We start from the raw sequence: 115,343 nt of genomic DNA on the forward strand, positions 1-115,343 counted from the left end.
CTGCGTCAGGCGATCGACGTATTGGGCGGTGCCGGGAAGAAGGTGCTGAAGCGCTGGGAAAAAGAGTACGCTGGACTCAAGTAAGGCTGATTCGCGTTGGTGAACCCCCGGAAGCGGCAGCCTCCGGGGGCCTGTGGTGTCAGCAGCTAACTAATTGATTAAAAAGTTATTTTTTCTGTTGACAGGCGCCTAAACCTTGCTAAAATGCGCCCCGCTTTCGACGGAAACGTCAAGCAACAAAATTTGGGGCTATAGCTCAGCTGGGAGAGCGCAACACTGGCAGTGTTGAGGTCAGCGGTTCGATCCCGCTTAGCTCCACCAAATTTCCCTTGTCTATCAAGGGGTTGCAGAAGAAGAGAAATTGACTTCTACAAACTGTACATAAACCCGTACACAAATTTACGGGTATTGAAAAAGGGCCTTATCGGCCCTTTTTTTTCGCCTGAATTTCTCTCCCTCATAGTTTTCTTAGGTGGCCTGCTGGCCTTCCCGAATTAATGTTTAATTCTGGGCAGGTGAAGCTTCACCGCTTCGCGATCAGCCTTTCTCTAAAACTCGAGAAAATCTATTCATTATTTAAATGTGTACCATAGATCCAATTCGGAGGCCGATTATCATATGAGTTTTTCAGCTTAAAAAGGATCTTATGGGTGTATGGGGCGAAGTGGTATAAATAAGGGGAGTTTTAATTAATTGCCGTGGTTTAGTGCAAAGGGAAAGTGATAGCCAATGAATGATGAAGCCTCTGAGATAGAAGCCGATAACACACTGAGCTCTGTGAAGAAAATCAAATTACCTTTGAGGGATGGTAATGAGCCGTACACATTTAATTCTGTTGAGCAGCTTGAAGTCTTTATTTCAGAGGAGAAAAATTGTTGGGAATGGCTTAATGGTGTCCCAGCTCAATGGGGTATATTTTCTAAACATCTTAAGACTCATATCTTAGATGTTGTTTTGAGTATGTTGTCCAGCGTCGCTTCACATTGGAAAAACAAAGATATGGCAGCTGTACATCAAAGTACAGCACGTATTGAAGATTTACTTAATGTTATAGATTTTCCATTTTCATGTCGAAAAAAAGGAAGAGCAATATTACATGAAAGAAAATATTCAAATATAGTCTCTATAAATATGCTGTACCTGAGTTGCGTCCCGAGTGATGGATTCCAGGGGCAAGAAATAAAAAAAGTTGTAGATCAATATCTATCGATAGCAAGTTTAAATAGAAATTCACATTTTTCTAAACTTTACAAGGCATTTGTAGACTCAGAACCTTTCCGATTAAAGGCAAATAGGATATTAAATAGAATTGAGCTTTTTGGGATTGATAGTGAAATTGAAAAAGTTTCTGGGGAGTTAACAAAGGTTTGTAATGAAGTATCGAGCATTAAAGAGCTCTGTGAGGAGTCATCATCAGAATTTGAAAGCTGGAAAAGCGATGAAAAAAAAGAATATATTAAATGGGTAGGCGAGACAAAGCGAGACTTAAATGTACTGGCTAGAAAGGTCCTACGAAAATTCGTAACTCTAAAAACTACATATATTAGAAGATCAAGTAAAGTTCTTTCTATAGCTGAGAAAGAAGTTTCGAGCGCAAAGGATGTGTATCTATCACAGGTGGAGCTTAATGCGGCTGTAACCTACCGGGAAACTAAAAAAAGTACACATAATAATTCAAGAAAAATATGGCTTGGTTTTCTTATTACTTTGCTCGTTATAACTTCAATATCACCTTTTTTGATAATGAAGTATCTTCCTGTTAAGGAGTTGGCTGATGATAAGCTTCTTTTGAATGTATTAAATCCAGCAACACTTATCACTACGGTGTTGGTGATATCTATACTTAGTTTCTCTATACGTTTATGTTCAAAGCAATTCTCTACTCAACAACATCTTTATTTAGAGGCTGAAGAGAGGAAAACTATGCTTAAAACATACTTAGCACTTATGAATGAGGGTAAGCTTGTGGAGCAGGAAGATCGAAAATTGGCTCTTGATGCTCTCTTTAGACCAGCACAAACGGGAATGGTTACGGAAAGTGGTAATATTGTACCATCGGATTCTGTAGTTAAAATTATTGAGCGTCAGTCAGGTAAAACATGATGAGATTTTGTGGGGGAATTTAATAGGTATTGTTGTTCGCTGGATAAGACTGAAAGTGACGAAAATAAAAGGGTTTGGGGGCGCGCAAGCCCCTTCTTAATTCAAAACTCTCTCCCAATAGCCTGCTCATCCAAATAAATACTAATCTCCTCATAATCAATACCATGTCCTGCTTGATAAGACTGCGTAACACGCTCATCAGTATGCGCCATCAATTGCTGCACTGACTTCACGTCATATCCCATTCGCTTGAACCGGTCTGAGGCAAGGCTGCGCACTTCGTGGAAACTGGGCGGAGTTTGGCTTTTAGGTAAGCCGATGTATAGTCCGGTAGCGTTGCGGACTTCAGTGAACATATCGCTAAGTCGGTCTGGGCTTACCTGGCAAACATGCTCTTTAGTTTTTCCGGTGCGCCGTTGCTTAGGTGTGTGGCTCAGTATGTAGGGGCAGCGGTAATTTCTTAGGCTGAGTTCCCTCGCGCGGTTAATAAGTTTGTCAAGTTGTTGGTGCGTTTTTAAATTAAAACTCAAATGACTGGCGGCGAGGCTATCTCGTTGCGCTTCGGATTTATTAATTGTTTTTCTTAGGTGGTCGCCTTGCAGGTGTTTATCAAAGTTCAGCTCGCAGATATCGGCGCGACGCATGGTGGTTACCAAACTGATACCCATAGCAATTTGGAGCGCTTCATAGCCTAATTCCCCGGCCTTTTCATAGATGGTCCAGTAAGCTTCCAGGGTTAAGCGCTGACGCTTTTTAATGGGCTTTCCCTTTTCCAGTAGACGCGGACGGTCATCGGCTGTGGTAAAAGGATTGCTTTCTAGTTTGCATAATCCCTCGGCCATCAGGAAATTAAAGAATTTATTAAACTCCGCGCGGCGCGCATGTTGCTGGTGATAGGTGAGGGATTCCCACCACTTGCGCAGATCAGCCAGTTTGGCTTTGTGAATAGGGATCACTTCAAAGTCTTCGCCAAATCTTTTGAGTGAGTTACAGCGATTGCGCCAGCTGGCCTTGTTGGGTAAGCGTGGGTCATTCTCCGCTCGCTAGTCCATATATCGCGCAGCATGGTAAGCAAAGCTTGCTCTATCAGGAGCTTTTGCCGGCTTGCGTTCTACCTTTATACCTCGCTGAGCATTAGCTTGCTCAGCCATGCGAATAGCTTCTTCAAGCGATGCCGAGAAAACTTTATCCGTTAGATCGGGGCGACGATAGCGCCAATAGTTTTCCCGCCCGCGTGAATCTGGATATAGGTTATCGGGTAATAAAGTGTCACCCACCATGCGGGGCTTCTTTGGTCTGGCCATTTCCTTGCTCGATTACTTCTATTTAATTGGGGTTAGCCCGCCAGCAGGTCCATCCCGGTCTTGGGCTGGCCATCGTTAGCGGCGGTGTTTTGGGCTGGGGTTTTGCCGGTGTGATCGCGTATAGGGAACCTGTCGGCATCCACATAGGGCTCCCCGGCGATGATCTGGTCGGGAATATGCTCGGCCTCTATCCACTCAAGGATTTTCTCCTTACCAGGGCGGGAGCCTTTTTCGAACTGCTCTTTGGCCCAAGTGACCCCTTTAACCAGCTTACCCATTGGGCAGCCCTCCCTGACTCGCGAGGAAGTATCCCCGGCCATTTTTATTGAGTGTTCCTGCTTGTTGCAGTGCTTTGAAAACAGGGTTAACGGTTTCGTAACGAAGGCGCAGATCCTTGATGATGTTGCGCATCACTGGCTTCGGGCCGAACTCCCCGGCGCTGATTCGCTGGGCAAGTTGTTGTTGTTCTTCATTGAGGTGGGTGGTGTGTAACGGTTGCTTATCCACCGTTTCAGACTGTTGCAGCGGGTTAGTGGCGTGTTTCGCAACTGTTGCAGCGGCGTTAAACGCGAGTAACGCTACCAGTCCTACGATGTCTGTAATGATTGCCAGCGCGAGGAAGCCGATATGCTGAAGCTTTGCCGGGTCCGTGTTCAGGGTGCTGGCCAAACTGTTGAAGGCGCTGTGCGTGGTGGATGTCTGCTCGATTGTGGATAGTTTTTCTATCAGCTGCGAGCGTTGATCTTCCAATGTGGATAACTGTGCAGCGGTATCAATGGCGCGCTAGCGGTAGCCGTTGCTGGCATTGGTTTTGATCAAACCGATTAGGGGGTTGCCCCACTGTCCTAGGCTGGTTAGCTACTGCACAGTTGCTGTTCCATGTCATCGGCAGCAGCGGTTGGAAGGTGGCCAACTACCCTGTGATTTTGCTGGTGATTAGTGGGAAAAATTCGACGGGGTGGTTGGGCAGATGTTCGGGAACTTTAATGGGATTTACTGGAAGTCCCAAGTATGAACACCTTGTTCTTTACTAAAAATTGAGATAGGTCAGAGTAATATCGAAGGTAGTGATATAATGAACTATCCCTTTGAATGCACTGAAGTGAATTTGAAGTAGTATTCCAATAAATTGAGATTAAATAATGCGCGTAGTATTTGTTGTGTTGGCTTTAATATTTGGGTTGGCCGGGTGTGTACAGCAATATGTCTTTAATCATGAGTCTTCCAGTCAGATAGTGGAAGAACCACAATCAGACAAAGCACAAATAATATTTCTTCGTCCTTCTGCTGGAGTGTTCGCAGGCTTCAATGCATTAGTATTTGATATTACAGATGATAATGATCAAATTGTGGGAGTTGCGTCGGCTAAGTCAAAATTCTTGATAAATGTTGATCCCGGTACTTATACATTTATGGCCACAGAGGGTATTAAAGGCCATGTCATGCAGGCCACGGTCGAGCCTGGGCAACGATATTACATTGTTGTAAGACCTATATATGGGCAAGGTTTCCAATTACGTCCTATGAAAAACAATATAGATGGAGAGTTTTCTCTAGAAAGTTCAGAACTACAGTTATGGCTATCAAAAACCTTGATTGTCGATAAATCTTCTGGTGCAGATGATTGGCATGCCTCATATGAAGAAAAAGTACAAAAGGTGAAAGAAAAAGCTTACGAAGTCTGGGCTGAAAAATCTGATGACCAACGTCAGCTTCTGACGATAGATGTTAAGGACCGAGTTCTTTACTAGCTATAAAAAGCAGGATAGCCAGGCGTTTAAGACAAAGGTTGCTCAAGTGATATAAGAGAAGTCAGAGTATTTGAATAAGCGTAACATTTTGTACTTTTACATTTAGATGCACTTACTCTCCATACTTGTTGTGGCAGCCACACTAAGCGGCTGCCACAAAACCAGATCCCATGCCCAATAATGCCAGCTGTTACTCCCCTGCTGGTAGCGATTGCCAGAATTTTCGTCTAGAAGTGTTGACTCGCTTCTCTCTGGTTCCAATAACCTTTAGCAATAAATTATTTATACTGTCGTATCAGGTTTATGGTTGCCCTTATACCGGCCAGATCTTAGACCAGGCTTCAGATTTAGGCGTAGAACATATAGTACTTCTTATAAGAGCGGTAGTACCAAATGGGTCCTAAACGGTGTGTATTAGGTAAAGATTCAGCCAATCTTTGGTTGATGGGCTAGGGGCAAAAGTAAAGCCGAGAGGGTAAAGGCCTTGATGAGTGATTGCCGCATAGCCTGCCCGGGAACTCTATTTTCAGCAGGCTGAAGCAGTGGCGAATCAGTATGGGCTGTTGTGTTTAATTAAAGTAAGTTGCCAAATCTTTTGGGAAAAATTACTTTACTTGGCTTGGAAGCGACTACTGTGATGTGTCTTTACTACCTGGTTGATATCTCGGGTAAACTATATCGATATCAAGTAATTGATTAATTAACTACTTTAAAGGATTAAAATATATGGCCAAGCTATTCTTGACTTCGTATTTTGCTGAGGTCGCTAGTGCGATCGCGAGTTTTGATAAGCGGCTTGAAGGTAAGAGGGTTACATTCATCCCTACTGCAAGCATTCCCGAAGAGATCACTTTTTATGTGGAAGATGCCAAGAAGGAACTGGAGCAGTTAGGTCTTATTGTAGATGAGTTGGAAATCTCTAAAGCTTCAATGGATGAGATTAAAGATAAACTGCAAAACAATGAGTATATCTATGTAACTGGTGGTAACACCTATTTTCTACTTCAAGAACTTAGACGTAGCGGGGCTGATAAAATCTTGTTGGAGCAGATTAGTCTGGGTAAGCCCTATATAGGTGAGTCGGCAGGTACTGTAATCCTGTCGCCGAATATCGCATATATCCAGGAGATGGATAACCCCGATGCAGCGAAGAATCTAGAGTCTTATGACGGGTTAAATCTCGTGCACTTCTATCCCTTACCTCATTATGGAAACCAACCATTTGAAGATGCTGCTGAGCTTGTTATTTCCAAATATTCAGACGAGCTGGAATTAGCTCCGTTCAGTAACAATCAGTTGATCGCCGTAATCGATGGAGAAGCAGAGACCTGGATTGCGGTGTCTTAGTAAGTCGATAACCACTGTATGATAAGTCATACTATCTATATTTCATTAAGATTGCTGCAAGTGCCTAGTGGTTAGGAAAAAGATAAATTCTAGAAATTCTCTCTTCTTTAGAGCTTTTCTTTCAAGGAGTACTTAAAATTGGGGAAGGTAAGAAGTTATAGCTTGAGTTGATCGGAACGTTAAAGAATACTGCCGGGGAGCAAGTGATAATGTGACTTACTCCCTGACGATGCTAGTGCTTATTCGCTTGAAGCACTACAGTTATAGATTTTCGCTGGGATATGCGTGCCTGTTACAGTCTTACCTGCCGATACTCCATTAGGCATATAGATATCGCCAAATTGCGCCATTGAAGAAGCCTTAACCACATGGGTTCCACCTCTTCGCACAGCCCTTTTTTGTAACCAAGGAGTACAAACATCTCCCTGGTTAACCCTGATTGTTTTGCATGTTACATCTTCTACTAGTACGCATTCTTCTATAGCCTCAGCGTTAGAAAATACTATCTTCTGCATCGCTTCTTTTTCCTGGGCACTTGTACATCCCATCAAAGTAATTGCGGACGCTAGGATGGTAAGGCCAGTTTTAATGGATAACTTTTTACACATTACATCGTTTCCATAGGCTGAAAGTTAATCTGCTTAGATGAATATGATGCCACAACTAGGCTCTGCTTGCTGGTTAAAAAATGCTCAAACGCCATATATGACTGTATTTTTTTAATGGTAAAAATAGGAGATTTACAAGAAGCTCTTAAGTGAGGCTCTTATTTAGCGTATCGCGACATCTGTAATTCGAGAATTTGAAAAAGGGCTAATTATGACAGTCCTCTATTAGCAACTTTTACAGTTCTCCCTGATTTTTTGATGAATACTTATAAGGGCATGTTTAATTGTGATTCGAGAATACCTGAAAGAAATATTATGCACTACTGTTTATTAGACCAAATTCCTGACAATACGCAAGAGTAGTCATAGGTATCTCGAATATTCTGAGAGGGTACTTTAGGTGTAGCCTTTGGTATATATGAATTATTTGGTAACTTTCTTTGGTCACTATTTCGATGGCTATTTATCGAGTCTTTAGAAAAATAAAAATTAGTTCTCAACATCTATGCTCCTCTTTATAAACCTTTCGGCTGGCTAGATAGATGAAAAATGAATAAATCTTAAATAAAAGCAGGAGTATTTATTGACTTTTTAGTCGGCCATATGTTCCTATCGCAAAGGATGGATAAATAAGAAGTTTAAGAATTAGTTCTAAAAGGAAGTCAATGAAAAAGCATAGTATCTTACTCTCTGGGCTACTTGGATTGGTAGTTTCTCTTGGGGCTTTAAACGTTTTTGCTGAAGCTGATCCTGAAGAGAGTAAAGAGCAATCAGATGAACAGTTAAGTGAATGCTTTGCTGCTACTTTATGGCAAGTATCTGGAAGGTCATTAAACAAAGGGGAAGTTCCAGAGAAAACTGTAAAAGTACCTGAGGGATGGAAAGTTGTAGGGGGAGGTATTGGTGGAGCAAGAGGTGAAGCTGTTATGATTCTTTGTCGATAATACTCATTTGTATAATCCTGAGTTTATTAATCGCTGAATGTTCCGGCTGATTTGTGTCAGCATGCACAACGTATGCTGACGATTCACTGCCTCATAGAGTAGCTAAAATAAAGTCCATATTTGCACCATAAAATTACAATCAAGCTGATTTATATGGCTAATTTAACTGTTAAGGATCACCAGATGTCAGAAAGATATCAGCGAATAAAGTTATCTATCAAAAAGTACATAGTAATTTTGTGTGCATTTGTGCTTGGTTTTGTTATTTCCAGTTTTTTGGATGCTAGGACACAATTAGTGGAACATATGAATAAATATAATAGAGAAGCTATATTTATTGATAGGTTACTAAAGATTCACAGCGATACCTGTAATAAGTTTGAGTATGGCCAGTATTATTCTTTTCAAGAACATGCCTTAGCAAGATATGACTTTATTATATCCAGCAATAGTGGTTTTCCCTATTATTTGGATCCGAAGACTTTAACGTTCCACTATGATGCAAGTATTTACTATCGTGAAAACTGGCTTTTAACCAAAAAGCAAATAGACAACTGTTAATCTATTCCTCATTAATTTGGGGTCTTATTGAATCTTTATTTGGATTTTGCACTTGAGGTAATACTATCTGGGAAGGTCCTTACTTATTAGGCATCAATACCGAGCTCTTTGTCCCTATTTGCAGATTGCCTGTAGGTATAATGCTCCTCTAATGAAGTCGAGAGTTGTAGATTGGCAATCTACGTTAATAAGAGATTGGATGGAAGATAAATCTACGATCTCTACTTTTGATATTTTGAATTGCAAATAGAGGTTGATCAGCATGTTCATAGTATCCCTTACCTATATAAAACCCCTTGAGGAGGTGGAAAAGTTTATTCCAGAGCACATTGATTTTTTGAATAAGTACTACGAGCTAGGATATTTCCAGCTTTCCGGCCGTAAGGAGCCTCGCACAGGTGGGGTAATCCTGGTGACCATAGATAGTCGGTCTGCGTTAGATCAGATACTAAAACAAGATCCATTCTATCGTGAGGAATTGGCTGCTTATGAAGTGACACAAGTTGTACCGACAAAATCCTCACCAGGGTTAGAGTTTCTGATTGAGATCTAATCGAAAAAATAAGGGAAATGATAGTTTTTCGATTGCACAGGTCTTTGAGGCAACATGGCCCACGTTGAACACAATTAAACAAGCAGGAAAAATGCAGGAATAAAAATATGTAGTTGAGGGGCAAAGGGGCAAACAATAAATCACTAGAGAGTGAAACTACTACCTGCTGGTGTGATGCGGACCCATGGCATGCACCTATTTCTTCAGATTGATATTGGATTGATCTAAAGTATTTAGTCTATAGAACTTTGTAAAGCTATCAAATGTAAGATGATCCAGAAAAATTGATAACTTTTAAAAATTATACCTGATAAGGAAAGTCTTCGTGATCGATTTCACTTGGATTTTTATTTTTCAGGATCGGATTAACGGTTAGGTGGATGTAAAACAGCTAAAAGAATTACTTTTTTGATGCCAAGCATCGAGGAGAGCAAGTTAATTTTTGGTCTATTGCGCCTGAGATGACAGCTACCGCGCTATGCGACTTTAAAAGAGTATTTCATAATTATATAAGCAGGGATGGAAGTTTTCTACTGGTTGTTTTTTGAGCGAACTTTCCGGTTGGGCTATGGCTCGTAGGAGGGAGTTACAGGGGGAGGTATTAGGCAATGCGGTAATGACTGAGGTTGTACCCTACGCTTATTGATAATGGTTTCTACTATGAAGCGTGCGACCTCAAAGCTTGAAACTTGCTTGGAGAGTAATTTTCTGTTTACAATTCAATAAGTTGTATGGTTTTTTTGTAGTTTTACCTATATCGTGTCTCTTGGATGGTGATTTTTTGATCCGCATAAATGCACCATTAATTTCAGTGGTTAGAATCCGCTCAATGAGCGGATTTTTTCGTCATTGGTGGGAGATATCTATACTGTGTAAGTCGCACTATAAATGTAGGGTGCTAATATAGGCTCTTAGAAACTTGGGTTTGCTGATGGCTTAATAAGTTTCTGAGCTGTTTTTTGTCAAATGATGTCTCCTCATCTTTATATGGCCATGCTGAGGATCGGCACAGAGAGATGGCTGACGTGGATACACTAGACTGCGAGCGTAACGGCGTGTAATTGATTTGGAAGTAGGCTGCGCTAGGATGCCGCCCACTATCTCAAGAAAGAGGGGTTGACTTCTGTTTTGTGGGGTGTTATTGGGTTTTGGTTCTCAAGTAATTAGGCTTGCTGGCGAAAATCTATTACTTCTCACAAGATAATAGCATCATAAGCAGCTTAGCTAATTCTCCCAAACTTATCACTGGCTATGTGGTCGACTGGTTCACACTTTGAAAAGTAGATTTTTATGTCTTCTGCCCAACGTTCTGTCTGGCAAATTCAACGAGATGTTATTTATGCGCTACTAGTGCGTGAAATGAAAACTCGTTTTGGAAAATGGCGACTGGGTTACGCCTGGGTACTGATCGAGCCATCTTTGCATGTTCTGGTATTAGTCGCGGTGTTTAGCCTGGCTGGGCGCGAGTTTTACCCCGGTGTCCCAACTGAGCTATTTATGCTTGGAGGGATAGCGCCATTTCTATTTTTCAGTAATTGCTTTAATAGGGGCTTGGCTGCGGTTGAGTCAAATCGAGGCTTGTTCAACTACCGACAGCTTAGGCCATTTGATGCGGTCTTGAGTCGGGTTTGTCTTGAGTTTGTTATTTCTTTGGCAACTCTCTCTGTTTTGGTGGTTATTTTTGCATGGTTTGGGGTCTCTACAAAATTTAATAACTTTCTTCTTTTAGTGATTGTAAGTGCGCTGTTTTTTTGCTTTTGCCTCGGACTAAGTTTGGCACTTTGTGTTGTGGGGGTTAAATTTCCAGAGCTGGCAAAGTTGTCTCCAATAATTATTCGGCCTTTGTACTTTCTCTCGGGAGTATTCTTTTCTCTTGAGCAGATTCCAAAAGAGTATCATTCTTATTTAGTGTGGAACCCGCTGCTGCACGTTATTGAGTTGACGCGAGAGGGATTGTTTGTCAATTACAATGGAATGTTTGGCAATTTGGCATACTTAGGGTTGTCTTCAGTAACGATGCTGGCTTTTGGATTGCTGTGTTACAGGGCAAATTGGCGTGACTTGGTAACTAGCCGGTGATTAAGTTAGAAAATTTGACAAAGTCGTACCGTACCCCCCATGGCCGAAAAGTGCTTTTCAAAGATGTAAGTGCAACTTTTCCTGAGGGAAAGAATATCGGCATTTTAGGACGCAATGGTGCTGGTAAGTCAACATTGTTGCGCATTATGGGGGGGATTGATTACCCAGACTATGGGAAAGTAATCACCGACCAAAGAATCTCCTGGCCTATGGGGTTATCCGGGGGATTTCAAGGTAGTATGACCGGGCGTGAAAATGTAGCTTTCATCTGCGGTATACATGGTATTTGGGGAGGGGCACAGCGAAAAGTGATGGATCGTGTCCAGGATTTCGCTGAGATAGGTAACTATTTCGATGTACCTGTCAAAAGTTACTCTTCTGGAATGCGCTCTCGCCTGGCTTTTGGTCTAAGTATATCTGTAGATTTTGATATCTACTTAGTTGATGAAGTTATGTCTGTTGGCGATGCACACTTTAAGAGAAAGTGTGAGGCGGTGATATCTGAGAAACGAAAAGATTCTACCTTTATTATCGTTGCACATGCTATGCAAATGCTGAAGAAAAATTGTGATGTTGGTATTTATTTAGATTCTAGTGGCCTGAAAATTTTTGATGCGATAGAAGATGCTATAGAAATATATAAAGGAAGTGGTACAGGTAAGGTTGAAAAATTGCAGCCTCAATCTAAAAATGAAATCGCCTCTCCATCCGTAAAATTATAAGGGCTGATAATGGACGTTAGGGAACCATCCGCTGAAGGGCAAAAGAAGAATCAGAACCAAGGCATGGGAAATATTTACTCTTTTTTTTCTAAGTTATTTCTTAACCTTAAGAAATTAATAAGTGTGAAGAGTAAAGACCAGCAAGGAGCTGTCACTAGTTTTTTTTATAAGTGGCAGGGATTTGCTTTAGTAGTTGTGCTACCTATGTTAGCGACCGGAGCTTATTATTTATTTTGGGTGTCTGATCGCTATGTTAGCACTACTCAATTAATAGTTAAGGATAGTGCTTCGTCTCAAACTGCAACTCCAGCATTAGGGTTTCTAGTTCCGGGCATTGGTGCTGATACACAGGATGCTTTTTTGGTTGTAAATTATATCCAATCCCTGGATATGGCTTTGTACCTTGATGAAAAACTGAATCTTGCAGACTATTACAAAAGCTCTGAGCACGATTTTTTTTCGCGCCTGGCTTTTGATGCCACTCAGGAAGATTACTTGGAGTATTATAGAGCGCATACCAACATTATATATGATGAAGCAACCGGTATTATCACTTTGGAAATGCAGGCTTTTAATCCTGTATTTGCCAAACGCCTGATTGAGACAGCAGTTCAAAAGTCTGAAGATTTTGTCAATGCTATCAGTAATCAATTGGCGGACAAGCAGGTTTCTTTTGTTAAGAATGAAGTTGAACTGGCGCAGGGGAAGTTACGGAGCGCTAAGCAGCAAATTCTTGACTTTCAAAATAATCACAAGATTGTTAGCCCTGAAGAATTAACAAAAGGGATTAGTACAATTATTCAGGGGTTGGAAGCAAGCTTAGCGGAGCAGCGTGCGAAGCTTACATCGGCAAAAACCTACCTGAATACCGACTCATCTCAGATTGTTTCCATGAAAGCAGATATTGATGCCCTGGAAAATCAAATTGAAATGGAAAAAATTCGTTTGGTGGGGGTAGATGAGGAAGAAGGGGAGCAAAGACTGAACTCGCTGGGCGCGCACTTTCAGAACTTAGAACTTGATTTGCAATTTGCTACAGATGCGTATGCTGCTTCTTTAAGGGCGTTAGAAACTGCTCGAATGGAGGCGTCCGGTAAATTGAAACATCTAATGGTTGTAACCCAACCATCTCTTGCAGAAAAGGCTGAGTACCCTCGCAAGGTATATAGTTTAACAAGTCTTGCCATAATTTTACTTATGCTATATGGAATTGGCAAAATGCTGGTTGTAACTATTCGTGATCATCGAGTGTAGGTTCAGCAACGGCTTTGATTTGCCTGATATCACGTGAGAGCACAGTGACCTAGTTAATTGATCAATATTACATTTACGAAGAGTGGACAAATGATTACAGGGAAAATAAAACGCTTTAGTTTTGGCCTAGGATTATTGGCTTCATTTACCTGTGTACAGGCTGCAGCGCTGGAGACTCAGCTGATTGATGAAGTAGCATCCACTGAATTGCCTCAAACAGGAGTGCCTGTTTTTGGTCAGTCACTTTTTCAAGGAGCCTTTAAAGATCAGCCCTTTAGCGGTTTTAACCCCGATTATAGAATCTCAATTGGGGATCAGATTAACTTGCAGCTTTGGGGTGCTTATAGCTTTAGTGCAACACTACCGGTAGATCCAAAAGGTAATATATTTGTTCCGGAAGTGGGTCCTGTTCATGTTGCAGGAGTAAAAAATGGTGTCCTGAATGATTTTGTCCTCCGGCATGTGAAGCGTGTATTTAAGAATAATGTACAAGCATATGCCAATTTGGAGGCAAGTCAGCCGGTAAAAGTGTTTGTGACGGGCTACGTAAGTAGCCCAGGTCTCTATAACGGATTTAGTTCAGACTCTATTCTCTATTATCTAGACAGTGCTGGTGGTATTGATGAGTTAAGTGGCAGTTTTGTCGACATAAAAGTTATGCGCCAAGGAGCAGAAATTCAGAAAATTAATCTTTATAGCTTTTTAGTCGATGGCATTATGCCAGCACTACAATTACGAAATGGAGATGTTGTGGTAGTTGGTGCACGCAACGGTTCTGTAACTGTCGAAGGGGCAGTTCAGCAGGCGGCACAAATGGAGTTTACGGGACCTTATACACAACTTGGGGAAATGTTACTTGTGACCAAGCCAGACCCTCAAGCCAATTTTGCTCGAATCACCCAAGTAATTGATGGAGTTCAGCAAGCAAAATACACGCCATTGGCTGATGCGATGACAACACGGCTATATCCTGGGGCACAAGTAGAGCTGGTAAGGGATAATGACATTCAGTCAATTTCAGTAAGCGTATCGGGAGAGCTTGATGGCCCGGCGACTTATGTGCTGCCCTATGGTGCGACTTTGGATCAATTGTTGGCCCAGTTGAGCTTCCGTGACAATGCCGATAGGGATTCTATTCAACTGTATCGCAGCAGTGTTGCTGAACGTCAGCGAGCAGCTTTGGACCGTTCATTAGATGCTTTACAGATGGAAGTCCTCACTCGCCAGCCAAATACAGATCTGGAGAAAACGGCACAAAAAGACAATGCCATGATGATTCAGAACTTTATTGAGCAGGCTCGCAAGGCAAAACCCAGAGGGCAGGTAGTGATTGCTAATAATCCTAATGCAGCAAAAATGCTGCTTGAGGATGGTGATGAGCTTGTGGTGCCTCTTAAGTCTTCAACAGTATCAATTGTGGGTGAAGTTATTTTCCCAACCTCTCTGGTTTATAACAAAAAGCGTACTTTGGAAGACTATATCGAGCTTGCCGGTGGATTTGCTAACAATGCCAATCGGGATGAGCTGGTGATTTTACATCTAGATGGCACTATTAGTCGTATTGACGACAGGGATTTTGATAATCGACTAGGGCGCCGTTTACGCCCAGGAGATGAAATTATGGTTATGCCGAAGATCCAATCTAGTGAGCTGCAAGTTACAAAAGATGTAACAGAAATACTTTATCGCATCGCTGTTGGCACTGCGGCTGTTTTATCCTTCTAAGCTGGTACGATCGTGTGCCAGTAATTATTAGGGTTGGCTTCTTTTTTGCAGCTACTGTGCAGAAGCGAGGCTTTGTCAGTGGGTAATAAATAGGTGTGATGACTTGTAAGGACTGAGTAATACAGATTCTCGGGCTAGTGTGTAATCATTTAGATCGAAAATTATTTGCTAGTCACTAAAGATGAACACTGTATTACCTGTTTGTCGGGTCAAATTGACAGTTTCAATAAAAATTTACAGATTGTTAGATTATAAAGAGTTCAAGGGTGGGGAAAATGGTTGTGAAAGGATCTTCTAAACGGAAAGGAATAATATTGGCTGGAGGTTCTGGCACACGATTGTACCCGCTGACCAAAGGGGTTAGTAAGCAATTGATGGCGGTTTATGATAAGCCAATGATTTACTACCCATTGACTACTCTTATGTTGGCTGGAATTAGAGATATTCTTATCATCACAACACCTCAAGAACAAGTGCTTTATCAGCGCTTACTTGAAGATGGAGCACAATGGGGAATTAACCTCTCCTATGCGATACAGCCATCTCCGGATGGACTAGCTCAAGCTTTTATTATTGGTCGTGATCATGTAGGGAATAATGATAGTGCTCTCGTACTGGGCGACAATATTTTTTATACCCATAGTTTTAGCCAAACCCTTCAAAAGGCAGATTCCAGATCAAACAAGGCTACTGTTTTTGGGTATCGTGTAGCTGATCCCAGAGCTTACGGGGTTGTAGAGTTTGATGTTAGAGGGAAAGCTATCAGCCTTGAAGAGAAACCAGATAACCCAAAATCGAATTATGCTGTCACAGGCTTATATTTTTATGATAATCAAGTTTGCGATATAGCTAAAGATATTAAGCCTAGTGCACGCGGCGAACTAGAAATTACTGACATTAATAAAGTATATCTAGAACAAGATCTTTTGGAGGTAGAATGTCTTGGGCGTGGAAGTGCTTGGCTAGATACTGGTACACACGATAACTTACTAGATGCTGCACACTTTGTACAAACTATCGAGCGTCGCCAAGGGCAGAAAATAGCTTGCCCAGAAGAAGTAGCCTACCGGAAGGGATTTATTAGTGCAGAAGAGCTAGAAGCTCAAATTCAACCATTAATGAAAAGTGGCTATGGAAAGTATTTAATGCAACTATTAGTAGAAAGTGGCGAAATTTCCTCGATAAGCGCGCATCGGTATGCCTCTGGTTCGTAGTTTTTTTAATAGTGTCATGATTTGATCTTTTGAGTTCAAGTATGAGTGGCGCCTATGGACAGGCGACTCCAACATTTTACCTTTGATCGCAGATTGGTAGATTGACTAATTTGTGGCACCAATAGATAAAAAGCTGTATGAATATTGTTGGAACAGAAATCCCTGATGTAAAAATCATTGAACCCAAGGTTTTTGGTGATGAAAGAGGCTTTTTCTTTGAGTCTTTTCGCGAAGATATATTTAATCGGGAGTGTGGTGAAAGAGTTTTTGTTCAAGATAACCACAGCAAATCCTCACAGGGGATTTTGCGTGGATTACACTATCAAACTGAGCAACCACAAGGTAAGTTGGTTCGAGTAGTTAGAGGTGAAGTTTTCGATATCGCTGTAGACTTGCGCAAGAGCTCTTCAACTTTTGGAAAATGGGTTGGTGTTTTTCTTTCTGCTGAAAATAGACGTCAATTGTGGGTTCCTGAGGGTTTTGCACATGGTTTTTATGTAACCAGTGAAACAGCTGAATTTGTCTATAAATGTACAAATTATTATGCTCCACAATATGAAAAGTCGATTATTTGGAATGACCCAGACTTAAATATTAATTGGCCCCTTGTTAGTGGTCATACACCTCAACTTTCACAGAAAGACAGTGAAGGCAGTTGTTTTCAAGATGCTGTTTACTTTCCTTGATAATGGTGAATCGGCTTTTTGAAAAGCCAACTTTACCACCTTCTGCTAAGTAGAAACCCTATTCAGCTATCAATCAAACTCACGGAATTGGCGCTGTGCCAAATACTGTATTTGCTTTTACGAGTTATTTAGAATGGCAATAATGAAAATTTTGATCACGGGAAAGAATGGCCAGCTTGGACGTGAACTTCAAGATCAATGTCCATCTGAGTATGAAATGATCGCCTTGTCTCGTGAGGAACTGGATATTTCAGATGTTGATGCTGTTAACGAGGTGATTGAGAATACTCGCCCTGATCTAGTTATCAATTCGGCAGCATTTACTAATGTAGACAGTGCAGAGAGTGATCCTGAGGCTGCTTTTGCAGTTAATGTAAAAGGTGCGGAAAACCTTGCATTAATATGCAAGAAATTTTCTGTTCGCCTTATACATGTGTCTACAGACTATGTTTTTGATGGAAAAAAATCGTCTCCTTATTTTACTTCGGACAAAGTTAGACCTCTCAGTGTATATGGGGCTACTAAAGCAGAAGCAGAATCTGTGATCTCCAAGGTGCTTCCAGAGGCAGTAATTGTAAGGACCTCATGGGTATACGCTAGTCATAGTAATAATTTCGTAAATACGATGCTTCGTTTGATGGAAGAAAGAGACCAATTAGGTGTAATTGCCGATCAGGTAGGCACTCCGACTTGGGCTGGAACTTTATCAAAAGTAATTTTTGCCTTGTCCCAAAATAGAAACTGTAAAGGAATTTACCATTGTACCGATCTAGGTGTGACGAGTTGGTATGATTTTGCATTAGCAATCTATGAAGAAGGGAAGGTTTCAGGTTTGCTTCCTGCAAATAAGCAGGTAATGATTAAAGCGATTACAGCACAAGATTACCCAACTGCTGCAGAAAGACCCTCCTATAGCGTATTAGATAAAAGTAGGCTTAAAAATGACCTTGGTGTTGAATTGAAACACTGGCGAGAGGTTCTGAGGCAAGTTTTTGAAGTCAAAAAAGATAGCTTTGAGTAATTTAAAAGTCGTTAACTTAATCTTAATTCTGAGAAAATCTGATTAGTAGAAGTATAAAGATGAAACGTTTACTGGTAACTGGCGGTGCAGGGTTTATTGGCTCGAATTTTGTGCATTACTGGATGAGAAAGTATCCGGAAGATACAGTAGTAGTCCTTGATGCTCTTACTTATGCTGGTAATTTAGAAAATTTAAATCAGATTAAATGTAGACCAAATTTTAAATTTCATCAGGGTGATATTTGTAATACAACTTTGGTAGGGGATTTGTTAAAGCGGTATCAAATTGACACTTTGGTGAACTTTGCAGCAGAAAGTCATGTAGATCGTTCTATAAGTGGGCCTGATGCATTTATTCAAACTAATATTATTGGCACACACAGTTTACTTAAAGCTGCAAAAAAAATCTGGCTTGAAGAGGGGCTCAATAAAGACTCTCATCGATTCCATCATGTCTCGACTGATGAAGTCTATGGTTCTTTACTGCCCGAAGACCCTGCATTTAGTGAAACGACAGCTTATGCTCCTAATAGCCCTTACTCTGCAAGTAAAGCAGCATCAGACCACTTGGTGCGCGCTTATCACCATACTTATGGGCTTAAAGTCACGACTAGTAACTGCTCGAATAATTATGGGCCCTACCATTTTCCCGAAAAATTAATTCCTTTAGTTATTACTAATATTCTGAATGATCAGCCACTACCAATCTATGGCGACGGCCAGCAAATTCGCGATTGGTTATATGTAGAAGATCATGCTCGAGGTATTGATTTAGTAATTAAAAAAGGAGAATTAGGAGAGTGCTATAACATTGGTGGTATTAATGAATGGGCAAATATCGACATTGTGAATTTGATTTGTAAACTTATGAATGATGAGTTTGCTATGAGACCGGATCTAGTAAATAAATATCCACAGGCAGTTTCTGTTATTGAAGGTAAGGCTCAGAAGTTGATCACCCATGTGAAAGATAGGGCGGGGCATGATCGGCGTTACGCAATTGATCCAAAGAGATCTAACCAAGAACTCGGTTATGAGCCTCTGGAAAGTTTTCAAACCGGTATCCAAAAGACTTTGAGGTGGTACCTGGAAAATGACAGTTGGTGGACTTCTGTAATGGATGGAAGCTATCAGAATTGGATTTCTGCGCAGTATGAACAGGAGGTTAACGAAGGATGACAATTAAACCGGTGATCATGGCAGGAGGCTCTGGTAGCCGTTTATGGCCAGCCTCAAGGCAGCTAATGCCCAAACAGTTTTTGGATCTAATGGGTAGAGGCTCGATGCTAATCGAGACAATAAGCCGGTTAGAGGGTTTGCAGCATCAGGCTCCAATCATTGTGTGTAACGAAGAGCACCGGTTTATAGCTGCAGAGGAATTGCGTCAAAATAATATTGAGGGCTCAACAATTATACTTGAGCCAGCGGGGCGAAACACGGCGCCAGCAATCGCACTTGCAGCTTTGGCTGCGGATCCAGAAGATATTCTGTTGGTATTAGCTGCAGATCATGTGATTCAAGACCATGAAGCATTTCATTTGGCTGTAAATACAGCAATACCTCAGGCCAAGGATGACAAACTGGTGACTTTTGGGGTAGTCCCAAAGAGCCCACATACTGGATATGGTTATATTCGCTCTGAGTCTATCCATCGGGTATCAAAGATCGCTGAGTTTGTAGAAAAGCCTAACTTAGAGACTGCAAAGTGTTACCTGGAAAGTGGAGAGTATTTTTGGAATAGCGGAATGTTTATGTTCCAGGCTGGTGTATACCTGAGGGAGCTGGAATTGCAACGCCCAGATATTCTTAAAGCATGCAAATTGGCAATGGATGCTGCAGAGTCTGATCTGAGTTTCTTACGCCCAGATGCTATGCGCTTTCGTGGCTGTCCAGATGAATCCATTGATTATGCTGTGATGGAGAAAACGGGAAATGCTGTAGCGGTTCCTATGGATGCTCAATGGAGTGACGTAGGTTGTTGGGGAAGCCTGTGGGAAATATCTGATAAAGATTTGAACGGAAATGTAATTCGTGGAGATGTTTTACTCCATGATACAAATAACTGCTATTTGGATGCCGGCGGGAAATTAGTAGCTGCAATTGGGCTCCAGGATGTTGTTATCGTTGAGACTAAAGATGCTCTCTTAGTTGCAGATAGACATAAGATTCAGCAAGTGAAACAAGTTGTTACGCAATTGAAGGATGATGGACGTAGCGAATACAAACATGGTCGAGAAGTCTACCGCCCCTGGGGGCACTACGACTCAATTGACTTTGGACCGCGAGATCAAGTTAAGCGAATAACCGTCAAGCCCGGAGCGAAGCTCTCTGTTCAGATGCATCATCACCGCGCAGAGCATTGGATCGTTGTTTCTGGGACCGCCAAAGTTACTATTGGAGATCGCACCAGCTTAATCAGTGAAAATGAATCGACCTATATTCCTATAGGTCAAGTACATGCTCTCGAAAATCCTGGAAAGATTCCTCTAGAAATGATTGAGGTGCAAACAGGTTCCTACTTGGGCGAGGACGATATTGTCCGTTTTCAAGATAGATATGGGCGCGCGTGAATAATTGAGTCAAGGTTGCAGGTCATTGGATCTCAACTTCAGGCGTAAAAGGGGGAATTACAGGTGGATATGAGTATAACTAGTAAGTTTTTGAAGAAGAGAGCTGAAGAGAAAAATGATCTTATAGGTCACATTGATCATCTTGAAGGTGGTGTAATTAAAGGTTGGGTTGCTTCAAAAAGCAATTCAGCCCCGGTTCCAGTCCAAGTGCTAGTGAATGATCGTCCTGCTGGTTATGGAATTGCTGATATGTTGCGGGAAGACTTGGTTCGCGCGGGAATACATGAAGGTAAGCACGGATTCACAATTTCACTGCAGGAGTACTGGTCTAAGCCCGGCAAAGTAAAGTTTAAGCTGATTCATGCCGAGACACTACAAGAGATTAGTCATACAGAATTTATGAGGGATATCGAGCCTCAGAGATATACGGCCGAATTAATTCGTGTGCAGCAGGGGCGAATTGAGGCAAAAGTATCCTCTGTACATGCTCTCGGTAAGCGCACTGTTGTCTTATATCATGAAGATGAGCCGATATTTCATCAAGAGTTTGAGAGTTCTTCCACATCAATTGAACTTTCTTTACCAGTTCCCGTCAGCCTCCAAGACGGTAATCTTAGGCTTTATAAGCTTGGTTTGAGTGGATACCCTCACATGCTAGCAATGCAGTGGTTCTCCATCCATCCTGTACAGACTCCATGGCAGTACATCAAGGAGAGCTTCCGAGAGCCAGGCTTTCTTTCATTACGTCCTGAAGCTGGGCACAGGTATGAAAGTTTACACTATCACCTAGAGGCTATTGCTAAAGGAGAGAGCCTACTTACCTCTGAGGATTTGCTGACAGTACACAAGGTTATTTTGGAAGGGCATGAGGGACGTAAGAATTTCCCAGCATTCTCATTACCAAAATATGAGCAGCCACGGGTATCTATCGTTGTTCCTGCTTACAATAAATTTGAAGTCAGTTATCACTGCATTGCATCTCTTGCACTGTCATTCAATAAGACCAGTTTTGAAGTGATTCTCGCTGATGACTGCTCATCTGATATTACCGCAAGAGCTGAGGGAATCATTGGCAATTTAGTAATTTCAAGAAATGAAGAAAATCTAAGATTTTTGCGCAGCTGTAACAAAGCATCGAAATTGGCTAAGGGTGAGTTTATTGTTTTCCTTAATAATGATACGGAGGTAACTTCACGCTGGCTAGATGAGCTGATTGAAAAGCTAGATGGAGACCAATCTATTGGGATGGTGGGCTCTAAATTATTGAACCTGGATGGTTCCTTGCAAGAGGCTGGTGGTATTGTCTGGGGTAATGGGGAGCCATGGAATGTTGGACGCAACGCCAACTCTCAAGCTCCCGAATATAATTATGCACGTGAAGTGGATTATCTCACCGGCGCCGCAATGTGTATTCGTAACGACGTTTGGCAAGAGGTTGGCCTGTTTAGTGAAGAACTGGCTCCATGCTATTACGAAGACACGGATCTAGCTTTTAAGGTACGTGAAGCCGGTTACAAAACAGTTTATGTGCCGCATTCTGTTGTTGTGCATTTTGAAGGTCAGAGTCATGGGCGGGATGTTAAAAAAGGTTTAAAACGCTATCAGTCTGTCAATGAGAAAACATTTCGCAGTAAATGGTTTAGTGCTTTTCGTAACAACGGAATTGCTAGCATGGAAGCCATGGCACTGGAAAAAGATCGCAACATAGATCAGCGTATTTTGGTGATTGATTATGCCAGTCCCATGCCCAACAAAGATGCTGGTAGTTACGCTGCTGTACAAGAAATGAAGTTGATGTTGGAGTTGGGGTTTAAGGTTACATTTGTGCCTGAAAATATGGCTCATTTTGGAAAGTTCACAACTCAGCTTCAGAAAATGGGCGTCGAAGTACTTTACGCTCCTTTTTATACTTCTGTATTTGATGTGCTGCAAAGGCGTTTGCCGGAAATGGATGCAGTTTATATCACTCGCTATTCAGTGGCTGAGAAGTATCTGAGTACCATCAAAGAAAGCACCAGTGCAAAGGTGATTTTTAACAATGCAGATCTTCACTTTCTTCGGGAAATGCGAGCCGCCCTGAAAGATGGAAGAGATGATGAGCAGATGTCCAAGGCCTTGGAGACTCGCGAAAAAGAATTAATGGTATGTCGTCAGGCAGATGCAGTACTTTGCTACAACGCTACCGAACATGCAGTGATCACTTCCCATATTCTTGAAGCCGATAAACTGCATATTACACCTTGGGTTCTTGAAGAGAAAACAGTGGGTCCCAGATTCGAGCAGCGACAGGGAATTGCATTTTTAGGTGGGTATAACCATCTGCCGAATGTGGAGGCGGTAGAGTACCTTGCCAAAGAGGTGATGCCAATATTGCTTAAGAAGCGACCAGATATTTGTCTTTACGTGTATGGAAGCAATATGCCTGATAGTTTTGCACAGTTTGAGTGCGAAAATATTAGAATGGTAGGTTTTGCTGAACACCTTGATGAAGTGTACCATAATCATCGAGTATTTGTTGCCCCACTGTTATCTGGGGCTGGTATTAAAGGAAAAGTGTTGGAGTCTATGGCTTATGGATTGCCAACGGTATTGACCAATGTTGCCGCAGAGGGAACTGGTCTAACCAATGGTATTAGCACATTGATCGCTGAAAGACCCATGGCCTGGGCGGATGGGATAGCAAAGCTTTATGATGATGAGACACTTTGGTGTAAATTTGCGGAAAATAGCAGGACTCTCGTAGAGGAACAGTTCTCACTAGAGAACGGCAAAAATCGGCTTAAGGAAATTTTTTCCAGTGTCGGACTTTTTTCAACACATTGATGAAGTCTTAGTGCATTTAGATAAAAGTAGAAAAAATAGATTATGAGAAAAGTTGTACTTCACTATCATTTGTTTAAAAACGCAGGCACTTCACTGGATGCGGCGTTCAAGGAGAACTTTAAAGGAAGTGAGTGGGTAACCAAAGAATTTCCTGGGAACCTTCAGCTAAATAAAGCACAGGTAGAACAGTGGATTTTCGATAACCCACAGGCGAAGTGCTTTTCCTCCCACACTGCACTTTTACCCCCTCCAGAGGTGGAGGGGGTAAAGGTTTTCCCTGTAATTTTTGTGCGCCACCCTTTAGATCGGATAGCATCCGCTTATGCGTTTGAGCGTAAGCAAGGTGGTGATTCTTTTGGTGCGGTGTTGGCTAGAAATACTGATTTAAAAGGCTATATAGAAACTCGACTCTCATTACCTAACGATAGACAGTGTAGAAATTTTCATGTTGCACGCTTGGCGCAAATGTTCTCGTCGGAAAAAGGATCTGAGTTAGATAGAGCTAGAGAAGCTGTTCAAGAGTTACCTTTTGTAGGGCTGGTAGAGCAGTTTGATCGTTCTATTTTTAATCTTGAGAGTTGCTTACGTAATTTTGGTATTCCGAATGTTAAGCTTGAAACTGTAAGGAAAAATATTTCACGCGCAGTAAGTAAATCTCTCGATCAAAAGTTGATAGAAATTGAACGTGAATTAGGTGGAGAGGTTTACCGAAAACTAGTTGAATGTAACGCTTCAGATCTTGCGCTATATGAATACTTGCGAGTGAATTAAGTTTTACAATTATTTATGTGTTTCTGCGCTAGCATGATTTGTTTGGCTTTTATTTAAAACTAACTATGATATTTAAAACGTTATGATAATTTCAGGCTCTGAAAATTTTTCGGCCAGCCAGGAAGATTCCCAGGTCGAAGTAATTACTGTCTTTCGTGGTGGAGAAACTACTATAGATGTGGATGATAAGCTAAATCATCCAAAGTGGAATTTTACTAGAGAACAGAAAGTACCTTCTCCTAAAATATTTACTACCTATAATAAAAATATCGTATTCTCCGGCAATCTTGATGAGGAAGTTGATAGCTTGGGAGGTCCCATTTCTTTGGGGCGAGTTTTAAATTTATTTACTCCAGGTGCGGCTATTTATACGCACTGGCTCTTTGATTTGCTACCCAAGTTAGATTGCTTGCAGTTTGCTGGAGTAGATCTTTCTCGCTATGACAAAATCATAGTTAATGGTGTGAGTTCTCCGTTTCAAAAAGCCTCTTTTCAAGCTTTGTCCATTCCAGTGGATAAAGTAGTTACTCTTAAAAGCCTGGATGGAAGAAGGTATCACTGTGATGAATTGACTACCGTTGGTCCGGTAAGGCAAGCATATTTTACTGGGCTTTGGGTAATTGATTTTATACGCAGAGTATTTCCGGTGAAGAAGCCCGAGGGGCAATTCTCCAAGCGTGTGTATCTTTCAAGAGGTAAGGCTAGTAGGCGTCGAGTTATAAATGAAAGTCAGGTAGTTGACCTGCTAGATCGCCTGAACGTTCAAACTATTTACTGTGAAGATTATTCTATAAATGAGATGCACTGGATTATGAATAATTCAGAGCTTGTTGTAGCACCTCATGGGGCGGGATTATGCAATATAGCATTTTGTAATCCCGGTGTTAAGGTTGTTGAGTTTTTTAGTCAACATATATCTCCTGAATATTATCTTTTTTCTAAGATTCTGAATTTGTCATATCGTTCTGTTCCGTGTCCAGATTCTGATGGGAGAATCTATAGTGAGCTATTTTTGGATTATGAGAATGATTTTATAGGGGTTAATTCCGCTAATATTTTTGCTGATTTAGAACAATTAGAGAAATCTATTCTTTATTAGGGTTGGTTATTTTATGAAGTATTTTCAGATTGGTTTTAATAAGTGCGCAACTTTAAGTTTGCATTATTTTTTTGAGGGTAATGGATTTAAATCTATACATTACGAGTATGGGCGAATTGCTTGTGAAATAAGAAGGAATGTTGAAGCGGGTGTGCGTTCAGGCATTCTTGGAGCTTATGAGGATTATGATTTTTTGTGTGATATGGAGTTTGTTTGTGATTGGGATCATAAATATAAAGGGGTAACTCCTGCGTATAAAGAATATTATAAAAATCTTGATGAGGCATATCCAGGGTCAAAATTTATTCTGAATACTAGGAGCTTGTATAAGTGGCTGAAAAGCAGAGAGCGACATGCAGGTGGGGAATACATGAAGAGATATATGAATATTTACGGTGGGTCACAGAAGGATATTCTCCAGCTTTGGGAAGGAGAGTGGTATCAGCATCATGCTGATGTAACTGAGTACTTTAAAGGGCGGCGTGAAGATCTTTTAATTTTGGATCTTGAGGCAGGCTTGGATGTATGTAGATCTCAATTGAAGAGCTTTGTGGGAGCCCAGGTTGATACATCCCATTTTGGACATGCTCATAAGACCCGTGCGGCTTAGCAATTCTTGCGGAACTTCTATGGTCATTCTGTTAGATTTTTCAGAATGAGGTATGCTATTTATTCTCACACGTATAGTAAATAAAGGGGTATATTTTGGGGGTTCTGCATCGTGATTTGTTTGGGAAAAAAGAATAAATTTAAATGAAGTTAAGACGTTTTTAATTAAAAGAAAACCTTTTGTAATCATTGACGGTTGTTTATTTTAGTGAAGCCTATAGTATTTGTGCATATTCCAAAAACCGCTGGCACCAGTTTTCGTTGGGGGGCAGATTCTTATTTTGGTAAGGAAAGCGTCTGTCGAGATTATGGAGTTAAATCGGTAGAAACCAGTGAGCTTGTAAGGAGTTGGACTTCTAGTGAAAAGGATGGATGGCTATTTGCACAAGAATTTTCTAGGAGAGGGTATCAGTTTTTAACTGGACATTTTTATTCTGCGAAATATATTAATATTTTTGATGCGGGGAGAATGGTCACTTTTTTGCGCGACCCAATACAGAGAATCGCCTCTGAGTATAATCACTGTGTGAGGCATAATGGTTATAAGGATAGTTTCGAGGATTTTTATCGAAGCCCACAAAATATTAATCGACAGCTGAAAATCATTGGTCGGAAAAGCTGGGCTGAATTTGGTTTTATTGGGTTTGTAGATGCTTATCAGGACTCTCTGTGCCTGCTAAATAAGAGGTTTAATATTGAGATACCATATCTACATGAGAATGTGGCTAAAAGTGAAGTTGTTGAACCTCGCCAATTAACAAAAGGGCAGTTGCAAGAGTTGCGAAACCTGAACGCTGAGGAGTTGAAATTTTACAATCTTGCTCGATCTCAATTTGATTGGAATCTCCGTGCCAACCGCGCTGGCAATAACTATGTTTCCGGTTGCGTTACTAATTTTGAATCGGGTAAATTGCAGGGCTGGGCAATATCTGAGAATGCTGATGAGGCAGTCTTAGTACAAGCCAAGGTTGGGGATAATATAATCGCAGAGTCGAAAGCTAACGAATATCGCCCTTATTATAAAGCTAGGGGTTTAGGGCGGGGGGGGTTTTTAGGATTCACTATAAAAATCCCAAGTAGCATTGATCCTAATAATGTAGTGTGTGTCGTTGCTAATACAGGACAGCCAATACTTAATACCTTGAAAGAATAGTAGTTTTAAATTTCTGGTTCTATTTTGTTGGCGAGTTTGATTTCCGCCGTTCATCGTCGGTTTTTATTTGGAGTTCAAGTGAAGTTTGGTATTGCGGCTATTTTTAAAAATGAATATGAGTATATCCTGGAATGGATTGCCTATCATCAACTGATAGGAGTTGATACATTCTATATAGCCGATAACATTAGTGATGATGGTTCATCTCAATTACTAGAGTCATTGGATTATTTGGGTGTAATTAAGCGGGTCTATTTTCCTCGTGTGGGAGATATGGGCCCCCAAGTACCCGCTTACAATCATATTCTGGATAACTATGGTGATGAAGTAGATCTGTTAGGTTTTATTGATGCAGATGAATTTATAGTGAGCACTAATGGAATGCCGCTCAAAGATAATCTGAAAGCGTTTGATAGGATTGAGGATGCCGGTGCTCTTGCCCTCAACTGGAGAAATTTCGGTTCATCTGGCCGTAAATTTAAGGGCGAGGGGCCTGTAATAGAGCGTTTTATGCGCGCTTCAAAAAAAGATCATGACTTCAACCGTCATATTAAAACGATATTAAAACCAAAAATGACAAAAAAAATGCATATCCATGAATGCATTTTACATTCAGGGCGTTACTATAATGCAAATCTCGAACCTACAGTTTTTGAAGATAATATGGAAATTGCTCCAAAAACAGCTGAAGTTACTTTTGAGTGTCTCAGAATTAATCACTATGTAGTGAAATCTCGGCAGGAACATTTAGCAAATAAGGAGCGTAAAGGGTCAGGGGCTGGTAGTTCGACTCGTAGAAAAGGCGAGGGTTATTTTAAGGGGCATGATCTTAACGACGAAGAAGATAATACTCTCATTGACCTCGTGCCCGCTGTTAACCAGCGTGTAGAAGAGTTGCGCGCCCAGGTTTGTGATAAAAGCCCTTATCTTTGCCGGGGGAATGCTGTAGTGAATGCCAAGCCAGATTTGATTTTCGGTTGGGCTGCAAGTGAGTTTGAGGGTGCTCTGAAATTACGAATTCTTATTAATGGCTCAGAGTACTTGGTAGATGTCAATAAGGATCGTCAGGATGTGGTTGACAGGGGCCTATCTAGACGCTTGCAATGTGGTTTTGCCTTTAGGCCCCCTAAATCACTGACGCTAAAAGATCAGGTGGAGGCTTATATTTATGGTAGTGCTGTTGAGTGTCGAGTCAATTTTCTGTTCGAAAATGTGAGGGACTAGGCTAAAACCTTAGTCAGGAGTGAAGATTTGATTCTTTTGATTTGACATAATAAAGTTTGTGTATGAGTTGAGTCGAACAGTTTACATAATTTTCAGCAATATTTGGTTTTTATTTAGTGTTTAAGTATATCAAGTCTCTCTTTCATTGGGATTTGTCCTCCCGCCTTCGTCCAGCCACAGCTATTGTACCAGCGAGTACTACTGATTTTACTTATGACTGGGAGTCTAAAGGGGAGGATCCACAGTTTATTATTAATGGGAGAGGATTTGGCCCTGGCTGGTACATGGTAGAAATTGACCTTCGACACGATCAGCCTTCAGCAGATGCGAAGCTATATTTTGATTATGGGCAAGGTTTTAACGAGCCTGAAAGTGTCTTTGTTCCTCTTAAGTCTGGCAGAGTGACTAAGCGTCTTGTTTATCTGTCAAGGCGGATCCAGGCACTTCGTTTCGACCCTTTGGAATCTTCAGGGCTTTTCTCTGTCAGACATTTTCATTTCGTGAGATTGCCAGCACGCTTTGCCTATGACCGTTTATCACAGCGCTTGGCTAACATGCACTTTAAGTTTCGTGACATGGGGAAAGCGAATGTATTGCAGTATATTCGCAATGAAGCTCGTGAAACCAATCGCCCTTGGAAAGAATTGGCTCTGCAGCACTACGCAAGAACTTTTACTAAAAGGCGGCAGACATGTGATTATGCGGAGTGGATCAGAAAGGTAGAAACTGCAAAACTAGCTTCCCGTTCGGATGATGTGTGCGGTAAAAAGCTCGAGATGCAGCCATTGATCTCAATTATCGTTCCAACTTTCAATACTGATCCAGAGCTGTTACGCGAATGTATAGAGTCTGTACTTGCACAGAGTTATAGCAAATGGCAGCTTTGTATCGCTGATGACGCTTCCTCAAATCAGAAGACTCGGGAATGTCTTTTGGCGTATCAGGCTCAGGATTCTCGCATTCAGGTAGTTTTTCGGGAAGACAACGGACATATCTCTGCTGCTAGTAATACTGCTCTAGAATTGGTAAAGGGTGATTATATTGCACTGTTGGATCACGATGATACCTTGGCCCCGCATGCATTAATGACGATGGCGAAGGCGATTGCCGACAACCCTCAGGTTCAGCTGCTTTATAGTGATGAAGATAAAATTGATGAGCTAGGTGAGCGCTTTGATCCGCACTTTAAACCAGATTGGAACCCAGATCTGTTACTTTCACAGAACTATATTTGCCATTTGACTGTTTTAAAAGCAGCTCTTGTGGAACAGATTGGGGGCTTTCGTTTAGGACTTGAGGGTAGCCAGGATCATGATTTGCTTCTGCGCTGTGTGCCATACTTGAACAGTGAGAATGTGGTGCATATCCCTGAAATACTGTACCACTGGCGAGCAATTAGTGGCTCTACCGCTCTGGAAGGTGGCGCAAAGAACTATGCTGCGACTGCTGGGTTGCAAGCTGTGAATGATTATCTGAGCTCTCAAACTATAAATGCTACTGCGATGCCTGGTGCGGCTCCAAATAGCTATAGAGTACGATGGGATGTCCCAGCGTCAGCTCCTCTTGTGAGCCTTTTGATTCCTACGCGAGATGGCTTTGGTATTTTAAAGCCCTGTGTGGAGGCAATTCTCTCCAGAACGGATTACCCAAATTTTGAATTGTTAATTTTGGATAATCAAAGCACCTGTGAAGCCACACTGGGCTTTTTGGAGGAGATTTCTACTTCCGATCCTCGCGTTTCCGTACACCGCTGGGACTATCCATTCAATTACTCTGCAATTAATAATTTTGGTGTAGGTCTTGCGAAAGGCGAGGTTATTGGGTTGATTAATAATGATATTGAGCCCATCAATAGTGATTGGCTGGGTGAGATGGTAGGACAGGCTCTAAGGCCCGAAATTGGCTGTGTAGGAGCCAAACTATATTATCCTAACGATACTATCCAGCATGGCGGAGTAATCTTAGGTATTGGTGGTGTCGCTGGTCATTCCCATAAGTATTTCAGTCGTAATGAGTACGGTTACTTTTCACGTCTCCACCTAATTCAAAACCTTTCTGCGGTGACCGCTGCTTGCTTACTATTGCGTAAGACAGTATTTGATGAGGTTGGTGGATTGAATGAGGGAGACCTAGCCGTATCCTTTAACGACGTGGACTTATGCTTGAAGGTTCGCGAAGCAGGTTATCGTAATCTGTGGACACCTTATGCAGAGCTATACCACCACGAATCTGTCTCCCGCGGTGCGGACAACACTACAGCAAAACGTCGCCGTGCACAGAGAGAGGCCGATTATATGCGTGGCCGGTGGGGAGATTTACTAGATACTGATCCCGCATATAACCCTAATTTGACCTTAGTCCATGAGGACTTTACCTTGGCGTGATGGCGTGATGGCGTGATGGCGTGATGGCGTGATGGCGTGATGGCGTGATGGCGTGATGGCGTGATGGCGTGATGGCGCAGTATTTCAATTGCTGCGCCATTGGAGTTCAGAGCAATATACCAGGAAAGTTTTACTTTTTGATAGCAGGAATCAGTCTATTCGGCTTGTTGTTTTAAAGGTTTGGAGGCCTGGAGGCGCAATCGTATCAGATTTGGCATAATCTACTTACGCGATAAGCGTATAAGTAAATAAGTTCTAGCATCGATAGCCCAAGCGACTCCCCAACTTTATGACTTTTCCTCAATTATTTGTAGCCGGTATCTTCGTTCTGGTTATCGTTTCACTGATCTTCACCCGATTTAGGCCATCCCTGGTCTTCGCTTCGGCCGCTGGAGCTTGCTTTCTAACCGGACTTGTGCCAGTGGAGTCAGCTCTGCAGAAGGGTGCCAACCCGGGGCTGGTGACATTGGTCGTGTTACTATTGGTATCTGTGGGACTGGAGAAGGCTCGTTGGTTGCGATTGATCTCAGGTGGGCTAATCAAGGACTCCCTCAATACCAGCTTGTTACGACTTTCTGCCGCCACGGCGCTGAGTTCGGCTTTCCTCAACAATACGGCCGTGGTGGCAGCACTTGCATCCAGTGTTAAGGGGCAGCGACGGCTGCCCGCAGCCAAGCTTTTAATGCCCCTGTCATACGCGGCGATACTTGGAGGGACCCTGACCTTGATAGGGACCTCTACCAATCTGATTGTCAATAGTTTTGTACTAGATCGCGACTTGCCAGGGCTGGATTTCTTTGCCTTTTTACCGGTAGGGGTAGCTGCAACTTTAGTGGGGCTTACTGTACTGATATTGTGTAACCGTTTGCTACCCGAGGGGACTGTAACTGATGAACCTGTGGCCGAATACTTGCTAGAGGCTGAGGTGGTGGCGAACTCTCCTCTTGACGGAAAGAGTGTTGAGCAAAACAATCTACGTCGCCTGGAGACTTTCTATCTAATCGAAATAGTTCGGGACGATCAAGTAATTAGTCCAGTTGGTCCTTCAGAATTGATTCGTTCTGGTGATAAATTGATTTTTAGTGGCGATGTTCGTGATCTCGGACGTTTACAGGATATAGAAGGTTTACGCTTATTTGCTTTAGATGACGAGGCACTGGATTTAAATCTTACAGAAGTGGTGATTACTCCAAGCTCCAGTATTCTCGGCCAGTCTCTCAAGAGTTGTAACTTCCGCACTCGCTTTGATGCCGCAGTTGTGGCAATGCGGCGTGGCGGTGACAGGCTGTCGGGTAAGTTGGGGGAGATTGAGTTGCGAGCAGGAGATGCACTCTTGCTCGCCGTGGGTGCTGATTTCCGCCATCATCTTAATATCGATAAAAACTTCTATGTTATCAGCGGTACTGAGGTAAGACGGGACTTGTCTCAGCGTGATAATTGGCTGTTGGGCTTAGGCTTCACCGCAGTTGTTGCTGGAGCGGCACTTGGTTATTTTTCATTGCTAAAAGGCTTGCTGGTATTACTAGGTGGTATGATCGGCCTCGGCATCCTATCGACTACTGAATTGCAAAGGCGTTTTCCTTTTCAGATATGGCTGATTATTGCCAGTGCTTTGGTGCTTGCGGAGGCTTTCGCTGGTAGTGGCCTGGCAGATGTATTGGCCCAGAGGTTGAAGGGACTCCTTGCTGGTTGGGGGCCCATGGCAGGTTTGGTGGGAATATTTTTACTGACCCTTGCGTTAACTGAACTGATGACAAATAACGCGGCTGCTGCTTTGACTTTTCCCCTCGCCTGGAGCCTTGCCGAAAGTTTTGGGGTCAGTTGGATGCCTTTTGTAATGGCCGTTGCTTACGGAGCAAGCGCAAGCTTTTTAACACCTTTTGGTTACCAAACCAATCTGATAGTGCAAAATCTTGGCGGGTATCATTTACGCGATTTTCTTCGTGCGGGCCTACCTCTAACTATTGCTTATTCTATTGTTGTCTTGGCTTTACTACCTATCGTATTTCCCTTTGAGGTTTGATCGGTTTGGAGATTGATTTGGAAAAGGCCAGTCGCTGGCTAATCGTGGAGGAAGGCCGTAATCCTTCAACGGACTATTTTGTTTTACCATTCCTTCAAAATATGGGAGTTAGTTACGAGCGTTGTGGTTTTAATGATATTCCGATAGAGGAAAATGTACGAGGCGCTAATATTATATTAGTGCGTTATATTCCGGGTAAATGGAAGTCATTTCTGAAGAAAAATATTGAGAAAATTTCTCGTATATTTTTCTTTATAGATGATGATTTGTTTGATCCGCGGACATTTCTTAGTTTGCCTGTTAAGTACAGGTTTAAATTGCTTCGATATGGGTGGTCAAAGCAAAAATGGTTAAAGTCTGTAGGGGCTCAATTGTTGGTTTCGACTCCTTATCTACAGAGTAAATATAGTGATTGGAGGCCAAGATTGTTGCAAGCGGAGCCCATCAAGATAACTGATAGAAATTTTGTAAATCTTTTTTATCATGGCTCTGCATCACATCAAGAAGATATCCAATGGTTGTACCCTGTGGTAAGTGAGGTTCTTAAGTATAATCAAAATTTGAGCTTTGAAATAATTGGAAATACCTACGTGAATCGGCTTTTTTCCAATATACCAAGGGTTAAAGTGTTGCACCCGATGAAATGGCCTACTTATTTCTCGATGTTACAGGTGCCGGGGCGAAATATAGGTTTAGCGCCCTTATTGAATGTACCTTTTAATAGAGCTAGGTCTCACACCAAGTTCTTTGATATCACACAGGCTGGTGCTGTGGGCATTTACGCTGCTGGTGATATTTATGGCAAAGTGGTTCGTCATCGTGAAAACGGTTTGCTTTTACCTATGAACTCTTCGCAATGGATCGATGGAATTCTTGCTTTGGCTGAGGATGAAGAATTACGAAGGAATATGCTGGCCGAGGCACGAAAATGCCTGTAGCCGGACACTGTTCTTTAGGTTTGCGGAAACACCGGATTCTAGAAAGCCTACTCGATATACGCTGCCAGTATATTACGTTCAAGCCCGCTAGTTATGTGAGTTATATGATTGGTTGGGGGCTTAAACCAACAGCGATGAAAGCAAAAAGGATTGCTCTACGAGCAGGGCTCCCATTTGCATGTATAGAAGATGGGTTTTTGCGTTCGCTCGGGTTGGGAGTTAATGGAGCGGTTCCGCATAGTCTGGTGGTTGATAAAACCGGGATCTATTATGATGCATCTCGACCTAGTGATTTAGAAACACTGATAGCTCTAGCTGACTTCACTTCTGAAGAACTGGAGCGAGCAGAGAAAGGGATAGAGCTATTACGAGCTAATAGGCTTTGTAAATATAATCAATCCATAGATAAGCCCTTAGATTGGTCAACTAATTTGAAAAGGGTTTTAGTTGTAGATCAGACTTTTGGTGATGTCTCTGTTTCGGCTGGCCAGGCTTCTGAATCTCATTTTCTGGCCATGCTGGATAGTGCTATTGAAGATAACCCTGAAGCCGAGATATGTGTAAAAATACACCCGGATGTTATAACAGGGAAGAAGAAGGGTTATTTATTAAGTTTAGCTTTTGAAAAAGGCTGTAGAATTATATCTGAAGATATCTCACCTTGGGCCATTTTTGACTATGTGGAAAAAGTTTATGTTGTCACTAGTCAACTGGGGTTTGATGCTTTAATTGCGGGGAAAGAAGTACACTGCTTTGGTGTTCCTTTTTATTCTGGGTGGGGATTAACTAAAGATAGACAATTTTTATCACGTCGCAATATCAACAGATCTCTTTCGCAGCTCTTTTGTGCTGCCTATTTGAGGTATTGTCGATATATAAACCCATATACCGGTGATAAATGTGAGTTTGAAGAGACGGTTGCTTTGATTGCGGAGCAAAAGCGGCAGTGGCTTAGGTTTCAAGGTGCTTGGTTAGGTGTGGGCTTTTCATCATGGAAGAGAAAGTTTATTCCTAATTTTCTTAGTAAAAATAGAAAGGTGGACTTTGTTAGAGGTACAAGCTCTATCAGTCAGTGTGCAGCGGGCGCTAATGTTTTTGTTTGGGCTAGTCGGCCAACGAATTCATTGCAGAAAAAGATTGAGGGGATTCAAGCTCGTCTTTGGAGAGTTGAAGATGGGTTCATACGTTCAGCAGGGCTAGGTGCGGACTTGGTTGCACCCACTTCTTTAGTGTTTGATTCCCGGGGTATTTACTTTGATGCCCGGTCACCCAGTGATCTTGAAATTATTTTAAGTGATACTAATTTTAGTGATGAAATACTTAATAGGGTGAAAAGCCTTCATCTGCTACTTTTAAGGAAAAGAGTTACAAAATATAACATTCAGGGCTCAGTAAATCTCTCTCTTCCTGATAATAAGAAAATTATTTTAGTTCCTGGGCAGGTGGAAAGCGATGCCTCAATTGCTTATGGTTCTCCTGTTATAAAAAGTAACCATTCTCTTTTGGAGAGTGTAAGGAAGGGAAATCCAGAAGCATATATTATCTATAAACCGCATCCCGATGTGGTTGCTGGTGCTCGCTTGGGAGAATTACCCCAAGGGTCTAAGCGGTTATATGACTTGCTTGTCACTGAAGGAGATATCTCTCTAATATTGGATGAGGTTGATGAGGTGCATACCTTGAGTTCTCTGGCGGGGTTTGAAGCCTTACTTAGAAAAATTAAGGTTGTCACTTATGGTTTACCTTTTTATTCCGGCTGGGGGTTAACTGAGGACACTCTGCTCTCCAAGGCAGGGGGTGATAGGGCGGATTTTGACGTTTTCAAGCAAAGGCGGCGGCGTAAATTGACTTTAGATGAATTAATCGCGGGAACCTTGCTACTTTACCCAGTATATGCTGATGCTGCGACAGGGGATTACATTGATGCAGAGACCACAGTTAAGTTAGTAGAAAAAAAACGATCTTTATATGATGGCGGGAGCTTTTTCTTTAAAGTTTTTTGCTGGTATAGAAAAAATTTTCTTCGCTATTGATAAATATATCAATGGATGCTCCGTTTGATAGACGGCAAAGCGAAACTGTATTTCCATATAAATAATATATTTTTAGATATGTATCTTTAGGAGGTGATAATGCTAAGCCGAATACTTGCTTTGACTTGGAAAATACCTAAGTGGTCTTTCGAGTTGGTTAGTTGGGGGAAGAGCTTTAAGAATAATCCTATTATTGGAAGCTACTGGCTTAATGTATTCGGGTTGCATGTTTTTAGGGTGATAGTTGCACATATACTATTTAGAGTTCGGTTGTTTCTTCTTTCCCCAATTGTTCCTTCAGAGTATCGAGGAGAATTTATTAAGAACGGCTATATTTTAAGGGAGAATTTTCTTGATAAAGATCAATTTTTCCGCTTGGCTGAAGAGCTTGATCAGTTTGAGGGGCCAGTTAGGGAGATAATCGAAGGGACAACAGTAACTCAGAGAATCTTTATGGATTATGAGGAGCGAAGAAAAGCTCCGGAATTTAAAAAGCTAGCTGAAAATCAATTGTTGGATCGGTTGATGCGATTTTGTTCATCAAAAAATCGCCCTCCTTTATTCTATATAGAAAATCTTTGTAATCATGAAGATGTAAATCGCCGACCTGATCCTCAGCGTGATTTACATGCAGATACTTTCCATCCGTGTGTTAAGGCGTGGCTATACATTGATGAGACAAGTGATAATAATGGCGCTTACATCTATGTGCCTGGATCGCATAAGCTCTCATGGAAAAGATTAAAATGGGAGTACAAAGAAAGCCTTGAAGCATGTAAAAAAGGTAGTAAACGCTCGCCTGGACGCTATTGGGATGGATCTTTTCGGGTCAATGGAGCGGATTTACATGAAATGGGATATCAAGTTAAAAAGTTATCTGTCCCAGCTAACACTCTAGTAATTGGTAATGTGTATGGATTTCACTGCCGCGGAGAAGCACTTCGAAAGTCAAAGCGGATGACCGTGTGGATGCAGGCTCGAGATAATCCGTTTAATCCATTATTTACGCCCTTCCCCAAAAGCACCGCCAAAGTATTTGAAGCAGTATGGAAAAAGGCCTTAAAGCACCTAGATAAAAGTAAAGTCAATAGTGGTGAGCAAAGAAATTTTTACGGTCGTCTATCCCGTCCTAGATAGAAGGGAATTTTGGATGAATTTTAATCGTCAAGTTTCTACAGCATTTTAGGTAGTCGGAAAAATTCTCAATGGTTATTCTCGGAGATAAGTGGCTCTACACGATTTATTGAGTGTCGGGATCGGCCGATAAGGCACTAATGGTTAGCGTGGATTGTGATTGCTGTGTTGGTGAATTGTGATCTAGTCAATTGTGGTGGTCACTTACCTGAGTAAAATGGTTGCTCAACCGCCAATTTTTCTTGATGGCATGTTACTTAGCTTCGTTTATGATGGTGTGTATGATGGAATTATTATTTTTATAAAAATGTCTTCTCAAGCTTTATTAAATGGATTTAGTATTCTATACAGGGAAAAGACTTCTCTGTTTATATTTTATACTTTTCCACCGCGGTGAGTTTTATCTCAACCAGTCACTGATTTTAGTAAGAAGTGAACAACTGTAGAAGAAAATTAATCCGTTTGGTAGAATTTTGCGCCAATTGGTACTCCAATACCTGTTTTTGTTCGTTTAGTTGATGAATTTCCTGTTGGGCCCAATGGAGCCACAGAAAGGCACATGCCAATGTGTCAATGAGCTGAGTGGCTAGCATACGGCATGGTAATGGTTTTTGTTTAACCAGTTATTTATATGTGCTCAATTTCTAAGCGCCAAATAGCAAGTTTTAGGGGTAGGATGAATAATGTCTGTGGCAGTCTTTTTACAGGGGCCTCATGGCCCGTTCTTTGCGAAGTTGGCAAAGCGACTTTCACAACAGGGCATAACTACGCACAAAATTAATTTTAACGGCGGCGACCGCTACTTTGCCTGGGCCGATTTTCAGGTAGACTTTACCGGAAGTGAAGGTGACTGGACATCCTTCTTTAATTCTTACTTATTGGAACATAGGGTTGAAGCAGTATTTGTGTACGGTGACTGCCGCCGCTATCACTTTCAAGCCCGAACCGTTTGCGAATCTTTGGGCGTGGCTTATGGGGTGTTTGAAGAAGGTTATCTTCGCCCTGACTTTGTCACCTTGGAATGGGGTGGTGTGAATGCTTTTTCCCGAATGGATTGGACACGGGATGGGATCGAAAAGTATGAGCCTGACTTAAGACAACCTTGCGCTTCGCCGGTAGGGCAAACGTTTTGGCACCGAGCTTCTTATGCTATGGGCTACTATACGGCGATGCGTCTTGCCCGATCAGAGTTTCCAGCTTATCACCACCACCGAAACCGGGACTGGAAAGCTGAAGGCATATGTTGGCTAAGAAGTTTTGTACGCAAAGGGCTGTATAAGATAACAGAACGCAATTTGACTGCTAAGTTGATAGGAGAGTTTAGTCAGCGCTTTTTCTTATTTCCCCTACAGACACGCGATGATTTTCAATTGCGAGAGCATTCTGATCTCCTGTCCATCGAAAATGCAATTGATCGAGTATTAAAATCATTTGCTAAGAGTGCTCCAGGTGATGCGGTAATCGTTCTTAAGCACCACCCTATGGACCGTGGTTTCTGTCACTATCAGAAACTGATTGATAGTTTAGAGGTTCGTTATAATATTCAGGGGCGGGTAGTCTATTGCCATGATCTGCACTTGCCTACTCTACTGGACCATGCTCGTGGCGTAGTTACAATTAATAGTACTGTCGGTATCTCTGCCCTTCTTCACAAAGTGCCCACAAAAGTGCTTGGGCGTGCGCTATATGATATCCCAGGCCTGACTCATCAAGGTAAACTGTCCAGCTTCTGGGCTGAGCCTGAGAGCGTGGATATTGCTTTTTTCAGACGCTTTCATACCTATTTATATGAGCAAACTCAGCTAGACGGTAGCTTCTCCAAGGCGGTTGGCGCCACCATCGAAGGGGTGGTAAAGCGCATAGAATCTGCTGCTGAGGGTAGCCCCCAGGCCAAGCTCTCTATCAAAAGCGGAAATAGTGCGGGTTAATTCTCTCGCACGGACTTGGACTAGAGATTAGGGATTTTGCGTTCTTTTCCTTTCCATCTAAGGTATTTCATTCCACTTGCACGCTTCATCACAGCTTGTTTAAAAAACAGGCTGATCTGGATCGTCTAACCTGTTAGACTGCGCGGCCTTTTACCCACCGCTCCGGTCCCGCGATAGGGACTTTGGCTTCAAGTGAATTCCGAAATGACCGATACCCCTAAAGCGGCCGGCTTCGACCAGTTGGGTCTGCCGTCTGAAATTCTCAGCGCCATCGAAAAGCTCGGCTATGAGACTCCCTCCCCGATTCAGGCACAAACTATTCCGTCCCTGCTGGAGGGGCGGGATGTGCTAGGCCAGGCCCAGACCGGCACTGGCAAGACCGCAGCCTTTGCGCTGCCGCTACTCTCCCAGCTGGACCTGAAGGATCGTCGCCCTCAGGCACTGGTGCTGGCACCGACCCGCGAACTGGCTATTCAGGTGGCTGAAGCCTGCCAGTCTTACGCATCCAAGTTGAAAGGTTTCCACGTTGCGCCTATCTATGGTGGCGCTGACTACCGCGGCCAGATACAGCAGTTGAAGCGTGGCGTTCAGCTGGTGGTAGGTACCCCCGGACGGGTGATGGACCATATGCGTCGCGGCTCCCTGGATCTGTCCAATCTGCGCACCCTGGTGCTGGATGAGGCGGATGAAATGCTGCGCATGGGCTTTATCGATGATGTGCAGTGGGTATTGGAGCAGATTCCTGAAGAGCGCCAGATTGCGCTGTTCTCCGCCACTATGCCAAAAGAGATTGCCCGCATCGCCCGCGAGCATCTGGATGAGCCGGTTGAAGTAAAAATCCGTGTTAAGACTGAGACTGCTGAAACCATTCGCCAGCGCTACTGGCCGGTTGGCGGCCTGCACAAACTGGATGCACTGACCCGTATTCTTGAAGCGGAGCCGGTGGACGCCACGATTATCTTCGTGCGCACCAAAAACAGCACTGTGGAACTGGCAGATAAGTTGGCCGCCAGAGGCTTTGCCAGTGCCGCCCTGAACGGTGATATGGCGCAGAACCTGCGTGAAGCCGTGATCGACAAGCTGAAAAATGGCAAGCTCGATATTGTTGTAGCCACCGATGTTGCGGCTCGTGGACTGGATGTGAAGCGTATCAGCCACGTGATCAATTACGACATCCCCTACGATACCGAAGCTTATATTCACCGTATCGGTCGTACCGGCCGCGCTGGTCGCGAAGGCGATGCGATCCTGTTTGTGGCGCCCCGCGAGCGCCGTATGTTGCGTGTCATCGAGAAAGCGACCAAGAAGCCGATCGAAAAACTGGATTTGCCCAGCGCAGATGCAGTTAACAGCGCCCGTATGCAGCGCTTCCGCGAGCGCATCACCGCGACCCTGGAAGGCCAAACTGATCTGGCGCCCTATCGCCAGCTGGTTGAGGAATTCCTGGCGCAGAATGAGGTTGATCCACTGGATGTTGCCGCCGCGCTGGCTGCAATGGCCCAAGGTGATCAGCCCCTGCTGATTCAAGAGAAAGAGCAGAGACCGCGCAAAGAGCGTCGCGAGCGCGATGATGACTTTGACGGTGGCCGCCGCCGCAAGAAGGAAAGCTTCGAGAAAGATCGCAAGCTACCGCCGCCCGATGAGGGGCTGGAGCGCTTCCGTATCGAGATCGGCCGCGAGCAGGGCGTGCGTCCCGGTAGCATTGTTGGCGCTATTGCCAATGAGGTGGATCTGGACAGCTCCTATATCGGCCGTATCGAAATCTACAACGATTTCACCACGGTAGATCTGCCTCAGGGAATGCCGAAAGAAGTGTTCCAACACCTGAAGAAGGTGCGTGTTTCCGGTAAGCCGATGAAAATCACCCGCTTCGATGAAGCGGCGGTGAAATCGAAAGGGAAGCCTAAGGGTAAGCCTAAGTTCAAGCCCAAAGGAAAGCCCAAAGCCAAGCGCAGCAATAATGACGACTAAGTCGTACTTGTTTTAGCAGGTTTATCCCGGGAGAGCGCAGGTCTGCGCTCTCCCATTCAGTTTCCCTTCTTCTATTTCTTCCCTGTCTTGAATTAGCGCTGCGGCAGCATACGGGTGAGTGTGTTATCGCGGGCGATAAAGTGATGCCACAAGGCTGCGGCGATATGCAGTCCAACCAGTATGAGCAGGGCGGGCCACATTACATCTTTGTGCAGGAAAGCGATTTGCTTGCCCAGATCCGGGTTTTTGGCGAACAGGTTGGGAACGGCAAACAGGCCAAAAAACTCGGTATCGCGCCCAAACAGTTGGCGCATCACGATGCCAGAAACCGGCATAGCCAGAATCAACAGGTAGAGCCCACCATGGGTCAGGCTGGACAGTGCCTTCTGCCACTTCTTGCCTTCGGTCTGTGGACGCTTGTGGCGCGCACGCCAATAGAGGCGCAGGGCCAGAAGCATCAGGACACCGACTCCGAGGGAGAAGTGCAGCTGCATAAACCAGCCGCGCATGGGATCACCTCGCTCGTAAAATTCATGCAGTTCAACTGCTCCCCATACCGAGAGCAATAGGATTACAAAAAGCCAGTGCAGTCCTTTACTTACTGAGTTCCAACGTTCAACCGGGTTTGACATAGAGGGTCTCCTACAAAGTCCAGGCATTTGGCCGGGTACAGGCCAATGCCGATAGTTATTTGTGTGATTTTACCGGCCTCTCCGGCCAGACCAAACCATTGATTTGTTTGGTCTGAAAATATTCAGTTTGTTTGATAATTGTGCTGAGGTTGAATAAGTCATTATTTCCGCAAAGGCTTAAGCCGCCCAGTTAACTTTTGTAAGTGGTTAGGCAGGTTCTGCCACACTGGGGCTGGTTTTGGCCGCTCTCACACCTTGCAGATTGGCAAAGCTGGTATCCCGTGCGGTTTTGAGGAAGTCTGTGAGATAAGGTTGCTCGAGCATATCTTCCCGCACTGCCGCGTAGAGAGTGCTCCAAAGGCCCTCTTTACCCAGCTGGAATTGGGAAACAAACCCCTTTTGCAGGTACTCGTGCAGCGCCCAATTGGGCAGGGCGCAAACCCCTCGGCCGCTGGCTACTAACTGAACCATCATCACGGTGAGTTCTGCGGTTCGAACTTCTGCGGGTTCAATTCCAGCGGGGTCGAGGAAGTGCTGGAAGATATCTAGCCGCTCGCGCTCAACCGGATAGGTAATCTGGACTTCACCAGCCAATTCCTGCGGTTCTACCCAGCGCCGCTTGCTCTCCTGCGCAAGTGGGTGTTTGCGGCTTATGGCAAGGCACATTTCAAAGCTGAATAGTGGCTCGTAGTGTAAGCCTTTGAGATCCGAGTCCGGGTTGGAAGTGACAACCAGGTCCAGGTCGCCGCGCACCAGCGCGGGCAGGGGATCGAAGTGGAAGCCGCTGCACAGGTCCAGTTCCACTTCTGGCCAGCCGTCTCGATAGGTATTCAGTGCGGGCATCAGCCACTGGTAGCAGCTGTGGCACTCGATAGCGATATTGAGCCTGCCCGCTTGCCCAGATGCCAGCCGGGACAGGTCCCGCTGTGCTATAGCTACCTGGGGCAGTATGTCGTCGCCCAACTGCAGCAGTCTCAGACCGGCACTGGTAAATCGCAGAGGCCGGGATTTGCGTATGAACAGTTCTTGGCCGAGCCGGTCCTCCATTTCGCGAAATAAGTGCGAAAGAGCTGACTGGGTCAGGTGAAGGCGCTCTGCTGCGCGTACTAAGCTGCCTGTCTCACGCAATACACTCAGCGCACGCAAATGGCGCAATTCAATCATCATTAAAATTATTCATGTTATTTGCAAAAAATATGAAATTGATTGAACAGTACTGTGCGCACACAATCAAGTCAGGACTCTCGCTAATGCGACCGTTACCGAGATCGCAGCTGCGGGGTATTTTTCAATGGGGCAACTTTGTTCCCCTCACAGGAAAGAGCTTGGGAAGGCGGCCATGGTGCAAACACATATCCTCGGCTATCCGCGTATCGGAGCCAATCGCGAACTAAAGAAAGCGCAAGAAGCCTATTGGCGCGGTGATATGCCCCAGCAGCAGTTGCTGCAAGTGGGCACAGAGATACGCCGTGGTAACTGGCAGGCCCAAAGTGAGGCCGGTTTGAGCCGTGTGGCTGTGGGAGATTTCGCCTGGTACGACCAGGTTCTGAACCACTCCCTGATGTTTGGTGTGGTCGGCCAGCGTTTTGCAGAGGGGGCGGCAGACAACAAGCTGGACCAGTATTTCCGCTTGGCCCGCGGTCGCGCTCCATCGGGACAGCCGGTAGCGGCTAGTGCCATGACCAAGTGGTTTGATACCAATTATCACTATCTGGTGCCTGAACTCTCCAATAATCAGGCGTTCTCCCTGGATAGTGAGTGGTTACTTGACGAGGTGCGGGAAGCCCAATCCCTGGGCTACAAAGCCAAGCCGGTGGTTATCGGACCACTCACTTACCTGTGGCTGGGGCGAGGTGTGGATAGCCCTCTGGATTTAGTGCCAAAACTCCTGCCTTGCTATGCCGAGTTGCTGTCTCAGCTCGCTGACCTCGGAGTTGAATGGGTGCAGTTGGATGAACCCATACTAGGCCTGGATCTGCCGGATGAATGGCGTGGGGCTTTTGATAGCACCTACCAGCAGATTGCGGCAGTAGCCCCGGGGGTGAATACACTGCTGGCTACCTATTTCTCACCTTTGCGCGAGAATTTGGAGCTGGTATTTTCCCTCCCTGTGTCCGGGGTACATATTGACTGTGTACGCGCACCTGAAGAACTTGAAGCTGCGGCCCAGCTGGCAGGTAAGAACAAGGTTCTGTCTGCGGGTGTGATTAATGGACGGAATGTGTGGCGAGCAGACCTCAGCCGCTGGCAGGGCACTTTGCAGCCTTTGGCGAAGCAGTTGGGAGATCGCCTGTGGCTATCAGCGAGTTGCTCCCTGCTCCACAGCCCTGTGGATCTGGAAACGGAGGTCAAGCTGCCCAGTGAGCAAAAACAGAAGCTCGCTTACAGCCGCCAGAAACTTCAGGAGTTGGCTCAATTACAGCAGCTGCTCAATGAGGACACAGAGATCCCTGTCTCAGGCGGAGAGAGTGGTGTAGCCGAGGGCTCCATTGTTGATCAATTACGGGATACTTGGCGTCAACAGTGCTTTCAGGATCGCTCTTTAGTACAGGCCAAGCGTTGGAAATTACCACTGCTGCCCACCACCACAATAGGCTCATTCCCACAGACGGATCTTTTGCGCGGTGTGCGTCGCAAGTACCGCAATAGCGAGATTTCTGAGGCGGATTATTTAGAACATCTAGGCGCTGAAATTGCCGAAGCTATCCGTCGTCAGGAAATACTCGGTCTGGATGTACTGGTGCATGGTGAGGCTGAGCGCAACGATATGGTGGAATATTTCGGGGAGCAACTGGATGGTTTTGTACACACCGGTAATGGCTGGGTGCAAAGTTATGGCTCTCGCTGTGTGAAACCCCCGATAATTTTTGGTGATATCTCCCGACCTAACGCTATGACAGTAGAGTGGAGTAGCTATGCCCAGAGCCTAACTAATAAGCCGGTAAAAGGTATGCTCACCGGCCCGGTCACAATTCTCAACTGGTCCTTCCCGAGGGAGGACATCCACTGCAGTGAGAGCTGTCTGCAAATTGCCAAGGCATTGCGGGAGGAGGTGCTGGATCTTGAGGCGGCCGGTATCGGGATTATCCAGATTGATGAACCGGCTTTGCGTGAGGGAGTTCCCCTTCGAGAGTCTGAGCACCAGGATTATTTTGCCTGGGCGGTAGGGTGTTTCCGCTACACCTGTAGCGAAGTAAAAGCGGAAACCCAGATCCACACTCATATGTGTTACAGCAATTTCAATGCAATTATGGATGCCATTGTTTCCCTTGATGCGGATGTAATTACTATTGAATCAGCTCGCTCCGATTTGCGCCTACTCAGCGCGTTTGCCGACAAGGCCGGTGGTTACCCCAATGAAATTGGACCTGGCATTTACGATATTCACTCACCCAATGTGCCGGAAAGGAGGGAGCTGGTTGAGCGACTTAAGAAAATTGCACAAGTGGTGCCGGTTGAAAGACTCTGGGTAAATCCGGACTGTGGCCTTAAAACCCGTAACTGGGCTGAGGTCGGGTCATCCTTACTGAATATGGTAGAGGCTGCGCGCACTGTGCGCACAGAACTGGCCTAGCCAATTTAGAAATAAAAAAACCGGCAATCATTTGGATTGCCGGTTTTTTCTTTTCTGTTTTTTCCGCTTCTGTTTTTTTAACTTACTCGGACTTGGTGGCTACTGTAGTAGTATTATTTAATTCAAATGGCACTGAAGGGTGGAAAGGTTTAATACCCAAGGCAGTGTAAAGCTCATCCGGGCGATACATATTTTGTCCCTCGAGAACCAGTGCAGTGCGACGTAACGCAGTGATATCCTCAAGGGGATTTCCCTCCAGTAAAACCAGGTCTGCATTTTTACCCACCGCAATACTGCCAGTGTACTCGTCGGCCCCCATAACCTGCGCCGGTACCAGTGTAGCCGTGCGCAGTACATCAATATTGGGAATACCTGCTTTGGCATAGAGTTCGAGTTCGCGTAACAGGGTAAATCCGGGGATGCCATCGGAGCCCGCGACCATAGTGACCTTGTGCTCGTGTAGTTTGAGCATCATGGCCAGCAGGGCTTCCGCTGAAAGGTCGTAGTCATCCCGGTGTTCCGGCTTCACATCCAGTTCGGCCCCAACAAAGGCGCGCTGGATATTGACTGGAAGGTGGTCGGTAATATCGGCAAACTCAGGATCTACTTTGCCCGGCTGGCGCAGTAACATCGAACTGAATACGGTGGTGGTTGCGTCTACGACAGTGCCTTTTTTGGCTAGCTTATCCAGGAAAGTAGCCACTTCTTTGCTATCCAGATCCAGCTCGTGGGCGTGCTCTCCGATTTCTGTAAAGCGCAGTCTTTTACGGGTATCTATCTTGCCCATAAAATTCAGAAACAGCATATTGATATGCTGAATTTCATCAAAGCCCGCGTCCACTGCCTCTTCGGCGGTCATAAATGCAGGAATATGACCGGACAAACGCATACCATTTTCGTGGATATGCTTGGCTAAGGGAGCGATCCACTCGGGCTCCATCGAGCTGTAAGTTTTAATTTGCTGATAGCCGCGATCGGCATACCACTCGACAATATCCTTGGCTTCTTCCAGGCTGTCCGCAGTCTTGCCCATTCGCATGGCATTTTCGCTTTCCCGGTCCATAAAGCCCGCACGGAAAAGGTCGCCGCCTATGATTTGCTCTGACTCAAACATCCCTTCAATACGCATGATACTTTCATGGGTATTACCGATGTCGCGAACATTGACAATGCCAGCGGCCATATTCAGAACACCATCGGTAGGGGATAAGTGGGCGTGCATATCCCAGAGGCCGGGGATCAGCGTATGGTTACGAGCATCAATGGTGGTTGCCCCGTTGGCTTTGATCGGCTTTTTACTGATTTTTGCGATCTTTCCATCTTTGATCAGAACATGGTGCTTTTTCTGCAGTTTGCCAGATTCAACATCAACCAGGTTGACGTTGCTGATCAGGATCGGTTGGGTTGATGTGTGGGTATGTTTCTTGGCAATACCTTGCAGGTACTGGTCTGCGGCTGCGACTTGCCGGGTTTTCAGTTCTTCGAGGTGAGATTTATCCCAACCTTTGCGCAGGATGGCGAACCATCCCCCTTCGTCGGAGGCAAATAAATCCCCATTGTCATCGTACCAGGCGAGATCTGGGGTAAAGCCCAGGCCGCTTACGCCGTAAAGATGGACCGTTTTCTTTTTCTCGCCTTGTTGCAGGGTCACTTTATCAAGCTTATGGAGGCGTGCTTTTCCTTGCGGCAGTAAATCAATATTTTGATCTGCATCGGCAATCAGTGCTTTTACCAATTGCGTCTGTACGGCAAGGGTACTGTTCTTGGGAATATAAAATTGGGCTTCGGAAGTTTTTGCACTGCCATGTTCATCGGAACCTTTCCAGCGAGCGACACCATTTTCCAGGGAAAATTCTTCGCTGACTGGAGCACCAAATGGGCTGATCCCTTCAATGGATAATTGCTCGGGCATTGCCGCCTCACCGATAGTGAAGCTCTCCTTGAGGTTTAGGCGACGGTTATTCCAGCCGAGCTTTAATTCACCAGATACCTTTGTTCCATCCTGATGAATAACTTCAGAGCCAGCAATGCCCTCTTTATCGTAAAAAATATATTCGATTGATTTTGCATAAGCGCTATTGGCTGCGGCTAGAACTGTGGCTGCGATAAGCGTTGCCAGTGTTTTTTTTCTCATGAACTGTCCCTTTTCTTGTTGTAATACCGGTGATGGACTTTGGCTTTTTTTCGGTGAGGGGGCAAGCAGCTCAGGGGCGCAAGCGGCGAGAGGAAAAGCGGGAGCGGTAGGGCGTTCTTTAATGTTTTAACTTTCTGAGTAAGGTAAAGGTATTGCGAGAGCGCTTACTTGTAAGCACTCTCACAATATTGCTTTAGTCTATGAACTAAGGGGTGCGAGAAAGATTTTCGTTGCCGGTTGCGTGTACGGCAATATTGTCTTCAATACGCACGCCGCCGTAGGGGCGGAAGCTGTCGACCTTATCCCAGTTAACCTCGGCAGCGAGGTCTGAGTCTTTTAGCTCTCCCAATAGGCTATCGATAAAGTAGAGTCCAGGTTCGATGGTAAATACCTGGTTCTCCTCGATAGTTCGGCTGGTGCGCAGGAACGGGTACTCGGCCGGTGGGGGTGTCGTGCCTCCATCGGGGCCGGTTTGGTGACCGCCGACATCGTGTACCTGGAGGCCGAGGAAGTGACCCAGGCCGTGTGGCAGGAAGGGGCGAGTTAAGCCGGATTCCACGGCATTCTCGGCAGAGGTTTTGATTATGCCAAATTGGGCCAACAGCTCTCCCACGTTGAAGTGGCACTGGCGATGTAGTTCCGGGTAAGGCAGGCCAGGCTTGAGGCCGTCTACCAGCTGCAACTGCTTTTCATCCATACCCGCTACCAGCTCTGCGAACTCATTATCGGCATAGGCGTAGGTGCGAGTGATATCAGAGCAGTAGCCATTGCAGTCAGCACCCGCATCGATCAGGAAGCTTTTCAGCTGCGGCTCAGGCAGGCGCTCAGTAGACAGGTGGGTGTAATGCAGGATTGCGGCGTGTTCATTCAGGGCAACAATATTGCCGTAGGGCATACGGTTCTCACCCTGGCCTGCAGCGCCCAGGTAGGCCTGATTGATTTCAAATTCACTGGCGCCACTGCGGAAAGCCTGTTCGGCGGCGCGGTGCCCATTGACCGCAATACGGTTCGCCTCACGCAGGCAGGCGACCTCATAAGGCGTTTTATAAGCGCGGGCCCAGTGCAAGCGGTTGATCAGAAGCTCCGGATTTTCCTCCCCCAGTGACCAGCCTTGCAGCTTGTCGCTCTCACCGATAAAAGCGGCATTCTCCGGGCTCAAGAACGCTTGGGCATCGGCCGGCTTGCTCAGTAGCTCGATATCGTAGAAATCGCTCCAGAAGGTCTGGGGTGCCGGCGGTACATAGTGCCAAAAGTCTACTGGGCGGTAGAACAAAAGCTTTGGCTTTTGTCCGCGCTGATAGATAACCCAGCTGTGGGGGTTGTCGGTAATGGGAACCAGTGCCTTAAAGTGGGGATTCACCTTAAACGGGTAATAGTTATCGTCTAGGAACTGCACCCTGGGAGCGCCACTGAATACGTTGAGGGTATCAAACCCGCTCTGTTCGAGGATTTCGTCGTAGCGGCGGCACAGGGTGGCCATATGATCGGCGTAAAGGTTTTTATCCATGTTCTCCCCGGAATGGATCGCTGAATCGTAAAGTCGGCATAGTGTATAGTCTGGACTCTGGATATTTGGCCTGAAATTTGACCATGGAAAAGAAGATACTGCTGACCGACTGCCCCGATGATAAGGGGCTGATCGCAAAGATTACCAATATTTGCTACAAGCACCAGCTGAACATCATCAAGAATGATGAGTTTGTGGACCGGGTTGAGGGGCGCTTCTTTATGCGCACTGCCCTGGAGGGTATCTTTAACGATACCACCTTCCTGGAAGATCTGGATATGACGCTGCCCCAGGGGGCAGAGCGTCGCCTGGTATCCATAGAGCGGAAGAAACGCCTGGTGCTGATGGTTACCCGCGAGCCCCACTGCCTGGGTGATATCCTGATGAAGTGCTATTCCGGCGCTATGGATGTGGAGATCGCGGCTGTTATCGGCAATCATCCGGATCTGGAGGGGCTGGTACAGAAGTTTGATATTCCTTTCCACTGTATTTCTGCTGAGGGGGTGGAGCGCGGAGCTCACGAGCAGCAAGTGGCCACCTTAGTGGATGAGTACAATCCAGATTATTTGGTGCTGGCCAAGTATATGCGCGTGCTAACCCCTGATTTTGTTGCTCGCTATAGTGGGCGCATTATCAACATCCACCATTCTTTCCTGCCCGCATTTATTGGAGCCAAGCCCTATCAGCAGGCCTACGAGCGTGGAGTAAAAATTATTGGAGCCACAGCTCACTTTGTTACCGACGATCTGGATGAAGGGCCGATCATTGAACAGGATGTAATACATGTGGATCATGCCTATTCTGCAGAAACCATGGCGGATGCAGGTAGGGATGTTGAAAAATTGGTTTTGACTCGAGCGCTGCAACTAGTTTTGCAGGAACGAGTGTTTATACACGGAAATAAAACAGTGGTATTTAAATAGAAACGCAGTAAACAATACTAACTTTGCGCTCGATGTAGTAAAGCTGGTTAGTGTTTAGAGAGGATTTTGAGTGAATAATAAAAATATTAGCAGTTTTCAGGCCCGCTTATTTATTGCCGCTGGCCTAGCGTTACCTATTTTTCTCAGTGCCTGTTCCAGTAACAAGCCGATTCCCGGAATGAAAGAGTCGTTTGTAACTGAGATTGCTCAAAACGGAGCTAAGCGTTTTACATTTACTCTTGAGAAGGATCGGCAGGATCTTCCTCCCCCAGTTTCAAACCAGCCTAGTTCTCAACGTCGAATGCAGCGGGATACAATCGGTTTGGGAGGCCGTTCAAGTGACCGAGTAGAGCGTTATTTAGATTGGGCTCTCGAGCAAAAGATGTTGGAAACCGGTTTCTGTGAGCGTGGCTATTTTGAAATTGAACGGGTTATTTCTGCAGATGGGGGTGAGGTGCGGGGAGAGTGCCGAGAAGGCGCTTTTTAGTGTCTTTTCTGCTTGCTAGACCTGTGCAGTAATTCAAGCCGATGTAAAAAGACAGGGGCTCTTTACCAGCTATTGCAGATAATAATAATGAAGTCTGAATCAATATTGGAAATGGTGTCTACCCAGCAGATTATTGCGGTTTTTGATTTAATATCAGATATTATTTTTTGGGTAAAAGATGATTCTGGTTACGTAGTACATTGTAACCGAGAGTTTATTGAGCATGTTGGATGCAGGTCCCTTAATCAGGTTGTGGGCCGCTCTGATATGGATTTTTCCCCCTCTTATCTCGCAAAAAACTATATGCGTGATGACCAAAGAGTGATGGAGGGCGAAACGATTACAGATCGACTGGAGTTGAATATAGGGAAAAGTGGAGAGTTGGTTTGGTTTACGACATCCAAGCGCCCACTAAAGAATTCCACTGGAAAAATTATTGGTACCTATGGCGTAGCTCGCGACCTTAATGAAACGGTCAAAACGCTCTCCAGAATGGATAAGCTGAAAAAGCCTGTTGAATATATTAAAAATAATTACAGTCAGCCGATTACTGTCGAACAGCTAGCAGAGGTAGCCAGTTTGTCTGTTAGCGCCCTTGAGAGGCGATTTAAAAAGTATTTGGAGAAAACTCCAATGCAGTTTGTCAGGGAGGTTAGGTTAGAGAACTCCCGTCGTATGCTGGTGGACACTCAGCGGCCAATTTCTGAAATCGCATACCGTGTCGGATTTCCATCTCACAGTTACTTCAGTAGACATTTCAAGACCATGTTTGGGCAGCTTCCCGCTATTTATAGAGAAGAAGTTCAGTCTCAACTTTGAATGCGATAGGCCATTCCTGAACTACTTAGAGATGGATAATCAATAGAAGTTTTTTATTGAAATGGTTTGGTGCTGGCTTTCTTCTCTTTAAAAATAGTTTATCTATTTGTTGAATATCCTGTAAATCCATAATCGAATTTTGGCCTTTCATACCTTCTAATACCTTTCCCTTAGTGTCCTCCAAAATTCCAAACGCCGATTTTGTTCTATTCCTGTCTCAGTTTCTATTACCCCCTTATCCCGTTTTTTTCTTAGGGTTTTAGTGCTCAACAAGTGGACTGTCATTACGGGGTTTAGGGTCCCCTGACGGTTTCTCGCCCCTCTCCAATTTGGAGAGGGGCTCTTTTAAAAAACTTATAAGAAAAGAAAGTTGGGATACTATGAAAACAGTCAAGAATAATAGACGAACCACGGTCAAAATCTGGAGCCGGGAGATTAAGCAGAAATCGCTAGTCTCCGCTATTTCATTAGCCATTAGTAGCGTGGCGATTGCTGATGATATCTCTGAGAAAGACAAACCGATGGATCAAATTGAGGTAATCGGAATTCTTGAGAGTAATACCAGAAACCTGGAAATTAAGCGGGATTCTAATGCTATTGTAGACGCGATAACCGCCGAGGATGTGGGCAAGTTCCCGGATAAGAATGTTGCAGACTCTCTTCAGCGCGTGCCAGGGATCACAATTACACGCAGTGGTGGAGAGGGTAGTCGAGTCAGTATTCGTGGCACCAGTGCCGAGTGGACCTTGACTCAGTTAAATGGAAACTACATTGCAACCTCTGATGGAGAAGCGCCATCTCGAAGCTTTAATTACACTTTGCTGCCATCCAACATGATTAGCAAAGTAGAAGTTTACAAAAGCCCGGAAGCTAGAATTGATGAAGGAGGAATTGGCGGAACGGTTATTCTACACAGTCGTAAGCCTCTGGAAATGGATTCTGGTGAGGGTGTTATAACTACTGAAACCACTTACTCAGATACTAATGAGCAGTGGGAACCTCAATATAGTGCTTTTTACTCCTGGAAAAATGAGAGTGAAACCTTTGGTATCCTGGCTGGATATACCAAGCAGGACAGAACCTTAACCTCAATTGAAAACTACGCGAGCCATTGGCGATTCCATTCAGATACAGTTGAAGGTGCTGAGCGTCCGGCAATTGTTGACCAGGAAACTGGTGAAGTTTACAACAATGTTTGGGCGCCCAGAGCTATGGGTATTGGTAATCATGAGCAGGATAGGGCCAGGGATGGTTATCAAATTACTACTCAATGGCGGCCAACTGAGCGTTTGGAATTTTCTCTGAACTATTTCGGTTCCCAGTTGGGATACGATACCCGTAGTCAGAATCTCACCTTAGCTGAATGGAATGATAACCATAACCCCTACTTTGGCGTTGAGCTGGAAGGGGATACCGTGGTCACCTATGGCAACGGTGATAACGGCTTGCTAAATGCTGATAACTGGGGCGATGCTGATGTCAATGGTGGTGTTGAGGTAGAGCGAGGCTTAATGTCTCCGCAATTGACCGGGCAGGATAGCTACGGTGAATCAGAATCTCATACATTCGACCTCGAAATTCTGTATGAAGGTGATTCTTACACAGCAGCAGTGAATATTGGGCGCAGCTCTGCAAAAGGAGGTGTCTCCGAAAGAATCATGGCAAATATGGATGCACGTTATGGTTCCGTAAATAGTTGGCTGTGGTCTATTGCCGACGGGGAACCTAGCTACGAAATCTCTACAGATCTCACCTCGGATCAGGAGGCCTATCCATATTATGACTGGTTTAGTTCTGACGCTACCCAAAATCGGGATAGGGAAGATTATTATCAGCTTGACCTGGGATTTGATACCAATTGGGGAATAGTTAACAAAATCTATGTCGGTACTAAATATCGGGATCATGAAGCCAAGTCCCTAAGAGATACTTTCCTGTGGGATGACGGTATTTCGGATAACGGTGGTTATCGTGGGTGGTTGTCGGGTACCGAATGGTTCCACAACCCGGATTTTCATCCAGACACTTCAATCTTACTTGGCGGCAGCGTAATCGATAATAGCGCAGGCGATACCGGGGCTATTAACTATCTGCCTTTTGATATAGATGCGCTTAAAGCCTACGTTAGTGATAATTTTACCCGGACTGTAGTTCCTGTCTTATCCGGTACCTATACCATCGAGGAGAAAATATTTTCACTTTACGCACAGGCAGATTTTGAATGGGAAGCCTTCCGGGGTAACTTTGGTGTCCGCTATGTTAATACCGACTTAACTACCTCGACGTACGATGACATCATTGGTCAAGAGACAGATATCACCAATGCAAATAACCGAAGTGCTGATAGTGAAAACTTCCTGCCAAGTTTGAATATTGCCTGGGATCTAACTGATGACCTTGTAATACGATTTGCTGCAGCAAAAACCATGTCTCGAGTTAGTTATGCTGATTTGGGGCAGGCTGAGTCTTATGGCCCCCCTGTAAATATTAACTCGCCGGATTCTTGGACCGGCCGTGGGACTGGCACTTCAGCAAATACTGGGCTAGAAGCGATGCTTTCCAATCAATTCGACCTGGGAATTGAATGGTATTACTTTGATGCTTCCGCACTTGGGGCAACATTATTTAGTAAGGATATCAGCAACCTTCCTATAACCACAACTGAAGTTGTATTACGTGAGCACAATTGCTGCAATGGACCCATTGAAGTCGACATGACCACAAAAACGGGTGGTGCTGAGGCAACTTCAAGAGGCGTTGAGCTGTTTGCACAACACGCGTTCGAAAGTGGTTTTGGTGTAATGGCAAATTATACCTACACCGACACCAGTACTTCAGGGGTGTTTGTTAATGGTGAAGAAACTGAGGCAGAAATTCCTGGAACGGCTAAGCACCAGTACAATCTTTCCGGTTATTATGAAAATGATTTGTACAGTGTGCGAGCATCTTATAACTGGAAAGATGATCGAGCTGGGGGGCTTCACCAAGGGTATAATTTATATGATAAAGCTTATGGGCAGCTTGATCTTAATGCCAGCTTTACCTTCAATGAAAACCTAAATTTCACGGCATCTATCATTAATTTAACGGAGGAAAAGGCAGAGGGGTTCTGGAAGCAGGAAAACAGAATGACTTATTATAATTACTCTGGGCGCAGACTATATATTGGTGCAAACTATAAATTCTAATACCTCGTTGATCGTAGTGTTGGGTGTAGAGTGTAAGCTCTACACCATTTTTTTTGACTATCGATATTAGATTATAGAATTTACATAACCACATAATAAAAATGAGCATAAATATGAAACAATCGACACGTAGAGCAATGCAGACTGCTTGTGCCACCATTTTATTTCAGACTGGTGCATACGCAGATATTGAAGTGGTCAATTCGGATGACTGTCCCTCGGACACTACAACAGTAAGCTATTCTGAAGCGCTTAATTATCCTAATGAATTTTGTGATCTTCTCAATAATGGTGATTTGGTTGGTTTATCAGACGGGTCCTCAATAGAACATCTGGGAAATAATTGCCAATTGACGAGTAATGAAAGTCGCCAATTATCCATGACATTGTGTAAATCCGAACCTTCAGCGCCTCATGTTGTTAGTGGAAGCAGCTGTGCAACTGATGCAAGCCCGGTCACCTATCTTGAGGCTCAAATCTATAAGGATGAGCTGTGTTCCATCCTGGGGGACTGGGAAATTGCAAATCTTGCCGATAATGCCTCCATGGATGGCAGCGGGTATGGGTGTGGTTCACGTAAGAATGAAATCCGTGAGCTGGGCTCAACTCTGTGTAAATCTGATACTCCTCAGGAAAGTGTGTCAGCGCCTAAAGTTGCTTACGTAGAAGTTAATAGTAATAACCTGGGCAATGCAGGCTGCTTTACAGAGAGCGATGGCAGCCAGTTGTTTGATATAGCTGTGATCTTCGCGGCAAATGTTAATTACGATGGTCAGAAAGCTGTACTGCATTTTAATGACCAAGTGTCAGACTTGCTCAATAACAATTTGAGTACAGTACAAGAATTGCAAGACAAGGGTACGAAAGTGGTGCTCAGCGTTCTCGGAAATCACCAAAATGCAGGTTGGTCCTGTTTTGCCGATGAGCAGTCCGCTGATGACTTTTCTCAGCAGCTAAAAGATGCCGTGGATCAGTATGGGTTGGATGGTATTGATATTGATGATGAGTACTCACAGTGCAGCCAAACCTATTCTGACTCCTTGGTAAAAGTGACTAGTGCATTGCGAGAGAAGATGCCTAACAAAATTATTTCTAAAGCACTTTGGAGTGATACCGATGCTTTTCAGGCTGAATGGAATGGGAAGAAACTGGGCGACCAATTAACTTATGGTTGGGAGATGAGCTATTGGTTGGGCTCAAGTTGCACTTCACGAGTTCAGAAGTACTTAAACTTGGGGGTCGATAGATCCAAATTGGGTGTTGGCGCTTCTACTGTGTTGAATGGCGCTTCCGCTGCAAGTGCATTAGCTTCCTGTAATGAAAATAATAACCTGGGTGGCGGCACTATGATATTTAATGTGACTAAAGATTCTAGCAGTTACCTTTCTACAATATGGCCAGGTACTTCAGAGGTCCCTAATTGCCTTAAGTGATTATATAAACCCTGGCTGATAGCCCCGTGGAAATTGGCATTAGTCGATGAAGCGGGGCAGCTCTAATAAAAAATGGATTTTGAAAAGTAGTTTAAGGGAGTGAAAAGGGTGTGCTCAATTATTGATTCTGATACTTATTTAAAATTACTATGTTGGGCCAACTTTCATTTTTCGAGTCAAGCGGGGATAGCCTGATATATTTTTACACTAGTAAAAGTAATGCTTCCCCTAATCAGTACGTAGAAACAACTTTACGAAGCCATTACTACCTTGCCACCTTCGCAAACAGATCCATTGTTTGGTCGATCATACCAGAACTTAATAGGTTTTCTAGCCGCGTGAGCTGCCAGAACTATGCTTTGTATTAGTTTAATTGATTCTTCAGTTACTTCCTGCGAATTCCCGACCTCAACATATATGCGCTTGCCGTCTCCGTCTGTGCATGCGGAATTAAAAGCTTGAGGAAAATTGATCTCTAATCTTCCATCGGGCAAAACGCCTACTGTTTCAGAAACTTGATAACTAGGCATTCCGACACTTGCCGATACTATTGATGAAAAAGAAGTGCACAGAAAGAGTAGGCCAATAGAGGTTTTTTTCATTTGGAAGTCCTTTTTGGAGAGGCTTAAGCAAGTTAGGTTACTTGCAAGCTATAAGAGGCTAAGTTTGGATGAAGTTAATGTCAATCAACTGGATTGCAAGCCGGGTGAAAAAAGCGGGCATTAAGCCCGCTTTTAAATCCATCTGTGAGAGTGTTAGATCTTACTCAGCGTAGCTCTCAATCGGAGGGCAGGAACAAATCAGGTTACGGTCGCCGTAGACGTTGTCGATACGATTAGCGGCCGGCCACACCTTGTGCTCTTTCAGCCATGCTGCTGGGCGCGCAGCAATATCCCGGGAGTAGCTGTGGGTCCACTCATCGTTCATCACGTCCTCAAGGGTGTGAGGTGCATTGTGCAGCGGGTTGTCTTCAGGGGTGTATTTACCGCTGGTGACATCTTCCACTTCCTGGCGAATTGTTGCCATTGCTTCGATAAAGCGATCCAGTTCACCCTTGGATTCGCTTTCGGTAGGCTCGATCATCAGGGTGCCGGCTACCGGGAAGGACATAGTGGGGGAGTGGAAGCCAAAGTCCATCAGGCGCTTGGCGATATCCTCTTCAGTGATGCCGCTGGCTTCCTTGAGTGGGCGCAGGTCAACCAGGCACTCGTGGGCAACAAAGCCATTGGTGCCGGTGTAGAGTAGGGAGTAGTGCTCACCCAGCTTCTTGGCTACGTAGTTGGCGTTCAGGATTGCCATTTCGGTAGCCTGCTTCATACCCTGCTTACCCATCATACGGATATACATCCAACTGATCGGCAGGATGCTGGCGGAGCCCCAGGGAGCAGCGGAGATGGTGCCGTTATCCAGATTGGTTTCCGGTACTTCAGTCACCGGGTGGGCCGCCAGGTAGGGCTTCAGGTGTTCGCCAACAGCGATCGGGCCCATGCCGGGGCCGCCGCCACCGTGAGGAATACAGAAAGTTTTGTGCAGGTTCAGGTGGGATACGTCACCACCGAACTGGCCCGGAGCTGCGACGCCAATCAGGGCGTTCATGTTGGCACCATCGATATAAACCTGGCCGCCAGCCTGGTGTACCAGGTCGCAAACTTCGCGGATACCTTCTTCGAACACCCCGTGGGTGGACGGGTAAGTGACCATCAGTGCGGCAACGCGGTCGCCGTGCTCTTCGATTTTGGCTTTCAGGTCTTCGATATCCACATTGCCTTTATCATCACAGGCAACCACTACCACTTTCATGCTCACCATCATGGCGGATGCCGGGTTGGTGCCGTGGGCAGAGGCGGGAATCAGGCAGATGTCGCGCTGGGTTTCGCCCTTCGCTTCGAAGTACTTCTTGATAGCAACCAGGCCTGCGTATTCACCTTGGGAACCGGCGTTGGGCTGCAGGCTCACCGCATCGTAACCGGTGCAGGCGGACAGCATTTGCTGTAGCTGGCTGAACATTTCCGCGTAGCCTTCCGCTTGATCTACTGGTGCGAAGGGGTGCAGCTTGCCGAACTCGGGCCAGGTGACCGGGATCATCTCGGCTGTGGCATTCAACTTCATGGTGCAGGAGCCCAGGGGAATCATGGAATGATTCAGGGCGATATCCTTGGCTTCCAGAGACTTGAGGTAGCGCAGCATCTCGGTCTCGGAGTGGTAGGTATTGAACACCGGGTGGGTCAGGAATTCAGTATCGCGCACCAGGGAGGCGGGTACACCCAGAGAGCCCTTGCTGGCAATTTCGCTGTCCAGAGTGTGCAGGTCGATGCTGTGTTCGGTGCCGATAAAGGCATTGATCAGGTCGGACACATCCTGCAGGGTGGCGGTCTCACTCAGGCTCACACCCAGGGCGTCTTCACCAATTTTACGCAGGTTGATCTCAGCGGCCAGGGCGCGCTGGTAAATCTCTTCCTGCTTGGCGCCAACGGTGATATTCAGGGTATCGAACCAGCTGTCGTGGGCCAGATTGAAGCCTTCCTGCTGCAGGGCGGAAGCGAGGATATCTGCCAAGCGCTGGATCCGGGCAGAGATGGTTTTAAGGCCTTCAGGGCCGTGGTAAATCGCATAGAAAGCGCTCATTACCGCTAACAGCACCTGGGAAGTACAGATGTTGGAGTTGGCTTTCTCGCGGCGAATATGCTGTTCGCGGGTTTGCATGGCCATGCGCAGGGCACGCTTGCCTTTGCTATCGACGGAAACGCCGATAATACGACCCGGTGCGGAGCGCTTGTAAGCTTCGCGGAAGGCGAAGAAACCGGCGTGGGGACCACCGTAGCCCATGGGGATGCCGAAGCGTTGGTTACAGCCAACAACTACGTCTGCGCCCATATCACCCGGTGCTCGCAGGGCTACCAGGCTCATCAGATCAGCGGCCACAGTTACCAGGGCGTTGGCTTCGTGCACCTTGGTGATGATGTCGGTCAGGTCGCGTACACGACCGGTGCTGCCGGGGTATTGCAGCAGGGCACCGAACAGCTCGGCGGGAATATCTTTTTCCACATCGCCGACAACGACCTCGAAGCCGAAGTGCTCGGCGCGGGTCTTAACGACGGCGATGGTCTGCGGGTGGCAGTCCTGGTCTACAAAGTAGACGTTGGATTTGTTGCGTTTGACCTGGCGCTTACACATGGCCATGGCTTCAGCTGCTGCGGTACCTTCATCCAGCATGGAGGCGTTGGCCAATTCCATACCGGTGAGGTCCATAATCATCTGCTGGAAGTTCAGCAGGCCTTCCAGGCGACCCTGGGCAATTTCTGGTTGGTAAGGGGTATAGGCGGTGTACCAACCCGGATTCTCCAGCACATTGCGCAGGATCACATTGGGGGTAATGGTGTCGTGGTAACCCATACCAATAAAGGTGCGGTAGATCTTGTTGCGCGCCGCGATATCTTTCAGCTCTGCGAGGGCCTCAACTTCATTGATCGCGTCAGCCAGATCCAGCTCATCGGTCTTGCGAATGGCTTCGGGCACGGTTTTCTCGATCAGCTCTTCGAGGCTGGCAACTCCGAGGGTTTCCAGCATGGCCTCTACCTGTTTGGCATCGGGGCCAATATGGCGATGGATAAAGGCGTCGTGTTGTTCCAACTGCTGCAGCGATGGTTGGGTCATAAACTTCGTTCCTGTAGTCGCAGGGAGTCGTCGCGGTGCGCTCGCGGTTAAAAATAGCACCTGGCCTCAGTACCGCTTTTCCTGTGGAAAGCCTCGGGCCTCCGCGTTGCGGATAGGCGAGGGTAACGCTTGGGAAAATCGGTTTGCAGGCAGCCCCAGTGTCGCAATATGGAATCAAAGGGGAAGCCGGGCCATAGCGGCAGGCGCGCATCTTAGCAACCGGGGCGAGTAGGGGCAATCTGCGGGATTTGAGCGAGGAAACTGCTAAATTTGGGCTCAAAAAGTGGGTTAAATCCTGTGATATTTTGGCTGGGACGATTTTGTTCTACACAGGATGGTGTGGATTTGACGAAAGGTGTCATCTGAGAGTTTAGATGGCCTCGAAAGTGGAACAGGTTGGCTATAGACGCTTTGATAGGTTTAGGAACCCTCTGAAAAGTCCACAAGAGCAATACAGAGTAGTCAAAAGGTTCCTATGCACTAACAATCTCTTTGTTAACGCTGTTTAGCTCGACACTTAGCTCCCTTCCGCGCCGCATTAAAACGATCACGCAGGCGCTCAATCATCGCAGTACGGGCGGCATCGTGGTTGATACCCATAACCACATTTACTGGCAAGCCCTCGCCATTTTCAGCAAGGGTGGTTTTTCCCACGGTTGGGTCGAAGGTGATGGGATCATAAGGAGTCATACTGTCAGCCAGTCCGGCATTTAACTGGTCTACTTCGATAAATCCGGGTACCAAATCCATCTCTAAAGTTTCAGGCTCCAACAGTACCAAGGCAGCAATAATGTCCCACAGGCGAATAACGGCATCCATGGCGAAGTCACCATTACCCTGGAAATCCCCACCCTCAAATTCACGAATGGAACTGAGGAGTTGGGAGGTGTAGCAGGCTTCCGGAGTTGCGCGGCGCTCTGCGAGGGCTTCGATGGTGCTGCCTTGTACTTTGGCCATATCGGTTGAGTTGGTCGGAACCAGGTAGGTTTCAATACTATTTTCACTCAGGGCGTCGAAGGTCCATTGTGCGCTCAGTGGGTCGAGCAGAATATTGAACTCCTGATGGGTACTGAAGTCGCTGTCACAGCCGAAGCTGGGGTGGGAGAAAATATTGCCGCCCAGATTTCTAGATTTATCGCCAAAGCAGGCTGCTTCGTGATTCTCTGTAAACGGCTCATAATTCTCAAAGCCACCACCCATCATAATAACGCGGTCAATTTTAGCCAGCTGTTCTTCGCTGGCTTTGCCAAGTACCCGGGCCAGGGTGGTGAGTTTACCGGTGTTGAAAACTATTGGGCGTTGCTCCAGGTTATCCATCGTTTCCAGGATAATGTCTTCGGCCAGCTCAAAATTGAAGGAGACACCATTGTTACCTTGGTAGCGGTAGTGCTCCTGTTTTGCGCGCGGGATTAGGTGGTCAGTTCCATACAAGGTGGAGCCGTTGTCACGCCAGGGGCCGGGTACATACTGGCCGTAGAGATTAATACCCATGGCGTTGCGGCGCTCCAGGTTCCAGGTGCCGGTGGAGAAATCGGAGGAGTTGGGTAGTTGGTAGTCTTCTCTGCCGAGTACGGTCTTATCGTCATTTACCGGAGGTACTGAAGCTTTGCCGTTTGCGCCGTAGGCGACTTCTTCTGTGGCAAAATAGGCTCCGCGAATAACCTGGGTATCATTATTTCCCAGCCATTCGAGGATGTTGTAAACAGTGTTGGCCCCGTGCGCTACGGTATTGAAAGAGTCCTCAACGACAGCCAGCTCCAGGGTATAGCGTGGGTCTTTGGCGATTAGCATCAGTGCTACGGCATCGTCAAAGTTATTGAAGTCGCCAATCCAGATAATGGGTTGGGCGTTCTCGATCTTGATGGCCTGGTGTGGTTTCTTGCTGTGAGGTCCGCTATCCGCATTGCAAGAAGCCAATGTGGTTAGGCTGCCCAGTACCAGAGCTCCTACAGAGAACCAGTGTTTTAATTTCATTTATCCTTCCCTAAATATTCGAGTGGTTTTACTCGGCAATCCAATAGCTCCTCCCTGATCTACTCGATTGCCACCTTGTAGCACCGTTTGTTGTATGAGTTAACGGTATTACACAGGTGTGAGCCGGAACATGGCCGGCAGCGATACTTCCCTGTAGCGCTTTGTCTGAAAGCTGTTTAAATCAGCCTTCAATAAATGGCTTTAAATTTCGTAATAGCTGTTGCTCCAGGGGTTCACTACCGCTAATTCCCATACCTGTCAGTTTTGATTTATCCAGCTGGCAATTGTAAGGGCGTGGCACTGTAAAATTGGGTTCACTTTCAGCGCTCAGGTGTTCGGCATTCAGGTTGCAAGCCTTGGCAATAATGTGTGCGAGCTCGTAGCGTGTGCAGGCCGTATCGCCACTCCACTGGTAAATGCCTTCAAAATTCATACCACTACGAATTTTTAGCAGGCATTGCTCCAGTACTTCAGCCACTTCCTCAACACTGGTGGGAAAACGAATAGCCCAGTGATCCAACGTGACTGGCTTTTGCTCGCGCAAAGTATCCAGTAGGGCGGTGATACCGGATTCCTCCAGATAGGCAACGGGCCCGAATAACCAGGGCAACCTCAATACCCAGTGGTTGCCGTTATTCAGTACCGCCTCTTCCCCTGCCAATTTACTGCGGCCATAGAAGTTAACCGGGTTGGGATTGTCATCAGCTTTGTAGGGCGGGGTGCTGCCATCAAAAACATAGTCGGTGCTGATATACACTAATTGTGTATCGTTTTCGTTACAGTATTTCGCCAGGAATTCTGTGCTGCTGACATTGAGCTGCCAGGCGGTGTCGGGGCTGTCGGCGCAGCGATCAGGCCAGCGCTCGGCGGCGCAGTGAATGACAATATCGGGATTAACCTGTTGCAGGCAGGTCTTCACTGCTTCGCTATCGGACAAGTCCAGGCGAATTAAATTATCTCCCGCGCGGGAAAAGGCGGTACCGGTAACAGAAAAAATCGGATTGCTGGAAAGCTGTTTAAATACACTGCGCCCCAATAGGCCGGAGGCGCCGGTAATCAGTATTTTCACGGGTGATTTCCTTTTGTCAGGCTGGCGGGAAACGTGTGGCCTGAGTGGGATAAAAGATGGTGCAGGATGGTTGGGTAGGCCACAACTGAAGGCCGCCTACCCGGGTGCTGCCCGATTTGCCTATCTGAAAAGTTACAGAAGGTGATACCGGGCTGGAGCAATTTACATCTGCTCCATCACTTCAATGCCAAGCAGATCGAGGCCAGTAGCGATAGTGCTGGCCACTAGATTACATAATTGCAGGCGGCTGTGCTTCTGCTGTTCACTTACGCCTTCTTTCAATACTGGGCAGGCTTCGTAGAAGCTCATATAGGCGCTGGCCAGTTCGTACAAGTAGGTGCAGAGTACGTGCGGGAAGGTATCTTTGGCTACCTGGTCCAGTACTTCGCCAAATTGGCTTAGTTTAATTGCCAGGGCGCGTTCCTGTGGGCTTTCCAGTTGGATATCGCCCTTGAGCTCGCTCGGCTCAATACCAGCTTTACGAAAAATACTGCGTACGCGGGTGTAAGCATACTGTAGGTAGGGGGCGGTATTGCCCTCAAAGCTCAGCATGGATTCCCAGCTGAAGATGTAATCGTTAGTGCGGGTCTTGCTTAGGTCCGCATATTTCACCGCGCCGATGCCCACCTTGCGCGCGATTTCTGCACAGGTTTTTTCATCCAGCTCCGGGTTTTTCTCAGCCACCAGTTTCTCTGCACGCTCTACTGCTTCATCCAGGAGGGCTGCCAGTTTTACGGTGCCGCCGGTGCGGGTTTTAAATGGTTTGCCATCGTCGCCCATCATGGTGCCAAAAGCGCAATGCTCTAGAGAAACCGACTCCGGCAGGAAGCTCGCTTTGCGCGAGGCGACAAAGGCCTGTTGTAGGTGCAGGGATTGGCGAGCATCAACAACATATAGGATACGGTCGGCACTGAGTTGGTTGGCGCGGTAGCGGATAGCGGCCAGGTCGGTGGTGGCATATAGGTAGCCGCCGCCTTTCTTCTGGATAATCATCGGGCTGGGGTTGCCCTCCTTATCGGCCATCTCTTCCAGGAAAACAACGATCGCGCCCTGGTCTTCAACGGCGATTCCATTATCCAGCAGCTCTTTTACCAGCACCGGCAGATCATCGTTGTACTGGCTTTCAGCGTAAACGTCTTCCTGTTTAAGGGTGACATTCAGTTTGGAGTAGATCTCTTCGCAGTGGCTGATAGAGATATCAATAAACTGCTTCCACAGTTTCAGGCACTGCTCATCTCCGCCTTGCAGTTTTACAACGTATTCACGGGCGCGATCGGCAAAGCCTTCTTCATCATCAAAGCGAACCTTGGCTTCGCGGTAGAAGACTTCCAGGTCGGCCAGTGCCACTTCTGCATCACTGTCTGCCAACTTGTCGGAAAGGTGTGCCAGCAACATACCGAACTGGGTGCCCCAGTCGCCCATATGATTTTGGCGAACTACCTTGTGACCTTGGAACTCCAACAGGCGTGCCAGGGCATCACCGATAATGGTGGTGCGCAGGTGGCCTACGTGCATTTCTTTGGCCAGGTTGGGATGGGAATAGTCGATGACTACGGTCTTGGGCTCTTCAACCGAGGCGATATTCAGGCGCTTGTCGCCTTGGGCGGCCAATAGCTGCTGGCTCAGCCACTGTTCGCTCAAGTGAATATTCAAGAAACCGGGGCCTGCGATCTCGACCTTTTCGATCATATCGCCCTTATCCAGCTGCTCAAGGATCTTGCCAGCCAGCTCACGCGGGTTGGTGCCCATACGCTTGGCAGCGCCCATAGCGCCATTGGCCTGGTAGTCGCCAAATCCGGCTTTCTTCGCAGGTGCCACAATCGGGCCGCATTCTTCGGGGATACCGGCGGCGAGCATGGCGGCCTGGAATTTGTCGGTGAGGAGCTGGCGAATATTCATAGAGTGAAGTGCTGTCTTAAATTCGTGGAAACGCCGAATTTTAATGGGCGGTGGCGGCTTTGCAACCAGCGTTGGCAAAGGAGTTGGTCCGGAGTGCTCGAAATCTCGACTTGGGTGTCCAGACGAGGAGGTTCTCGGTGGTATGATGCCGCCAAATTATGGAGGTACCGTGAGTTCTACCACACTTTATTGGCACGATTATGAAACCTGGGGTACAGACCCGGGTGCCGACAAGCCGGCGCAGTTTGCCGGTATCAGGACCGACGAAGAACTGAATATCGTCGGCGAGCCACTGATGATTTACTGCCGCCCTTCAGTGGATTGCCTGCCACAGCCGATGGCGAGCCTGGTGACTGGCATTAGCCCGCAGAAAGCCCTGGCCAATGGAGTGCCGGAAATAGAGTTTATCCAGCGCATCCTCGCCGAGCTGGGTGCGCCGGGCACCTGTGGGGTGGGCTACAACAGTTTGCGTTTTGATGACGAGGTAACTCGCTACACCCTTTATCGTAATCTGCTCGATCCCTATGAGCGGGAATGGCGCTCCGGCAACAGCCGCTGGGACATTATTGACATGGTGCGCCTCACCTACGCCCTGCGCCCAGAGGGAATCCAGTGGCCCACCCGTGAGGACGGTGCGCCGTCCTTCCGCCTGGAAGAATTGACCGCTGCCAATGGGATCTCCCACGAGGGCGCCCACGATGCGCTGTCGGATGTGCACGCCACCATTGATATGGCGAGGCTGATCCGCAATCAGCAGCCAAAGCTGTACGATTATGTGTTCCGCCTGCGCCGCAAGCAGGAGGCCGCCAAGATGATCGATATGCGCGAGCGCCGTCCGCTATTGCATATTTCCGGCAAGGTCTCTGCTAACCATGGTCACTTGACCTATGTGATGCCCTTGGCCAGTCACCCGGTTAACCGCAATGCGGTTATTGTTGCCAACCTGGCGATGGACCCCGAGCCATTACTCAGCCTGGATGCAGACACTCTGCGAGAGCGCCTATACACCTCTCGCGACAAGCTGGGTGAGGGCGAGTTGCCGGTAGGGCTGAAACTGGTGCATTTGAACAAGTGCCCGGTATTGGCGCCTGCAAATATGCTGGATGACAAGCGCGCCGCAGAGCTGGGTATCGATCGCACAACCTGTGAGGCGAACTGGCAGAAGCTCAAAGATATCGATTTGACGGAAAAGCTGCACAACGTATTCCTGGATCGGGAATTCCCTGAGAGAGATGTGGAAGCGGACCTTTACGGTGGATTCCTCAGCGACTCTGACCGCGATATCTGCCGTGAACTGCACCGTGGACTGGCGGCCCGAGGTCCGGAAGCTTTGGCGGGTGAAGTGCCTTTCACCGATAAGCGCCTACCCGAGCTGCTATTCCGTATGCGGGCGCGCAATTTCCCCGAGACCCTGTCTGAGGAAGAGCACCAGCGCTGGCAGATCTGGTGTTTCCAGCGCTTAACTGACGCTACTGCCGGGGCCTCAATCACCCTGGAAGATTACTTCCGCCAGCTGTCTGAGCTGCGGGTTCAGCACCCGGAGCGCATCTCCCTGATTACAGAGCTGGAGAACTGGGGCGATAGCTTACTCGCCTAATGTGTCGAATCACGTCAGCGGCCGTTCTTCCTCTGGGCTCTTTCCTGGTGCCCGAGTAGAATGCCGCTCGCGAATACCCGGCGCCCACAAGGCGCAACCACTGGAGTAACCATGGACTTTATCGGAGCCAATATTCTGTCGGTCAGCCAATTTGAGCGCGCCGACATAGAGCGTGTATTTGATGTAGCTGACGCCATGACCCCCTATGCACAGCGTGAAAAGGTAACGCGAGTATTGGAAGGGGCGATTCTCGGCAATATGTTTATGGAGCCGAGCACTCGTACTCGCCTGAGTTTTGGAGCCGCCTTTAATCTGTTGGGCGGTACTGTACGTGAAACGGTAGGAATTACTGCCAGCGCTATGGCAAAGGGCGAATCCCTTTACGACACCGCCCGAGTGCTATCGGGCTATAGCGACGTGATTTGTATGCGCCACCCAAAAGAAGGGTCGGTGGCTGAGTTTGCTGAAGCGAGTCGTGTGCCGGTGGTCAACGGCGGCGACGGCGCCAATGAACACCCCACCCAGGCACTGTTGGACCTCTACACCATTCGCAAGGAACTGGCTGCGCACGGCCGCACCCTGGATGATTTTCGTATCGCCATGATCGGCGACCTCAAGCACGGCCGCACGGTGCACTCCCTGTGCAAACTGCTGTGTTTGTTTGGCAAGGTGCAGATTACCCTGGTTTCTCCACCGGAACTGGCGATGCCGGAAATGATTGTGGAGATGCTGCGCGGGGCGGGGCACGAGGTGACGGTTACCGATCAGCTGGAATCCTCTATCTCCCATGTGGATATTGTTTACTCCACCCGTATCCAGGAAGAGCGTTTTGCCTCTCAGGAAGAAGCCAACCGCTACCGTGGGCGCTTCCGCCTGAATAAGGCTATTTTTACCCGCCACGCAGAGCCTAACACGGTAATCATGCACCCCTTGCCACGGGATTCACGCGCAGAGGCGAACGAACTGGATACCGACCTGAATGAACATCCGAGTCTGGCAATTTTCCGCCAGACCGATAATGGCTTGCTGGTGCGTATGGCTCTGTTTGCCATGTTGCTGGGTGTTGAGAATCAGGTAGATAAATATTCCCGCGATGTGAACTGGTATAGCCGACGCAATCGGGTATAAAACTACTCAACTGGGCGTAAATCCCGGTGGAAATAAACAAGGCCCCGGCTAATTCTGTTAATCTGATGGAATTAGCCGGGGTTTTTTGTTTCCGGTCTAGGGTGTCGTGAATGCTAAAGTGATTTTGCTTTTTCGCTGTGGCACTCAATATCCAAATATTGGCGTTGAGCCAGATGTCGCATCAGGGATGGATGCATGTCGAAGCAGAATTCGCCCGTTTTGTTCTTTCGCAGCTTGGTTTTCCTGGCGCTGCTGCTCAGCTTTTTTGTGTGTAAAAGTGCCGCCCAGGAAGAGCCCTTTCCCCATGTAGCCATACTCAAAATTGATGGCGCCATAGGTCCCGCGACGACTGATTATTTCAAGCGGGCCACGCAGGAGGCTGTGGACCAGGGCGCCGAGTTGGTGATTCTGCACCTGGATACTCCTGGGGGGTTGGATGCTGCCTCACGAGATATCATCCAACATATCCTTGCGTCTCCTATCCCTATTGCCACCTACGTTTACCCCTCCGGCGCGCGCGCTGCCAGTGCGGGAACTTATATTCTTTATGCCAGCCAGATCGCCGCTATGGCTCCTGCTACCACCTTGGGAGCGGCTACGCCAGTGCAGATTGGCGGACCTCAGGGCACACCTATGCCGGGAGGAAAGCAGGAGGAAGAGAAAAAAGAAAAGGCGGAAGACGGAGAGGATGAAGAAAAAGAAAAACCGCTTGCGGGAACGGCCATGGAGCGCAAAGTCGTTAATGACTCTGTCGCGTTTATCCGAGGGTTGGCACAGCGCCATGGGCGCAATGCAGACTGGGCGGAAAAAGCTGTACGCGAAGCAGCGACCCTGACAGCTCCGGAAGCGTTAAAAATGAATGTTATCGATATTGTTGCGGATAATGATGACGATTTATTGCGCCAGGTTGCCGGTCGAAAAGTATTACTCGATACCGGTGATTATACGATTCCGGAAAATATTGCCGAGTTGCAAAGTGAAAGTTACGAGCCGGATTGGCGCAATGAATTACTGGCCCTGATTACCAATCCTCAAGTGGCCTATATTTTGTTATTGGTGGGTATTTATGGGCTTATTTTTGAGGGTTATAGCCCCGGTGCTTTTGTTCCCGGGATTGTTGGTGTTATCTGCCTGCTTCTGGCATTTTATGCCTTGCAAGTTTTACCGATTAATTACGCTGGTCTTGCATTAATTATTGTTGGCGCATTGCTGATTGTGGCAGAGGTTTTCATGCCGAGTTTTGGTGCCCTGGGGATCGGCGGAATTGTTGCATTGGTGATTGGCTCTGTAATGCTTATTGATAGTGATGTGCCGGGAATGCAGGTTTCCAAACAGCTGATTGGGGCTATTGCCGGTGTAAGTGGTGTTTTTTTATTGATGTTGTTGACCGCTGTTGGACGCAGTTTACGCCAGCCGAAAGTCCCGGCAGACCAGGCTTTTGTGGGTCGCTCTGCGGTGGTAAGCGAAGTTAAGGACGCAGAGATCTTGGTGCATCTCGATGGAGAGATTTGGCAGGCGACCTGTAACCAGCCTCTGAAGGTGGGTCAGAAAGTTAGAGTAGTGGCCCAACACGGCATGGTTTTACGGGTAGAGGTGGAATAGGTAGGGCAATCAATTGAGCTAATGACAGCGCTCAACAGTTAAGGTGGGATTAAGGAGAGTCTAATGATGCTCAGTTATTTTTTTGGGATACTGGTAGTCGCACTCATACTGCTACTGATGTATGCCATTCGTATTTTGCGGGAGTATGAGCGCGCAGTGGTATTTTTCCTGGGGCGTTTCCAAACAGTGAAAGGGCCAGGACTGATTATAATCATTCCCATTGTTCAAACTATGGAGCGCGTGGATCTGCGCACTGTGGTGATGGACGTACCCACCCAGGATGTTATCAGCAGGGATAATGTCTCAGTAAAAGTCAACGCAGTGGTTTATTACCGGGTAATTAATCCACAGTCTGCAATTATTAATGTGGAATTTTATCACGAGGCTGTAAGCCAGTTAGCGCAAACTACATTGCGTTCGGTACTGGGTAAGCACGAGCTGGATGAGATGTTATGTGAGCGAGACAAGCTAAATGTAGATATCCAAAAAATACTCGATGAGCAAACAGATGCCTGGGGTGTAAAAGTTACTAATGTAGAGATTAAGCATATCGATCTTGATGAAAGTATGGTGCGGGCTATCGCACAGCAGGCAGAGGCGGAGCGCGCGCGGCGGGCTAAAGTTATACACGCAGAGGGGGAGGCGCAGGCGGCTTTAAAGCTGACTGAGGCAGCGAATCAATTATCGAAAAATGCCAACGCGATTACTTTGCGATATATGCAAACCATGATTGATATTGCCGGCGCAAATAACAGCTCTACAATTGTATTTCCGTTGCCACTGGATCTAATTGAGCCAATGCTGAAGCGGGGCTCTGCATCCAGTTAACGATGTCCTTAGCAAAGATCAAAAAAGGCCGCACTAATTAGTGCGGCCTTTTTTGTAGAGTTTAGAGCAGCTTTTTCATCAGGCTGCGGGTTGAACTATCCCAGTCATCCTGAGGAATTTCACCCTTGGCAGCCTTATGGATTTTTGAACTCAACTGCTTACCAAGTTCGACGCCCCACTGATCAAAGGGGTTGATCCCCAGCAGGCAGCCGCCAACGTAGACCTTGTGCTCGTACAGTGCCAGGAGCGAGCCCAGGTGGAAAGGATCTAACTTTTCCAGGATCAGGGTGTTGCTGGAGCGATTACCAGGGATTACTTTATGTGGGGCTAGGGCGTGGGCCTCACGATGAGTGTGACCAGCTTCTTCCAGCTCCTGGCGGGCCTCATGCAGGCTTTTGCCTCGCAGTAGCGCCTGGCTCTGGCTAATACAACAGGCCTGCAGCCAGCGGTGCTGTTCGAGGAGTTCAGACGTCGGTTCCTTGACTGCGATAAAGTCTGCTGGAATAAGGTCGGTTCCCTGGTGCAATAATTGGTGGAAAGAGTGTTGGCCATTCGTACCCTCACTGCCCCAGATAACGCTGCCACTGGGGTAGCCCAGCGCCTGCCCGTCCTTGTCGACACTTTTACCCAGGCTCTCCATATCCAGCTGCTGTAACCAGGCGGGGAATCGGGCCAGGCGCTGCGCGTAGGGCAGCACGACATGGCTGGTCGTATGCCAGCACTGGCGGTACCAGAACTGGGTCAACGCCATCAGTACGGGTAGATTGGATTCCAGTGGAGCCGTGGCGAAGTGCTGGTCCATTGCATTGGCGCCTTGCAGAAGCTGTTCAAAAACTTCATATCCACAAGCGAGAACTATGGGCAGGCCGATTGCAGACCAGAGTGAGTAGCGACCACCCACCCAATCCCACATTGGGAAAATATTCTCAGGAGCAATTCCGAAATCCTGAGCAGCAGTAATATTACTGCTCACCGCAACAAAGTGTTTGGCTAATTGTGACTCATCGCAACCGGCAGACAATATCCAGCGACGTGCAGACAGCGCATTTTCACGGGTTTCCAAAGTAGAAAAGGATTTGGAAGCAATCACAAAAAGGGTTTCTTCCGCATCGATACCTGCCAGGGTATCACTGAGGTCTGCGCCATCGATATTTGCTACAAAGTGCACATCGATAGAGTCTTTGTGCCAAGGACTGAGGGCCTCTACCGCCATGCGCGGACCCAGGTCGGAACCGCCGATACCGATATTCACGATATGGCGGATCGGTTTATCTGAGAAGCTGCGCCAGCTATGGTTGTGCACCGATTCGGCAAACTGTTTCATTTGCTCGCGGCAATCTTTTACCGCCCGCTCTTGTTCAGTTTTCGGTTGCCCCTGAAATCGCAGTGCGGTGTGCAGGGCAGGGCGGTGTTCGGTATTGTTGACAATGGCCCCGTTCACTAGCGCAGTAATTTGGTTGTTCAGACCCTGCTCTTCTGCATATTCCAACAGCAACTTAAGGGTGTCTTCACGCAAGTGGTTCTTACTGTAATCCAGATAGATTCCGGCTGCGTCTGAGCTGAACTTATCTGTCCTTTGGGGATCCGTTGCAAACAGCTCTCTCAAGGACCACTTATGTTGGTCAAAATGGGACTTCAACCGTGAGATTGCCGCTACACGGCTTAAAGCCAGGGTTTCACTAGTCATGGTATTCGGTTTGTTCTCTTCTGAGCCTTTTTATTGCCACTTGGCTAAAACGTACACAAATCAAATTTTATTTATTATTTCTGGGCGGCAATGCTAACGGCATTTTCTTTGCCGGGCCAGCGCCGCGGGCATCACAGTCTATTACAGGGAATGTTTCGAGATAAGGAACTGTGTGGGGAAAGACAAATGCCGCTCGTTAGAGCGGCATTTTGTGGTGATCCATACTAAATAAGGCTTTGTAAATCGGGTGTCTGTCAGCGGTGATTTGGTCAAAACTTCATTTAGTATGAATCACCACGCTGTCGGGCAAGAAAAAGATTTTACTTGACCACCTTCATGCAGCGCACTCTGTCGGAAGCCATCCAGCAGTCGGCATCTGCAGGACAAGCCATGGATAGAGGAATTTGTTCAGCGCCGGGTGGGCAGTAAGCTGGAGGTGCCGGAGGGCTACAGCAACCTGCAAGAACCAGTGCACTGATAATTCCAATTAAGTACTTGGCTGGAGTGAAATTCATCCCCTAACTCCTTTCCGTTGATGTTAGCCATTAGCATAGCCAATAAAACGTCACCTGTTGGTCAGCTTTGTAAAATCTGTTCTACAAAGGTACCGCCTATTTGAGTGTAATAGGCGTTGGGTTTAAATGTCTGTCAATGATCAAGTTATGAAAAGAGGTGCGCCAATTTATTTTAAAAAACTACTTAAATAAGGGGTTTTTTAAAAAATGTGGTTTGTGCTGACCATTTTTTATGGTGAATTTCGGTTGTTTAATCTACGCGCTGAAACTGATCGCGCCAGTTTTGAGGCAGACTCTAAGAATTATTATTGTGGCTGACAATGCCGCTTGATGGATTGGGGAGTTTTTTTGCGATGCAAAGAAAATGGTTTCACGAGTAAGAGTTTTTTCTGTTAAAAATTCTCACTCGTGAAAGTAGCTTTAATGGGTGAGGGAGCACCAGCTGAGGCGTTATCTTTAGGCCTTCAGTGTGTCGGTTTGGGTCCGTGCAAAAAATTGCCAAAGGCTACTGCGAGACTTTCTTTTCTTGCCGGGTCACGGAGAGCACTCAATAGGGCGATCCGCACTTTCGGAATGAACATTAAATCGGAAAGCAGTAAGTTAAAAGTCTGCTGGTCAGCGGCATCGGCCAGTTTGCCAACCCACTGTGCGGCCAGTTCCTGCTCTTCCAAATCTTGGACGCAGCGACTGCCTATTGCGGCCAGAACTTCTTTATTCCGGTTGCTGGCATCTTCAATCAAAAGTGACTGTATAAATGCCTGTCGCAATCCTTTGGCTGGTGAGTGAGAGATACCCCTGATCGCAGCAGCGGCCACCGAGATATCCGGTGTGCTTGCGGTCAGTTCTTGCTCTGCTCGCTCAATAATGGCTGCCGCAAGACGGTGGTCGACCGGCTGGTTTTCCAGGCAATGGCAAAGGTTAATAAAAACCGGAGCTGCGACTTTGCCAATCTGGCGCAATAACAAAGTACTTTCTTTTTCCCAGCGCGCAGCCAAATCGGCGATCCCTTGCAGCGCAAGGTTGTCCCAGCGGTGATTTTCCGGGTCGCCAAAATAGCGCAGGACAGACTCGTAATGTTCGCTGGGCTGGCGGCCCAGCAGAAGCGCTGTTTGGGAGTGGAATGCTGCCTGCCGCTCAGTTGACGGGGTAAACAGCAAGCCACTTTGCTGCAGCAGCTGGTCCAGCTGCGCTGCAGATTCAGAAGCGGGCCCCTGCTTGAGCTCCTGTGCCAGCGCTCGAAGCAACCCATCTCGGGCTTGAAGTTGCAGTTTGCCCTGCTCATCCAGCGGAAAGCGCAGGAACCAGACGATGGGTTCACCGCCCTCGGCCGGTTGCAGTAGCAGGCCCGTCCAGGCCTGGTGCAGGTATGGGTGTGGCCAGGGAGCCAGACCTGCTTCGAAGGATGCCGCAGTGGATTTCGAAACCGACTGTAAGCGCCGGCCCAGATCGAACCAGCGCAATTTGAAGTCAGCCTGCTCGATCAGGGCGCTTAGGGTACCGCTTTCACTCATAGGGGTTTTGTCTATTTCCTTAAGATGCCGTAGCCGCTACAGAAATGGGCTTCTGTTTAAAGTGCAGCCAGCCATAGGCGATCGCCAACAGAGGGCAGATAATATTGAATAGGGCAAAAGGCAGATACTCCCAGGTAGCAATACCCAGCGTTGCCGCCATAAAGGCCCCGCAGGTATTCCAGGGAATCAGCACCGAGGTGATGGTGCCGGAATCTTCAAGGGTACGGGACAAGTTAAGACCGTGAAGGCCCTTTTCCTTGAAGGCTTCGCGGAACATGCGGCCCGGAATAATAATCGCCATGTACTGATCGCCAGCAGCCAGGTTCATGCCAAAGCAGGTGAATACGGTGGCGGTTACCAGGCCGCCCACTGTTTTAACCAGTGACAAAACGCCCTGGACGATGACCTGTAGGAATCCGGCCCGCTCCATAGCACCACCGAAGGCCATGGCAGAGGTGATCAGCCATACAGTGTTGAGCATGCTGCTCATGCCGCCTTTGGACAGCAATGCAGCCACGTTCTCGTTGGTGGAAGTGGACTTATAGCCGTCGAAAAGACTGTACCAGGCGCCCTTCAGCGGGGCTAAAGCACCTTCACCGCCACCGAGGCGACGGGCGGCTTCCGGTTCGAAAATCAGTGCGATGGCACAGCCAACCAGGGAGCCGATGATCAATGTTGGGAAAGCGGGGACTTTGCGCCAAGCCATTGCTAGCAACAAGATCAAAGGCAGCAGGCTAACCAGGGAAATTTTGAACTCACTGCTAAGGGCGGTGAGCAATGATTCGATATCAGTTGCGGAGGCAGAACTGGCTTCAGAGGTAAAACCCAGGAAAGCGAAAACCGCCAGGGCGATCGCGAAGGCCGGGATCGCTGTGGACATCATATGGCGAATATGCTGGAACAGATCATTGGATGTTACCGCTGCGGCCACGTTGGTAGTGTCAGATAGCGGAGACATCTTATCGCCGAAGTAGGCGCCAGAGATTACGGCTCCGGCAGTGACCTCAAGGGATAGGCCCAGAGCGCCGGCAATTCCCATCAGTGCCACACCTAAGGTGCCCGCTGTGGTCCAGCTGGAGCCAATACTCAGTCCTACTACGGCACAAATAATACAGCTGGCGGCGTAGAACCACTGTGGCGATAGAATCTGCACGCCGTAATAGATCATTGAAGGCACTGTGCCGGCCAGAATCCAGCTACCGATAAGTGCACCTACAGACAGCAGGATCAGAATAGCGCCAAATACCAGGCCAATGCCATGGAGCATCCCACCTTCCATGTCGTTCCAGCTGTGTCCGTTCTTCATGCCCATCAAGGCAACCACACAGGCACAGAGCAGTAGCGCTATTTGATTGGGACCGTAGGAGGAGTCTGCACCGTAGAAATATACGGATAGTGACAACAGGGCGACGAGAATCCCGAGAGGGATCAGGGCGTCCGTTAAGCTGGGAGCGCGCGGCTCTGAGCTGGGGTTGGATTGAGACAAGGTGAACTCCTGCTTGACTGCGTGGCTAGCGCCGTATTCGTTATCGTTGTTTTGCCGTCGGCGGCGGTTAATAGCCTTATTCTCATAGCTTGGGGCGGTGAAGTCCACTTTGTATCATCGCACCATCGCTGTATTTTGGCGTTGACTTGGTCGTCGAAACCGGATTTATCACTGCGGTCAACTATCTGGTCGGGTCCAGTGCTGGCAGTTCGTCGACGCTTCCGGTATGTTCTGCGCCCAGTAGTCCCGGCTGATCCAGCCGCAAAATAAATAAGTGCGGGCCGTCTGAGGCAGGCCCGACAGGTAGTATTTCATGAGAGCAAGTGAGTTAGACCCCTCTCAATTCGAGGATATGCGCCCCTATCGCGATGATGAAGTGCGCGAGGTTATCAAAAGGCTAATTGCCGACCCGGAAATGTCCCACGCAGCTGCGCATTTCCTTGTCCCCAAACTGGCTCAGCTGGAGGGCACCGTCGCCTGGTTGGTACGTCAGTTTCTGCGCTTTGAACTCCGCAATGTTCGCAATGTGCGGGATCTTCAAGAGATTGTCGGCAAATATATGGAGAAGGTGATCAAGCGCACCACCTCCGGCCTGAGCATTTCTGGTCTGGACACCCTGCCCAGGGATCGCGCCTGCCTGTTTGTCAGCAATCACCGCGACATCGCTATGGACCCGGCGCTGATGATTCAGGCGATGTTCCGCGAAGGGCATGAGACCTCCCGCATTGCGATTGGAGACAACCTGCTCAGCAAGCAGTTTGCCAGCGACCTGATGAAGTTGAACAAGTGCTTCACCGTGGTGCGCAGTTCTGGCAGTCGTCGGGAAAAGCTGCAGGCAGCAACCCAGTTGTCCAATTACATCTATCACTCCATCGTCAACGATAACGAGCATGTGTGGATCGCACAGCGTTCCGGGCGCGCCAAAGATGGCCTGGATCGCACCAATCCAGCACTCTGCGCCATGTTCGCCATGACTAAGGACCGGGAAACGCCCTTTGCCGATTTTTGGCGCAAGTTGCATATTGTTCCGGTATCTATTTCCTACGAATGGGACCCCTGTGATGCACAGAAGGCCAAGGAAATTTACGTTACCGAGCACAAGGACGAGTACAAGAAGGGTAAAAACGAGGACTTGGCCTCGATTGGTAAGGGCATTGTCGGTCACAAAGGCCGTGTACATGCCGCCTTCGGCACGCCGATTGAAGGTGATTTTAACGATGTAAACAGCCTGGCTGAAGAAATAGATCGCCAAGTTATCGGCAACTACACATTGCATCCATCCAATATGATTGCCTACGAGATGGTTTACGGTGAGGTTCCGCAATTACCGGTGGGATATCCGGCTAAAGCCTGGGACCCCGCTGCACATAAAGAAGAGCGGGAGAAGTTTGAAGCGCGCATGGCTCGGGTCGATGAGCGCTGGCGCGACAAGGCTATTCAGGCCTACGCCAATCCCGTGGTATCTCGCCTCGCCTATGAGTAAGGCCCGCTGAGTTCAGAAGCTGGTGGGGAGAGGGCGCTTAGTGGATAATAGCGCCCCCTGCGCCAGCCACTTAGCGAATAGACCTCACCCCCGTGCTCAACGAAAAACACAAAAGCGCCATTCAGGGCGCCTATAGCCAATTTCTGTCCGGCCGAGGGCTGAAAGCCCGCTATGGGCAGAAGCTGATGGTAGCCGCCATTGCCCGCTCCCTGGGTTCCATCGCCCAGAATGCCAGTGGTGAGCGCGATAGCGACAAGACTGATGGCGAGCATATCTGTGTGGTTGAAGCGGGTACGGGTACCGGTAAAACCGTAGCTTACCTTCTCGCCTCTATTCCCCTGGCCCAGGCCCAGGACAAGACCCTGGTGATATCCACCGCCACGGTGGCCCTGCAGGAACAGATTATCCACAAGGACCTGCCAGAAGTTGCTCGCCACAGCGGGCTCAAATTTGAGTTTGCCCTGGCGAAGGGGCGTGGCCGCTATCTCTGCCTATCCAAGTTGGATCAACTCTTGTCCAGCTTTTCTGCCTCCGGCACCGGCCTTTCCCTTGGTCTCTATGAAGATGAACTCCCGCAGGTGGAAGCGGAGAGTGTCGCTCTCTACCAAAAGATGACGGATAGCCTGACATCGGGTACCTGGGATGGCGATCGGGATAACTGGCCGGATACGATCGAGACGGATGATTGGAGTCGGGTTACCACTGACCATCGCCAATGCAGTGGCCGCCGCTGCCCCCATGTCACTAATTGCAGCTTCTTCCGAGCGCGAGAGAGCCTGGGCAAGACACAGGTGATAGTTGCTAACCACGACCTGTTGCTGGCGGACCTGGCCCTGGGTGGTGGCGCGATTCTTCCGCCCCCGGAAGAGACTATTTATGTACTTGATGAAGCCCACCATCTACCGGAAAAGGCTCTCAATCATTTCTCTCACCACAGTCGCGTAGGGGCTTCCACCGGTTGGTTGGATCAAACCAATAAGGCCTTGGGGCAGATGCTGGGTGAGATTGGTGATGGCGCCCAGATCGACCGCTGCGGCGAGCAGCTGCCGGCGGTTCTCACCTCTGCCAAGCAGGGGTTGGAGCAGATGTGGCCGCTGATTGAAGAGCTGTGTGAATTTGAAGATGAGCGGGGCAATACCATCCGCCATCGCTTTGAAGGTGGGGTAATCCCCGATTCCATGTCGCAGCTGGCGGAAAAGCTGCGGGAAGACTTTGATGAGTTGGAAAGCCTGCTCAGCAAGATGTTGCAGACCGCCCAACGCATGATGGAGGACGGCCACTCGCCGGTACCCCTGGCAGATCTGGAGCGCTGGTACCCCCAGTTGGGCAGTTGGCATGGGCGCGCTGAGGCCAATCTTCTGTTGTGGGCGAATTACGCCCGTGCCGATGCTGATGGCGCATTGCCCCAGGCGCGCTGGGTCACCCTGGTGGACTGGGGCGGCTCCACAGATTTTGAGGTATGCAGCTCACCGATACTCGCAGGCAAAACCCTGGAGTACAGCCTGTGGCGCCGCTGCTACGGCGCGGTACTGACTTCGGCCACACTCACAGCCCTGGGGAAATTTGATCGTTTGCAAATGCGTGCCGGTACTCCCGACAATGCCAGCTATCAGGTGGTGCCGAGTCCTTTCGATTTTTCCCGTGCAACATTGCAAGTGCCCCCGGAAGCTGTGGATGCGGGCAATGCAGAGCAACACACAGACGCCATTATCGATGCGTTGCCAGACCTGCTGAAAGGGGAGGGTGGCGCTCTGGTACTGTTTTCCTCCCGGCGCCAGATGGAGACGGTTTACGAGGCGCTCCCTGGTACCTGGCGCAACCGAATCCTGATGCAGGGGCAGCAATCCCGCCAGCAGTTGCTGGATAGCCACCGTGAGATTATCGATGGCGGTGGCAGCAGTATTCTGTTCGGGCTTGCAAGTTTTGCCGAGGGATTGGACTTGCCTGGTGACTACTGCCGCCACGTGGTTATTGCAAAACTGCCTTTCGCGGTGCCCGATGATCCGATTGAGGCGGCGCTGGCGGAGTGGATTGAAGCTAAGGGCGGCAATCCGTTTATGCAAATCACAGTGCCGGATGCAGCCCTAAAATTGGTGCAGGCCTGCGGGCGCTTACTGCGGGCAGAAGGGGACAGCGGCACAGTCACTTTGCTGGATCGCCGGGTGGTTACCCGTCGCTATGGTCAGGCAATACTCAATTCACTGCCGCCCTTTAATCGAAAAATTTAGAAAATCTTTAGTCGTATTTGCGCTGTTACTCAGATTGGGCAGGTGGCTATTGCGTATTATCACGGCTGTAAATGTGAAGGTTCTATGAGTTATGCAACCTATTTATTCTGAAATCGCTGATCAGCTCCTGTTCCTTGAATCTGAACTGCGCAGCCTGCAGGTTTGGCAGGATAATGCGCCACCCGCAGAAGCCCTGGCCAGCACCGAGCCATTTTGTGTGGATACTTTGACCTTGCCCCAGTGGCTTCAATTTATTTTTTTGCCGCGTATGCAGGTCCTGATTGAAGGGGAGATGCCCCTACCGGGCCAGTGTGGTATTGCTCCGGTTGCCGAAGAGTTCTTCAAGGGGCGGGATGATGCTGCGGCACTGCTGGCTATTTTGGAAACTATCGACCAGCGCCTGCAGCAGGGCTAACCAGCTTCTGATTCCCTGAGCCCAGTACTCTCAATCACTCTGGGCGGCATGTCACATTGTTAGTGTTGAGTCCCGCGACTCGGCGGACATCGCTGTGCAGTGGCCGCGCTCATGAGCTAATATCGACCTTTTGCCTGAGGCGGAGAGCAATTTCTCCGTCAGATAAGCGAACACCGCGCGTTTGTAGCGGTCCGAATGGCATTGCTAATGGGGCTTGAGGTAATTGGTCGGTATGCAGAGATTTTCCCTTCTGTGGTTAATGTTGACGCTTTCGGTGCTCGCCGGTTGTGAGTCACTGATGTATCCGGGGCGGGACAGGGCCGCTCAACCAGCGGAAGATGCACCACCGGTAGAATCACCAGATTCTGCGATGCAGTGCCCAGAGCCTGCGGAAGTGATTTGTGCGGAACCGGAAGTGAAGGTTGTTGAGCGGGTAATCGAACGAACTGTAGAAAAAGTAGTCGAAGTGCCCGTTGCCAAAGATAAGTTGGTTTTGGGATCGGTAGAAGAAGTGGCCATAGAGCCTCCCGGCCTGATCCTGGAATCCGTTGTCGATACAGGTTCACCAACCTCCACACTGCGGGTCAGGAAGCTGACTCCGTTCGAGCGGGATGGCAGGGACTGGATCAGGTTCCAGATTGTTCAGTCGAGCAAAATGGACCCGGTTTCGGTAGAGCTGCCGATAAAACGCCATGTTCGAGTGGAGCGCCTGGGCTTTGATAATCAGCGCAGGCCGGTAGTGGAGCTTAACCTGACCGTTGGGCGTATAACCCACCAAGTCGAAGTTAACCTGACCGATGAGGGCGGCTCTGATTTATTGATGCTGCTGGGACGCAACTTCCTCAAAGATGCCGCTGTTGTCGATGTGAGCCGGCGCAATGTCCAGGGCCAACCCCAAATAGACGGGGTTAAATAGGCCAGTTATCCAATTGGGTTCCTAATTGGGACCTCAGAGTTACGGGGAATGGCGAATGTCGCCGCGTGTCCAAGTTTATGTAATTGCGGCGTTACTCGCATTGGTAGGAGCAGGCCTGACCGCCTATAAAAACCTTGAGTTGGGTTTTCCGCTGTTGCCGGGTGAGTACCGCACCGTGTGGACTATCGAAGCAAAAGTGGGTTTCGATGCCGATGGCGGTCCGGTAAAGGCCGCACTGACCCTCCCGCGCGAACAGCGCAATATGGAAATACTGGGGGAGACCTTCAGTTCCTCCGGTTTTGGTTTCTATATCGCGAGAGAAGATGATGCCTATCGGGCCATTTGGTCTCGCCGGGCCGCAAGAGGCCCCCAATCTCTCTTCTATCAGCTGGATGTCTACCAGCGTCCCGGTGCTGCGCTGGCGCAGCCTCTGGATCTGAGCACTGAGATACAAAAACCCTTCCTGGGGGCCCGTGAGCAAGAAGCGGTACGCTTGGCGATTTACTCCCTGGTTGAACAGGCCCGTGAGCGCTCTTCCGATGTGGAATCTCTAACTACCCAGTTACTATTCGAACTGAATGACGATGAAAATCAGGATCGCAACCTGATCTTCCGCCATTACGCCGACCGCTCTTTTGTAGATGTCGCTTTGCTTGTACTGGCGACAGCCGATATCCCCGCCCACCGTATTCGCGGCCTCTACCTGGAGGATGATCGACGTCGACTATCTCCAGAAGATCTGCTTGAGGTCTATGATGGCAAGCGTTGGATCGTGTTTGAACCCAGCAGTGGCCAGCCTGGTGTGCCGGAAAATTTCTTTATTTGGCAGCGCGGTGGCAAGAGTCTTTTGGATCTTGAGGGCGGTCGTAACTCCCAAGTGACCTTCTCTGTGATTGCCAATGATGTCCCAGCTCGCGATGTCTCTATGCGCAGCACCAAGGATGAGAAAGATGCGCTGGTGGATTTCTCGATCTACAGTTTGCCCATTGAGCAGCAGAGTATTTTCAAGCTGATCCTGCTGGTCCCTGTAGGGGCCCTGGTGGTGGTGCTGCTGCGTGTATTCGTGGGCCTGCGCACCTCCGGTACCTTTATGCCGGTACTGCTGGCAATTGCCTTTATCGAAACCCAGTTGATTACCGGTTTAGCCATTTTTACTTTGATCCTGATCCTCGGCCTTTGGGTGAGGTTCTATCTCAGTAGGCTCAATTTGCTATTGGTGTCGAGGATCGCCGCCGTCGTGGTGACGGTGGTGATAATAATGGGGGCAATCAGTGTGGTCAGCTATAAGCTGGGCATTGAGCAGGCTCTCACAGTGACATTCTTCCCGATGATTATCCTTGCCTGGACTATCGAGCGTATGTCGATTGTGTGGGAGGAGGATGGCCCCTACGAGGTGGTGGTACAGTCCGGGGGCAGTTTGTTAGTGGCGATACTGGCTTGGTGGGTAATGACCAACCGCTATATTGAGCATTGGACGTTCAACTTCCCCGAGTTACTGTTGGTATTGCTGGCCTTTATTCTGGTGGTGGGCAACTACACCGGATATCGACTCAGTGAGTTGATGCGTTTCCGTCCGCTGGTTCGCTAGGGGGTGTTATGCTGCAGTTTTCAGTTAAGCATATCTTCAATAAAGTTCGCGGCGGAGTGGTATCTCCGCTGACCCTGCGCCGCATGGGGGTGTTAGGGATGAACGCGCGTAATATTGACTATATTGCGCGCTACAACGATCGCAAAAAATATCCCATCGTCGACGACAAGCTAAACACTAAGCGCGCGGCTAAAAAAGCGGGAATTCCTGTGCCCGAGTTGATCGAGGCATTTGAAAGCCCTGCCAGCCGCAAGCGAGTTATGGAGGTGATTGACCCTCTATGGCAGTTTGTAATCAAGCCGGCACGGGGCTCGGGTGGTAAAGGTATTCTCGTTATTGCCGGTCGCAATGGCGACAAATATAAAAAGATATCCGGTGCTGAAATTGATGCGCTGGATATCTTGCGGCACGTGAGCAATATTCACAGCGGCCTATACAGTCTCGGTGGCAAACCCGACAGGGTGATGGTGGAGGCCCTGGTGGACTTTGACCCGGTCTTCGATCGCTACTCTGTTGAGGGTGTGCCTGATGTGCGGGTTATTGTTTTTCGCGGTTATCCGGTGATGGCCATGCTGCGCTGCTCAACCCACGCCTCAGATGGTAAAGCCAATTTGCACCAGGGCGCTGTAGGTGTTGGTATCGACCTGGCCACGGGCAAAAGTTGTCATGCGGTAATGCGCGGGTTGCGAATTGACCAGCACCCGGATACTGAAGTGCCTTTCGATGCATTGCAGGTACCGGGTTGGTACGAGTTGGTCCGCTTGGCGGCAAGCTGTTACGAAATGACTGGGCTGGGTTATTTAGGCTGTGACATTGTCCTGGATCGTGAACGTGGCCCCCTCTTATTGGAGGCTAATGCGCGCCCGGGATTGGCAATCCAAATCGCCAATGGTGTTGGCTTGCGCGAGCGCTTGGGCTTTATCGAAAAATTTGATGAAGAAATGTTCAGGAAAAATGTGGATGAACGGGTGGCATTTTCCATGCGCAAATTTGCTAGCGACTAGGAAAGTCCGCTAATAGTTTATCGATTTTATTATCTTGCAAAGCAATACCTATTGCCTGGTTAGGGGGTGGTCGCCCCTTCGATTGGTCGAATTTTTTCAATTAGAGTTTTTAGCCGCTTTCCTTGCATTTTGAGTCCATATTCAAGTTCTTGGATTTTCGTTTGGATCGAAGTGAGTTCCCACTCGCTGGGTGGCTGACCGTGTTTTTCTCCACGGCGTAAAAATTGAAGGGATTTCCAGTTCTTCAATAACTTGGCGAATCCACGAGCCTCACTTTCCAGAATCTCTTGCCAGCTCTCTTTATCTTTAATCTTTTCAATTTTCTCCCTGGCTTGTTTGAAAAGCTGCTCTACCTTTACTTTTTGGATCTGAATAGGTGGGGCAACCCTTAAATTATAGGTGAGTCCAACAAGGCTCAATGATTTGATCAACCATTTGGTAGGGTCATACTGGAACCAGCGAATACCACTTCGATAATCTATCTGAAAGGTGTGGTGATAATTGTGATAACCCTCGCCAAATACAAATAGGTTGAGGAAAGCGTTATCTCTTGCGCTGATTGATTCCTTATAGGGGCGCCGGCCCCATAAATGCCCAAATGAGTTAATCATAAAAGTCGTGTGATGATTAACCACAAGGCGCAATACTCCGGCCAGCAAAACCATACCGAGAACGTCTCCAGTAATGATCCCCAAGATTATAGGTAGGCCAAGGTTCATGGCAATAATGATGGGAACATAGTTATTGTGTTGCCACATTACCAACTTGTCCCTTTGAAGATCCTTAACATTTTTGTAATCGAGATAACTGCTGGGATATTCGTGCATCATCCAGTCGATATGGGAGAACCAGAAGCCGCGCCCTGCTGAATATGGGTCTCGATTGTTATCGTCGATAAATTGGTGGTGGTATCTATGGCTTGCACACCAATTTAAAGTGGTGTTTTGCATGGCTGCTGCACTGAATAAAATAAATAAAAGCCGAATTGACCAGTGGGCTTCGTAGCTTTTGTGCGACCACAGCCGGTGATTTCCTGCTGCTATGGAGAAGCTGCAAAGTGCACCAAAAATGGCAAATGCAAGCCATTGATACCAGTGGTATCCGTAGACAAATCCATAAATCGGTACTGCGGTGAGCGCTAACAAACCTGTGCTGGCAAATAAAATTGTGGGAATCCAAAAACGTTTTCGCTGATTGCTGGAACTTAGAGGAGTTGCATTCATAGCAGGCCCCCTTTATTGAGGATTGCCCATGACTATTTTGAGAGAGGGGTGGAAGTATTTCTTTTGGCCAGATTTTACTTTTTCTTCGTAGCTCTTTACTTGAGTGCATTGTTTTGGTGCATTTTGGCTATCTAAAGGATCGCATTGGTTCGCTATTCCACAGAAGCGTTGGAGTATGAAAGCTAAGGCCTTAAAAAACGCTGTTCTAAAAGTTGGCATAAGTGTTGCATTAGTGATTGTGCGGGACAACGGACCCGCATTTCGGGAGAGTTTCTTAGGGTTATGGCAAACCATTAACACTGGGTGACTTCCCGTTTTCTCTCATCATCGCTGATTACGGCCCCGCATTGCGGGGCCTTTTTTTTGCCCGCACTTTGCGCAAAGCTCATAATGCTTTAGTTTAGGGTCTCCCGAGGCGTTCCCAAATTTAACGGCCCCGGGAGAGAGGCTCTCTTTTATGTATGGCAAGGATGCATGAGCCAGGTAATTAATGAGCTAATTTCGATAGTCGAGCCCTGTGTGTCAGAGTCACTAACCCCAAATCCGTCCAGCGCAGTGTTCCAGTTGGCAACCAGCGATGAGCTTTCCTCTTTGGATGCATCGCGCCTGCCTCGTCATAACGCCTGCTTGCAAGATTTGTTTTTAGATTCAGACTGCGGGTTGTGGGAGTGGCATCCGGATTCCGGTGCTCAGCGTGCTCAGGGTGAAATTTGGCTCCTGTTTGCAGAAACTGCAGAACTCTCTTTGACTTCCCTGTGGACGGGTGATGAATTGCGTTCGGTTCACTCTGATGAGCGGGATCGAATTATCACTGTGCGGCGTCGTCTTACCAACAAAGGTGGACACTTCGATACTACTTTTCGGGCCTACGATAGTCTTGGTCAATTGCGCTGGCTGCGATTGCGAGGACGCGCAATAAACCTCGAGGATGACAGTGGGTTTGTTGTGATTGGAAGTTGCGCTGACTTCACTGAAACCTTGGCCCAGCGCTACCTATCCAACCTGCCTGGCGAGCGCCCCTTACAGACACTGTCTGGAGTTGGCGATGGTTTATGGGAGTGGGATCTACGCGCAGATGAAATGGTGCTTGATGATGCCTGCTGGGGGATTCTGGGTTATGAAGTGAGCCCGATACGCAGTATCGGTATTTCAGCCGCGGAGCAGTGGAAGGCTCGAATTTTAGCGGAGGACTTCCCTCGGGTTGAGCAGTCCATGCGGGATCATGTGCGCGAGGGGTTACCGCTCGATGTGGAATTTCGCATCTGGCGTTCGGATAGCAGTGTGGTTTGGGTTCGCTGCCGCGGTAAGGCCCAATTAAATAGTCGCGGTCAGCCCGTGCGGGTGTTGGGAGTTTTACAAGACGTCAGCCGCAGCCGGGAAAGACTTTCGCAAATGGAGCGGGAGCTGGAGTTGCAGCGGGAGGAAAATGCGCATCGGGCAGATTTATTATTTAGCCTGAGCCATGAATTACGCACGCCACTTAATGCAATTTTAGGTTACAGCCAAATTGTCGAATTAGATCAGAGTCTCAACGCAGACCAGCGTCAGCGCTTATCAGAAATTCGTCGCGCGGGGCAGCATTTATTGCATTTGGTCGGTGATGTATTGGAGCTGGCCAGAATCGACAGTAGGCGTTTGGGCCCCTCGATGGAATTGATTCGGCCGGCCGATTTGGTTGCAGAATGTAAACGTTTGCTCGAGCCCCTGGCTGAAACCCGTCGTGTCAGTTTGGTGTTTGAGCCTCTCGGCTGGGAGTCCGCTTATATTTGTGCGGACCCTGTGCGCTATAAGCAAGTTGTATTGAACCTGGCGGGCAACGCGGTGAAATACAATCGTGAAAATGGCCGTGTCATTATTAATTTTACGCCGCAGGCCGATGGCTGGTTGAGGCTGAATATTTTGGATACCGGCAAGGGGATTGCAGCAGAGAGACGCAAAGAAGTTTTTGAACCCTTTAACCGTTTGGGGGAGGAAAAGGGGCATATCGAGGGTACCGGTGTCGGTCTTGCAATTGCCAAGCGTCTGGCGGAGGCGATGGGGGGGCGGATCGATTTTGACAGTCAGGAAGGGCAGGGCTCAGTATTTTGGGTTGAATTCCCAATGGTTGATGCTGCGGAGTCTTTCCTGTCATTTGCAAGTTCTGTTGATGCCCCGTCAACATTACCCGACTGTATATTGCTGCTAGTGGATAACCGCCCTGAAAGTGTGGCTCGGGTGGAAAAACTTTTGCAGGGGGCGCCGCAAGTACAGCTTTCTGTGGCCGCAGATGTTGTTGAGGCCATATTTATGGCGCGTACCCAAGCACCGGATGTGGTGTTGTTTCACAATACCTTACCGGGAATGTCGGTTGGGGATTTGGTAAGTATCCTCAAGCAGGATCAAGTCACTCAAAAAACCTGTTTGGTGGTTATGGGAGGAGAGGCTTCCTCGGGGGTGACAACCGCTTTGCCGGATAACTTTGATCGACCGCAGCTTGCGCGAGTTTTGATGGAGTGTTTGACGGGGAAGAGGTGAGCTGGGCTCTTGGAATCAGCACCCCGGCATCTTATTTGCCGGAGTGCCGTCCAGGCTTTTAGCGTATGTGTCCCATATGTTTGCCCACGATTTTCACCAGGGGCTTAAATACTTTCGGAGTGGCGCAGACCAGGTGGCCGGAGTCCAGGTAGTCCTCACCACCGCGGAAATCGCTGATCAGGCCGCCGGCTTCTTTGACCAGCAGGGAGCCCGCTGCGATATCCCAGGTGTTCAGGTACATTTCCCAGAAGCCATCGAATCGCCCGGCAGCAACATAGGCAAGATCCAGAGCTGCAGCGCCGGGGCGGCGGATTCCCGCAGTTTGCCCAGCGATATCTTTTAGGGCGGCCAGGTAGGCGTCGATGTTATCCAACGGCAGGCCGTTGAAGGGAATGCCGGTGCCAATCAGAGAGCCGCGCATGCCCTGGCGTGAAGAGACGCGGATACGGCGGCCATTCAGGGCAGCGCCGCGGCCGCGACTTGCGGTAAATTCTTCGCGTTTGATCGGGTCCAGTACGACTGCGTGCTCAATGCGGCCGCGATAGCGACAGGCGATAGAAACAGCGAACTGTGGGACGCCGTGGATAAAATTGGTGGTGCCATCGAGGGGATCGATAATCCACTCGTAATCGGGCTCTGCGCCCTCTTGCAGGCCGCTTTCTTCAGCGCGGATGCTGTGCTTGGGGTAGGCCTTGCGCAGGTGATAGATAATCTCCTGTTCGCTGGCCTTATCCACTTCAGTAACGAAATCGTTGCGCGTCTTTTCTTCGAATTTCATCAGGTCGCCGCGCTCCCAGGCCCGTTCGATCAGTTCTCCTGCCTTACGCGCCGCGCGCAGGGCAATATTTAGCATGGGTTCCATAACTATTCCGCACAAAGTGGTTAAAGGGGTTAAAAAGCAGGCCGCAGGTTAACTGCGACGGACGCGATTGTAGGGATTCCGATTGGTTTTTGCTACACTCGCGCGCCCCCATGACACCGATTTATTACTTTCAGTATGGCCAAGTCACCTTTAGACACGACTCCACTTGCCGCGCTCGACAATGTGCGCGTGGTTCTGGTTAACAGCGCACACCCCGGAAATATTGGTGGTGCGGCGCGCGCGCTCAAGAATATGGGCCTGAGTCAGCTGTACCTGGTAGCGCCTCGGGAATTTCCTGCAGCCAATGCTGTTTGGCGTGCAGCCGGGGCAGCTGAGCTGCTCGATAGCGCCGTTGTGGTGGATACCCTGGAAGAAGCCGTGGCTGATTGTGGTCTTGTTGTGGCCACCAGCGCTCGCGAGCGCCGAATCCCTTGGCCCCTGCTGACCCCGCGCCAGTGTGGAGAGCGTACCGTCGCCGAGGCCGCGTCTCATCCGGTTGCTTTGGTGTTTGGCCGCGAGGATCGAGGGCTTACCAACGAAGAGTTACAGGCCTGTAACTACCATGTGCATATTCCTGCTAACCCGGAATACAGCTCCCTGAACCTGGCGACTGCTGTACAGGTACTTGCCTACGAAGTGCGTATGGCGGCCCTGGAAGCGGAAAAGGGTGAGCCTGTGAATTACACCGATTGGGATCGCCCACCGGCCAAGGCCAGCGATATGGAGTTGTACTTCGATCACCTGCAGCAGGCGCTGGGCGAGCTGGGCTTTATTGACCCGGATAACCCCCGCCAAACAATGACCCGCTTGCGCCGACTGTATAGTCGGGTTCGCCCCGATGATATGGAGCTGGGTATCCTGCGCGGAATGTTGACCTCTATCCAGAATTACATCCATCGCTCTGGTGGTAAGGGGCGACCCGACTAGTTGAGTACCCGAGTGTCCCGCTGGGTTATATACTTGACTACAGTAGTGGGTTATTCCATACTCGCGCCCCGATCGGAAAAGGGCTGTACATCAGTTGGGAGCTGATATGCGTTTGACAACCAAAGGCCGCTACGCGGTGACTGCCATGCTGGACCTGGCGTTGCACGCTGATCGCGGACCGATCAGTCTGGCAGACATATCCAAGCGCCAGGGTATATCACTGTCCTACCTGGAGCAGTTGTTCTCCCGGTTGCGGCATTCTGGGCTGGTGTCCAGTGTGCGTGGGCCCGGCGGTGGCTATCGCCTGGCGCGGGATGGTGAAGAGATTTTTGTGGCGCAGATCATTGATGCGGTCAATGAGTCTGTAGATGCCACCAGCTGCGGCGGCAATGCGGATTGCGCCAATGGCGAACAGTGCCTGACCCACTACCTCTGGTCAGACTTGAGTGATCAGATTCATAGCTTCCTCAGCAGTATCAGCTTGGCCAACCTGGTTTCCCGAGCTGAGGTGCAGGAAGTTGCGCGTCGGCAAGATATGCGCGAGGCGCCGGAAGAGAGGGTCGCTGTACTCGGCGGCCTGTGATTGGGGCCCAATCGGGCCAGCAGACAGATATTAGAGATTTACTAAGCGGAAACGGTATGACTATGAAGCTTCCCATCTATCTGGACTATTCGGCTACCTGTCCGGTTGACCCACGCGTCGCCAAGAAAATGGCAGAGCAGCTGACGATGGAAGGCAATTTCGGCAATCCGGCCTCCCGCTCCCACCTGTTTGGTTGGAAAGCGGAAGAAGCTGTGGAGAATGCCCGACGCCAGGTGGCGGAGCTGATCAATGCCGATCCGCGCGAAATTGTCTGGACCAGCGGTGCCACCGAGTCCGACAACCTGGGTATCAAGGGTGCGGCCCACTTTTACCAGAGTCGCGGCAAGCACATCATTACCTCCAAAATTGAGCACAAAGCGGTTTTGGATACCTGCCGCCAGCTGGAGCGGGAAGGTTTTGAAGTGACTTACCTGAATCCCCGCGAAGACGGCATCGTCTATCCGGAGCAGGTTGAGGAAGCCATGCGCGAGGACACCACTGTGGTGAGCCTGATGCACGTTAACAACGAGATCGGGGTGATCAACGATATCGCTGCGATCGGCGAACTGTGTCGCTCGCGCAAAGTTATTTTCCATGTGGACGCGGCCCAGAGCGCCGGCAAGTTGCCGATCGACCTTCAGGAAATGAAAGTTGACCTGATGTCCTTCTCCGGCCACAAAATTTATGGCCCCAAAGGTATCGGTGCCCTTTACGTACGCCGCAAGCCCCGCGTCCGTCTGGAAGCCCAGATGCACGGTGGCGGCCACGAGCGCGGTATGCGCTCCGGTACCCTGCCGACTCACCAGATTGTCGGTATGGGCGAAGCCTTTGGTATTGCTAAAGAAGAAATGGCTCAGGAAGCCGAGCGTCTGCGCTCTCTGCGCGACCGCTTCTGGGATCAGATCAAGGATATGGAAGAGGTCCATATCAATGGTTCCGCCGAGCAGCGAATTCCGGGCAACCTGAACGTGAGCTTTGCATTTGTAGAAGGTGAGAGCCTGATCATGTCGCTGCGCGACCTGGCGATCTCTTCCGGTTCCGCCTGTACCTCTGCGAGCCTGGAGCCCAGCTACGTACTGCGAGCCCTGGGTGTTAACGACGAACTGGCGCACAGCTCACTGCGCTTCAGCTTCGGTCGCTTTACCAGCGAGAGTGATGTCGACACCGCTGCCGCAGAAGTGCGCAAGGCAGTGGAGAAACTACGTGAATTGTCACCGCTTTGGGATATGTACAAAGACGGCGTAGACCTGAACAAGATTGAATGGGCCGCTCACTAAGCGCGCGCAAGAGTTAGGAGAAAAGTCATGGCCTATAGCGATAAAGTAATTGACCACTACGAGCACCCCCGCAATGTTGGACGTATGGACGACAAGGCGGACAATGTAGGTACCGGAATGGTCGGCGCGCCCGCCTGTGGTGACGTGATGCGCCTACAGATTCAGGTAAGCGACGAGGGCGTTATCGAAGATGCCAAGTTCAAGACCTACGGCTGTGGTTCCGCCATTGCCTCCAGCTCCCTCCTGACCGAGTGGGTGAAAGGCAAGACGATCGACGAAGCTGAGCAGATCAAGAACACTGCCATTGCAGAGGAGCTGGCACTGCCGCCGGTAAAAATCCACTGCTCGGTTCTCGCCGAAGACGCGATTAAAGCTGCGGTTCGCGATATCCGTGAAAAGCGCGGTGAGTCCGATGATGCTGTAGAAGCCAAGGAATCTGCGGCGGGTTAACTTTTCGTCCAAATGTAGCGTCCAAACATAGCGAAGGTGTTGTTTTGGCTATTAGTATGACCGAGGCCGCTGAGGCCCACATTCAAAGTCAATTGGCCAAGCGAGGCAAGGGAATCGGCATTCGTGTCGGTGTCAAAACGGCCGGCTGTTCCGGTCTCGCCTATGTGCTGGAATTTGTCGATTCGTTCGAAGCCGAAGATACGGTATTTGAGCAAAACGGCGTTAAGTTGGTGGTGGACCCCAAGAGTCTGGTTTACCTCGACGGCACCCAGCTGGATTTCGTCAAGGAAGGCCTGAACGAAGGCTTCACCTTCTCGAATCCCAATGTAAAAAATGAGTGTGGCTGCGGCGAGAGTTTCCACGTCTGATTCGCTCTCGCCCCACAAGGCCGGGTGCGCTGCGCATACCGGCCTTTTTATTGGCCCCTCGGACAGTTGGGGGCCGTGCAGCAGTAAGCGGCAACTTCAGCCGCGTCCCAGGCTGTGCCCCAGTAGGTATATTCAGATGGCAACCAACCTGAACCATTTCGAAGTTTTTGGTCTGCAACCTGCGTTCGCGGTCGATCGCAGTGCTCTGGCGACCCGCTACCGGGAGTTACAGCGGGAATTCCACCCGGACAAATACGCTTCCCATTCCGAGGGCGAACAATTGTTGGCCATCAAAATGGCGGCTCAGATCAATGAGGCGCACACCGTTTTGCGCGACCCGGTACAGCGCGCCGCCTACCTACTCAAGTTGGCCGGGGTAGATGTGCCACCTGAACAGACCACCAAAGATACTGAATTTCTGATGCAGCAGATGATGTTGCGCGAGCGCCTGGAAGAAGTGCGCGAGCAGCCCGATCCTGCAGCTGCGCTGGATGAGCTCAGTGCTGAGGCGCGGGGGCTGATCTCCAATGAGGAGCAGCGCTTTGCCGAAACTTATGACGGGGGCGATCTGGGCGCAGCAGAGGACTCGCTGCGCAAGCTTCAGTTCCTGGCCAAGCTTGAGAAACAAATTGACGAGCTGGAAGAAGACCTTTTCAACGACTAGTTGCGAGAGCACTGACTGAGAGGGCCAGATGGTACCGCGCCCCGCTTAAAGAAGAGATAACTAATGGCATTACTGCAGATTTCTGAACCGGGCCAGAGCCCAGCTCCCCACCAGCGCAAGCACGCAGTGGGTATCGATTTGGGGACCACTAACTCACTGGTAGCGACCGTGCGCAGTGGATCGGCAGAGGCCATTGCCGATGAGCAGGGTGAAGTGATCCTGCCATCAGCGGTGCACTACGGAGCCGAGGCGATTACCGTGGGTGCTGAAGCCCGCGCGTGCGCTGCAGAAGATCCCTACAACACCATGATTTCTATCAAGCGCCTGATGGGGCGAGGTGTTGCGGATATCAAAAGTTTTGGTGAGCAGCTGCCCTATCGCCTGGCCGAGAGCAGTGGCGGTATGCCTTCGATTGAAACTGCAGCCGGACCGGTAAACCCGGTGCAGGTATCGGCAGAAATCCTGAAAAAACTGGCCGCGCGCGGCCGCGAAGCGCTCTACGGCAAGGCGGGCGGTGAGCTGGATGGTGCGGTGATCACCGTGCCGGCCTACTTCGATGATGCCCAGCGCCAAGCGACCAAAGACGCTGCCCAACTGGCGGGCCTGAAAGTCCTGCGCCTGCTCAATGAGCCCACAGCAGCGGCTGTTGCCTACGGCCTGGATAAAGGCGAAGAGGGTGTGATCGCGGTCTATGATCTCGGTGGCGGCACCTTCGATATCTCTATTCTGCGCCTGTCCCGGGGTGTGTTTGAAGTCATGTCTACCGGCGGCGATACCGCTCTCGGTGGCGACGATTTCGATCGCACCATTGCCAGTTGGATTGCCGAGCAAGTGGGATTGGGTAGCGATCTCGACGCCGCGACCCAGCGAGTCCTGTTAGACAGCGCCTGTGCTGCAAAAGAATCCCTGTCCAGTGTCGAGCAGGTGGAAGTGCAATACGGCGATTGGTCAGGCGTGCTCGATCGCGACACCATGGCTTCACTGCTGGACCCCCTGATCGACAAAACCCTACGCGCCTGTAAGCGCGCCCTGCGCGATGCCGGTATCAGTGCCGATGAGGTGCAGGAAGTGGTTCTGGTGGGGGGCTCCACCCGTACTCTGCGCGTGCGCGAGCGGGTTGAGGATTATTTTGGCCGTCCCCCTCATGCGGAAATTGACCCCGACCAAGTAGTAGCAATCGGCGCCGCAATTCAGGCTGATGTACTGGTGGGCAATAAGTCCAGCGAAGAACTGCTGCTGTTGGATGTTATTCCCCTGTCCCTCGGGATTGAAACCATGGGTGGCCTCGCGGAAAAACTGATTGATCGCAATACGACCATCCCCGTCTCCAAAGCCCAGGAGTTCACCACTTTTAAAGATGGCCAGACTGCCATGGCAATCCATGTCGTGCAGGGCGAGCGGGAACTGGTAAGTGACTGCCGCTCACTGGCGCGCTTTGAATTGCGCGGCATACCGCCGATGGTGGCCGGTGCCGCCCATATCCGTGTGACTTTCCAGGTGGATGCTGACGGTCTTTTGTCGGTGACAGCCATGGAAAAAAGCAGTGGTGTCAGTGCCGATATTACGGTTAAACCGTCCTACGGCCTGGAAGACAAGGATATTGCGCGAATGCTGCAGGAATCCTACACCCACGCCGCTGAGGACATCGCCCTGCGGGCCCTGCGCGAGGCCCAAGTGGAAGCAGAGAGAACCCTGGAAAGCATGTTGGTGGCCCTGCGTGAGAACGGCGCCCAGCTGCTGGACGAAGGTGAGTTAAACGAGCTTGAGCACGAGATGGAAGCTTTACGTCTGGCCCATAACGGCGGGGATGCAGAGGAAATTCGTCGACGTATTGAAGCCTTGAATAAGCTGTCTGAGCCCTTTGCTGCCAAGCGTATGGATGCCTCCATTAAGCGGGCTATGCAGGGCCACAGCTTGGATGAATTTGATAAATAACCATGATCAGGCGCAGACTCTGCGCTGCCGGCGGCCGGGGAGTCGTTACTTTCTCCCCGTCGGATTGAGACCACAGAGGTTCAGTACCCCATGCCGAAGATAGTATTTTTACCCCATCCGGAAATGTGCCCCGAGGGCAAAGTGGTGGAAGCGGAGAGCGGTGTCAGCGTGATCGACGCGGCCCTGGCCAACGATATCGAAATTGAGCACGCCTGTGAAAAAGCCTGTGCTTGTACCACCTGTCACGTCATTGTGCGCGAGGGCTTCGATTCCCTGGAAGAGCCGGACGAGCTTGAAGAGGACCTGCTGGATAAAGCCTGGGGCCTGGAGCCGGAGTCTCGCCTGTCCTGTCAGGCGATTGTCGAGGATGAAGACCTGGTGGTCGAGATCCCCAAGTACACCATCAACCAGGTGTCGGAAAAGCACTGACCTGCACGCAGAGGAAGCCGAATCATGAAGTGGACTGATATTCACGATATTGCCATAGAGTTGAGCGAAGCTCACGAGGATGTGGACCCACTGACGGTCAACTTTGTCGACCTGCGCAACTGGGTGATGGCGCTGCCCGGATTTGATGATGATCCCGATCGCTGCGGAGAGAAAATCCTCGAGGCGATCCAGGCTGCCTGGATCGAAGAGCGGGAGTAACCGGCCTTCGGGGCAGTATTGGCAAGAGAGTACAAAAGTCGATCAATACCCCGTATAATCCGCCGGCCGCGAAATGCGGTGATCAAAAATTGAGTACCCCCGGTGGGTATGAAAGGAATACTAGGGAAGAGCAACTGAGTAGGTTGCTCTTTCTATATGTAAGTTAAGTTACAAAAAATCAATTTGGAGATAACCATGGCCCTGGAGCGTACCCTTTCCATCATTAAGCCGGACGCAGTAGCCAAGAATGTAATCGGTGAAATCGAGAGCCGTTTTGAGAAAGCTGGCCTGAGCATTGTTGCCATGAAGATGGTTCAACTGTCCCGCGAAAAAGCTGAAGGCTTCTACGCTGAGCACAAAGAACGTCCTTTCTTCAAAGACCTGGTTGACTTCATGACTTCCGGTCCAGTTGTTGTACAGGTTCTGGAAGGCGAGAACGCTATCCTGGCAAACCGCGATCTGATGGGTGCTACCAACCCTAAAGAAGCTGCTGCTGGCACCATCCGCGCTGACTTCGCTGACAGCATCGACGCCAACGCTGTACACGGTTCCGACTCCGCAGAGTCCGCTGCTCGCGAAGTAAGCTACTTCTTCGCCGACGACGAAATCTGCGCGCGCGCTTAATCCGCGCCACAAATCGCACCGGTCTGTCCGGACCGGTGCAATTCTTCCCCGAGGTGAAATGAATGACCACAGAGAAAACCAACCTGCTCGGCCTTTCGGTAGAAAAGCTGGCCGCCTTTTTTGAATCATTGGGCGAGAAGCGCTTCCGCGCTGTTCAGGTTTTAAAGTGGATTCACCAGAATGGGGTTGATGATTTTGCTGAGATGACCAATGTCAGTAAGGCCCTGCGTCAAAAGCTGGCGGAAGTGGCCGAAGTCCGTGCCCCGGAAGTATTGAATCAGTGGGATTCCGCCGATGGCACACGGAAATGGTTAATTAAAGTCTCTGGTGGCAATGCTATCGAGACTGTCTATATCCCCGATGGCGATCGCGGCACCCTTTGTGTCTCCTCCCAGGTGGGCTGTTCCCTGGATTGCAGCTTTTGTGCAACTGGCAAGCAGGGCTTTAACCGCGATTTAACGGCGGCAGAAATTATCGGGCAGGTTTGGATTGCCTGTAAATCTTTCGGTCAATTGGACCCGAAAGGACCGCGCAAGGTTACCAACGTGGTGATGATGGGCATGGGTGAGCCATTGCTCAATTTCGACAATGTGGTCGATTCCATGAACCTGATGATGGAAGATAACGCCTACGGTATTTCCAAGCGCCGCGTCACCCTGTCGACCTCCGGTGTAGTGCCCGCACTGGACCGCCTCGCCGATGTGACCGATGTGAGCCTGGCAATTTCCCTGCATGCGCCCAACGATGAATTACGTAACGAGTTGGTGCCGATCAATAAAAAATACCCTATTGCGGTGCTACTGGATTCCGCCAAGCGCTACATCGACCGCATGCCGGATACGCACCGTAAAATGACCATTGAATACACGCTGATGCGCGAGGTTAACGACCGCCCGGAGCACGCTGAGCAATTGGCGGAGCTGCTTAAAGAGATTCCGGTGAAAATTAACCTGATTCCCTTTAATCCGTTTGAGTTGTCCGACTATCAGCGAGTGAGTAATAACGCACTGCGTCGCTTCCAGCAGATTTTGCTCGACAAAGGTTATACCGTGACTGTGCGCACTACACGCGGCGATGATATTGATGCGGCCTGTGGTCAGTTGGCAGGCAGTGTTAACGACCGCACCCGCCGCTCCGAGCGCTACCGCAATGCAGAGCGCCCCGTTCGTATTGTTAACTAGTCGCTGGTAATTTTTTATAGGTTGCCAAATTGTTGGCAGCCTATTGGCTTCGATTTTCCCCTTCTCAAAAAAACTCTGTTTAGCCTAAAAGTTCCTTTCTATTCTATTTTTCGTGTCAACGAAATTGCTTTATCTAACGTTTAACGCTCGAGGAAAATTTACCCGGGAAGGGAGCGTTGGATATATGCATGAGATTAGGTCAAAACGATTATATTTTTTTAATTTGCATTTTGCCTGCAACATTTTGACTTTGAATGAAATAGCTGGCCAGTGGAGAGAGGTCTTCACTAGACCGTCTGGCACTGGATCTTTGCAGTAGCTACACCCGTATCTCCAACATCCATCAAAACATTATGGCGCTATAGCGTGCTATCCAGTCATTTTCATTTGGTCTGGAGCTGTTGCAGCGTGCTTAGGTTCAGGAAAAACAATGTGTAGAAGTGCTTGCACAGCTGTGTTGAGAGTTGAAGTGCATGGAGTTCTCTGAGTTGCCTGGCTTAGGAACAGAAAAGTTATCGACGGGACTGTTCGAATATTATGAACGCGGAAAAAAACCAATTAACCCAATTGCTTGTAGCGCTGAATAAGCTGCTGTTCATTTCTTTATTTCTATTTATGGTGGGCTGTGGGGGCGGTGGTTCCTCTAGCGGTGAGGATGATTCATCGACAGAGACTACTGAAAATGATAGCGGCTCTGGGGACAGCTCTGGCTCAGACGATGGTGACGATTCGGATGGTGACGATTCGGATGGTGATACTGGGTCAGATGATGATTCCGATTCAGAGCAGGGGATCTTGGTTGCTGAACTGATTGCAAACCCCTTCTCCGGCACCAGCATAGGGCTCTCCTGGGAGGACTCTGAAGAGACCTACAGCATCTATCGCGATGGCGAATTGATCGCAGAAACTACAGATAACCATTACGTGGATGAAGTCCTCTCAGTTAATACTGAATATAGTTATTGGGTCGGTGTGGGGAGTATTGATAGTGATACTAATAGTGTTACTGCAAAAACACTGGTTAATAACACGAATGATGGCCTGAGCAATGGTACTGAAGCAGAGGCCATTGAAAAGCGCATTGTTGATTTTGATGAATGTCAAAATGAGCGCTCAGCCGTAGATGTTGACGATAGTAGTCTCGACAGTTGCTTGCAGGCTGTGCTGGATGAAGTGGGAATGGCAGAGCAATTGGAGGATATGCGCGCTTTCGCTGCTCGAGTTAGAAGTGAGCAAGACCCGGAGATGGTTGAGTTGGGTATGCGGTTATTCCACAGTAAAAGTCTTAGTGCTAACGGTGATACCGCCTGCTCTTCTTGCCACCACCCGACAATAGGCTGCGCTGGTGATGATCTTTCCATGTCTGTTGGGGTTAATGCCCTTGATCCCGATTTGCTTGGCCCAGGGCGTTCCGATGGTGAAAACGAAGTGCCGTTGGTTGCACGCAATGCCCAGCCTATTTGTAATGTGGCGCTCTGGGATAATGGATTATTCTGGGACAACCGCGTTCTTTTCACGAGCGACGGTGGCCTTAAAACAGACTCCAGGGATGTAACCAATAATACTGAAGCGGCGGTAGGTACCGGTACTTTGGCACTTATGATGGCCCAAGCCCATTTTCCGGTGACTGATGCTGCTGAGATGGGGGATATTTCTGAATTTGGCTACGACGAAAGTAGCGACGATGACCTTACTGATTACCGTGAGGAATATCTTATACCAAAGCTCAATGAGGAGTCCTGGGGCCCCTTATTTGCTGCCGCTTATGGAGACAACAGTATTGACTACAGTAGGGTCGCACAGGCGATTGCCGCCTATGAAGCGGTATATATTTTTATTGATAACCCCTTCTTTGACTATATCGACGGTGACCTGACAGCGCTGGATGACGATGCGAAGCGGGGAGCAATTACTTATTTTACGCCAGGCTCTGGTTGTACTGCTTGCCATACGGGCGCCTTCTTTACTAACCAGGGTTTGAGGGTCGTTAACTATCCTCAAATTGGTGTCGGAAAAGAGGATGATGGCGCTGATTGGGGAGGGGCAGTACTGGGTGGCTTTCGTGTTCCAACACTGCTCAATGCAGGCATTACTGGTCCCTGGGGGCACGCCGGGCAGTTTGGCTCCTTAGAAAGAAATATTGAGCACTATGCCGGGCAAGCGGATTCGGTGTCCCGGTATTTCGAAGATAGTGAAATGTGCGACCTGGATCAGTTTGCCGAGCTAGAAGACTGCGCAGCGAAAGTTGCGCCCAATGGTCTGGAGTTGACCGAGGCAATTCTGGAGATAGATGGTGATGCAGCACTTCCGATAGACGGCGATGAAGTGAAGCTGTTAGCGGCATTTCTTGAGGCGCTCACTGACCCGGATGCAGAGAATGTAAATTCAAATGCAACCCAATCCCTGATTCCTCCCCGTGACGGCGGACCCGATGGAATGCAGCTGGATGCCTGGGATCAGGACGGCAACGAATTATAATATTCCTGCATTTTATTTGAGCATCTCACTAATATTGACTTACTGGTGAGATGCCAACTCTTCATTAGCGACTTTTATTCGCATTCATCATTCAGGCAACCGCCTTCTGCCTTAAAATTCACCACAGTTTCATTCTTACTTTGCTTCCAGAGCCAGGCCGAAGTTGATCCGAGAGTGAATTCCTGCGATCAGGGATAGGTATAAGTCATCGTCTGGATTGCGAAGTTTTTAGTCAGTTGTTGCTGGAAAAAACGCTATCCCCTGAAATTCTGGTGAGTTGGTCGTTCCCTTCGGGATTCACTCCGGACTTTTGTTCACATTTCTTCCTTAATTGGTCAACCAAATCTATTGGTGTCGCGTTATCACCTATGAACTATTGAAAATATATGGAAGGGACCACTAGGATTCTTATGAGTGCTCAGAAGTTCGATCAAAAAGTCTTTCCCAGAGTCCTACTTAGACTCTTTTTCCTCACGCTGTTTTCGCTGTTAGTTGGTTGCGGCTCCGGGTCATCTGGTAGTGAGGATAATTCGCCTGGAGATACCGTTCAGGGTGATGATGGTTCCGGTTCTGGGTCAGGGACGGGCACCGATCCTGATCCTGAGCCTGAAGAAGCCGGTGAACCCGCTGAGCTAATTGGCTATGCCCACTCGGGAACCAGTATCGGTCTTAACTGGGAAAGAGATGGTGAGACTTACTTTATCTATCGAAACGGTGAAAAGGTCGCGGAAACCAGCAATAACTATTATGTCGAACAGGGTCTCTCAGTTAACACCGAATATGTTTACTCTGTCAGTACGGTTGATGCTGCAAACGAATCGGAAACTTCGCAGGTTACGGTCAAGACATTAGTTAATGACACCAATGCTGGCTTGAATAACGGTACAGAAGATGATGTTTTGAATGAACAAATATCTAGTTTTGCCGAGTGTAGCAATGCTTCTAGTGCATTGGACCTGCTTGAGGAGGATCTTGACCCCTGTCTAGGGGCAATGCTTGAGCTTAACCGGATGGTGACCCTTGTTGAAGATATTCGTGCTTTTGGTGCGCGGGTTCGCAGCGAACAGGATCCGGCCATGGTAGAACTGGGCATGCGCCTGTTCCACAGCAAATCCTTAAGTGCTAACCAAGATACCTCCTGCTCTTCCTGTCATCACCCTGCGATTGGTTGCGGTGGAGATGATCTATCGATGCCTGTTGGGGTAAATGCTGTGAATGCTGCTTTGTTAGGACCAGGCAGGTCGGATGGTATTAACGAAGTACCATTAGTGCCTAGAAACTCGCAGGCAATTTGCAATACCTCGCTTTGGAGTCGCGGCCTGTTCTGGGATAACCGTGTTTCTATGGGGACAAATGGGACCCTGCGAACAGAATCAACGGACGTCACACGAAATACTAGAGCAGCGGTGGACTCTGGTTCCCTGGCACTGTTAATGGCTCAAGCCCACTTCCCTGTTACCGCACCTCCCGAGATGGGTGACATAACCGATTTTGGGTACGATGATTCTGTTGATGAGAATTTTACTTCCTATCGTGAGGATATTTTAGCCACAAACCTGAATGTTGAAGCCTGGGCACCGTTATTCACTTCAGCGTTTGGTGATTCTGAGATTAATTTCAGTCGGATCGCTCAAGCAATAGCTGCATATGAGGCAGTGCAAATATTTATCGATAATCCGTTTTTTGAATATGCTGGGGGCAACCTGGAGGCGCTCAGCGATGAGGAAAAACGTGGTGCCATTACATTTATGTCTAAGGAGGCGGGGTGCACTTTTTGCCACAAGGGAGCCTTTTTCACATCTGAGGCATTGATGGCTGCGAACTATCCGCAAATAGGGGTAGGCACCGATGAGAGTGGGAATGGGGCTGATTGGGGCGGCGAGGGATCACTTGGGTTTGGTGCCTTTCGTGCACCGACGTTGCTCAACGTGGCACTTACCGGGCCTTGGGGGCACAATGGGCAATTCGGTACGCTGAAGAGGAATGTTGAGCACTACAGTGACCAGGGAGCCTCAATTACCCGGTATTTTGAAAATAGTGAAATGTGTGATCTTGTGCAATTTCAGGATGTTGAGGGTTGTGCCAATAAAGTGGCTCCAAATGGTTTAACCCATTCCCAGAACATTATTGATGGAAATGAAGGTGGAGGAGTTAACCGCCTTTCTGCCGATGAAATTGATCTTGTAGTGACATTTCTCGGGACGCTCACAGACCCCAATGCTGCCGATACCAGTTCGAATGCGATTCAATTCTTGATTCCTCCCAGAGATGGTGGGCCTGATGGGAAGCAGTTGGATGCAATCGACAAGGATGGCAGAAGCCTGTAACTGTTTTTCTCCGACATCGCCGATTGGGTAATTTAAACTGAAATAGCCCTTCTCAGCAGTTGCCAGCAAATGCCGGCAACTGCTGTTCTAATAAGTACAAGAGTATTGCCTGGGTTAAAAGCTTAAAACCCGCTCTTGCCTATAGCGTTCCAAGTGTGATTAATCTTCCATTCAATTTATCATTTTGAGGACATTGGCAATGTACTGTTGCGACGCCCTTAGCAGAGTTTCTTACTCTGAATCGTTACAGTAGTTCAAAATGAAAACATCCAATTTGTAATTACAGTGAGATTTTTCGCTGCTGGACACAGTGGGCCGAAATTATTCCTGATTCCATCTGGTAAATACTAATTTAAAGGTTTTCCCTGTAATTTAATGGCAAGCATTCAATTACCCTTTGGTGTCAGCATTGGCACTTCGCCCTGTATTTAGTGTCCAGAACTCGGAATAAGAAAAGGTCATTGACGGGCAGGTCAAGAACTATGAATGTTGATAAAAATCAAATCACACTATCGCTAACGGCTCTGGTAAAGCTGCTGGTCCTACCTCTATTTCTTGTGATGGTGGGCTGCGGAGGAGGTGGTTCCTCAAGTAGTGGCAATGACACGCCTACTGAAACTTCTGATACTGGCAGTGATGGCGATTCTGGTTCAGGTGATGATGATAATGGCGATGGCGATGGCGATGGCGATGGCGATGGCGATGGCGATGGCGATGGCGATGGCGATGGCGATGGCGATGGCGATGGCGATACAGGCTCAGGTCAGGGAATTATTCCTGCAGAACTGATCGGCAACGCATTTTCCGGTACCAGTATCGGTCTTTCCTGGGAAAGCACCGGTGCGACCTATGTTATCTATCGTGGCAGCGAACGAATTGCTGAGACGACTAGCGGATACTATGTCGATGAGGGTCTCTCATCAGACACTGAATATACCTACTCAGTAACCACCGGCGATGTCGACAGCGAAGATGAGACCGCCAGCGTCACTGCCAGAACATTGGTAAATAATACTAATGACGGCCTCAGTAATGGTTCTGATGCAGATGGTTCTGATAGCCGAATTTCCGATTTTGATGAATGTCAAAATGCGCGTTCAGCGGTCAATATTGCTGATGGCAGTCTCGATAGCTGCTTACAGGCAGTGCTGGATGACGTTGGCATGGCCGAGCAGTTGGAAGATATGCGCGCCTTTGCTGCCCGGGTCAGAAGTGAACAGGACCCTGCCATGGTAGAGCTGGGTATGCGCTTGTTTCACAATAAAAACCTGAGCGCTGATGGCGATGCATCTTGCTCTTCCTGCCACCACCCGGCAATAGGTTGTGGTGGCGATGACTTATCCATGCCAGTTGGCGTTGATCCCGTTGATGCTGAATTAGTCGGTCCCGGTCGCTCCGACGGCCAGAATGAAGTTCCGCTGGTACCTCGAAATGCCCAGCCTATCTGCAATGTAGCCCTTTGGGATAACGGTTTGTTTTGGGATAACCGAGTGGCGATCAATGGTAATGGAGGGCTCAGGACAGACTCCCGGGATGTTACTCGCAACACAGAGGCGGCCGTGGGTACTGGTACCCTCGCACTGATGATGGCCCAAGCCCACTTCCCGGTCACAGAAGCTGCTGAGATGGGGGATATCACCCAGTTCGGTTACGACGATACCAGCGATGATGGTTTTACTGATTATCGTGAGGATATTCTCGCTGAAAAATTAACCCAGGACTCGTGGGGTGCAATGTTTACCGCAGCATTTGGCGATTCGGCAATTAACTTCAGCAGAATTGCAGAGGCAATTGCCTCTTACGAAGCGGTGCAAATTTTTATCGATAACCCCTTCTTTGATTATGTTGATGGAGACCTTGCGGCCCTCAATAACGATGAAAAGCGAGGGGCAATTACATTTATGACACGAAATTCAGGGTGTACAAATTGCCACTCAGGAGCTTTTTTCTCTAATCAAGGGTTGAGAGCTGTCAGTTATCCACAGATTGGTGTTGGTAAAGATGAGAGTGGCAGTGGTGCTGACTTGGGTGGTAATGGAAGCGGCAGCTTCCGCACGCCAACGCTGCTTAATGTGGCGCTCACTGGCCCCTGGGGACACGCAGGTCAGTTCGGTACATTGAAAAGAAATGTCGAACACTACACTGGTCGAGCCGACTCTGTTTCCCAGTATTTCACCAACAGTGAGATGTGCGATTTGGATCAGTTTGCAGAGGTGGATGAGTGTGCCGCGAAAGTTGCGCCCAATGGCCAGGCACTGACTGAAGCACTGTTGGCTGAAAATGGCGACGGAGCTGTGAATTTGGACGACGAGGAAGTTGATTTACTGGTAGCGTTCCTCGAAACCCTAACTGATCCAGATGCGGCAAATACTGACTCTAATGCAGTCCAGTCATTGATTCCGCCGCGGGACACTGGTCCAGATGGCATGCAGCTGGATGCGGTAGACCAGGAAGGTAATCAACTCTAAGTCCTCTAAGCCCTTTTTACTTATTCCGCCGGTACTCCGGTACTGGCGGATTGACAATACTCGACAAAGTCATCACTAAATGGAATTGATTGGGTTTTAGGGCTGCAACTGGCAAGGCTTTCCGGCAGTATAGGGATTTGGAAAGTGCCAGCTGAGGCGGAATCAGATTTCTCACACAAAATACCGATATGTACTTTTACCACTGCCAGTGGATGCCGGTGGTCGATGTTGGGTTTTGCTGTGTTTTGCGGGCTTGCTTTGTCCAGGGATTGGCGTTAGCACTCATTGGTGTATTGGTGACACCCGCGCAATCTCGCTGGGCCGATAAGTGAAAAATAAAGATACAGGTGATGTAGTGTCCGCGAAATTTAAGAGCCTGTCGCTCCTGGTGCTGCTCGGTACTCTGCTGGGGGGGTGTGTAACCTCTGGGATGCCCGAGCGTAAGGAAGTTGACCTGGATAAGGCATTGGAGACCCATGTTCAGTTGGGGCTTCGCTATTTGCGGGACCCCAACAGCAGGGAGCAGTCCCGCCGTCATTTTAATCGTGCTTTGGAATTGGGCAAAAAGAACCCACTGGCACATCACGGTCTGGCACTGCTTTATCAAGCGGATGGTGAGCTGAATATTGCGGAATCTCACTTCAAGAAAGCCTTGCGCTATAGCGACGGGTTTTCCATGGCTCACACTAATTACGGCGTTTTTCTCTATAAACAAGAGCGCTATAAAGAGGCCCTCAAGCAGTTCGAACTCGCCTCTACAGACCTCACCTATAATCGTCGATCTTTTGCCTTGGTTAACTACGGTCGTACGGCCGCGCGTCTGGGTCTCACCGACAAGGCGGAAGGGGCCTATGCCAGGGCGTTAGCGCTGAACTCCGATTTGCCGCTGGCGTTGATCGAAATGGCTGAGCTGAAATTTAACGCCGGTGATTACGCAAAATCCAAGGCGTACCTGGATCAATTTAGTGAAAAGAATCGCCAGACTCCCCAGTCACTGTGGCTTGGGATTCGTATCGAGAAGGTGTTTGGCAATCGTGACAAGGAGCGAAGTTACGCCCTTGCTTTGAAGAATTTGTACCCGTACTCTGCGGAGACACTGAAATATCAGGAGTTGAGTGGTAATGACGGATAGTAGTCCCGAACACTGCGAAGGTGGTGAGGTCGTATCCAATACGCAAACTTCTAAGGGTTCCGCTGGCAATCTTTTGCTGGCGGCTCGGGAAGCGGCCGGGCTGTCCCGAGAGGAGTTATCGCAGCGCCTGTGTATTATTGATAACACAGTTGAGTGGATTGAAAGCGATAATTACGAAAAGCAGCCAGAAGCTGTCTACACGCGAGGCTATATCCGCAATATTTGTCGCGAGTTGAATATTCCTGCTGAGCCGGCTTTGGAAGCCTATGATAGGGATTGGCCGCAGCCAGCACAGCGCAGTGAATCCCGGCGAACCACTAAAGCCGAGGCATTTCGCCCTGAGCGCAAGCGCGGACATGGTGCCCTGGCCCTGATTCCCCTGTTGCTCGCGGGTGGTGTCTTCTGGTGGAAGTACGGTACTCCAGTCAATATTCCCGGTATGCCCATGGGTGAGGATACTGCGGACCTGGTTGCCGAAGCCCCCGTTGCCAGTGAAGTTGTAACTGATCCGGTTACTGAAGTAGAGGGGCAGGAAGTTGCAGTTGAAGAGTTGAGCTCAGAGCCATTTGCACCAGCATCAAATGGAGTTGCTCATGTTCAGCTTGAGGTTGGCAGTGCTGAAACGGTGGAGAATAAACCTGCTGCTTCTGTGGAAAAAGTGGTTGAGCCTGTTCCCGCCCAAGTAGCCCAGTTGGACCAGGCCCTGAAAGGCGCATTGCGGCTTCGCTTTGATGAAGATGCCTGGGTTGAGGTGAAAGACGCACAAGGTGTGATTTTACTGGCCGGGGTCCAAGCTGCTGGCAGTGCCAAATCTTTAGATGGAGATGCTCCATTTGAGCTGATGTTGGGAAATGCCCGTGCAACCCATGTGGTTTACCGCGATGAAACTATCGACAGCCAGCCTATTGGCGACCGCCGCACTCGTCGTCTGATTGTCGGCGATTAAGATGATCTTCCCCGTTTGGGCGCGAACCCTGTAGGTTTGCGCCCAATCTCTCTATAATCTCCCCTCGATTTTTATCAGTAATACCACCAGGTCAGCCTATGCAATTTGAATCTCCCATTGTCCGCCGCAAGTCGCGCCAGATCATGGTGGGTGATGTACCGGTCGGAGGGGATGCCCCGATCTCGGTGCAAAGTATGACCAACACCGAAACCTGCGATGTAGCAGCTACTGTTGGCCAGATCCAGCGCCTGGAACAGGCTGGAGCCGATATAGTGCGGGTTTCTGTGCCCAGCATGGATGCCGCAGAGGCGTTTGGAGAAATTAAAAAACAGGTGAATGTCCCGTTGGTCGCAGACATTCACTTCGATTACCGTATCGCCCTGCGGGTCGCAGACCTGGGGGTGGATTGTCTGCGTATTAACCCCGGCAATATTGGCCGAGAGAAGCGTATTCGGGCCGTAGTGGATAAAGCTCGCGATCTGAATATCCCGATTCGTATCGGTGTCAATGCGGGCTCCCTGGAAAAAGACCTGCAGAAAAAGTATGGCGAGCCCACGCCGGATGCTCTGGTAGAGTCGGCGCTGCGCCATGTATCGATCCTCGACAGCCTGGACTTCCAGGACTTCAAAGTCAGTGTAAAAGCATCCGATATCTTTATGGCCACGGCTGCCTATCGCAAGCTGGCCCAGCAGATTGAGCAACCGCTGCACTTGGGTATTACCGAAGCTGGCGGCTTGCGTGCCGGCACAGTGAAGTCGGCGATTGGTCTCGGTGCCCTTCTGCTCGACGGTATCGGTGACACCCTGCGGGTTTCCCTGGCTGCAGACCCGGTGGAAGAGGTCAAAGTGGGCTGGGATCTGCTCAAAAGCCTGCGTCTGCGCAGTAAAGGTATTAACTTTATTGCCTGCCCCAGCTGCTCGCGCCAGAACTTCGATGTGGTGAAAACCATGAATGAGCTGGAGACGCGCCTGGAAGATGTGACCACACCGCTGGATGTGGCAGTAATTGGCTGTATCGTCAACGGCCCCGGCGAAGCGAAAGAAGCCGATGTAGGCCTGACTGGTGGTACCCCGAGCCATGCCATCTATGTGGATGGGCAGCCAGACCGCAAGTTTAAGAATGAAAATCTGGTGGATGATTTAGAGCGTTTGATTCGCGAGAAGGCGGCCGCCAAGGCCGAGCGCGAAGCGGATATCATCGCCAAGGCGTAGAGGGCAACAGCTCCCTGCGCAAGCCCCAATTAATTGAGTGAAAAATTAAGGAACAGCGTTGAAACAGCTTCGCGCAATTCGCGGCATGAACGATCTGCTACCGGAACAGTCCCCGGTATGGCAGTACGTGGAAGCCACACTGAGTGAACTTACTAGTCGCTATGGCTACACCGAAATTCGTACTCCCTACCTGGAGTCGACCCAGTTATTTTGCCGTGCGGTGGGTGAGGCTACCGATATTGTCGAGAAGGAAATGTACACCTTTGATGACAAGAGCGGTGACAGCGTTACCCTGCGCCCTGAGGGCACAGCGGGCACTGTGCGTGCAGCGATCCAGAGCAACTTGCTGAACCAGCCACAGCGCCTGTGGTATTTCGGCCCTATGTTCCGCTATGAGCGCCCACAGAAGGGGCGCCTGCGTCAGTTCCACCAGTTTGGTGTCGAGGTGTTTGGCATTGAAGGGCCGGATATCGATGCAGAAATCCTGATCATGACTGCGCGACTGTGGCGTCAGCTGGGTATCAGCGAACATGTGACCCTGCAGCTCAATTCCCTGGGTAACGCCGAGAGCCGCGCTGCTTACCGGGATGCGCTGGTCACTTATTTAAGTGAGCGTCGTGACCAGCTGGATGAGGACAGCCAGCGCCGTCTGGAGCGCAATCCGCTGCGAATTCTCGACAGTAAAAATGCGCAAACTCAGGAACTGCTGGCGGATGCGCCCTGTCTACTGGACTTCCTCGATGAGGAATCCGCCGCCCACTTTAGTCAGTTAAAGGCACTTTTGGACGGGGCAGGCGTTAAGTATGAGATCAATCCCAAGTTGGTGCGCGGTCTCGACTACTACGGAAAAACCGTATTTGAGTGGGTGACCGACAGCCTCGGTGCCCAGGGCACTGTGTGTGCCGGTGGCCGCTATGACGGCCTGGTAGAACAGATGGGTGGCAAAGCCACTCCGGGCGTGGGTTTTGGCCTGGGTGTTGAGCGCCTTGTATTGATGCTGGAAACCCTAGAAGTGTTGCCTGAGTCCCTTTCGCAACAGGTAGATGCCTACCTGGTTGCCGTTGGTGATGTACAATCAGCTGCCATGACAGCCGCCGAGCAATTGCGCGACGAGCTGCCCTGGTTGCGACTGCAGTTGCACTGTGGTGGAGGAAGTTTTAAAAGCCAGATGAAGAAAGCTGATAAGAGCGGCGCCGATTATGCGTTGATTATCGGCGAAGATGAGGCTGCAAGTGGTCAGATAACAGTGAAGTTCCTTCGCGCTGACCAACCGCAGCAAACGCTGGCACCGAAAGAGCTGGCAGCACTGCTGCAAGGCTGAAAGAAACACTGAGGGAGGCGGAGGCCCCCGCCGGGAAAGTTAGTAATCTACAGGAAAGGCAAATTACCCAATGGCTGAGCATCTTACCGAACAAGAACAAATAGAAACGCTGAAACGCTGGTGGGCGGAAAATGGCAAGGGAATTGTGACTGGCGTCGTGCTGGCCCTGGCCGGTTACTTCGGTTATCAGTGGTGGCAGGGAGATCAGCGCACTAAGGCTGAAGCGGCCTCTGACCTGTACCAGACTTTCGTTGAAGCGGTCTCCGCCAACAACAATCAACCGGACAACAAGCAGCTTACCACTGCCAAGAATGTGGCCGAGCAGCTGAAAGATGATTTTGCCAAGCGTATCTACGCCAGCCAGGCTGCACTGCGTCTCGCGGCTATTTCAGCGGAGAGCAATGACCTGGAAGCTGCCGAGCAGCAGCTGCAGTGGGTACTCGACAACACCAGTGAAGCAAGCCTGGAGCTGCTCGCTAAACGCCGCCTGGCCGCTGTTTTGGCGGCCCGTGGTGAGTCCGATGAAGGCCTGAAATTGCTCGAGGGCACTATACCCCCGGCATTCGCGGCCCTTTATTCTGAGACTCGTGGTGATATCCTGAAGCAAAAGGGTGACATCGCCGGTGCGCGTGCCGCGTACGAGCAAGCACTGACAGAGCTACTGCCAGAGCAAGCGGGCAACACCCAACTTCTGCGCCTGAAGGCTGAAAGCCTGGCGGTAACCGAGAGCAGTGACGCTCAGAACCAAACCGAGCCTGTATCTGAGGGAGACGAGTAATGGGATTTCTGAATCGCGCTGCGGGTCGCACTGCAGCGGTGGCGCTAGCGGTGGCCCTGGCTGCCTGTGCCTCTAATGACGAGAAGGAAGATGTCGACCCCGTCGAACTGGTGGATATTAACTCCACTGTTGCCCTGCAAGAGGTGTGGTCTGCCGATATTGGCGGTATTGACCAAAAGCGTTACGCGATGCTGCAGCCGAGCCTTATCGATGGTCGCCTGATAGCTGCCAGCAGCGATGGTGAAATCAGTGCTTTTGATCGCAGCTCCGGGCGCAAGCTCTGGGAGACAGATCTGGATGTAGATCTGAGCGGTGGTGTGGGTACTGGCCTGGGCATGGCGGTAGTCTCCGACTACCGCGGCCGCGCTGTGGCTCTGGATCTCGAAAACGGCGCTGAGCTATGGAATTACCAGGTCTCCGGCGAAGTAGTTGCCGCTCCAGCGATCGGTGCTGGCGTGGTTGTCCTGCAGACCGTAGATGGCAAGCTGGTTGGCCTCGACGCTACCAGCGGTGAAGAGTTGTGGAGCCACAATACCAATTTGCCAGTACTGACCCTGCGCGGTACTGCAGCACCTGTTATTAGCGGTGGTATGGTGATTGCCGGCCTGGATAACGGCAAACTGCTGGCCCTGGACGCCCGCGATGGCATTCAGCGCTGGGAACAGCGAGTCGCTATTCCCCAGGGCTCTGCGGAGCTGGAGCGGGTAGTTGATATCGACGGTGCTCCAGTAGTGCGCGGTGATTTGGTGTTTGCCGCCAGCTACCAGGGCCGTGTTGTCGCCCTGTCCAAAGATAATGGCCGCGGCCTCTGGGCTCGCGATGCCTCTACCCACCACGAAGTGGCAGTAGGTGGTGGCCATGTCTACCTCAGTGATGCCTCCGGTAGCGTCTATGCCTACAATGTGGGCAGCGGCCAGATCGAGTGGAGTAATAACGAACTATTGCGCCGCGAATTGAGCGGACCGGCTTTCTTCCAGGACGTGGTCGTTGTGGGAGATCTGGAAGGCTACCTGCATGTGCTGGACCCCAATTCCGGACAATTTATTGGCCGCGAGCAGGTGGACGGTGATGCGATTCGCATCCCCATTCTGGTTGATGGCGACCTGATATTTGTGCTGTCGGATGACGGCAAGTTATCAGCTCTACGCCTCGCTGATTCCTGATAATCGCAGCCAACTGATGAGAGGCGGACAGGCTGTCCGCCTTAGGGCCTGGAGCCCGCAAATGGAGCCTGCTGTGCAGGCACGTTGAGATTGCCCGCCTCGCGCGGGCTTTTGTATTTTTTTATTCGGCTAAAACCAGAATTTGTATGCTGCCAGTAATTGCCCTGGTCGGGCGCCCCAATGTGGGCAAATCTACACTTTTTAACCGGTTGACCAAGTCTCGCGACGCTTTGGTGGCCAACTATGCAGGCCTTACCCGTGACCGCAAGTACGGTGAGGCAGAGATCGACGGGCGCAAGCTGTTACTGGTCGATACCGGTGGTATTTCCGGTGGCGAAGAAGGCATCGATGCGGCTATGGCCGAACAATCCATGCAGGCCATCGAAGAAGCAGACTTCGTACTCTTTCTGGTGGACAGCCGCGCCGGCCTGACCCCAGCCGACGAGATGATTGCCGAGCGCTTGCGCACCCGCTCCAAGCCCACTTTCCTGGTGGCCAATAAAGTTGATGGGGTAAACCCGGATATTGCCCTGGCACCCTTCTATGAGTTGGGTATTGGTGAGCTTTTCCCGACGACTGCTACCCACGGGCGCGGTGTTCGCTCCCTGATGCAGCGGGTCATCGAGGACCTGCCTGAGCAGGAAGTTGAAGAGGAAACCGAGGAAGCGACCGGAATCAAGATTGCCATTGTGGGCCGCCCCAATGTGGGTAAATCCACACTGGTTAACCGCCTCTTGGGTGAGGACCGGGTTGTTGTCTACGATCAGCCCGGCACAACCCGCGATAGCGTCTATATCAATTATGAACGCGACGAAAAGCCTTACACCCTGATCGATACTGCGGGCATTCGCCGCCGGAAAAATATCAAGGAGTCGGTGGAGAAGTTCTCTATCGTCAAAACCTTGCAGGCGGTGGAAGATGCCAACGTGGTGGTGCTGGTGATCGATGCCCGCGAAGGCCTGGTAGACCAGGATATGCACCTGATGGGCAGCGTAGTACAGGCGGGACGCGCGCTGGTAGTTGCCCTGAACAAGTGGGATGGGCTGGAAGCGGATCATCGCGACTATGTGAAAGCCGAGTTGGAGCGCCGCCTGCGCTTTGTGGACTTTGCTGATGTGCACTTTATTTCTGCACTGCATGGCACCGGTGTTGGGCATCTGTACGAGTCCATTGAGGGTGCTTACCAAAGCGCTACAGACAAACTGTCCACTAATCACCTCACTCGTATTCTGGAGTGGGCGGTAAGTGAGCACCAACCACCTTTGGTGCACGGACATCGTATCAAATTGCGCTACGCTCACGCCGGTGGACAAAATCCGCCGGTTATTGTGATCCACGGTAACCAGACTGAGCAGGTACCGGCACATTATGTGCGCTACCTGGAGAAGACTTTCCGCAAGGCTCTGGACTTGCACGGTACTCCGGTAAAAATTGAGTTCCGCACCAGCGCTAACCCCTACGCGGACAAAAAGAACAAGCTGAGTGACCGCCAGAAAGCCAAAAAACGCCGCCTGATGAAGTTTGTTAAAAAGAAGAAAAAATAAGAGGCGGTAACTTAGGTTACCTGTAAGCCGGCAAGGGATATTGCCGGTTTGCGCACCACTCCAGCTTCTACAGCCTTAACCCACAGTGGAATGGCATTGTGGGATTTCTATCGTACCAGTGATCCCGTTTTTGACGGGGCCAGGGAAGAAACCACAAGGAGAATACGATGTTGAAGCTGAAGAATCCTGCATTGCTGCGCAACCAGTCCTATATCAATGGCCAGTGGATTGACGCTGATTCTGGCGATACCTTCGATGTGTTGGACCCGGCAACTGGCAAGGCGGTTGCCAGTATCGCCAACTTGGGGGCAGATGAGACTCGCCGTGCTATAGAAGCTGCTGATAAAGCCTGGCCTGCCTGGCGCGATACTCCGGTAAAAGAAAGAGCGAAAATACTCAGGCGCTGGTATGAGCTGATAATTGCTAACGCCGATGATCTAGCCATTATTTTGACCGCAGAGCAAGGCAAGCCACTGACAGAGTCCCGTACCGAAATTGTGTATGGTGCTAATTATGTCGAATGGTTTTCGGAAGAAGCCAAGCGCGTCTACGGGGATGTTATTAGCCCGCCTTCCAGTGATAAACGGCTCTTGGTTATCAAGCAGTCGATTGGTGTGACCTGTTCTGTAACGCCATGGAATTTCCCCAGCGCTATGATCGCACGCAAAATGGCTCCCGCTATTGCCGCAGGCTGTCCATTTATTGCCAAGCCCGCCTCCGAAACACCTCTATCCGCACTGGCTCTCGCAGTTCTCGCTGAGGAAGCGGGAATTCCCCCAGGTGTTTTTAATATTGTTGCAGGGGATAAGGCACCGGAGATTGGCGCAGAAATGACGGCCAATCCCTTAGTGCGGAAATTTACTTTTACCGGTTCTACTGCTGTCGGAAAATTGCTGCAAGCCCAATGTGCAGCAACCATGAAAAAAACCTCTATGGAATTGGGCGGTAATGCCCCATTTATTGTTTTTGATGATGCTGACATTGGCGAAGCTGTAAAGGGCGCAATTGTTTGTAAATATCGCAATGCCGGTCAAACCTGTGTATGCGCCAATCGCATTTTCGTGCAGGAAGGTGTTTACGATGAATTTGCACAGAAATTTTCCGCTGCGGTAAACCAGCTTTCCATGGGCAGTGGTTTTGATAGCGGTGTCGACATGGGCCCTATGATTACCACCAAAGCAGTGAAGAAAACGGAATCCCTGGTGGAAGATGCGCTGCAAAAAGGCGCGCAACCCCTGGTTGCTGGTGGTCCCAGTACTATGGGGGAATGCTTTTATTCTCCTGTAGTATTGGGTGGGGCCACCGATCAAATGCACTTGTTCAAAGAAGAGATCTTCGGTCCGGTAGCTCCGCTATATAAATTCTCCTCTGAAGAGGAAGTCATTAAAATGGCCAACGATACGGAATTTGGTCTGGCTTCTTATTTTTACTCCAGGGATATCGGTCGTATTTGGCGTGTTGCAGAAGGACTTGAATACGGTATGGTCGGTATCAATGAGGGTATTATTTCCAACGAAATGGCACCCTTTGGCGGTGTAAAAGAATCCGGGCAGGGGCGCGAGGGCTCAAAATACGGTATTGAGGATTACCTGGAAATAAAATATCTGTGTGTCGGTGGTATTGATAAGTAGTTTAGGAGCCTCGGAATAACTCAGTGATGTCTCTGGCTTACAGAGCGGCTCACAATCAAGGCGCGGCTTCGCAGGAATGTCTAGACCTTTCAAGAAGTCGCAACGCGGAGTGTGAATCGCTCTGCAAGCCCCGAAGGGCGGGCCTTCAAGACCCGCAGAGGTATTACGGAGTTATTCAGAGGCTTCCTTATAAAGTGTTTGGATTTTAAATGGTTGTAGAGCCTATTGCGCGGGTGCATTCCTGCTTTGGAGAAAAGTTTGGAGTACCCCGCCAGCCACTATTGGCGGATGCCAGTCGCGCCAGTATTGCGTTGTTACCTCCCCTGGATACGCCAGATGCAGTTGCCGGTCTGGAGCAAAATAGCCATATCTGGGTAGTGTTCCAATTTCACCAAGCCGCTGGGCAGTGGTCAGCTAAAGTGCGCCCGCCCCGTTTGGGCGGCAATAAGAAACTGGGTGTACTCGCCACTCGCTCGCCCTTTCGTCCCAATAATATCGGGCTGTCAGTAGTTCGTCTTCTGGAGGTGCGCACCTCTCCTAAAGTGGAGTTGATAGTTGCCGGGGCAGATTTGGTCGATGGTACGCCAGTATTGGATATTAAACCCTATGTTCCCTATGCGGATGCGTTAACGCATGCGCAAAGTGAATTTGCTGACGCAGCTCCAGTGCAAATTCCCGTTACTATCCCCGAGCCAGTTCTGAATAAAGCCAAAGCCTACCGCGATGACTGGGGTACAGATCTCCCCCGTTTAATTGAACAGGTGTTATCCCAGGATCCAAGACCGGCATACCAAAAGACCGATCCTCAGCGCATTTATGGCATGCAATTGTGTGAATTCAATTTGCGTTGGCGCTATACCGATGCCGGAATAGAAGTGGTGGCACTGGAATAACCCTCGACCAGCTAGTTTCAGTATTCTGCAGCAAGTCAGGATGTGTCTCCTCCGTAACTGTCTAGGGTTCGGAAAGGATATGTCATTCATTTTCATGGGAAATACAATTCCCCAAGATACGGCATTCGCCTAAAAATAACGCCTAGCTATCCAAGGGCACAGCTATGCCAGTACGTGAAACCTTTAATTATCAAGGCTTAGATGCTATTCGCGTCGGCCGAGTCAATATGGGTGTTAATACAACCTTTGTTGTTTATCGCCTCAATGGAACCGTAATTGATACGGGTCCCAGCAATCAGTGGAAGTATGTTAAGCCGTTTATACAAAGCGCACCGCTAAAGCAGTTATTGCTGACTCATCACCACGAAGACCATAGTGGCAATGCCGGCGCTATCCAGAAACTTACCGGTGTGCAGGCGGTGGCCCCGGATCTGACTATTGGTATATTAAAAAAAGGCTTCCGAATTCCCCCGATGCAGAAGTTTTTCTGGGGAACTGCGGGAAAAGCGGAGGTAGCACCTCTCCCAGCGGAGGTCTACATTGGTGAAGAAGAAGTATTACCAGTATTTAGTCCTGGGCATGCAAAGGATATGACCTGCTATTTGTTACCTGAGCGTGGCTGGCTGTTTAGTGCTGATTTATTTATTGCCAACTACTTAAAGTTCCTGCGTATTGATGAAGATGTCCCTACATTAATGAAAAGTATAAAGGGAGTCCTGGATCATTCATTTGACGTTATCCTTTGCCCTCATAGAGGTGTGGTAGAGGATGGTTGGCAGCAGTTGAATAAAAAATATGAGTATCTGCTTAATCTATCTGGAGAGGCGCAGAAGTTGATGCAGCAGGGACTGCCCTTAGAAGAGACTACTTTGCGTTTATTAGGTAAAGAAGGATTGTTCAGCGCTTTGACTGGTTATAACTTCTGCAAGAGAAATTTGATTGCTTCATGCTTACAGGTTAACTTGGATGAGATGCCTAGACTCTAGGTTTTCATTACGTACTAGCCAGTAGCCAATTTCGATGCAAAGTTATTTGTTAAGATGATCGTTGCTTCTGGATTAAGAGTTGCAGAAGAAGGGTGTTTTGTGATCAGGGAATCGCTAAGGGTATTTATTTTTGGGTTGCTTGCCTGGCCATTACTAAGCAATATATTGAGTTTTTTAAAACCTTTCCTGATAGCACTAAATTATGATGAATCTTCTGGGGGGCTTGCACCTAGTTTGATAGATATTATCTATCCCTATTTTACATTGGTATCTATTGCTTTTGCCTATGCCTTCTTTATATTGACTCGGATGATAACGGGGCGGTTAAAGCGTTGGTTGTGTGTTAGTCTGGTGGTAGCTTATCTAGGTGTATCAATTTATCCACTATTCCCTGAAGAATCTATTGTGTATTTGACTTTAAGTGGCACTCACTACTTGATTGAGTTAATTATGTTAATAATTGGTGCAACTATTATTTATAAAAATATATCAGAACCCTCTGTGGTAGCAGGTGAGAGTGTTGGTGCTATGAGGAAAGCTTGAAGAGAATCTATTTCTCTGCCTCAATAATAAATCGTTTGATTCTTACCCCAGCATCCTTTCGCATTTCCGGGTGGATTTTCTTATAGTATTTGTTCATTACCTGGTCGGCAAACTGCTTTCTTTCTGGGTGGCCTAGATGGCGGAATTGGGGAACCCATGATAGAAAGAAGGTGGTGAGCTTTTCCCAGGTTTGAAAGTTTTCCACATGGTAGATTTCATCGAATCGGGGTAAGTAGAAGCCTGCTTCTTCAGCATAGTTTCGCATTTTCTCTAGCGTATAGTGATTATAAGGATCGTGAAAACTTTCAAAATAGGGTTTCCATGTAGCTGTTTCTTGTTCCTCGTATACAGTCTCCCAGAAATTTTCATGATCAACCTGAAAACCACAAACTACTTTACCGTTAACTTTTAAATATTTATAAAAACTATTCCAGACTTGAGCTTGGTCCGCTACCCAGTGTAAACAACTAAAAGAAAAAATAATGTCGAATTTGTAGTCGAACTGGATTTCATCTGCACTCATTTGCTCGAAGGATAGGTTGGGTATATTTGCGTAATTTTTATTGGCATAACAAATCATATCCTCGGTTAGATCAATACCGATAATCCTGCCATTTGTCATACGCTCAGCTAAATAGCGGGTTACCTTGCCATCGCCACAACCCACATCAAGAATAGTGGCAGCTTGGCGATAATCGCAGCGATGTATGGCTTCCATAGCGTGGCGCCACTGCATGTCAGAGGCGTTTACGTACTCTTGAGCCTGCCACTTATCATGTCTGATAGGTTCATTCATTGGTGTGACGCCCTGAGTCTCATTGGGGATGGGTGAATCAGTGTAGCCTGGATACACT

At 48.6% G+C, this 115,343-nt stretch carries 92 protein-coding genes and 1 tRNA gene (1 of these 93 running past the window's edge); 72 read left to right on the plus strand and 21 right to left on the minus strand.

Annotated features, from left to right (window positions below):
- The 3 genes from gltX to ACJJI8_RS10505 form a co-directional block, all read left to right on the plus strand.
- Positions 1 to 84: the end of a glutamate--tRNA ligase gene (gene gltX / locus ACJJI8_RS10495; RefSeq protein ID WP_444934991.1), read on the plus strand. The gene continues 1,392 nt to the left of window position 1, outside the view; only the last 84 of its 1,476 coding nucleotides appear in the window; the start codon falls outside the window, past its left edge; it ends in the stop codon at positions 82 to 84.
- Positions 85 to 245: 161 nt separating this feature from the next.
- Positions 246 to 321 (plus strand) — tRNA-Ala (locus tag ACJJI8_RS10500).
- Positions 322 to 729: 408 nt separating this feature from the next.
- Positions 730 to 2,103, plus strand: coding sequence for a DUF6161 domain-containing protein (locus ACJJI8_RS10505; protein WP_444934992.1), 1,374 nt, complete (start codon positions 730 to 732; stop codon positions 2,101 to 2,103).
- Positions 2,104 to 2,204: 101 nt separating this feature from the next.
- Here ACJJI8_RS10505 and ACJJI8_RS10510 read toward each other — a convergent pair whose 3' ends face one another.
- The 4 genes from ACJJI8_RS10510 to ACJJI8_RS10525 form a co-directional block, all read right to left on the minus strand.
- Positions 2,205 to 3,059: a tyrosine-type recombinase/integrase gene (locus ACJJI8_RS10510; protein ID WP_444934993.1), complete on the minus strand. Its 855-nt coding sequence runs from the start codon at positions 3,057 to 3,059 to the stop codon at positions 2,205 to 2,207.
- Positions 3,060 to 3,146: 87 nt separating this feature from the next.
- Positions 3,147 to 3,407: a phage integrase Arm DNA-binding domain-containing protein gene (locus ACJJI8_RS10515; protein ID WP_444934994.1), complete on the minus strand. Its 261-nt coding sequence runs from the start codon at positions 3,405 to 3,407 to the stop codon at positions 3,147 to 3,149.
- A gap of 32 nt (positions 3,408 to 3,439) precedes the next feature.
- Entirely contained in the window at positions 3,440 to 3,685 is a 246-nt protein-coding gene (locus ACJJI8_RS10520) for a hypothetical protein (RefSeq protein WP_444934995.1), read from the minus strand.
- Positions 3,678 to 4,157: a hypothetical protein gene (locus ACJJI8_RS10525; RefSeq protein ID WP_444934996.1), complete on the minus strand. Its 480-nt coding sequence runs from the start codon at positions 4,155 to 4,157 to the stop codon at positions 3,678 to 3,680. The genes ACJJI8_RS10520 and ACJJI8_RS10525 overlap by 8 nt, the downstream gene beginning before the upstream one ends.
- A gap of 392 nt (positions 4,158 to 4,549) precedes the next feature.
- Between ACJJI8_RS10525 and ACJJI8_RS10530 the strand changes: the two genes are divergently transcribed.
- Positions 4,550 to 5,158, plus strand: coding sequence for a hypothetical protein (locus tag ACJJI8_RS10530; protein WP_413664502.1), 609 nt, complete (start codon positions 4,550 to 4,552; stop codon positions 5,156 to 5,158).
- Positions 5,159 to 5,884: 726 nt separating this feature from the next.
- Positions 5,885 to 6,505, plus strand: a complete 621-nt coding sequence (locus ACJJI8_RS10535; protein WP_444934997.1) for a Type 1 glutamine amidotransferase-like domain-containing protein — start codon at positions 5,885 to 5,887, stop codon at positions 6,503 to 6,505.
- 239 nt (positions 6,506 to 6,744) lie between these two features.
- On the opposite strand, the gene ACJJI8_RS10540 is transcribed toward ACJJI8_RS10535, so the two are convergent.
- A complete protein-coding gene (locus ACJJI8_RS10540) occupies positions 6,745 to 7,113 on the minus strand; it encodes a hypothetical protein (RefSeq protein WP_444934998.1) in 369 nt (122 codons plus the stop codon).
- Positions 7,114 to 7,778: 665 nt separating this feature from the next.
- Between ACJJI8_RS10540 and ACJJI8_RS10545 the strand changes: the two genes are divergently transcribed.
- The 25 genes from ACJJI8_RS10545 (at position 7,779) to ACJJI8_RS10665 (ending at position 40,531) form a co-directional block, all read left to right on the plus strand.
- Complete coding sequence (locus tag ACJJI8_RS10545; protein ID WP_444934999.1) at positions 7,779 to 8,057, plus strand: hypothetical protein; 279 nt, start codon at positions 7,779 to 7,781, stop codon at positions 8,055 to 8,057.
- Between the two features lie 153 nt (positions 8,058 to 8,210).
- A complete protein-coding gene (locus ACJJI8_RS10550; protein WP_444935000.1) occupies positions 8,211 to 8,618 on the plus strand; it encodes a hypothetical protein in 408 nt (135 codons plus the stop codon).
- Positions 8,619 to 8,880: 262 nt separating this feature from the next.
- A complete protein-coding gene (locus ACJJI8_RS10555; protein WP_444935001.1) occupies positions 8,881 to 9,171 on the plus strand; it encodes a YciI family protein in 291 nt (96 codons plus the stop codon).
- Between the two features lie 1,290 nt (positions 9,172 to 10,461).
- Entirely contained in the window at positions 10,462 to 11,250 is a 789-nt protein-coding gene (locus ACJJI8_RS10560) for an ABC transporter permease (protein ID WP_444935002.1), read from the plus strand.
- Positions 11,247 to 11,972, plus strand: coding sequence for an ABC transporter ATP-binding protein (locus tag ACJJI8_RS10565; protein WP_444935003.1), 726 nt, complete (start codon positions 11,247 to 11,249; stop codon positions 11,970 to 11,972). Before ACJJI8_RS10560 ends, ACJJI8_RS10565 begins: the two co-directional genes overlap by 4 nt.
- A 9-nt stretch (positions 11,973 to 11,981) precedes the next feature.
- Positions 11,982 to 13,226: a KpsE/RkpR family capsule polysaccharide export protein gene (locus ACJJI8_RS10570; RefSeq protein WP_444935004.1), complete on the plus strand. Its 1,245-nt coding sequence runs from the start codon at positions 11,982 to 11,984 to the stop codon at positions 13,224 to 13,226.
- A gap of 90 nt (positions 13,227 to 13,316) precedes the next feature.
- Positions 13,317 to 14,951: a polysaccharide biosynthesis/export family protein gene (locus ACJJI8_RS10575; protein WP_444935005.1), complete on the plus strand. Its 1,635-nt coding sequence runs from the start codon at positions 13,317 to 13,319 to the stop codon at positions 14,949 to 14,951.
- A 275-nt stretch (positions 14,952 to 15,226) separates the two neighbouring features.
- Positions 15,227 to 16,165: a glucose-1-phosphate thymidylyltransferase RfbA gene (rfbA, locus tag ACJJI8_RS10580; protein ID WP_444935006.1), complete on the plus strand. Its 939-nt coding sequence runs from the start codon at positions 15,227 to 15,229 to the stop codon at positions 16,163 to 16,165.
- Positions 16,166 to 16,302: 137 nt separating this feature from the next.
- Entirely contained in the window at positions 16,303 to 16,851 is a 549-nt protein-coding gene (gene rfbC, locus ACJJI8_RS10585; protein ID WP_444935007.1) for a dTDP-4-dehydrorhamnose 3,5-epimerase, read from the plus strand.
- A 142-nt stretch (positions 16,852 to 16,993) separates the two neighbouring features.
- Complete coding sequence (gene rfbD, locus ACJJI8_RS10590) at positions 16,994 to 17,872, plus strand: dTDP-4-dehydrorhamnose reductase (protein WP_444935008.1); 879 nt, start codon at positions 16,994 to 16,996, stop codon at positions 17,870 to 17,872.
- A gap of 59 nt (positions 17,873 to 17,931) precedes the next feature.
- The gene (rfbB, locus tag ACJJI8_RS10595) at positions 17,932 to 19,050 is read left to right on the plus strand and encodes a dTDP-glucose 4,6-dehydratase (RefSeq protein WP_444935009.1); all 1,119 of its coding nucleotides are present in this window, start codon (positions 17,932 to 17,934) and stop codon (positions 19,048 to 19,050) included.
- Complete coding sequence (locus ACJJI8_RS10600; RefSeq protein WP_444935010.1) at positions 19,047 to 20,441, plus strand: mannose-1-phosphate guanylyltransferase/mannose-6-phosphate isomerase; 1,395 nt, start codon at positions 19,047 to 19,049, stop codon at positions 20,439 to 20,441. The genes rfbB and ACJJI8_RS10600 overlap by 4 nt, the downstream gene beginning before the upstream one ends.
- Positions 20,442 to 20,510: 69 nt before the next feature.
- Positions 20,511 to 23,264 (plus strand): glycosyltransferase, encoded by a 2,754-nt coding sequence (locus ACJJI8_RS10605; protein ID WP_444935164.1) that lies wholly within the window; start codon positions 20,511 to 20,513, stop codon positions 23,262 to 23,264.
- Between the two features lie 42 nt (positions 23,265 to 23,306).
- Positions 23,307 to 24,035, plus strand: coding sequence for a sulfotransferase family 2 domain-containing protein (locus ACJJI8_RS10610; protein ID WP_444935011.1), 729 nt, complete (start codon positions 23,307 to 23,309; stop codon positions 24,033 to 24,035).
- Between the two features lie 82 nt (positions 24,036 to 24,117).
- Positions 24,118 to 25,134, plus strand: coding sequence for a glycosyltransferase family 61 protein (locus ACJJI8_RS10615; protein ID WP_444935012.1), 1,017 nt, complete (start codon positions 24,118 to 24,120; stop codon positions 25,132 to 25,134).
- 13 nt (positions 25,135 to 25,147) lie between these two features.
- Entirely contained in the window at positions 25,148 to 25,744 is a 597-nt protein-coding gene (locus ACJJI8_RS10620; protein ID WP_444935013.1) for a sulfotransferase, read from the plus strand.
- 207 nt (positions 25,745 to 25,951) lie between these two features.
- Complete coding sequence (locus ACJJI8_RS10625; RefSeq protein ID WP_444935014.1) at positions 25,952 to 26,896, plus strand: sulfotransferase family 2 domain-containing protein; 945 nt, start codon at positions 25,952 to 25,954, stop codon at positions 26,894 to 26,896.
- A 78-nt stretch (positions 26,897 to 26,974) separates the two neighbouring features.
- Positions 26,975 to 28,120 carry a glycosyltransferase family 2 protein gene (locus ACJJI8_RS10630; RefSeq protein WP_444935015.1) on the plus strand — a complete coding sequence of 382 codons (1,146 nt, stop codon included), beginning with the start codon at positions 26,975 to 26,977 and terminating at the stop codon, positions 28,118 to 28,120.
- Between the two features lie 116 nt (positions 28,121 to 28,236).
- Positions 28,237 to 30,504, plus strand: coding sequence for a glycosyltransferase family 2 protein (locus ACJJI8_RS10635; protein ID WP_444935016.1), 2,268 nt, complete (start codon positions 28,237 to 28,239; stop codon positions 30,502 to 30,504).
- A gap of 289 nt (positions 30,505 to 30,793) precedes the next feature.
- Positions 30,794 to 32,527 carry an SLC13 family permease gene (locus ACJJI8_RS10640; RefSeq protein ID WP_444935017.1) on the plus strand — a complete coding sequence of 578 codons (1,734 nt, stop codon included), beginning with the start codon at positions 30,794 to 30,796 and terminating at the stop codon, positions 32,525 to 32,527.
- Positions 32,528 to 32,544: 17 nt separating this feature from the next.
- Positions 32,545 to 33,465 (plus strand): glycosyltransferase family protein, encoded by a 921-nt coding sequence (locus tag ACJJI8_RS10645; RefSeq protein ID WP_444935018.1) that lies wholly within the window; start codon positions 32,545 to 32,547, stop codon positions 33,463 to 33,465.
- Positions 33,456 to 35,498, plus strand: coding sequence for a capsule polysaccharide biogenesis protein (locus ACJJI8_RS10650; protein WP_444935019.1), 2,043 nt, complete (start codon positions 33,456 to 33,458; stop codon positions 35,496 to 35,498). The genes ACJJI8_RS10645 and ACJJI8_RS10650 overlap by 10 nt, the downstream gene beginning before the upstream one ends.
- A 99-nt stretch (positions 35,499 to 35,597) precedes the next feature.
- Entirely contained in the window at positions 35,598 to 36,635 is a 1,038-nt protein-coding gene (locus ACJJI8_RS10655; protein WP_444935020.1) for a phytanoyl-CoA dioxygenase family protein, read from the plus strand.
- A 680-nt stretch (positions 36,636 to 37,315) separates the two neighbouring features.
- On the plus strand, positions 37,316 to 38,560 hold the full coding sequence (locus ACJJI8_RS10660; RefSeq protein ID WP_444935021.1) for a capsule polysaccharide biogenesis protein: 1,245 nt from the start codon (positions 37,316 to 37,318) through the stop codon (positions 38,558 to 38,560).
- Between the two features lie 204 nt (positions 38,561 to 38,764).
- Entirely contained in the window at positions 38,765 to 40,531 is a 1,767-nt protein-coding gene (locus tag ACJJI8_RS10665; protein ID WP_444935022.1) for a DEAD/DEAH box helicase, read from the plus strand.
- Positions 40,532 to 40,623: 92 nt separating this feature from the next.
- On the opposite strand, the gene ACJJI8_RS10670 is transcribed toward ACJJI8_RS10665, so the two are convergent.
- Both ACJJI8_RS10670 and ACJJI8_RS10675 read right to left on the minus strand, forming a co-directional pair.
- The gene (locus tag ACJJI8_RS10670) at positions 40,624 to 41,163 is read right to left on the minus strand and encodes a cytochrome b (RefSeq protein ID WP_444935023.1); all 540 of its coding nucleotides are present in this window, start codon (positions 41,161 to 41,163) and stop codon (positions 40,624 to 40,626) included.
- Positions 41,164 to 41,370: 207 nt separating this feature from the next.
- Positions 41,371 to 42,330 carry a LysR family transcriptional regulator gene (locus ACJJI8_RS10675; RefSeq protein WP_444935024.1) on the minus strand — a complete coding sequence of 320 codons (960 nt, stop codon included), beginning with the start codon at positions 42,328 to 42,330 and terminating at the stop codon, positions 41,371 to 41,373.
- A gap of 172 nt (positions 42,331 to 42,502) precedes the next feature.
- On the opposite strand from ACJJI8_RS10675, the gene metE reads away from it, so the two are divergent.
- On the plus strand, positions 42,503 to 44,737 hold the full coding sequence (gene metE, locus ACJJI8_RS10680; protein ID WP_444935165.1) for a 5-methyltetrahydropteroyltriglutamate--homocysteine S-methyltransferase: 2,235 nt from the start codon (positions 42,503 to 42,505) through the stop codon (positions 44,735 to 44,737).
- Positions 44,738 to 44,819: 82 nt separating this feature from the next.
- On the opposite strand, the gene ACJJI8_RS10685 is transcribed toward metE, so the two are convergent.
- On the minus strand, positions 44,820 to 46,871 hold the full coding sequence (locus ACJJI8_RS10685) for an amidohydrolase family protein (protein WP_444935025.1): 2,052 nt from the start codon (positions 46,869 to 46,871) through the stop codon (positions 44,820 to 44,822).
- Positions 46,872 to 47,076: 205 nt separating this feature from the next.
- Positions 47,077 to 48,378 (minus strand): Xaa-Pro dipeptidase, encoded by a 1,302-nt coding sequence (gene pepQ / locus ACJJI8_RS10690; protein WP_444935026.1) that lies wholly within the window; start codon positions 48,376 to 48,378, stop codon positions 47,077 to 47,079.
- Between the two features lie 83 nt (positions 48,379 to 48,461).
- Between pepQ and purU the strand changes: the two genes are divergently transcribed.
- The 5 genes from purU to ACJJI8_RS10715 all read left to right on the plus strand — a co-directional run bounded on the left by purU (position 48,462) and on the right by ACJJI8_RS10715 (position 55,228).
- On the plus strand, positions 48,462 to 49,301 hold the full coding sequence (gene purU, locus ACJJI8_RS10695) for a formyltetrahydrofolate deformylase (protein ID WP_444935027.1): 840 nt from the start codon (positions 48,462 to 48,464) through the stop codon (positions 49,299 to 49,301).
- 70 nt (positions 49,302 to 49,371) lie between these two features.
- Positions 49,372 to 49,788, plus strand: a complete 417-nt coding sequence (locus ACJJI8_RS10700; protein WP_444935028.1) for a hypothetical protein — start codon at positions 49,372 to 49,374, stop codon at positions 49,786 to 49,788.
- 87 nt (positions 49,789 to 49,875) lie between these two features.
- Complete coding sequence (locus ACJJI8_RS10705; protein ID WP_413664535.1) at positions 49,876 to 50,607, plus strand: AraC family transcriptional regulator; 732 nt, start codon at positions 49,876 to 49,878, stop codon at positions 50,605 to 50,607.
- Between the two features lie 380 nt (positions 50,608 to 50,987).
- Positions 50,988 to 53,795, plus strand: a complete 2,808-nt coding sequence (locus tag ACJJI8_RS10710; RefSeq protein ID WP_444935029.1) for a TonB-dependent receptor — start codon at positions 50,988 to 50,990, stop codon at positions 53,793 to 53,795.
- A gap of 113 nt (positions 53,796 to 53,908) precedes the next feature.
- Positions 53,909 to 55,228, plus strand: a complete 1,320-nt coding sequence (locus tag ACJJI8_RS10715; protein WP_444935030.1) for a glycosyl hydrolase family 18 protein — start codon at positions 53,909 to 53,911, stop codon at positions 55,226 to 55,228.
- Between the two features lie 251 nt (positions 55,229 to 55,479).
- On the opposite strand, the gene ACJJI8_RS10720 is transcribed toward ACJJI8_RS10715, so the two are convergent.
- The 5 genes from ACJJI8_RS10720 to argS all read right to left on the minus strand — a co-directional run bounded on the left by ACJJI8_RS10720 (position 55,480) and on the right by argS (position 63,824).
- Positions 55,480 to 55,830, minus strand: a complete 351-nt coding sequence (locus ACJJI8_RS10720; protein WP_444935031.1) for a hypothetical protein — start codon at positions 55,828 to 55,830, stop codon at positions 55,480 to 55,482.
- 160 nt (positions 55,831 to 55,990) lie between these two features.
- Entirely contained in the window at positions 55,991 to 58,882 is a 2,892-nt protein-coding gene (gcvP, locus tag ACJJI8_RS10725) for an aminomethyl-transferring glycine dehydrogenase (RefSeq protein ID WP_444935032.1), read from the minus strand.
- Between the two features lie 495 nt (positions 58,883 to 59,377).
- Positions 59,378 to 60,856, minus strand: a complete 1,479-nt coding sequence (locus tag ACJJI8_RS10730) for a nucleoside hydrolase (protein ID WP_444935033.1) — start codon at positions 60,854 to 60,856, stop codon at positions 59,378 to 59,380.
- A gap of 181 nt (positions 60,857 to 61,037) precedes the next feature.
- Entirely contained in the window at positions 61,038 to 61,925 is an 888-nt protein-coding gene (locus tag ACJJI8_RS10735) for a dTDP-4-dehydrorhamnose reductase family protein (protein ID WP_444935034.1), read from the minus strand.
- Positions 61,926 to 62,087: 162 nt separating this feature from the next.
- On the minus strand, positions 62,088 to 63,824 hold the full coding sequence (gene argS, locus ACJJI8_RS10740) for an arginine--tRNA ligase (RefSeq protein ID WP_444895058.1): 1,737 nt from the start codon (positions 63,822 to 63,824) through the stop codon (positions 62,088 to 62,090).
- 142 nt (positions 63,825 to 63,966) lie between these two features.
- On the opposite strand from argS, the gene sbcB reads away from it, so the two are divergent.
- The 4 genes from sbcB (at position 63,967) to ACJJI8_RS10760 (ending at position 68,979) form a co-directional block, all read left to right on the plus strand.
- The gene (sbcB, locus tag ACJJI8_RS10745; RefSeq protein ID WP_444935035.1) at positions 63,967 to 65,421 is read left to right on the plus strand and encodes an exodeoxyribonuclease I; all 1,455 of its coding nucleotides are present in this window, start codon (positions 63,967 to 63,969) and stop codon (positions 65,419 to 65,421) included.
- A gap of 111 nt (positions 65,422 to 65,532) precedes the next feature.
- A complete protein-coding gene (locus tag ACJJI8_RS10750; RefSeq protein ID WP_413664546.1) occupies positions 65,533 to 66,549 on the plus strand; it encodes an aspartate carbamoyltransferase in 1,017 nt (338 codons plus the stop codon).
- A gap of 195 nt (positions 66,550 to 66,744) precedes the next feature.
- Positions 66,745 to 68,151 carry an NfeD family protein gene (locus ACJJI8_RS10755; RefSeq protein ID WP_444935036.1) on the plus strand — a complete coding sequence of 469 codons (1,407 nt, stop codon included), beginning with the start codon at positions 66,745 to 66,747 and terminating at the stop codon, positions 68,149 to 68,151.
- Between the two features lie 63 nt (positions 68,152 to 68,214).
- A complete protein-coding gene (locus tag ACJJI8_RS10760; protein ID WP_413664548.1) occupies positions 68,215 to 68,979 on the plus strand; it encodes a slipin family protein in 765 nt (254 codons plus the stop codon).
- Between the two features lie 61 nt (positions 68,980 to 69,040).
- On the opposite strand, the gene pgi is transcribed toward ACJJI8_RS10760, so the two are convergent.
- From pgi to nhaC, 4 genes are all read right to left on the minus strand, one after another.
- The gene (gene pgi / locus ACJJI8_RS10765) at positions 69,041 to 70,666 is read right to left on the minus strand and encodes a glucose-6-phosphate isomerase (RefSeq protein WP_444935037.1); all 1,626 of its coding nucleotides are present in this window, start codon (positions 70,664 to 70,666) and stop codon (positions 69,041 to 69,043) included.
- Between the two features lie 320 nt (positions 70,667 to 70,986).
- Complete coding sequence (locus ACJJI8_RS10770) at positions 70,987 to 71,181, minus strand: hypothetical protein (RefSeq protein ID WP_157533369.1); 195 nt, start codon at positions 71,179 to 71,181, stop codon at positions 70,987 to 70,989.
- A gap of 464 nt (positions 71,182 to 71,645) precedes the next feature.
- Positions 71,646 to 72,692: a DUF3549 family protein gene (locus ACJJI8_RS10775; RefSeq protein WP_444935038.1), complete on the minus strand. Its 1,047-nt coding sequence runs from the start codon at positions 72,690 to 72,692 to the stop codon at positions 71,646 to 71,648.
- A 19-nt stretch (positions 72,693 to 72,711) separates the two neighbouring features.
- The gene (gene nhaC, locus ACJJI8_RS10780) at positions 72,712 to 74,178 is read right to left on the minus strand and encodes a Na+/H+ antiporter NhaC (protein ID WP_413665846.1); all 1,467 of its coding nucleotides are present in this window, start codon (positions 74,176 to 74,178) and stop codon (positions 72,712 to 72,714) included.
- A 313-nt stretch (positions 74,179 to 74,491) separates the two neighbouring features.
- On the opposite strand from nhaC, the gene ACJJI8_RS10785 reads away from it, so the two are divergent.
- From ACJJI8_RS10785 to ACJJI8_RS10810, 6 genes are all read left to right on the plus strand, one after another.
- On the plus strand, positions 74,492 to 75,661 hold the full coding sequence (locus tag ACJJI8_RS10785; RefSeq protein ID WP_444935039.1) for a 1-acyl-sn-glycerol-3-phosphate acyltransferase: 1,170 nt from the start codon (positions 74,492 to 74,494) through the stop codon (positions 75,659 to 75,661).
- A 92-nt stretch (positions 75,662 to 75,753) separates the two neighbouring features.
- A complete protein-coding gene (gene dinG, locus ACJJI8_RS10790) occupies positions 75,754 to 77,889 on the plus strand; it encodes an ATP-dependent DNA helicase DinG (protein WP_444935040.1) in 2,136 nt (711 codons plus the stop codon).
- Between the two features lie 91 nt (positions 77,890 to 77,980).
- Positions 77,981 to 78,304, plus strand: a complete 324-nt coding sequence (locus tag ACJJI8_RS10795; RefSeq protein WP_282934088.1) for a YqcC family protein — start codon at positions 77,981 to 77,983, stop codon at positions 78,302 to 78,304.
- Between the two features lie 232 nt (positions 78,305 to 78,536).
- Positions 78,537 to 79,220 carry an ATP-dependent zinc protease family protein gene (locus ACJJI8_RS10800; RefSeq protein WP_444935041.1) on the plus strand — a complete coding sequence of 228 codons (684 nt, stop codon included), beginning with the start codon at positions 78,537 to 78,539 and terminating at the stop codon, positions 79,218 to 79,220.
- A 55-nt stretch (positions 79,221 to 79,275) separates the two neighbouring features.
- Positions 79,276 to 80,808, plus strand: coding sequence for an inactive transglutaminase family protein (locus ACJJI8_RS10805; protein WP_108731979.1), 1,533 nt, complete (start codon positions 79,276 to 79,278; stop codon positions 80,806 to 80,808).
- A gap of 8 nt (positions 80,809 to 80,816) precedes the next feature.
- Positions 80,817 to 81,812, plus strand: a complete 996-nt coding sequence (locus tag ACJJI8_RS10810) for an alpha-L-glutamate ligase-like protein (protein ID WP_444892899.1) — start codon at positions 80,817 to 80,819, stop codon at positions 81,810 to 81,812.
- Between the two features lie 59 nt (positions 81,813 to 81,871).
- Here ACJJI8_RS10810 and ACJJI8_RS10815 read toward each other — a convergent pair whose 3' ends face one another.
- Positions 81,872 to 83,035 (minus strand): acyl-CoA desaturase, encoded by a 1,164-nt coding sequence (locus tag ACJJI8_RS10815; RefSeq protein WP_444935042.1) that lies wholly within the window; start codon positions 83,033 to 83,035, stop codon positions 81,872 to 81,874.
- Between the two features lie 474 nt (positions 83,036 to 83,509).
- Here ACJJI8_RS10815 and ACJJI8_RS10820 point away from each other — a divergent pair, with 474 nt between their 5' ends.
- Positions 83,510 to 85,549: an ATP-binding protein gene (locus tag ACJJI8_RS10820; protein WP_413664556.1), complete on the plus strand. Its 2,040-nt coding sequence runs from the start codon at positions 83,510 to 83,512 to the stop codon at positions 85,547 to 85,549.
- A gap of 58 nt (positions 85,550 to 85,607) precedes the next feature.
- On the opposite strand, the gene ACJJI8_RS10825 is transcribed toward ACJJI8_RS10820, so the two are convergent.
- A complete protein-coding gene (locus ACJJI8_RS10825; protein ID WP_282934081.1) occupies positions 85,608 to 86,411 on the minus strand; it encodes an inositol monophosphatase family protein in 804 nt (267 codons plus the stop codon).
- A gap of 135 nt (positions 86,412 to 86,546) precedes the next feature.
- Between ACJJI8_RS10825 and trmJ the strand changes: the two genes are divergently transcribed.
- The 25 genes from trmJ (at position 86,547) to ACJJI8_RS10950 (ending at position 114,489) form a co-directional block, all read left to right on the plus strand.
- Positions 86,547 to 87,338 carry a tRNA (cytosine(32)/uridine(32)-2'-O)-methyltransferase TrmJ gene (gene trmJ / locus ACJJI8_RS10830; protein WP_108731983.1) on the plus strand — a complete coding sequence of 264 codons (792 nt, stop codon included), beginning with the start codon at positions 86,547 to 86,549 and terminating at the stop codon, positions 87,336 to 87,338.
- A gap of 106 nt (positions 87,339 to 87,444) precedes the next feature.
- On the plus strand, positions 87,445 to 87,921 hold the full coding sequence (gene iscR / locus ACJJI8_RS10835) for a Fe-S cluster assembly transcriptional regulator IscR (RefSeq protein WP_282934079.1): 477 nt from the start codon (positions 87,445 to 87,447) through the stop codon (positions 87,919 to 87,921).
- Between the two features lie 62 nt (positions 87,922 to 87,983).
- Positions 87,984 to 89,198 carry an IscS subfamily cysteine desulfurase gene (locus tag ACJJI8_RS10840; protein WP_444908430.1) on the plus strand — a complete coding sequence of 405 codons (1,215 nt, stop codon included), beginning with the start codon at positions 87,984 to 87,986 and terminating at the stop codon, positions 89,196 to 89,198.
- Between the two features lie 27 nt (positions 89,199 to 89,225).
- Entirely contained in the window at positions 89,226 to 89,648 is a 423-nt protein-coding gene (gene iscU, locus ACJJI8_RS10845; RefSeq protein ID WP_108731985.1) for a Fe-S cluster assembly scaffold IscU, read from the plus strand.
- 56 nt (positions 89,649 to 89,704) lie between these two features.
- Positions 89,705 to 90,016, plus strand: a complete 312-nt coding sequence (gene iscA, locus ACJJI8_RS10850) for an iron-sulfur cluster assembly protein IscA (RefSeq protein WP_444895049.1) — start codon at positions 89,705 to 89,707, stop codon at positions 90,014 to 90,016.
- A gap of 136 nt (positions 90,017 to 90,152) precedes the next feature.
- Complete coding sequence (hscB, locus tag ACJJI8_RS10855; protein ID WP_413664557.1) at positions 90,153 to 90,680, plus strand: co-chaperone HscB; 528 nt, start codon at positions 90,153 to 90,155, stop codon at positions 90,678 to 90,680.
- Between the two features lie 63 nt (positions 90,681 to 90,743).
- Positions 90,744 to 92,615, plus strand: a complete 1,872-nt coding sequence (gene hscA, locus ACJJI8_RS10860) for a Fe-S protein assembly chaperone HscA (protein ID WP_444935043.1) — start codon at positions 90,744 to 90,746, stop codon at positions 92,613 to 92,615.
- Positions 92,616 to 92,705: 90 nt separating this feature from the next.
- Entirely contained in the window at positions 92,706 to 93,044 is a 339-nt protein-coding gene (fdx, locus tag ACJJI8_RS10865; protein ID WP_108731989.1) for an ISC system 2Fe-2S type ferredoxin, read from the plus strand.
- Positions 93,045 to 93,068: 24 nt separating this feature from the next.
- Positions 93,069 to 93,263, plus strand: coding sequence for a Fe-S cluster assembly protein IscX (gene iscX, locus ACJJI8_RS10870; protein ID WP_444892904.1), 195 nt, complete (start codon positions 93,069 to 93,071; stop codon positions 93,261 to 93,263).
- A 195-nt stretch (positions 93,264 to 93,458) separates the two neighbouring features.
- Positions 93,459 to 93,887, plus strand: coding sequence for a nucleoside-diphosphate kinase (gene ndk, locus ACJJI8_RS10875; RefSeq protein ID WP_108731991.1), 429 nt, complete (start codon positions 93,459 to 93,461; stop codon positions 93,885 to 93,887).
- Positions 93,888 to 93,949: 62 nt separating this feature from the next.
- On the plus strand, positions 93,950 to 95,068 hold the full coding sequence (gene rlmN / locus ACJJI8_RS10880; protein WP_444892905.1) for a dual-specificity RNA methyltransferase RlmN: 1,119 nt from the start codon (positions 93,950 to 93,952) through the stop codon (positions 95,066 to 95,068).
- 537 nt (positions 95,069 to 95,605) lie between these two features.
- Positions 95,606 to 97,546, plus strand: coding sequence for a cytochrome-c peroxidase (locus ACJJI8_RS10885; protein ID WP_444935044.1), 1,941 nt, complete (start codon positions 95,606 to 95,608; stop codon positions 97,544 to 97,546).
- Between the two features lie 410 nt (positions 97,547 to 97,956).
- Positions 97,957 to 99,873 carry a cytochrome-c peroxidase gene (locus tag ACJJI8_RS10890; RefSeq protein WP_444935045.1) on the plus strand — a complete coding sequence of 639 codons (1,917 nt, stop codon included), beginning with the start codon at positions 97,957 to 97,959 and terminating at the stop codon, positions 99,871 to 99,873.
- A gap of 482 nt (positions 99,874 to 100,355) precedes the next feature.
- The gene (locus ACJJI8_RS10895) at positions 100,356 to 102,341 is read left to right on the plus strand and encodes a cytochrome-c peroxidase (protein ID WP_444935046.1); all 1,986 of its coding nucleotides are present in this window, start codon (positions 100,356 to 100,358) and stop codon (positions 102,339 to 102,341) included.
- A 355-nt stretch (positions 102,342 to 102,696) separates the two neighbouring features.
- Complete coding sequence (pilW, locus tag ACJJI8_RS10900; RefSeq protein ID WP_413664562.1) at positions 102,697 to 103,473, plus strand: type IV pilus biogenesis/stability protein PilW; 777 nt, start codon at positions 102,697 to 102,699, stop codon at positions 103,471 to 103,473.
- Positions 103,463 to 104,419, plus strand: coding sequence for a RodZ domain-containing protein (locus tag ACJJI8_RS10905; RefSeq protein ID WP_444935047.1), 957 nt, complete (start codon positions 103,463 to 103,465; stop codon positions 104,417 to 104,419). The genes pilW and ACJJI8_RS10905 overlap by 11 nt, the downstream gene beginning before the upstream one ends.
- A gap of 98 nt (positions 104,420 to 104,517) precedes the next feature.
- Positions 104,518 to 105,630 (plus strand): flavodoxin-dependent (E)-4-hydroxy-3-methylbut-2-enyl-diphosphate synthase, encoded by a 1,113-nt coding sequence (gene ispG, locus ACJJI8_RS10910; protein ID WP_282934070.1) that lies wholly within the window; start codon positions 104,518 to 104,520, stop codon positions 105,628 to 105,630.
- 58 nt (positions 105,631 to 105,688) lie between these two features.
- Positions 105,689 to 106,951 (plus strand): histidine--tRNA ligase, encoded by a 1,263-nt coding sequence (gene hisS, locus ACJJI8_RS10915; protein WP_444935048.1) that lies wholly within the window; start codon positions 105,689 to 105,691, stop codon positions 106,949 to 106,951.
- A gap of 70 nt (positions 106,952 to 107,021) precedes the next feature.
- Positions 107,022 to 107,729, plus strand: coding sequence for a YfgM family protein (locus ACJJI8_RS10920; RefSeq protein WP_444895038.1), 708 nt, complete (start codon positions 107,022 to 107,024; stop codon positions 107,727 to 107,729).
- Positions 107,729 to 108,892, plus strand: coding sequence for an outer membrane protein assembly factor BamB (gene bamB, locus ACJJI8_RS10925; protein ID WP_282934067.1), 1,164 nt, complete (start codon positions 107,729 to 107,731; stop codon positions 108,890 to 108,892). The genes ACJJI8_RS10920 and bamB overlap by 1 nt, the downstream gene beginning before the upstream one ends.
- Positions 108,893 to 109,038: 146 nt before the next feature.
- Positions 109,039 to 110,436 carry a ribosome biogenesis GTPase Der gene (gene der, locus ACJJI8_RS10930; RefSeq protein WP_444935049.1) on the plus strand — a complete coding sequence of 466 codons (1,398 nt, stop codon included), beginning with the start codon at positions 109,039 to 109,041 and terminating at the stop codon, positions 110,434 to 110,436.
- Positions 110,437 to 110,603: 167 nt separating this feature from the next.
- The gene (locus ACJJI8_RS10935) at positions 110,604 to 112,067 is read left to right on the plus strand and encodes an NAD-dependent succinate-semialdehyde dehydrogenase (protein ID WP_444935050.1); all 1,464 of its coding nucleotides are present in this window, start codon (positions 110,604 to 110,606) and stop codon (positions 112,065 to 112,067) included.
- Between the two features lie 209 nt (positions 112,068 to 112,276).
- Positions 112,277 to 112,960, plus strand: a complete 684-nt coding sequence (gene tsaA, locus ACJJI8_RS10940; protein WP_444914571.1) for a tRNA (N6-threonylcarbamoyladenosine(37)-N6)-methyltransferase TrmO — start codon at positions 112,277 to 112,279, stop codon at positions 112,958 to 112,960.
- A 164-nt stretch (positions 112,961 to 113,124) separates the two neighbouring features.
- Positions 113,125 to 113,946 carry an MBL fold metallo-hydrolase gene (locus ACJJI8_RS10945; RefSeq protein WP_444914570.1) on the plus strand — a complete coding sequence of 274 codons (822 nt, stop codon included), beginning with the start codon at positions 113,125 to 113,127 and terminating at the stop codon, positions 113,944 to 113,946.
- A 54-nt stretch (positions 113,947 to 114,000) separates the two neighbouring features.
- Positions 114,001 to 114,489 (plus strand): hypothetical protein, encoded by a 489-nt coding sequence (locus ACJJI8_RS10950; protein ID WP_444914569.1) that lies wholly within the window; start codon positions 114,001 to 114,003, stop codon positions 114,487 to 114,489.
- A gap of 7 nt (positions 114,490 to 114,496) precedes the next feature.
- Here ACJJI8_RS10950 and ACJJI8_RS10955 read toward each other — a convergent pair whose 3' ends face one another.
- Positions 114,497 to 115,285, minus strand: coding sequence for a class I SAM-dependent methyltransferase (locus ACJJI8_RS10955; RefSeq protein ID WP_444914568.1), 789 nt, complete (start codon positions 115,283 to 115,285; stop codon positions 114,497 to 114,499).
- Positions 115,286 to 115,343 lie beyond the last annotated feature (58 nt).

This window comes from Microbulbifer maximicatervae (SeqCode) (genome assembly GCF_052467695.1).

Bases quoted from the DNA above. Each gene is read 5' to 3' on its own strand.
- ACJJI8_RS10505 (WP_444934992.1), top strand. From the start codon at position 730: ATGAATGATGAAGCCTCTGAGATAGAAGCCGATAACACACTGAGCTCT.
- ACJJI8_RS10515 (WP_444934994.1), bottom strand. From the start codon at position 3,407: ATGGCCAGACCAAAGAAGCCCCGCATGGTGGGTGACACTTTATTACCC.
- ACJJI8_RS10520 (WP_444934995.1), bottom strand. From the start codon at position 3,685: ATGGGTAAGCTGGTTAAAGGGGTCACTTGGGCCAAAGAGCAGTTCGAA.
- ACJJI8_RS10530 (WP_413664502.1), top strand. From the start codon at position 4,550: ATGCGCGTAGTATTTGTTGTGTTGGCTTTAATATTTGGGTTGGCCGGG.
- ACJJI8_RS10535 (WP_444934997.1), top strand. From the start codon at position 5,885: ATGGCCAAGCTATTCTTGACTTCGTATTTTGCTGAGGTCGCTAGTGCG.
- ACJJI8_RS10540 (WP_444934998.1), bottom strand. From the start codon at position 7,113: ATGTGTAAAAAGTTATCCATTAAAACTGGCCTTACCATCCTAGCGTCC.
- ACJJI8_RS10545 (WP_444934999.1), top strand. From the start codon at position 7,779: ATGAAAAAGCATAGTATCTTACTCTCTGGGCTACTTGGATTGGTAGTT.
- ACJJI8_RS10550 (WP_444935000.1), top strand. From the start codon at position 8,211: ATGGCTAATTTAACTGTTAAGGATCACCAGATGTCAGAAAGATATCAG.
- ACJJI8_RS10555 (WP_444935001.1), top strand. From the start codon at position 8,881: ATGTTCATAGTATCCCTTACCTATATAAAACCCCTTGAGGAGGTGGAA.
- ACJJI8_RS10560 (WP_444935002.1), top strand. From the start codon at position 10,462: ATGTCTTCTGCCCAACGTTCTGTCTGGCAAATTCAACGAGATGTTATT.
- ACJJI8_RS10570 (WP_444935004.1), top strand. From the start codon at position 11,982: ATGGACGTTAGGGAACCATCCGCTGAAGGGCAAAAGAAGAATCAGAAC.
- ACJJI8_RS10575 (WP_444935005.1), top strand. From the start codon at position 13,317: ATGATTACAGGGAAAATAAAACGCTTTAGTTTTGGCCTAGGATTATTG.
- rfbA (WP_444935006.1), top strand. From the start codon at position 15,227: ATGGTTGTGAAAGGATCTTCTAAACGGAAAGGAATAATATTGGCTGGA.
- rfbC (WP_444935007.1), top strand. From the start codon at position 16,303: ATGAATATTGTTGGAACAGAAATCCCTGATGTAAAAATCATTGAACCC.
- rfbD (WP_444935008.1), top strand. From the start codon at position 16,994: ATGAAAATTTTGATCACGGGAAAGAATGGCCAGCTTGGACGTGAACTT.
- rfbB (WP_444935009.1), top strand. From the start codon at position 17,932: ATGAAACGTTTACTGGTAACTGGCGGTGCAGGGTTTATTGGCTCGAAT.
- ACJJI8_RS10600 (WP_444935010.1), top strand. From the start codon at position 19,047: ATGACAATTAAACCGGTGATCATGGCAGGAGGCTCTGGTAGCCGTTTA.
- ACJJI8_RS10605 (WP_444935164.1), top strand. From the start codon at position 20,511: ATGAGTATAACTAGTAAGTTTTTGAAGAAGAGAGCTGAAGAGAAAAAT.
- ACJJI8_RS10610 (WP_444935011.1), top strand. From the start codon at position 23,307: ATGAGAAAAGTTGTACTTCACTATCATTTGTTTAAAAACGCAGGCACT.
- ACJJI8_RS10615 (WP_444935012.1), top strand. From the start codon at position 24,118: ATGATAATTTCAGGCTCTGAAAATTTTTCGGCCAGCCAGGAAGATTCC.
- ACJJI8_RS10620 (WP_444935013.1), top strand. From the start codon at position 25,148: ATGAAGTATTTTCAGATTGGTTTTAATAAGTGCGCAACTTTAAGTTTG.
- ACJJI8_RS10640 (WP_444935017.1), top strand. From the start codon at position 30,794: ATGACTTTTCCTCAATTATTTGTAGCCGGTATCTTCGTTCTGGTTATC.
- ACJJI8_RS10650 (WP_444935019.1), top strand. From the start codon at position 33,456: ATGCCTGTAGCCGGACACTGTTCTTTAGGTTTGCGGAAACACCGGATT.
- ACJJI8_RS10655 (WP_444935020.1), top strand. From the start codon at position 35,598: ATGCTAAGCCGAATACTTGCTTTGACTTGGAAAATACCTAAGTGGTCT.
- ACJJI8_RS10660 (WP_444935021.1), top strand. From the start codon at position 37,316: ATGTCTGTGGCAGTCTTTTTACAGGGGCCTCATGGCCCGTTCTTTGCG.
- ACJJI8_RS10665 (WP_444935022.1), top strand. From the start codon at position 38,765: ATGACCGATACCCCTAAAGCGGCCGGCTTCGACCAGTTGGGTCTGCCG.
- ACJJI8_RS10670 (WP_444935023.1), bottom strand. From the start codon at position 41,163: ATGTCAAACCCGGTTGAACGTTGGAACTCAGTAAGTAAAGGACTGCAC.
- ACJJI8_RS10675 (WP_444935024.1), bottom strand. From the start codon at position 42,330: ATGATGATTGAATTGCGCCATTTGCGTGCGCTGAGTGTATTGCGTGAG.
- metE (WP_444935165.1), top strand. From the start codon at position 42,503: ATGGTGCAAACACATATCCTCGGCTATCCGCGTATCGGAGCCAATCGC.
- ACJJI8_RS10685 (WP_444935025.1), bottom strand. From the start codon at position 46,871: ATGAGAAAAAAAACACTGGCAACGCTTATCGCAGCCACAGTTCTAGCC.
- pepQ (WP_444935026.1), bottom strand. From the start codon at position 48,378: ATGGATAAAAACCTTTACGCCGATCATATGGCCACCCTGTGCCGCCGC.
- purU (WP_444935027.1), top strand. From the start codon at position 48,462: ATGGAAAAGAAGATACTGCTGACCGACTGCCCCGATGATAAGGGGCTG.
- ACJJI8_RS10705 (WP_413664535.1), top strand. From the start codon at position 49,876: ATGAAGTCTGAATCAATATTGGAAATGGTGTCTACCCAGCAGATTATT.
- ACJJI8_RS10710 (WP_444935029.1), top strand. From the start codon at position 50,988: ATGAAAACAGTCAAGAATAATAGACGAACCACGGTCAAAATCTGGAGC.
- ACJJI8_RS10715 (WP_444935030.1), top strand. From the start codon at position 53,909: ATGAAACAATCGACACGTAGAGCAATGCAGACTGCTTGTGCCACCATT.
- ACJJI8_RS10720 (WP_444935031.1), bottom strand. From the start codon at position 55,830: ATGAAAAAAACCTCTATTGGCCTACTCTTTCTGTGCACTTCTTTTTCA.
- gcvP (WP_444935032.1), bottom strand. From the start codon at position 58,882: ATGACCCAACCATCGCTGCAGCAGTTGGAACAACACGACGCCTTTATC.
- ACJJI8_RS10730 (WP_444935033.1), bottom strand. From the start codon at position 60,856: ATGAAATTAAAACACTGGTTCTCTGTAGGAGCTCTGGTACTGGGCAGC.
- argS (WP_444895058.1), bottom strand. From the start codon at position 63,824: ATGAATATTCGCCAGCTCCTCACCGACAAATTCCAGGCCGCCATGCTC.
- sbcB (WP_444935035.1), top strand. From the start codon at position 63,967: ATGATGCCGCCAAATTATGGAGGTACCGTGAGTTCTACCACACTTTAT.
- ACJJI8_RS10750 (WP_413664546.1), top strand. From the start codon at position 65,533: ATGGACTTTATCGGAGCCAATATTCTGTCGGTCAGCCAATTTGAGCGC.
- ACJJI8_RS10755 (WP_444935036.1), top strand. From the start codon at position 66,745: ATGTCGAAGCAGAATTCGCCCGTTTTGTTCTTTCGCAGCTTGGTTTTC.
- ACJJI8_RS10760 (WP_413664548.1), top strand. From the start codon at position 68,215: ATGATGCTCAGTTATTTTTTTGGGATACTGGTAGTCGCACTCATACTG.
- pgi (WP_444935037.1), bottom strand. From the start codon at position 70,666: ATGACTAGTGAAACCCTGGCTTTAAGCCGTGTAGCGGCAATCTCACGG.
- ACJJI8_RS10770 (WP_157533369.1), bottom strand. From the start codon at position 71,181: ATGAATTTCACTCCAGCCAAGTACTTAATTGGAATTATCAGTGCACTG.
- ACJJI8_RS10775 (WP_444935038.1), bottom strand. From the start codon at position 72,692: ATGAGTGAAAGCGGTACCCTAAGCGCCCTGATCGAGCAGGCTGACTTC.
- ACJJI8_RS10785 (WP_444935039.1), top strand. From the start codon at position 74,492: ATGAGAGCAAGTGAGTTAGACCCCTCTCAATTCGAGGATATGCGCCCC.
- ACJJI8_RS10795 (WP_282934088.1), top strand. From the start codon at position 77,981: ATGCAACCTATTTATTCTGAAATCGCTGATCAGCTCCTGTTCCTTGAA.
- ACJJI8_RS10800 (WP_444935041.1), top strand. From the start codon at position 78,537: ATGCAGAGATTTTCCCTTCTGTGGTTAATGTTGACGCTTTCGGTGCTC.
- ACJJI8_RS10805 (WP_108731979.1), top strand. From the start codon at position 79,276: ATGTCGCCGCGTGTCCAAGTTTATGTAATTGCGGCGTTACTCGCATTG.
- ACJJI8_RS10810 (WP_444892899.1), top strand. From the start codon at position 80,817: ATGCTGCAGTTTTCAGTTAAGCATATCTTCAATAAAGTTCGCGGCGGA.
- ACJJI8_RS10815 (WP_444935042.1), bottom strand. From the start codon at position 83,035: ATGAATGCAACTCCTCTAAGTTCCAGCAATCAGCGAAAACGTTTTTGG.
- ACJJI8_RS10820 (WP_413664556.1), top strand. From the start codon at position 83,510: ATGAGCCAGGTAATTAATGAGCTAATTTCGATAGTCGAGCCCTGTGTG.
- ACJJI8_RS10825 (WP_282934081.1), bottom strand. From the start codon at position 86,411: ATGGAACCCATGCTAAATATTGCCCTGCGCGCGGCGCGTAAGGCAGGA.
- trmJ (WP_108731983.1), top strand. From the start codon at position 86,547: ATGGCCAAGTCACCTTTAGACACGACTCCACTTGCCGCGCTCGACAAT.
- iscR (WP_282934079.1), top strand. From the start codon at position 87,445: ATGCGTTTGACAACCAAAGGCCGCTACGCGGTGACTGCCATGCTGGAC.
- ACJJI8_RS10840 (WP_444908430.1), top strand. From the start codon at position 87,984: ATGAAGCTTCCCATCTATCTGGACTATTCGGCTACCTGTCCGGTTGAC.
- iscU (WP_108731985.1), top strand. From the start codon at position 89,226: ATGGCCTATAGCGATAAAGTAATTGACCACTACGAGCACCCCCGCAAT.
- iscA (WP_444895049.1), top strand. From the start codon at position 89,705: ATGACCGAGGCCGCTGAGGCCCACATTCAAAGTCAATTGGCCAAGCGA.
- hscB (WP_413664557.1), top strand. From the start codon at position 90,153: ATGGCAACCAACCTGAACCATTTCGAAGTTTTTGGTCTGCAACCTGCG.
- hscA (WP_444935043.1), top strand. From the start codon at position 90,744: ATGGCATTACTGCAGATTTCTGAACCGGGCCAGAGCCCAGCTCCCCAC.
- fdx (WP_108731989.1), top strand. From the start codon at position 92,706: ATGCCGAAGATAGTATTTTTACCCCATCCGGAAATGTGCCCCGAGGGC.
- iscX (WP_444892904.1), top strand. From the start codon at position 93,069: ATGAAGTGGACTGATATTCACGATATTGCCATAGAGTTGAGCGAAGCT.
- ndk (WP_108731991.1), top strand. From the start codon at position 93,459: ATGGCCCTGGAGCGTACCCTTTCCATCATTAAGCCGGACGCAGTAGCC.
- rlmN (WP_444892905.1), top strand. From the start codon at position 93,950: ATGACCACAGAGAAAACCAACCTGCTCGGCCTTTCGGTAGAAAAGCTG.
- ACJJI8_RS10885 (WP_444935044.1), top strand. From the start codon at position 95,606: ATGAACGCGGAAAAAAACCAATTAACCCAATTGCTTGTAGCGCTGAAT.
- ACJJI8_RS10890 (WP_444935045.1), top strand. From the start codon at position 97,957: ATGAGTGCTCAGAAGTTCGATCAAAAAGTCTTTCCCAGAGTCCTACTT.
- ACJJI8_RS10895 (WP_444935046.1), top strand. From the start codon at position 100,356: ATGAATGTTGATAAAAATCAAATCACACTATCGCTAACGGCTCTGGTA.
- ACJJI8_RS10905 (WP_444935047.1), top strand. From the start codon at position 103,463: ATGACGGATAGTAGTCCCGAACACTGCGAAGGTGGTGAGGTCGTATCC.
- ispG (WP_282934070.1), top strand. From the start codon at position 104,518: ATGCAATTTGAATCTCCCATTGTCCGCCGCAAGTCGCGCCAGATCATG.
- ACJJI8_RS10920 (WP_444895038.1), top strand. From the start codon at position 107,022: ATGGCTGAGCATCTTACCGAACAAGAACAAATAGAAACGCTGAAACGC.
- bamB (WP_282934067.1), top strand. From the start codon at position 107,729: ATGGGATTTCTGAATCGCGCTGCGGGTCGCACTGCAGCGGTGGCGCTA.
- der (WP_444935049.1), top strand. From the start codon at position 109,039: ATGCTGCCAGTAATTGCCCTGGTCGGGCGCCCCAATGTGGGCAAATCT.
- ACJJI8_RS10935 (WP_444935050.1), top strand. From the start codon at position 110,604: ATGTTGAAGCTGAAGAATCCTGCATTGCTGCGCAACCAGTCCTATATC.
- tsaA (WP_444914571.1), top strand. From the start codon at position 112,277: ATGGTTGTAGAGCCTATTGCGCGGGTGCATTCCTGCTTTGGAGAAAAG.
- ACJJI8_RS10945 (WP_444914570.1), top strand. From the start codon at position 113,125: ATGCCAGTACGTGAAACCTTTAATTATCAAGGCTTAGATGCTATTCGC.
- ACJJI8_RS10950 (WP_444914569.1), top strand. From the start codon at position 114,001: ATGATCGTTGCTTCTGGATTAAGAGTTGCAGAAGAAGGGTGTTTTGTG.
- ACJJI8_RS10955 (WP_444914568.1), bottom strand. From the start codon at position 115,285: ATGAATGAACCTATCAGACATGATAAGTGGCAGGCTCAAGAGTACGTA.